Source organism: Oceanobacillus bengalensis (genome assembly GCF_003628445.1).
Taxonomy (GTDB): Bacteria; Bacillota; Bacilli; order Bacillales; family Amphibacillaceae; genus Oceanobacillus; species Oceanobacillus bengalensis.
In genome coordinates, this window is the sequence record NZ_RBZO01000010.1 from 1 (window position 1) to 115,343 (window position 115,343).

The window sequence follows — 115,343 nt, forward strand, 5'->3', positions numbered from 1 at the left end:
ACAGACACGGGTACAAACAAGCCAAAAGCTCGGGTTTATTTGGAATGCAAATCCAAGGAGCAACCACGATATTTGCCGTTAATATGAAGAGGATTATAAAGCTAATCAAGGAAAAAGAGGAAAAAGAGGAGAAATAGAGAGGAAATTGAGCACATATTTCCTTAACTTCAGATAGAAGTGCTCAATTTTTATTAAAATCGTCATTTTATTGATTGTTTACGACTTAATAATTTATCAAACTTTTAAACCGTAGGTTTTTCAGTGCCCTCGCGTCAGCACGAAGGGGGCTCATCAGCCGCCCGCGAAAAGCGAAGTGTCTTTCCGGAACGGAATGTTTAAGCAAAACCCTTCACTTACTTCACAGTTTATACCAACTACTTAGCATTAGTAACAAACTTATAAAATGTGCCTGAATATAAAAAATCCTGCATAAATGCAGGATTTTTTATTTATTAGTGACCAAAACCTGGTACAAGTATAAATTCTGAATACCATGTAAAACCAATCATGAATACTGTGCAATAAGCACCGAATAAATACATATACATTCTTTCTGATAATTTCAAATAACCTAGTGTAAGGAAAAATACCGTTTGAACAAGGAATAAAAGTGCAGCTCCAACCATATCACCAACATAGAACATCACTGTAAAGATACCTGTCCAAAAGGCTAGAACACGAAACATGCGGTCCACATGAGTCCCCCCTTTTAGATAACGTTATCATTGATATTATAAACAAGAAATCACTTCTTGTAAATAAATGTTAATTATTCACGAGTAGATTTACCTTATACGAGCAGTTTTCACAATTATGCTCAAACATATTCTCTTCCGTTATTAGCTCAATATCCATAAATAACGTCTCAAACATTCCCTTAATGAATGAATGATGCATATCACAAATCATTTCATGATTGGTAGAAGCAATTTCTTTGAACGGACAATTGTTTACATCGAAATGAATTGTATTTTCCACTTCATTGTAGTGGAAGTTCGAATATAAACCTAACATTGCTGAGGCATCCTCTAGGATATTAATTTTTTCTGTTAGATTTAGTAATTCGATATTCCCGTGGTAGTAATTTTTAACTATTTCTTTTCCGTATTTCTTACCGGTCTTATATAACGCTTCTTTGCCCGCTTGCCCCATATCCATTAATGATTCTAATACGATGGTAGAAAGGAGTTTATAATCACGATGCGGGAAATTAAGCTCAATTACATTGTCTGATAAACGGTATAATCTACTAGGTCTTCCACCTTTTCCTGTCTTTTGTGAATATGAAATAATCATATTTACGTCTTCTAATTTTGACAGGTGTAATCTCGCAACATTTGGATGAATCTCGAATTTCTTTGCAATTTCTGTGACATTCACCTCTTTATGTTTCTCAATTAAATATTGGTAAATATGGTATCTTGTTGGATCACTTAATACATTTGTAACTCTAAGTGTCTGTTCCATATTCAGCACCTCTCGAATGTTTATTACCATAATTATAATAGAAAAAGTAATTAAAAAGGCAAACTCCAGTTAATTGTTATAAATTATACATATTTAAACGCTCTTTACGTAATTTAGACAAAGGTGGGTTGTGATTGCATTACAATATTGAACGTTCAAGTACAATGGTATCTAGAATTTCAAACGTATATTGTGTTTTGCTTAAAACGATCTTAAATAGTAATTGTAACTCAGTATCTGATTTTGTATTGATTATTACATGGACGGATCCATTTGGGAAATCGTACGACATTCCACTAGAAGGAATATTACGATCTTTTTCTAATTCATCGATAACCATTGTACGTGCCATCTGAAATAAGGTTTCTGCTTTAATCTGTTCTATTTGTCTTTCTGTAATCTCTAATTCATTCTGGTAAATCTCGATATTTGTTTTGACAATCATTAGTATGATAACCACAACAAATAGTATATAAGGTAATATAAAACCTTGTTCATTACGGATAATGGATGATGGTTTTTTCATACGTATCTCCCTGTATATTTGTAACACGAACACGTACACCAAATGGTGAATCCTGAAAGGTTATTGTCTCAACATCTCTTAAATAGATTTCATGGCCACTACCATTTACTTGTCTTCGAACAACATCTTCGTATTGGTTAAACTTAGCGATAACTGGATCTTGTGTTAATATCAGTTCTTCATCGTGTACAGTTACATCCGTTGATTTAATCACTTCATTCCTAAGAAAGTAAAAAAATTGATAGACAGAGGTTTCATCGTAATTAGAAGTATATTCTACCGAGCGAAGTAAATATCCCAAAAATGGCGACATGATAATGATTATGCTAAGCGTAAAAAGTAGGGTAATGAATGTAAATCCACGTTCATGTTGCTGGCATGCCATATAAGCAGGTTGTTTCCTGTTTTTCTCTAGCATTCTTCCACGTTGCACATCCTTTCATATAATTATTTTCATCTATGAACATAAGGAATACGTTTTTGCCATTTATATTCTTTTTTAACGACATGGGTATCATGTGCTTATCCGCAAGATACGGTTGCAACTCATCATGTAACGTATATATAATTATCCGTCTGTCACTTAAAATGGCTTGCTCTTTAAATAGTTGACTGGTTATGGGTCCGATGGTTGTAATTACAGTAAAAAGTATTACTGTTCCAATTAATACTTCTACGAAAGAATATCCATTAATTTTCATGAATATAGAACCTCCCTTTACCAAACGGGAAAACAATCCGATATTCGACATCTTTTGTTGCGAAAATGATTGCTCTTGGATTCTTAATTGTCCCAGCGTTTGAAAATTCAAATGTATCGTTTGTTCTTGTGTCAACGGATAATCCCTTAGGATAGTTTCTAGTCTCAAGTATGATGTTATCATCGTAGACCACATATTTATCCGCATAAAACCGTATACGAATGTTATATTTAGATGTTGGTGTGAGTGTTTGTGCATATAACACATCCGATTGCAATACCTTGAAGAATTGCTGTACATGTATATTGTTAAGGCTAGTCAGATTGGGCTTCGGAGTGAATAGTAATAATATTGATAGAATCGTAAGCACAAATAGTACTTCAACTAGTGTAAATCCGTTTCGCACCTTAATTATTGTTGACACCAGAAATTCCAACTGCCCCTTCATTTAGTGTAATCGTCTGTCCATTAGGGCAAACTTTTTGCTCCTCTTTAATAAAACCAGCCTCAACTAGATCATCTAGGTCCCCTGGATACGCATGATGCTCGATATAATATGCATCAACTTGTGCTTGAACCATGGAAGTTAAAGCATCGCATCCTTTCTCATTTATTGCGGAACTTTGTCCACTTAAGTTCGGAACGATTAAAATGATTAACACGGATATGATCATCAAGACAATTAGCATTTCTACAAGAGTGAACCCATTATTGTTCTTTAATTTATTCATCGTAATTCTCCTTTTAGATGGTATTCATTAATTGGAACATAGGCCACATTAATGCGACATAAATAAAAATAACAAATATACCTAGTACTATAAAAATGATCGGTTGAATGAATGTGATTGCTCTTAGTATTTTGTTCTCTATTTCTTCTAATTGTAGTTCCGCATAGACAACTAAATCCTTCTCTAAAAAATATGCATCGGTGTTTTTTTGGAAAATCGTGGTGAGGGGCTTTTCGAGTAGTGTAAAACTAGAAATTACGCCAGAAATATGCACACCATTTGTGAGACGTTCAATCATGATGAAGGAATAATGTGATAGGATAGGTAATTTCTGTTGATTAGCCATCTGGTGTAGGATTTCTTTAATAGACATACCCGTTTTTAGAAGGGAACTAAAGTGTGTTGCGAAGAAATAGGAAGTGTATGCTGTTATGAATTTCCTGTAGACTGGAATTTGTTTGTAAATTTTTATTTGGGTTTCGATTGGAATTCTTTGTTTTATTAATTTCCAAACAAAAATAAAAACAATGACAAATAGTAACAGGATGAACAGGAAGGTGCTTACGACATCAATGATATACATTGATAGGACAACCGTAGAACTGGAATCTTCATTTCCTTGAAAAAGATCGACAAAGGAAGGGAGGATTGTTTGATTTAAGAAATAAATGAGCAAGAAAAAAATAATAAATAAGAAGAGTGGATACCTTAAAATTTGTTGTAATTTTTTCGTGTTCGTTAATCGTTGTTTATACATGATGATGCACTGTTCTATACTCCCTTGTAAGTCACTGTTTACTTTAACAAAATATAAAAAGGAAGTGATGGTTGGATGGAAACCAGCTTTCTCGAAGGCTTCATCGATCGTTTCTCCTGCTTTTAGCGCATGAATAATTTCGTTTGCTGGTTTCAGCAGGGACTTGTCCCATTTCATTGCTTCTAATGCGTCAAGGGTTGGGTAACCATTCTTTAACAAGCGTAGAAACAAGTTTAAAAATCGTAATTGGTTTTCTTTTTTAATGATTTGTTTACGTTGTATAAATTTCTTCAGTGATAAATCCATACGCAAAGGCCTTCTTTCTTATTTTTTCAAATGTATCAAATTGGTAAGTGTCATATATTTCACCTCCCTTCACTGCTTTTTCCAACACTTCACCTTCTAATATCTCTAGAATAGCTGCTCTTCTAGTCACCAGATTTCCACGCTCTATTGGAAGCAACTGAATCGAAGCAACGGCGATTAATGATTGTAGCAAATCAACTTGTTTAATACCCATTTCCAGTAGACGATGAATTGTTCCTGTTGCATTTTTAGCGTGTAATGTACTAAATACAAGATGTCCTGTTAATGCCGCTTCGAAAGCAAATTGTGCTGTATATTTATCTCGGATTTCTCCAATCATAATCATATCCGGGTCATGTCTAAGTGCAGCTTTTAACCCTGTTTGATAGGTAATGCCTGCTTTTTCATTAATTTGTACTTGCAAAATATCATGAATGTCCTTTTCAATAGGGTCTTCAAGTGTGATGGTTTGATAGGAGTTCTCTTTGAGGATTGTTTCAATTAATGCGTACAATGCAGTAGTTTTTCCGCTTCCAGTCGGACCGGTGAACAGAATAATTCCTGACTGGTTTGATATTAGTTTTTTTAATTTATTAACCTGGTATGGAAATAAAAATAAGTTATGAAGTGTTAGTTTTTCCGTTTGTGGTAGGATGCGTATGGCAAGACTTTCCATGTGGTTTATAGGGAGTGTAGACAATCGTAGTGAAAATAGATGATGATTGTCCCTAAAGTGGTATGCGCCGTTTTGCGGTTTTCTTGTCTCACCTATATCCATTCCAGAGGTGAATTTGTAGTAAGTTAATAAGGATTGATACTGTGAATGGCTAATGGCCCTATGGAATGTTCGCTTACCGTGTATTCGGAAGTAAATATTTGTTTCTTGTCGGGAAGGGTAGAAATGAATATCTGAGGTTTCAAGCTTAATGGCTGCCTTAACTAAATCCCTTGATAGGGAAGAAGTGGTGTTCACGAAATGTTCAGCTCCTTTTATCGTTAGTTATATACTAAAATATTCGACATAATTAAACAAATTCCTTCTTTTTAATGAAAATAATTTATAAATTTATAAGGGATAGACTTTGGCCTTTCTGTTAAGCCTATACATAAGTAGAAATAATGAGGTGAATAGGATGTCAGGTAACGATTATATTAAATTTATGACAGAGCAATTTGTTACTTACTTGGACAGGCCGAGGGAAGAAAGAAAGAAGCGTAAATTAGAACAGAAAGTTTCCTATGGAGTCTCTAATTATTGGCTTGGGGTTTTACCTTTTGTACTAAAATCAATACGAAAGAAAGCAGAATAGCAGTGCATGCACTGCTATTTTTGTTTCTTTAAGATTCTGCAAGATAGAAAATCCCACCATTAATAACCTCAAAGGAAATTACTGGCTGATATCTTTCTTTAATTTCCTCTATTTCTTTATTCATTTGCTCTTCATTGTCGTCTGCATGATAAAAATGTCTCAATGTATTTAATTCTTCATTTAAAGCATGTAGGGATTCTTCAGCCCAAGTATGTTCTTGGTTTTCTATATAATTAGAAATAACCTTTTCTATTCTCAGATAACCACTTTGCAGCTTTATAAGTGGGGAAATGGTATAACAATAATCACTTATAGTAGATTGTAAAGGGATTTCTTTTAAATGGTCCATCATCTCTAATCTCATTTTTCCATTTACGAGGTGAAGTCCGATTGAGATCACTTCGTCTTTTTTATATTTCCCTTTGTAACTTACCTTTATATTCACAACTAACCATGGATATAATGCCGTATTATGTGTTACATTAATCTTCTGAAAGAGTTTTGTGTACTTTTCATTTTCTTTCAAATGATTAATGAGTTGGTGTAACCTAGGACTTCCAAAGTGTATCCACTCACCTTTTTCTTCCTCACGTTTGTTTGGGTTTGTTATAAGTGTAAGTTTCATCGGCTCGCCTTTGTTTCCCATTTTTTTTACATAATGCCAATAGAATGGTCGATTCATCAATGCTCTGTCCATTTCCTCTGTTAATTGTACGCGTAATACGCCGTCATTATTTTCGATAATTTCACAATGATGAAATGAGAAATAATCATGTAGAAATTGATTTAAGTTAGCTATAGCCATAGTTCTCCTCCTCATTGTTCGTTAATGAATGCCTGATAATACTTGTAAGATTATCTAATTTTATTTTCACTTCCCCAACAGATGTGGATTCAGCGTAGATTGTTTCTAGTTCCGTTTCCATACTACCGATGTTTAGCTCTGCTAGGATAGCGTCAAGATTTCCAATTACTTGTTCGAATAAATTAATCTTTTCATACAGTAATGTCATAATATGTTCTTCAATTGTATCCCTGATAGCGAAATTATAAATGTGAACGTCCTTATTTTGTCCATATCGGTGGATACGACCTATTCGTTGCTCCAGTCGCATTGGATTCCACGGTAGATCATAATTAATTAAGTGACTGCAAAATTGTAAGTTAATCCCTTCACCACCAGCTTCTGTAGCAATTAGTACTTGTACATGATTTTCAAATAGCTGTTTCATCCAGTCTTTTTTGCTCCGTTTAAAGCCTCCGCGGAAAGGTACCGATTTGATGCCATGTTGCTGTAAGATCCATTGAAGATAAAGTTGACTGGCCCTATATTCGGTAAAAATGATAACTTTTTCATCACCAATTTTTTTCATTAATTCAACCACTCGTTGTGCTTTTGCATGGTGTGGTAATTGACCAATCTGGTCTACAATTGGCTGTAGGATTTTTTCTTGTTTATTTTCGTCCATTACTTTTTTTAAGGATAGATAACAAGCTTCTCGAGAAGAGCAAAGTTCTCTTAAATATGTAATCTTTGAAAAGGATGAGAACGGCCCTGTTGCTGTTTCAAGACTTTGATATGCAGACCTTTCTTCTTCTGTAAATTCAACCCATACCGTTTCAATATTTCGTTTCGTATTATTTAGCTCCGTATTTTGCCTTGTATTACGAATCATTACTTTCTGTATTAATTGCTTAAGGTAGGCATCTTGTTTTATATTCTTTCTATCTTTCCCGTAATTCTCTAAAAAGGAATCATAGTTACCTAAATGACCAGGTTTTAAAATTGAAATAAGGTTAAAAATCTCAATTAGACGATTCTGAACAGGTGTTGCTGTTAACAGTAAACAATATTTCTTTTTTAATGCTCGAACAAATTCATAGTTTTTTGTTTTATGGTTTTTTAGTTTATGTGCCTCATCAATTAAGATGAAGTCATATTCTATCTCTAAGATGTTTTCACGATGTGGAGGCCGTTTAGCCGTATCTAAGGATGAAATAATCACATTTTGATTCCAATTATAATTTTTTCGATGGGCTACTGCCGGAATGTAGAACTTCTCATTTAACTCTCTTACCCACTGTGATACGAGGGATGCAGGAACTAGAATAAGTGCGTTCTTTACTAAACCACGCACCATATATTCCTTTAATATTAGTCCCGCTTCTATTGTCTTACCTAACCCAACTTCATCCGCTAAAATAGCTCGACCATGCATACTTTCAATTGCTTGCTCTGCAGCACTAATTTGATGGTCAAGAAATTCTACGTGCGGAAGATATTCTAGGGCACGTAATCCCTTAAAGGTAGGAGTAATGGTTGTGAGTTCAGCTTCATATGCAGCTGAAAAAAGCTCCCAATTAGAGAAAGAACCTTCCTTTTCAATTACTGATTCTAAATTTTGTATAAATGTCGAATCCTTTTTTAGTTGAATAGAATGCATATGATACTTCCTTTTTTAGTAAGATAATTTTAATTTCAATATACCTATTCATTTTGTTGTGTTATAATTCAGATAAAATGAAGGCATTTTTACTTGATAGTTAGTATATCCAATAAAATTCATATAATGCGGATGATTACAAGGGGAGAGCTTACTAGTTTAGTAACGCCGAAGGAGCAAGTGGAAAGCGAATCTCTCAGGCAAAAAGACTCTTGTAGGACGCAACTCTGGAGAGTGTTTATTCAGTAAACCGCCTACGAAGCAAGTATTTGTATATTACAAATACGCAACTTTCTGGTATAAGGACAGAGATTTCTCTTTAATTAAGGGAAATCTCTGTCTTTTTTTCTGCTATTTTTAATGTATTTTTCTAATGAAGGAGTGGATGATGTGGAAGAGTTAAGAAGAACACCAATATTCCCAGAATATGAGAAGTACGGTGCCAAAACGATTGATTTCGGTGGGTGGGATCTCCCTGTACAATTTTCTAGCATTAAACAGGAGCATGAAGTGACACGTGAAAAAGCGGGTTTATTCGATGTATCGCATATGGGAGAAATAAAAGTAACCGGGCCAAAGAGCTTTCATTTCTTGCAAAAGTTAACAACGAATGATATCTCAAATTTAGAACCAAAGAAGGCGCTTTATACGTTCATGTGTAACGATAATGGTGGTACAGTAGATGATTTAATCATCTACCAACTAGCTGAAAATGATTACCTACTCGTAGTAAATGCGGCAAACACGGATAAAGATTTTGCATGGTTAATTGAAAAAAATGAATTTCAAGATGAAGAAGTAAATATTGAAAATGTATCCAGTGATTATGTCCAGTTGGCATTACAAGGACCAAAAGCAGAGGAAATTTTGCAGCTACTAACAGAGACTCCATTATCAAACATAAGACCTTTTCGATTTGAAAGTCATGTTACGTTTTCTAACGTAGAATCACCAGCGCTTGTATCACGTACAGGGTACACTGGTGAAGATGGGTTTGAAATTTACATTCATTATTTAGACGGTGCAAAGTTATGGAACCTTCTTTTAGAAACTGGAAAAGATTTCGGGCTAGAGCCAATCGGGTTAGGAGCTAGGGACACTTTACGCTTTGAAGCAAATTTGGCATTGTATGGTCAAGAATTGTCAGAGGATATTTCTCCAATCGAAGCAGGATTAAGTTTTGCAGTAAAAATACATAAGGATAGTGACTTTATTGGAAAAGAAGCCTTGAAGAAACAGTTAGATGAAGGGCCTTCGCGTAAACTAATTGGTTTAGAAATGGTTGACAAAGGAATACCACGTCATGGATATGCTGTGTATAAGGAAGATGTGGAGATTGGCTTTATCACGACAGGAACACAATCGCCAACATTACAGAAGAATATTGGTTTGGCATTGGTTCAATCGGAATATGCGAATATCGGCGAAGAATTGAATGTTCAAGTGAGAAAACGGAAATTAACAGCAAAAGTAGTGGCTACACCATTTTATAAACGAAAAAAGTGAGGAGGAACTTGGATGGAATTTCGTTACCTACCAATGACGGAAACAGATAAACAAGAAATGTTAGATGCGATTGGGGTTACATCTACAGAGGATTTGTTTTCGGATATTCCAAGTGAAGTAAGAGTTAATGGTGCATTAAATTTAAAAAAACCGAAAAACGAATATCAATTAAAAAAAGAATTAACCGAAATGGCGAACAAAAATGTTAATTTGAAAGAATACAGTTCTTTCTTAGGAGCGGGCGTCTATGATCATTTTATTCCATCAGTTGTAGACCACGTGATTTCAAGGTCTGAGTTCTATACAGCATATACGCCATATCAACCAGAAATCTCTCAAGGTGAACTTCAAGCTATATTTGAATTTCAAACGATGATTTCCGAATTGACAGGTATGCCTGTATCAAACTCATCTATGTATGATGGTGGTACTTCTCTAGCTGAAGCGGTTAACTTGAGTGCAGCACACACGAAAAAGAAGAAAATTTTATTGTCAAAAGCCGTTCATCCTGAATCACGCGCTGTAATAGAATCCTACGCGAAAGGTCAAGGTTTAGAAATTTTTGAAATTGAGTCTGTAGATGGATTAACAGATTTCAACCAGTTAGAGAGGGAAATAGACGGAGATATAGCAAGTGTTGTCATTCAATATCCTAATTTCTTTGGTCAAATCGAGCCACTAGATAAAATAAATAATATCATTAAGGGTCAAAAAAACGTCATGTTTATTGTATCGAGTAATCCGCTTGCTCTAGGATTTTTAACACCACCTGGCGAATTTGGTGCTGATATTGTTGTTGGAGATACACAAGTGTTTGGTATACCAGCACAATTTGGTGGTCCCCATTGTGGATATTTTGCAACAACGAAAAAGCTGATGCGAAAAGTACCTGGAAGACTTGTAGGACAAACAAAGGACGAAAATGGTGTTCGTGGTTATGTTCTGACATTACAAGCAAGAGAACAACATATACGAAGAGAAAAAGCAACATCAAATATATGTTCTAATCAAGCGTTAAATGCACTTGCCAGTTCTGTAGCGATGAGCTCAATAGGAAAGCATGGATTGGTACAAATGGCTAAATTAAATATGCAAAAGGCTAGATATGCGAAAGAAAGACTGGAAAAGGAGAATGTTGAAGTTGTTTTCCAGAATCCATTCTTCAATGAGATTGTTGTTAAGCTCAATGCACCAATTTCAACTGTAAATGAACATCTACTTGATAAAGGAATCATTGGCGGCTATGACTTAAGTACCGCTTATCCAGAACTTAAGAATCATATGTTAGTTGCTGTAACAGAAATTCGTACGAAGGAAGAAATCGATCAATTTGTAAAAGAATTGGGGGATATCAATGGCTAATCAAGATTTTCCATTAATTTTTGAGCGTAGTAAAGAAGGAAGAACAAGTTATAGTTTACCAGATTTAGATGTGCCAGCATATGACATTGAGAACGAGCTAGAGGAAGCCTATATCCGAAAAAATCCAGCTGAACTACCAGAATTAAGCGAATTAGATATCATGCGACATTATACAGGGCTTTCTAATCGGAACTATGGTGTGGACTCTGGTTTTTACCCACTTGGCTCCTGTACGATGAAATATAATCCAAAAATTAACGAAGATGTGGCGAGGTTGGAAGGTTTTAGTCATGTCCATCCATATCAAGATCCAAACACCGTACAAGGTGCGATGGAAATGTTATATGATTTACAGACCGCACTAAAAGAAATTACAGGAATGCATGAGATTTCTTTACAATCAGCTGCTGGTGCGCACGGAGAATGGACAGCACTCATGATGATCCGTGCTTACCATGAAGCAAATGGTGATTATGCACGTACAAAAGTCATTGTTCCTGATTCTGCACATGGTACGAATCCAGCCTCTGCAGCTGTTGCAGGATTTGAAGCAGTTACTGTCAAATCCAATGAAAATGGACTAGTGGACTTAGAAGATCTAAAAAGAGTGGTTGGTCCTGATACGGCAGCGCTCATGTTAACGAATCCAAATACTTTGGGATTATTTGAAACAGAAATACTAGAAATGGCAGATATCGTTCATGGTGCTGGAGGAAAGCTATACTATGATGGAGCTAATTTGAATGCAATCATGGGATACGCTCGTCCGGGGGATATGGGATTTGATGCTGTTCATCTAAATCTACACAAAACATTTACAGGTCCACATGGTGGCGGTGGTCCCGGATCAGGTCCTGTCGGTGTTTCGGAGGAACTCGTGCCGTTTCTACCAAAACCAGTAATTGTTCATAAAGACGATAAATATATGTTTGATTATGATCGACCACAGTCAATTGGACGGGTTAAGCCTTACTATGGGAACTTTGCGATTAATTTACGTGCCTATACGTACATTCGTACAATGGGAGCAGAAGGACTCAAGAAAGTTAGTGAATATGCAGTACTTAACGCAAACTACATGATGCGTAAACTAGAGAAAGCATATGACTTACCTTTTCAGCAGCATTGTAAGCATGAATTTGTACTATCAGGTAGAAGACAGAAGAAGCTTGGTGTCCGTACACTAGATATTGCGAAGCGACTACTTGATTTTGGCTATCATCCACCAACCATTTATTTTCCTCTTAATGTCGAGGAATCAATGATGGTTGAGCCAACTGAAACAGAATCAAAGGAAACGTTAGATGGTTTTATTGATACGATGATAACAATTGCCAAGGAAGTAGAAGACAATCCTGAAGTGGTACAAGAAGCGCCACATCATACAATAGTGAAGCGAATGGATGAAACAACGGCAGCAAGGAAACCAATTTTACGATATGAAAAAGCATAAAAAATATGACCTAAGGCTAAAAAACCTTAGGTCATATTTTTTTAATATTTATTTTCCTGATTTTATTTTACCAGTCCATTTTTTAAATCCACCTTTTAACTGGTAGATATCTTGATATCCTTTTTTATGCAATAATTGTGCTGCTCTAGCAGAACGTGAACCACTTTGACAGTATAGATACACAGGTTTATCTTTTCGCATTTCAATTAGTCTTTGCTTCATTTGTGTAACTGGTATATTTCTCGCTCCAAGTATATGTCCACGCTCAAATTCTTGAGGCTCACGAACATCAATTAGTTGGGCTTTTCGATATCCTTTCACAAACTCACTTTCTGTTAGAACTTTTAAATAGTTACGCTGTCTGTAATAACGAAAAATCCCAACTGCGAGTAGAACTAGGATTGCTATAATTAAGAATTCCATTTTTATTTCCCCCGTTTTTCTGATTTACATCAACATTTATTATATGGTGAATGGCTAGTTTTTTAAAGTTTTTTCTCTAAAATAAGATAAATAGGTAGAAGCAAAGAATTTTAAAATATCAAATCTCAAAAAAGTTAATATTATAAAAGATAGTTTATATTCATTTCTATTATCTTCCAATTACATCATATTTCGCAGAATTTCTTACTTGACAAAAAGAGTAATTCTCGTTCTCGACACAATATATAGTATTTTGTGTTTTTATAAGCACAATATGTTGTAAGACTCTTATTCCTGTGATATTGTAATAGTACCACATATGTTTACAACATGTAATATTTAAATGGGAAAAGGGAGCGATTTAATGTCAATTGTTGTCGAGGAAAGGAATCCGATCAACATAGAATCACTTAATAAAGATATAGAAGCGTTTGATGCGGTCCATCCAATAACAGGAGATATGAAACTTACACATAAAGGTGTTTCGAGATTAGTTATGCTAGACCGTTATTCTTTTAAAGACACAACGAAGAAAACACTAAAGGTTGGCGATTTCGTCGTTTTAACCGTAAAAGCAGACCCAAAGTTTCCTGCAAGAGGGCTAGGATTTATCCAGTCAATCGATTGGGATAAGAAGGAAGCAAGGGTTCAAGTTGATACGGATTATTTGCATGTTCTAGATGATGAGGTGGAAGCAGCATCCGGAATTGTAACGCGTTCATTGGATACCATTGATAAACCACTTGAACTTTTCTATGAACAAATAGCAAAGAGAAATGCGACTGGGTTATCAAGTGTCGAAAAAACAGAAGATAAACGAAGAAAATCATTTGATGCTTTTTATAAAGAGCTTTCTGACTTGAATTTTATCCCTGCCGGTAGGGTCCTCTATGGTGCAGGTGCAAAGACAGATGTAACATATTTTAATTGCTATGTCATGCCTTATGTAAAAGATTCTCGTGAAGGTATATCAGATCATCGTAAAAAAGTCATGGAAATTATGAGTAGAGGTGGAGGCGTTGGAACTAATGGTTCGACTCTACGACCAAGAAACACCATTGCTAGAGGTGTAAACGGAAAGTCTTCTGGTTCTGTCTCATGGTTAGATGATATTGCTAAATTGACTCATTTGGTAGAACAAGGTGGGTCAAGACGTGGTAGAGTAGCATAATGTGCCTCGTCTATAAAAAACCTCGTGAATTGCTGGGAAATCTTTATGGTTAAAAATGCTCAAGAACATCTAAGTTTGATATAATAAAATTAATAAAACTAGAGGTGGAATAGCATGAAACCATATGATGCGAAGGAATCCCAAGAATGTAAAATTTGTGGTTTTATAATATCTCATAATAAGCAAGGCTGGTTTACATCACATCTAAAAAATGAACATGGATTGACATTAGAAAGTTATCTAATTGCTCATTTTTATGAACCCGAAGACTTGAATTGTTCTTATGAGCTTTGTGATGGCACTGTAGGACTAAATAGAGGGAAACCTAAAAAATACTGTAGTACTTCCTGTAGTAGTAAAGGGGAGCCACTTGTGTGCGTTTTGTGCGGTACTAAATTTGATACCAGCACTAGACCTCACAGATCAACAAAAACTTGTAGTGATTCTTGTGCTAGTAAGCTTAGATCAATGAAAGCAGCAGCCTGGCATAAATAAATGAGTGATGAAGTTAAAAGCAAACACTTCAACAACATCATTTTGAAAACTGCAAAGACAAGAAGAAAAAATCAAACTCCTTCTTGGAATAGTGGTAAAACAGGAGTATATACTGAGGAAACCCTCGACAAAATTCGTGCCGCTACTCTAAAACAAATGGAAGATCAAGTTTTCCAAAAAACTAATATTGAAAGAATACTGGAAAATTATTTGCAAGAAATAAAGGTGGATTATCAGTATTCATTTATTTTAGAAAAACGACAATTTGATTTTGTATTAAAAGAATTTAATATAATCATCGAATGTGATGGTGATTACTGGCATGCTAATCCTAAATTTTATCCTAAACCAGCGAATTGGCAAATTGAAAGGATAAAAATAGATAAGGTAAAAAATGAGATAGCTAAAAAAAATGGATATCGAATTATACGTTTTTGGGAAGATGACATTTTAAATAACTTTGAGAATGTCAGACGCATCATACATGACTTGTTGGCTACAACGTAACTGGAAACGGTAAGCGTGAATGCATGAAAACAACAAGGGGATAAAGACAATCAGCAGCCAAGCTCCTTTGAAATGGAGAAGGTTCAACGACCATCGAAAGCACACTTAATAAGTGGAAGTGAGTAGAGTAGGGATCAAGTGACCCCGAAGTGCGAGGACACTCAAAACAATGGGTGTAAGATATGGTCTGAACTCTAAGGTGACTTAGAGAGCTGAACTAACGATTCAGCACAACAAATTGGCTCAAATGATTATGTTAGTGGATTCTCATCCTGATATCATTGAATTTATTATATCGAAAATGCAAAATCCGAGAATTCTTCGGTACTTAATAGAAAATACAGAAGATGAACAAATTAAAAAACTTGCACAGGAGAAATTAAAATTCACACCTTTAACAAACACAGAAGAAGATCTATACCAAGGTATTCTCAATTATAGAAGCATTCCTGGTCAGGGAGGCTTTACAGATGCTGCCATACGGGAAGCGGAAGAAAAGTCTAATACAGGTGGAACGTACTCTGTTCATAACCCTGACTTTTTGACAGGAGCAAATATTTCTGTTTGTATCACCAAGGAATTTATGGAAGCTGTTGAAAACGATGATCACTATGACCTTCGTTTTCCGGATGTAGAGAACTACACGGAAGAAGAAATGAAGGTATATAATGACCAGTGGCATGAAGTTGGAGATGTTCGTCAGTGGGAAGATATGGGCTATGGTGTTAGAGTTTATCGTAAGATTAAAGCGAAAGAACTATGGCGATTGATTAATGTATGTGCAACATATTCAGCTGAGCCAGGAATCTTCTACATCGACAATGCGAATGATATGACAAACGCTAAAAGCTATGGTCAACAAGTAGTTGCAACAAACCCGTGTGGTAAAGTCGCAAAGTTTGCCTCACGTTAAAAACTGCGGAATGAAGCGGGAAGGCTGAAATTGCTAATCCGAACCGAAGGCTATGGGAACCATAGTCAGGGGCAACGCATACTCGGTGAAAAGATATAATCCGAGCACGAGGCCGCAGCACTATAAAAGTGAAAATGTATGCTGAACTTACACGAAAAACAAGTGTAAGAATCAAAGGATAAAAAGCCTTTGAGATAACAAATATTGGAACAACCCTTAGCACCATACAGTGTCTGTAACCTTGCAGCAGTAAATCTTGCTGAAATGGCGAACAAAGAAACAAAAACGGTAAACTTTGAAAAATTAAAAGAGACCGTAAATATTGGTGTACGGATGCAAGATAACGTTATTGACGCAACACCATACTTTTTAGAAGAGAATGAAAAACAAGCATTAGGTGAAAGACGCGTTGGATTAGGTGTAATGGGACTTCATGACTTATTAATTTACACAGAATCTGAATACGGCTCAAAAGAAGGAAATATACTTGTGGACCAAATATTTGAGGTAATCGCAACTACTGCGTATCGTACTTCAATCGAATTAGCAAAAGAAAAAGGCAGTTTTCCATTCTTGGTAGGTAAAACAGACGAAGAAACAAAACAATTACGTGAAGCTTTTATTAATACTGGATATATGAAGAAAATGCCTGAAGATATTAGACAGGACATCTTAGCATTCGGTATCCGTAACTCGCATTTATTAACTGTTGCGCCAACGGGAAGCACTGGTACAATGGTCGGAGTGAGTACAGGACTTGAGCCATATTATTCCTTCTCTTACTACCGTAGTGGAAGGTTAGGGAAGTTTATGGAGGTAAAAGCGGATATCGTACAAGAATATCTTGATGAACATCCTGAAGTAGATTCTACTAACCTACCACATTGGTTTATTACATCAATGGATTTACCACCAGAAGCACATGCTGATACACAATGTGTGATCCAACGCTGGGTGGATAGTTCAATCTCAAAAACAGTAAATGCACCTAAGGGCTATACTGTGGAACAAGTACAAAGTGTTTATGAACGATTATACAAAGGTGGAGCTAAAGGTGGAACGGTTTATGTTGACGGAAGTCGAGATACACAAGTTCTTACGCTTAAAGCAGAAGAAAATACCTTTGAGCAAACAGAATTATTCCCTGATGCCGATAAACCAAAGGTTGTATTGGTAGATACCGTTCAAGAACTAGATAAGACAAGTGTAACAATTGGTTCTGAAGTTGGTAATACTTGTCCGGTTTGCAGACAAGGTACGGTGGAAGACATCGGTGGATGCAATACATGTACAAGTTGTTCTGCACAATTAAAGTGTGGATTATAAAAAGAACAAAATGAGCCAACTATGGCTTTGAATTAAAGTTTGATAAAAAGTAACCTCTTCGGTATGATTTCCGTAAGAGGTTATTTTTTATATGTTTCTGAAAAATTACTCAAAATAATTTACTAGTGGATTTAGCTTTAAGGGATGATGAATATTATGGGAGAATAAAAAAATTATCCAGAATTATTGACGCTTGAAAAGCCTGTTAGAATTTCAAGAACACACTAATTAGTAAGCGCTTGAATAAATGATAATTTTAAAATGATAAGTCATGTCAGCATGTGTCCATTTCTTCTATAGGAATTAAAATTGGCTTATTTATGTCATTAACTAGTACGTAACAAGAAATGATAAATTAGTTTTTTGATTATACTGATTTGAATATTGTTACGAGGGGGGAGTTTATTAATGGAAATGAATGAAAAAACATATCTAAGTATAGAAGAAATTATCTCATTGCCAACCTTATCAGGTACAAATATAAGTGATGATGGCAAACGAATAGCATTTGTCAAAAGATTAGCTAACTGGAAAGACAATAAATATAGGAATCATGTATGGATATATGAAAAAGATAAGGGGCAGTGTTCCCCATTAACAACTAGGGATATAGAAAGTACATATCCATTATGGTCTCCAGATTCTAGAGATATCGCATACCTTAGCCCAGTTGGTGACGGGGATAATAAGAAAAATCAAATCTTTGTTAAGTCAATAGATGGTTATGGTCGGGTTCAAATTACTGATGAGAAAGAAGGGGTCAGTAAATTCAAATGGGAGCCTGCTGGCAAGGGTTTTTATTATGTTACACAGTCAAAAGAATCTGAGACGATAAAGAAACGTAAGGAACGATACGGAGATTTCCATCATATAGGTAAGGAATATCGGAATAATTGTTTATATTACATTGGCATAAAAAAAGTGTTACAAAAGAATAAAGATGAATACCTGGAAAATCCTGATAGTGCTGCTGGTAAAAATAAATATGAACAATCAAATAGCGTTGTATATCAATTAACTGATGGTAGAGATTTTCATATCCATGAATTTGATGTTTCAAATGATGGGAAAAAGGTTGTATTAATGGCTACACCAAGCCCAAATATGGAAGATTTTATTAATGGAGACCTATACATACTAGATATTAAAGCTGGAGAGCTCCAAAAGATGCATATAGATAAGTTGTTGGGAGAGAGTGTCTGCTTTTCTCCTGATGGCAGCAAAATATGTTATTCAGCAAGTATAAGGGAGAAGGATTACTATCAGACCCATATACAAGACAGTACAATAGAGATATACGATATTAAAAATGGAGAGGTCATTCAACCTTTAACAGATTTTGATAGTACGGTTATTCCATTGCGGTGGACAGATAAAGGAATTTTAATTAGATGGCAAAATAAAACGAATTATCTTATTGGGTTGTTATCCGAGAATGGCACTGTGGAAATGTTAAGCGAAAAAGCGGATAGCTTTATAATGGATGCTTCTATAACAAGGGATGGAAATCATATATCCTATATTAAGGCTAGAACAAATGAAAACTTTGAAATCTATTTAGGTGATAAAAAAATAACGAATGAAAATAGCTTTTTCAAAGGAAAGCTTAAAAGTAACAGGGAAATAATCTCATGGCAAAGTAGTGATGGTCTTGAAATAGAGGGCGTTTTATCAACTCCATTAGAATTTGACGCAAATAACAAATATCCTTTATTAGTTGTAATCCATGGTGGTCCGGCTTGGGCGTCCTTTCCGATATTCTCAGATTGTTTTAATGAGAAATATCCTATTGAACAGTTTATCGAAAAAGGCTTTATCGTTTTAGAACCAAACTACAGGGGAAGTTCTGGTTATGGTAATGAATTCTTGAAAGCAAATTATCGAAAACTGGGAATTGCTGACTACGAAGATGTTATATCTGGGGTGGATAAACTAGTTGACATAGGGATTGCAGATAAGAATAGAGTTGGGGTTATGGGATGGAGTAATGGGGGATATATCTCAGCTTTCTGTTCTACATTTAGTAGTAGATTTAAAGCTATTTCAGTTGGAGGCGGAATTACGAATTGGAGTACCCATTATGTAAATACAGATATACCTTACTTTATTAGGATGTATTTAGGAGAAAATCCATGGAATGACCCAGAGATATATACTAAAACTTCACCAATGACATATATTAAATCAGCCTGTACTCCCACTTTAATCCAACATGGTGAAATGGATGCAAGAATTCCAACTGTAAATGCTTATGAGCTATATCAAGGATTAAGAGATATGGAAGTTGAAACGGATTTAGTTATCTTTAAAGGAATGGCCTATAGTTCAGACCAGCCAGGGATCAATGTGGCTATTATGAAGCAGAATTTGATGTGGTTTTCACACTATATGCTTGGAGAAGGTAAGAAAGACTTTAGGGTTTTATGATTAATAAATTGGAAACATAAGGGATGAAACAGTCTTCATAAGGAAGCTTTTTTTCTTATTTAGCCTTTAATACTATATTGACTTAGAAATGCTTCTAGGTCAAAACCAACTTCCGTAAAAGATGCATTACAAATTTTATTATAATCGTAAATAAAGTCGCTGTATCATGCAGCGGCTTTATTTATGTGGTAATGGTGGAAGAAAGATTTCAGTCATTAGTTTCTCAGAAGTTTTTTCATTAAACTTTATTTTGAAGCTACTGCTAACATAAATAGGGTTGGTTTCTTCTCCTGTGTAATAACTTGTCTATCGTTCCCATTTCCTGTATCCTTTTAATGAGAAACAATTTTGTACGCATATAAATATTTTTCGAAATGAGGGATGGCAATGCCAACACCAAGCATGGAAGATTATATAGAACAAATATATATATTAATGGATACAAAAGGCTTTGCACGTGTAGCTGATATCGCTGAAACACTTGAAGTACATCCATCTTCTGTCACAAAGATGATTCAGAAGTTGGATAAAGATGATTATTTGAATTACGAAAAATATAGAGGCTTTGTTTTAACCTCAAAAGGGAAAAAAATTGGAGAGCGCTTGGTTTTTAGGCATGAATTATTAGAAGAATTTCTTGGAATTATTGGTGTGGAAGAGGAAAACATATATGGTGATGTTGAAGGCATTGAACACCACTTAAGCTGGAATTCTATTGATCGAATTGGCGATCTTGTGAATTACTTTAAAGCAGATGAAAAGCGAATGAATGAATTAAAAAAAGTACGGATCCAAGAAGAAGACTAGTCTTTTTCAAAGGTTAAGTTCTAATTTTCCTTTCTTATACTTAGAATAGATATATCTAACGTATAAGGGGAGGACACATGAAAATTGATGGTGTTTTTTCTGGTGGTGGTATGAAGGCATTTGCATTCGTTGGCGTATTAAAAAGCTTTGAGGAAAATAACTTAAGCCTAGAGCGAGTCGCAGGTACATCAGCTGGGGCGATTGTTGCTTCATTTGTTGCAGCAAGTTATAAAATGGATGATATCACAACATTAATTAATGAATTAGATTTAAACCAATTTTTAGACCCTCCGAAGTTAACAAAGTTCCTCCCTTTTAGCAAATGGATTTTCTTATATTTTCAGTTAGGTATTAATAAGGGAGATAAACTGGAAAACTGGCTATATCAACAACTAGCAAGGAAAGGGATCTACACATTTCATGATATTAGAGAAGGATATCTGAAAGTAGTTGTAAGTGATTTATCTTTAGGGAAGCTCGTTGTAATCCCAGATGATCTTCAGAAAATCTACGGAATAAATCCCAAGCATTTTCCAGTGTCGAAGGCTGTAAGAATGAGCGCAGGTTTTCCATATTTCTTTATGCCAAAAAAACTTCCAGGAAAAACCAAAAAAAAGAGTATCATTGTAGATGGCGGGCTGTTAAGTAACTTTCCGATGTGGTTATTTTCGAATGAAGATAATATAGACACTCGTCCTGTAATAGGGGTTAAATTTTCTGGGTCCAAGGATGCTAAAAATCAACCACGAGAGATAAAAAATGCTATTGACATGTTTACTGCACTCTTTGCTACAATGAAGCAGGCTCATGACGCTCGCTACATTTCAAAAAGTGATAAGAATAATATTATCTTCGTCCCTGTAGAAGATGTGGATACAGTAAACTTTCATATAAAGCAAGAAACAAAGGATTATTTATTTGAAGTTGGCAAAGAACATGCAGACAACTTTCTGAAATATTGGCCAAAATAAAAAAGACTGAGCTGTTAAAATGTAGCTCGGTCTTTTCCTTTTGTTTTATTACCTTCAATTACTCTTAAATGATTTGATGTACGCTTTGTCCTTTTCTTTTTTATAAGATTTGGCTGTTTTTTCGGGGTTACTTTCGTGCTATTTCCCCTATCCTTATATTTGGCTTTCGATTGTTGGACTGCCTTTTTGTACTTCTTCATATCATTGGAAGGAGCTCTCTTTCTAAGGAGTACAAAATAGATGAAGGCAAAAATTGCAACCCCGAAACCTATTGTAATGAAAATCCCTTTTATAAAGCTTCCCGGCGAAGTAATCAATTGTGTGGCTAGGCCAACAAGTGCTAAACCTATAATTACATAAAACAAGAAAGCCATTTTACTGCGGGTCAATAGAATCTCCTCCTATACACATATAGAATCAAAGCTTGAAACGAATTGCGGTAAATATATTATATGTGTTTCATATTTAAAAGAATGTAGGGTAGCTGACTATATTTACCATTATTAAGATTTTTACCTGTTTATAACAATTTATTCATAAATTACGTCATTTTTCATTTAAGTACGATTAGTAACTATTAATTATAATTCTTTTTCTATTATTTTACTAGATAAAGCAATCGTAGACTAGTGTTAATTTTCGAACAATAAAAAAATAAAAAGCCTATGGGTACAATGATTTTTCCTGACGTTATTGGTAATAATATGGACGGAGGTGGTTAGTATGAAAGGAAATAAACAATTAGAACAAAATAAACCAGAAAATGCGATAACTTCTTTATTAGCAAGATCCTTATTAACAGGTTTTATAGGTGGTTTACTTTGGAGTACAATTGCAGTGTTTATGTACTACTTCAATTTTACAGAGATTTCCCCAAAATCATTTTTACTTCGTTCCTGGTTAAAGGCAGAATGGACAAGTGGATGGTTGGGTGATGTCATATCCGTTATCTTAGTTGGTTTACTATCTGTAATAACAGCACTGATTTATTATGGTTTATTTAAGAAAAAGGACTCCATGTGGTTAGGCGTTGTTTATGGTATTATTCTATGGGGGATTGTTTTCTATCTCTTACAACCTATTTTTACGAATGTTCCAGACCTTCTAGACTTAAGAATAAATACGATTGTATCAACGATTTGCTTGTTTATCCTTTACGGTACCTTTATAGGGTATTCGATATCATATGATTACCATGATACACAAATAAAAGAAACAAGTTAAGAGATAAATATGGCTTCCCCTTTTTCATATGTAACAAGCGTGTATAAAAAGTTTATTCAAAAGGGTGTATTTGTGATAAACTAAAAGACAGTTAAATTTTAACAAATAGCATTGTTAGTGTGAGAAAGGGATGAAAACATGGAGAAATTGAAAAAGTTAAAGACAGCTTTGGAAGCAAATGAATTAGACGCAATCATTGTATCTAGCCCATTTAATCGAAGATACATAACAGGATTTACTGGTACCGCTGGTGTTGCTATTATCTCAAAAACAGATAACCGCTTTATTACGGATTTCAGATACACTGAACAAGCAACCACTCAAGCGCAAGAATTTCAAGTGATTGAACATAAACAACAAATAGAACTTGAAATAAAGGACCAATTAAAAAAAATGCAAGTAAAACGAGTTGGATTTGAAAAGGACTATGTAACATTTACTGCTTTTGAAACATATAAAGCGTTATTTGAAGTAGAACTCATACCTGTTAGTGGTTTGATTGAAGAGATTCGTATGATTAAGACAAGTGAAGAGCTTGATACGATGAAAAAAGCAGCTAAAATTGCTGACGACGCTTTCCTTCACATTAGGTCGTTTATCAAACCAGGTGTTAAGGAAATTGAGATTTCCAATGAATTAGAATTCTTTATGAGAAGACAAGGTGCTACGTCTTCTAGCTTTGACACCATTGTTGCATCTGGTGTACGTTCAGCACTTCCTCACGGGGTTGCGTCCGATAAAGAAATTAAGTCTGGCGAACTTGTAACATTAGACTATGGGGCGCTTTTTGAAGGATACTGCTCGGATATTACAAGAACCGTTGCTGTTGGCGAAATTAGTAGTGAATTAAGAAATATATATAATACAGTGCTAGAAGCAAATATCCGTGGTATAAAAGGAATTAAACCTGGTATCACCGGGGTTGAAGCAGATGCTCTAACAAGGGATTACATCACTGAAAAGGGCTATGGTGAGTATTTTGGGCATTCTACAGGTCATGGAGTTGGATTAGAAGTTCATGAAGGACCTAGTTTATCCACTCGCTCTAAGTCGACTTTGGAACCCGGCATGATAGTTACAGTTGAGCCTGGAATATATATAGCAGGGCTTGGTGGTTGCAGAATAGAAGATGATGTTGTTGTAACAGAAGATGGCAATGAGCGTCTAACCTTTGCACCGAAAGAATTAATACAATTATAGGAGCTTTTTAGGAGGAAAAAAATAATGATCTCAGTAAACGATTTTAAAACGGGTTTAACAATTGAAGTTGATAATGATATTTGGCAAGTACTAGAATTCCAACATGTAAAGCCAGGAAAAGGCGCCGCGTTTGTTCGTTCAAAATTACGTAATTTAAGAAACGGTAACATTCAAGAAAAAACATTTCGTGGTGGAGAAAAAGTTGGAAAAGCTCATATTGAAAATAAAAAAATGCAATACTTATACGCATCGGGAGAATCGCACGCATTTATGGACATGAATTCTTATGAACAAATTGAAATTCCTGAAAGTCAGATTGAATATCAATTGAAATTTATGAAGGAAAACATGGAAGTAAACGTAATCAGCTATGATGGTGAAATCCTTGGGGTAGATTTACCAAATAACGTAAATCTAGAAGTGGTTGAAACAGAACCTGGAATTAAAGGAGATACAGCAAGTGGTGGAACGAAACCTGCAACAGTTGAGACAGGTCATGTAGTTCAAGTGCCATTTTTTGTTAATAAAGGTGATGTACTCATTATCAATACAACGGATGGGAAATATGTTTCCCGAGCATAATCATATGTACTATGAACAGTCCTCTGAATCAGTGGGCTGTTTTTTGTTGTCTAATAAAAGCCATGTCTAGCTTAGCGGTCAGTAACGAGCAAGACTTTCGTCATCTCCGTACGTTGCTAAATGGTCGCTTACGCCTTTCTAATATCATTAGTCATATTTTGTACAAGTTAACATACATTTTATTATAAGTTAAATATCATACCAGGAGCTGAACGACTTAAAAAGAGAGGACAAGTTATGGAGGAAATTTTACGTTTGTTCCCTAGTGTAATGAGAAGTGCTATTCAAAAAAAGATAGGAAATAGATGGATATTCCTTCAAGAGATTAGAGTTCGCCTACATCAACCAATCGAACTTACTTTTGATCAGAATATCGAATGGCTTGGAGAAATAAGGCCAAGTAAAAGTGATGGTACGTTTATTGTTAATCAATTGAGTGAATTTTCATTATATCGGATGGCTGATGAATTAAGAGAAGGATATATTACAATTGAAGGCGGCCATCGTGTTGGTATTGCTGGAAAGGTAAATACCGTATCTGGATCGGTGAAAGCAATCCAACATATTACCTTCTTCAATATACGTATTGCTAAGCAGAAAATTGGTGCTGCTTTACCAATCCTTCCATATTTATATGATAAAAAATATTTAAATACACTTATTGTTGGTCCACCACAGACAGGAAAGACAACCATTATTAGAGATGCGACCAGAATTATTTCAACCGGCTGGAAAAATGTACAAGCTAAAAAGGTTGGAGTGATTGATGAACGTAGTGAAATAGCAGCATCTATTAAAGGAATTCCTCAGCATGATTTAGGACTAAGAACGGATGTGCTAGACGCATGTCCAAAGGCCGAGGGAATGATGATGATGATTCGCTCTTTGTCTCCAGATGTACTCGTAATTGATGAGATTGGTGGAAGAAAAGATATTGAAGCCTTACTAGAGGCAATTAATGCAGGTGTTACAGTGATCTGTTCAATACATGGAGAAAATTTGGAAGAGCTGAAAAAAAGACCTTCTTTACAAATATTATTGCAACAGCAAGTCTTCGAACGAATTATTATTTTGGAGAGGTATCAGAAACCTGCGCAAGTTAAAGGAATCTACGACCAGTATGGGATAGATATTCTTAAGAAATCGAGGTATCAAGCGTATGAAGTGGATAGGAGCACTTCTTTTAATTTTAGCAACAACATGGATGGGGTTTGAGTGGAGTAATCGTCTGATGAAACGCCCAAAACATATTAGACAATTAAAAAATGCGCTACAAATTTTGGAAGCAGAGATGATTTATAGTCAATTACCCCTACAGGATGCCTTTATGAATATTGCGAATCAACTTCCGAATCCGACAAGTTCATTCTTTAAAACACTAGGAAAAAACATGCAAGAAAAGAATGTTGATTTATATGATGTTTGGAAAATAAATGTAGAAAAGTTTATGCAACTGTCTAGTTTAGGTCCGAATGAGAAAGAGATATTAAATCAATTTGGTCGGACGTTAGGACAACATGATTTCTACCAACAACAAAAACATATCCAACTTACTTTGACCCATCTTGATAGAGAGCTAGAGGATGCCAGGGATAATCAGTTTAAATACAGTAAATTAGCAAAAAGTCTAGGAGTATTAGCAGGATTATTTATCGTATTATTGCTCATCTAGTGGAAAGGAGAAAAGTCCATGTTTACCGATGCCAGTATCTTATTTCAAATAGCAGGAATAGGGATCATCGTTGCATTAATACATACCATATTAAAGCAAATGGGGAAAGAAGAGATTGCTCAATTTGCAACATTAATTGGTTTTATTATTGTCCTTGTTCTTGTCATTAATGGGCTATCTGATTTGTTTAATCAAATTAAATCAGTATTTCTTTTCTAGGGGTTAATAATTATGGATATATTACAAATCGTGCTTGTGGGGATTATAGCAAGTATTTTATATATTGTTTTAAAAGATATAAACAGTTCTATGGCATTTTTTTTAATTATTGTTACAGGAATTATCATTTTCTTATCGATTATAGAGCAAGTAGCTATTATATTTAATTTAATTGAGACATTGGGGCGAAATGCGAACGTTAGCGGCTTGTATATGGAGACAATCTTGAAAATTATCGGAATAGCGTATATTGCTGAGTTAGGTGCTTCACTAACAAAGGAAGCAGGTCTAAGTGCTGTTGCGAAAAATATAGAGTTAGCTGGGAAGATTTTTATTATATTACTTGCCGTTCCTATCATTACTGCTGTGATTGAAGCAATTATCAGTTTTTTACCAACATAATATACAAAGGCGCAAGCGCCCGTTTAGCGACGTTACAAATTTATTGAAGGGGGAAATAGGAGTGAATGAATCGGAATAAAATAGTGGTAATAATTTTACTCTCTTTCATTTTTCTCTTCATGGGACAAGATAAGGTTTTAGCAGCCACAGATAGTAAAGAGTTGGATGAAGCATTAATCGATGAAATCTCATTAGACGGTGTCAAGGACTATTGGGATGATATTGCAGATGAATATGGAGAATATGTACCAGAGTTAGAGAAAACAAGCATTTATGAGTTTGTAAAAAATCAAGATTCCTTTTCGATTAAAAATGTACTTATCGGTTTTGTGGAATATTTATTTCATGAAATTATTGTAAATGGAAAGTTATTGGGTAGCTTAATCATGCTTACTTTATTTTCCATCATTTTACAAACGATGCATACCGCATTTGAAAAATCGGCAGTTAGTAAAATAGCCTATTTTGTTGTTTATATTATCCTTATTTTTATTGCGCTTAATAGCTTTTATATTGCTGTTTCCTATGTGGAGGATGCAATCCGAACAATGACTGGTTTTATGATTGCGCTGTTACCACTTGTTCTTGGTCTTATGGCTACGTTTGGGAACATTGTTTCTGTTTCTTTCTTTCATCCGATTATCATTTTTTTGATTAACATAAGTGGGATTCTTGTATCGACATTTATATTACCATTATTGTTCATTTCTGCATTACTCAAAATAGTAAGTAGTTTAAGTGAGAATTATAAAGTCACGCATCTTGCTAATTTATTTAAATCGGTAAGTATGGGAACCCTTGGTGCTTTTCTTACCATCTTTTTAGGTGTTATTTCAGTACAAGGAACCGTAAGCGCCATTCAAGATGGTGTTGCAATGAAAACGACGAAGTTTATTACTGGTAATTTTATCCCAGTAGTTGGTCGAACATTTACCGATGCGACGGATACGATCTTAAGTGCCTCACTACTATTAAAAAATGCTGTCGGTGTTGTTGGATTAATCGTTGTTTTATTTATTGCCCTGTTTCCAGCTTTAAAAATAGCTGCCATAGCAATCATCTATAAAATAGCTGCTGCAGTCCTTCAACCGATTGGAGATGGGCCAGTAATTTCTACATTAAATACAATTAGTAACTATATTTTATTTATTCTAGCCTGTCTTTTAGCTGTTTCTATTATGTTCTTTCTCGCAATCGTTATCATTATCGTAGCTAGTAATCTTACCATGTTATTACGTTAGGATGATCCAAATGGATATTTTAGTAGAGTGGGTAACGCAAATTATACTGTTTATAATTTTAGCAACGATTATAGATTTATTGATTCCGCAGACAGCTATGAAAAAATATATAAACCTTGTTGTTGGTTTAATACTAATTTTAATCTTATTAAATCCGATATTTCACGTATTAAATATAGATATAGAAAGTGCGTTAAATCAGTCTTTTTCACAGATTGACGAGGCTCGATCCTCAAATGATTCAGTAGAAAATTTAATTGAAATGCAAAAAAAAGATATAGAAATGACTCAAGATGCATATATTTTAGAACAAATGGCTGTCCCATTAATAGATATTGCGAAAGATCCTTTGATGGAAGAATACCAGCTAGAAATAACAAACATCGATTTCAACTTCCAGAACACCCAAGAACTTACATATGAGGATCTAGTAGGAGTCATTGTTTACGTAAAAGAAATTGAAGAAGGGGAGGGAGAAATGGGCGTAGTTGAAGATGTAGTAATTAATACAGATGATCCGATTGAAAGAGAAGCTAGACAGGATGAAGAAGTTAAGGAACGATTAATGGAACTTTGGGAACTTCATGATAAGGAATTAATGCTTTACTGGGAGGGAGGGGCATCTTGAAAAAAATCATAGAGAAATTATTTCAACCCAAAAATTCAGAATCAGGTAAAGTAATCTCAGGTAAAGCAGGATATGTCATTATTCTGGGTTTAATCGGGTTACTGATAATTGTAATCAGTAACATATTCTCACCGACAGATGATGAAGCAAACATGGATCAACAATTTGAACAAGCCCAGGAGCAAGAGGTACAAGCTACGAATTCAGATGAAATAGCTACTACTTCTGAAGTGGATGAGCTAGAAAAAAGCTTTGAAACAGATTTAGAGGAAATGTTAAATAAGATTCAAGGTGTTTCAGATGCAGAAGTGATGGTGAATCTAGCATCAACCAATGTCAGTATATATGAGAAAAATTTAATTAGTGGTAGGCAATCCACAGAAGAGTCCGACCGAAACGGGGGCACACGCAAGGTTGAAGATCGAACAGAAGAAACGCAAGTGGTATTTGTTAGACAAGGAGATAGAGAGGTTCCTTTGCTTGTAACAACAGAGAGACCTGAGGTGAGTGGGGTATTTGTTGTAGCGAAGGGTGCAGACCATGCAACAGTGAAAAATTGGATTGTTGAAGCTATTTCACGCGTACTTGATGTTCCAACACATAGAGTTTCTGTAATGCCAAAAAGTGATTAAGGGGAGGAATTAGAAAATGTTAAAAAAACAAACAGTATGGCTATTAACGATGTTGAGTTTAATGATTGTTCTCAGTGTATATTACTTGATTTCACCAGATAATGGGGACCTTGCTTATGTGAATACGGGTGATGAAGATTCAGAACAAACGCAAACAGACAGTTCAACAGAGGCAGAAAAAGTTTCAGGAGATGCTACTGGGGATGCTGTAATAGATGATATGACAAATGTAGGTGGAAATGAACTGTTTACGACTATTCGTATGGAATTAGAGGATGACAGAAGTATTGAGAAAGAGAGATTAGAAGAAATTGTTACTTCTGGTGATGCGAGTGCAGAAGATAAAGAAGGTGCATTACAAAGTATTGATGTACTTGCAGATGTATCCAGGAAAGAATCGATTTTAGAAGAATCTATCCTTTCTTCTTCTGAATATCAAGATGTACTTGTTCGGACAGAAGAGGATAAAGTCCACGTACATGTTGAAGCAGGAGAATTACTATCTGACACAGAAGTAGTAAATATTATGCAGATGGTAAGAGATGAATTTGGAAAAGATATCACAGTAGATGTAAACTATCAGCCAGCAGACAAAGAATAACTGGCAGAAAAAAGGAAACCTGAACGGATATATTCGTTCAGGTTTCCTTTACTATTATAGATTTTATAGTAAAACATTGATATACTAACTGTTGTAAACGTTTTATTATAGGGGAGGATAGAACCATTCTGAATTCACTCTTGAGTAGAACGTTATTTTGTCGTAAAATATTTAAGAGGAGTTATTAGTACCTTGTGTTAATCTCTTATAATATAAAAATGAAATAGGGGTGCAAGAGATGTTAAAAGTACAAGAAATTAGGGAACTCATAAAATTAATCGACCAATCCAACATTGAAGAATTTACATATGAATCAGATGGAACAACTGTTTCTATGAAGAAAACTGGAAGCACGGGGGAGGTTGTGAAAGAAGTAGTAGCTACTCCCGTAGAAAGAAAGAGTGAACCAGCAACTGCAAGTGTAGAATCAGTTACAAAAGAAGAAACAGTAAAACCAGTTAAACCTGAAACAGTATCGGAGGAAACTCCAACAAAGAAATTTGATTATGAGATTACTTCACCAATGGTAGGTACTTTCTATTCTTCACCAACACCTGAAGCAGATCCATATGTTTCACTTGGATCAAATGTCGGTAACGATACTGTAGTATGTATCGTAGAAGCAATGAAACTATTTAACGAAATTGAAGCAGAAGTTTCTGGAGAAATCGTTGAAGTATTAGTTGAAAATGGAGAACTAGTAGAATACGGTCAGCCATTGTATAGAGTCAAGACCAAATAAGGGGATGAGCCAGTGATTAAGAAACTGTTAATTGCTAACAGGGGAGAGATTGCTGTTCGCATTATTCGAGCTTGTAAGGAATTAGGAATAGAAACCGTTGCTGTATACTCTGAAGCGGATAAAGAATCTTTACATGTCCAGCTTGCAGATGAAGCATATTGCATTGGTCCAAAATTAAGTAAAGACAGTTACCTCAATTTTACGAACATCATGAGTATTGCTACTTCAATTAATGTAGACGCAATACATCCAGGCTACGGGTTTTTAGCGGAAAATGCTGACTTCGCTGAGATTTGTAAAGCGTGTAATATTACTTTCGTTGGGCCTACACCCGAGGCAATTCAGAAAATGGGTATAAAGGATGTTGCAAGGGAAACGATGAAGAACGCGAATGTTCCGATTGTTCCAGGGTCAGATGGCATTATAGAAAATGAAGAAGAAGCGTTTGAAATAGCGAATACAATAGGTTTTCCAGTAATCATCAAGGCAACAGCTGGTGGTGGTGGAAAAGGTATTCGCGTTGCTAGGAATGAAGAAGAACTGATTAAAGGTATACAAGTTACTCAGAAAGAGGCTGAAACAGCTTTCGGCAACCCTGGGGTATATCTTGAGAAGTTTATTGAAGATTTCCGTCACGTAGAAATTCAGGTATTAGCTGACACCCACGGGAATGTGATTCATCTTGGTGAAAGAGATTGTTCGATTCAAAGAAGGTTACAAAAACTTATTGAAGAGTCCCCATCACCCGCAATAACACAAGAATTAAGAGAGAAGATGGGTGAGGCATCCGTTAAAGCAGCAAAAGCTGTTGGTTATGTAGGTGCTGGTACAATTGAGTATATTTTTGATCGAAAGACAAATGAATTTTATTTCATGGAAATGAATACAAGAATCCAAGTGGAGCATCCTGTTACAGAGATGATAACTGGAATTGATTTAATCAAGGAGCAAATAAAGGTTGCAGATGGTGAAAAGCTATCCGTAGTGCAAAATGATATTGAATATAGAGGACATGCGATTGAATGTAGAATTAATGCTGAGAACCCTTTTAAAAACTTTATGCCATCAGCAGGTGAAATTGATTTGTACTTAGCCCCTGGTGGATTAGGTGTCCGCGTTGATTCAGGAGCATATCCTGGTTATAAGATTCCACCATATTACGATTCAATGATTGCGAAATTAATCGTTCATGCCCCTACACGCACGGAAGCAATAGCCAGAATGAGGCGTGCTTTGGAAGAATTTGTTGTTGAAGGTGTGTTCACGACTATTCCGTTTCACCAGCTAATTATGGAGAATGATGTCTTCATTGAAGGTGATTTTAATACAAACTTTTTAGAAGAAAATCCTATACTTGAAAAAGAATAAGTTTTCTGGTTTAGTATAATTAGGAGTGATAACATGAGTGAACAATCTTTGTTAAACGTTATTGATAATTCGGCTTTAGGTAAAGTAGAAATTGCACCAGAAGTTATTGAAGTCATTGCAGGGATTTCAGCTACTGAAGTAGAAGGATTATATGCAATGAGAGGGAATTTTGCGTCTGGTGTCGTTGAACGACTAGGAAAAGCCACACACAGTAAAGGTGTAAAAGTCGAATTAACAGAAACAGGTGTAACGATTGACTTGTTTGTTATTTTGAATTTTGGTGTATCTATACCAAAAGTAGCACAGGAAATACAAACCAATATTAGACAGTCTTTAAAGTACATGACAGCCTTAGAAATTGATGAAGTGAATGTTCATGTTGTTGGTGTAAATATGGACGGCAAAGAGAATAAAATAGAAGAATAAAAATTTAGGGTCAGGAAGTGTTTATCTTCCTGACCCTGAATTTTTATTAAAGCTGTTTTCTAGAATTGTTGCGTTTCCTTTGATAGAAGTTTCCAGGACCCCTCACTGCGGGGTCTTCGAACGCGTGCTTTTCCCGCAGGAGTCGACTGCCCTCAGCTACAATCAACCATCATGTTAGCGGTTGTCTTTCCGGAACGGCGTGATTCAGCAAATTCTTTAAAAGTTACTTCGTAGTTTATATCAATAGGAATAAATAATGCGAATAGAGCCCTATATAAAAAAGGATCGTTAGATAGTTTCTAGCGTTGCATAAATAATCATGTTATTATTTGTAAGAGAGAGTTTAAAAGGAGTTATGGAAAATGAATCGACATACAGCTAGAGAAAAAGCATTTCAAGTACTATTTCAACTTGATATGAATGACATGGAATTGAATAAGGCTTTTGAGTCATTAGTAGATATAGAACCAGGACAAGGAACAAGTGAGTTCTTACACACACTTGTAGAAGGTGTATACAAGCACAAAGAAGAAATTGATCAGGTGATTAAATCGAACCTTGAAAATTGGTCATTCAATCGAGTTGCTTCTGTCGAAAGGACTATTTTACGTATTGCAACCTATGAAATAAACTACTTAGAAGATATCCCACTGAATGTGTCAATTAATGAAGCGGTTGAGCTTGGGAATACATTTGGGGATGAGCAATCAGGTAAATTTATCAATGGAGTATTATCAAAAATAAGTAAGTAAAGGGGCTAAAGAGAAATGTCTGCAGAAATAATTAATGGGAAAGACTTAGCTCAGGAAATTCGGACAAACATGAAAGCAGAAGTAAACGAGTTGATAAACGAAGGAATAACCCCACATTTAACAGTCGTTCTAGTTGGAGATAACCCTGCTTCGAAGTCATATGTCAGAGGGAAGGAAAAGGCGGCTAAGGAAGTTGGAATATCTTCTTCCTTAATTGAATTACCGAGTACAGCTTCTGAAGCAGAATTACTTGATGTTATACAGAAACTAAACGGAGAACCTTCCGTCCATGGGATTTTAGTGCAGCTCCCTTTACCTAACCAAATAAGTGAGCAAAAAGTAATAGAAACGATTGATCCTTCAAAGGATGTTGATGGATTTCATCCTGTTAATATTGGACGAATGATGATTGGTGAAGACTCCTTTCTACCATGTACGCCATACGGGATTATCACGATGTTAAAATCAAGAGATATCAAAATAGAAGGTAAACACGCTGTTATTATCGGACGAAGTAATATTGTAGGGAAACCAGTAGGTCAATTACTTTTAAATGAAAACGCAACGGTTACATATTGTCATTCTAGAACGAAAGATTTAAAAGAACATACGCTTCAGGCAGATATTCTTATTGCTGCAATCGGAAAAGCAGATGCAATTACTTCTGACTATGTTAAAGAAGGTGCAGTCGTAATTGATGTTGGGATAAATCGGTTAGAAAATGGTTCGCTTACAGGTGATGTTGATTTTGATAGTGCAAGTAAAAAGGCGTCATATATAACGCCTGTTCCAAAAGGTGTTGGGCCGATGACAATAGCGATGTTATTAAAAAATACAGTGAAAGCTGCTAAAGGATTGGCTGTCGTTGGAAAATAAATATTTAACTGTCGAGGCACTGACGAAATACCTGAAGCGGAAAATTGATACCGATGTCCATTTAAGAAATGTTTGGCTAAAAGGTGAAATCTCGAATTTTAAGCATCACTCCCGGGGTCATATGTATATGACAATTAAGGATAATCATGCGAAAATACAGGCTGTTATGTTTGCGGGGAATAATCGCGGGTTAAAGTTCACCCCAGAGAATGGGATGAATGTATTAATTAGAGGGGAAATAAGTGTATATGAGGCTTACGGGCAATATCAGCTCTATATTACACAGATGGAACCTGATGGTATCGGTGCCCTTTATTTGGCATTTGAGCAACTGAAGGATAAATTACATAAAAAAGGCTACTTTGATTCCATACATAAGCAGCATATATCACCTTTTCCAAAGCATATTGGTGTAATAACATCGCCAACAGGAGCTGCAGTACGTGACATAATAACAACAATTAAAAGAAGGTACCCCATTGTTACATTAACCGTGATACCAGTTCTTGTACAAGGGCCTCATGCGGCAGTATCTATTAAAGAAGCTATTGAGCGGGCAAATGAAATGGATATGTTTGATACGTTAATTGTAGGGCGAGGCGGCGGTTCTATTGAAGAACTATGGAGCTTTAATGAAGAAATTGTTGCCGAAGCAATTTTCCATTCCAAGGTCCCAATTATTTCTGCCGTCGGTCATGAAACGGATATAACTATAAGTGATTATGTTGCTGATCTGCGTGCTCCTACACCAACAGGGGCAGCGGAACTAGCGGTATTATCTCAAGTGGAGCTTAAAGAAAAGTTGCTTTTTTTAAAGCAATCTTTAAAGAGGGAATTAACACGAGATGTAAATAATCATAAGAGCCATTTATCAAGGCTTGTGAATTCCTATGCATTTAAATATCCAGAGCAATTGTTAAAACAAAAAGAAATAGAGTTAGATAGTTATGTAGAGAATTTAGAAAAAGCCTTTATAAATAATCATGATCGTAAAGATAAAGAAATGATTAATTTGTACAAACGGTTTTCCGCGCAACACCCTAAGAAACACATTGCCTTAGCGGTGAAGCAAGTAAAGGAAAACCAGAAGAACTTAAAAGTTTATATGTCTAAAGTTCTAGAAAGGAAGTCTATCCAGCTCGCAAATGAAATGGACAAACTAACATTACTAAATCCATTAGAAATTATGAAACGAGGATTTGCTTTACCATATACATTAAATGGTGACATCATTAAATCGGCGAAACAAATTAAAAAGGAAGATAAGATATCACTTCAATTAACGGATGGGAAAGTTAATTGCCAAGTACTTGAAGTAGAGGAGGAAGGAAATTGAAAAACGAAGAGATTACTTTTGAAGAAGCAATGACCAAATTAGAAGAAATTGTTGAAAAACTGGAGGAAGGGGACGTTCCTCTAGAAAAAGCAATCAATTATTATCAAGAAGGAATGAGTCTTTCTAAAATATGTAGTGATAAATTAAGTAGTGTCCAAGGTAAGATGACACAAATTATGAATGAACAAGGGGAATTAGAAGCCTTTGATATACAGGAGGAAGGATAAAATTGTCTCGGGAACTTATCGGTTATATAGAAAATAGTAAAGAACTTCTACAAGAAGCGTTGCATCAATCTCTACAAAAATTATTGATTCCAGAACAACTTAAACAATCGATGCTCTATTCAATTAATGCTGGTGGGAAGCGATTACGTCCTATTTTATTAATGGCAAGTTATGATGCTTATGCAAATAACAATAAAAAGGTGCTTTCTTCCTGTTTGGCTGTAGAGATGATTCATACCTATTCCCTTATTCACGATGACTTACCAGCTATGGATAATGATGATTACCGAAGAGGAAAACCTACCAATCATAAAGTTTTCGATGAATCAACAGCTATTTTAGCTGGAGATGCACTATTAACATATAGTTTTGAAATTATTGCAGAAGATCCGTTACTAAATGATACACAAAAAGTAGAAATTATACGGTTGCTTTCTGCTTGTGGTGGGCCAACAGGAATGGTTGGTGGGCAAATTCTGGACATGGAAGCGGAGAAAAAGTCAGCAACACTTGAAGAATTGGAGAGAATACATACACTAAAAACAGGTGAATTAATACGATTTGCCATTTACACTGGTGCCTATCTCGCAAATGCCAGCAAAGAACAGCTTAATTATTTAACTGATTTTGCCTATTATCTTGGATTAATTTTCCAAGTGCAAGATGATATATTGGATGTAACAGGTGATGAGAAGAAATTAGGTAAGCGTGTTGGTAGTGACCAGGAAAATGAGAAAAGCACATATCCTAAGTTACTCGGTATCGGGGGTGCCATGAAACAAAAAGAAATATATGTAGAAAAGGCTAAAAATGCCCTTGAAAAAGCAAATGCAGAAGACTCCTATCTAATGGCATTAACGGATTATTTTAGCAATCGTGACTATTGACTCATGGTAGAAATATTTTTATTCATTTGGTATAATAAGCTTAGAAAAGGAATGGTGCAGTATTCTAGTCAGTCCTCCTTTCCTCAAGGCGGGCCTAAAAATTCGCCAAAGGGCACATCGATGAAGTTCCTTGTGTTGGCTTGAGGCGCCCAGCCTTGGGTCAGTGCTGGGAGTTAAGGATTTCGGGCGATCCACAAAGGCATGTGGGCGTTGACCCGATTTCCGTGGAGGCCCATCTCTGTGGTGGAAACTTAAGCTAAAGTTTTCATGATGGAATGGGGTATGAACCTGCAGTGTATGGTAAGGGACACCTTATATGCAGCGTAGCCTGTCTTGCGTGGTGGTGAGGGGATTAGAGCTCCTGGGTATAAGAACTAGGTGGCCACTAGTTCTTAATGCCATATATCTATGAAATCATCACTGCAAAAGAGACTAGGGAAAGGTTAAAGACTGCTGAGGAAATCTCCTAGACTGTTCTTAATAGACTTTTAAATGGGATTATAGTGCGGACTAAGTGGCAATCTAGTCTAGCTATTGGTGACAAAGCTAAGATGGATTTAAAGGGGAACCACCTTCGTGGCGACATGAGGGTATCTATCTGGGAAAACCTACTGGACCTAAGCCGCAGTTTTAACCTTTTAAAAGACCATTCCTCCTACATAATTGACTTTTATAATAAATAGAGGTACATATGAAATCACAATTAAAACGATCTATTAAATTTAGTCTGACAATTGCCGTTATCACGTTTGTGTTAGCGGCTATTTTTTCAAGTTTATCTTCGTCAATTTTAGGCGGAGTTGCGTGGTTCGCAGGGTTAATTATTGTTCTTATCATTGTCTTAATTGGTGTCGTCTTTGATATGTTAGGTATTGCTGCAACCGCTGCAGATGAAACACCATTTCATGCGATGGCAGCAGAGAAAGTAGCAGGTGCAAAGGAATCAGTATATATCGTACGAAATGCAGACAGATTTGCTAGTTTTTGTAATGATGTCATTGGGGATATATCTGGGATTGTAAGCGGCACAGCATCAGCCATCGTTGTATTACAAATTGCTACGCTATTAGAGCATTCGGAAGGGTCGACAGGACAGATTATGTTATCAACAGTTATGACGAGTATAATCGCAGCAATAACTGTAGGTGGAAAAGCAATTGGCAAAACGTTTGCAATAAACGCATCTACAAAGATTATCTTCTCTGCTGGAAAAGTGTTATCCGTTCTTGATAAAAAGTTTAAAATAAAAATTATACCTAAGAAATAATAGATAAAGGATATGCATATATGGCTAAAATGAAGTTAGATGAATTATTAGTAGAAAGAAATTTAGTAGAAAATATTGATAAGGCAAAACGTATAATCATGGCTGGTCTCGTTTTCTCTGAACAAGTTCGTATGGATAAACCCGGTATGAGTGTGAACAGGGATATACCGTTACATATCAAAGGAAAGACTATCCCATATGTCGGCCGCGGTGGTTTAAAGTTAGAAAAGGCACTATCCTTTTTTGGAATCTCAGCAAAAGATAAGATTTTAATCGATATTGGGTCATCCACTGGTGGATTTACAGATTGTGCCCTGCAAAATGGTGCAAGGCTTAGTTATGCGATTGATGTTGGATACAATCAATTGGACTGGAAACTGAGAAATGACGATAGAGTGGTTGTTATGGAGCGAACGAATTTTAGATATGTCACACCAGAAATGTTAAAAAGAGGAACACCTAACCTCGCAACGATTGATGTTTCATTTATCTCCTTGAAACAAATGCTCCCCGTTCTAAAACACATGCTTGCTCCGAGTAGTGATGTCATTACATTAATTAAACCTCAATTTGAAGCGAAAAAAGAACAAGTTGGGTCAAAGGGGATTGTTCGTGACAAAAGCACGCATATTGAAGTAATCGAACGGATGATTGCTTTTGCTAGGGAAGAACAGTATGAACTATTAAATATGACACATTCTCCAATTACTGGTGGGGAAGGAAATATTGAATTCCTTGCACATTTTGCTTGGAAACGACAAGATATAAAAGAAAGCTTTCATCCAAATATTGAAGAAATAGTTGAGAAAGCTCATCAAACTTTAAACAAATAAGTGTTACAGAAGAAATGAAGGAGTTGTAGAATGAGTAAAATTCAACGTCACCTTAAAATACGTGAACTGATATCGGATAAGGAGATTGAAACACAAGAAGACCTAGTCGATCTGCTAAAAGCATTAGGTTACAATGTGACACAAGCGACAGTTTCAAGAGATATAAAAGAATTGCAACTTGTGAAGGTTCCAATAAATAATGGGAAATACAAGTATAGTTTACCTGCTGACCAACGATATAATCCGTTAAAGAAGTTACAAAGATTAATCGCTGACGTTTTTGTGAAGATTGACTCTGCTAGCCATTTTATCGTGTTAAATACCTTACCTGGTAATGCACATGCCATTGGCGTTCTCATTGACAATTTGGATTGGACAGAGATCATGGGTACAATTTGTGGTGATGATACGTGCTTAATTATTTGCAAGACAGAAGTGGAAGCAGAGGAAATTAAGAATCGCTTTATTAATATGTTATGAATAATGGGGTGAGAAACGATGCTTACAGAATTGTCAATTCATGACTTTGCAATCATAGATAACATTTCTATAACTTTTCAAGATGGCTTAACGGTTCTAACTGGTGAGACTGGTGCAGGGAAATCAATCATTATTGATGCCATTCAACTATTAGCAGGTGGTAGGGGTTCCGTTGAATATGTTCGCCACGGTACAAAAAAATGTGAAATTGAAGGATTATTTATTATTGATAATCCGAATCATACCATCTACCATACAGCTATTCAATTTGGTGTAGAGATTCAAGATGGACAAGTTGTGCTTGAACGTACAATTAGCGCTTCAGGTAAGAGTATTTGTAGGGTAAACGGTAAATTAGTTACGTTAGGTATTTTAAGGGAATTCGGAAGAACTCTTATTGATATACATAGCCAGCATGAGACACAGGCCCTAATGAATCCAGAAAATCATTTGGAATTACTGGACTTATATCAGCCGAATTTAATTTTAAAAGCGAAAGAAGATTACAGTGATCTATTTGAAAAACTATCTAAGTTAAAAAAGAGATATATAAAATTGAGTAACAATGAACAAGAAATGGCACATCGATTAGATTTGTTACAATTCCAGTTGAAAGAGTTAGAACAAGCAAATTTATCGCCGAACGAAGACGTCATCCTAGAAGAGGAAAGAAGCTCACTTATTAATTTTGAACGTATTTATACTTCTTTGCAAGATGCTTATAATGCGTTGTATGGTGATGATAAGGGACTCGAATGGATAGGAAAAGCACATTTATCGCTAGAAGAGAGTAGAAATTATGATGATTCTATTCGTAATAAGGCAGAAGAAATGGCGGAGCATTACTTTGCTTTAGAAGAACTAAGTTATAACATTCGTAACCAAATAGATAGTATGCAGTACAGTCCGGAACGTCTTAACGAAATAGAATCAAGATTAAACGATATTAATCGATTAAAGAAAAAATATGGACCAACGGTAAATGAGATTCTATCTTATTTAGGAAAAATTGAAGAAGAGATTGAGCAAATTACGAATAAAGATACACATCTCTCTTCATTATTAGACCAGATTGAGGATATTGAAAAAGACGTTCGACTTGAAGCTAAACAATTACATGATATTCGAAAAAAATCTGCAGATAGTTTAGTCGAAGCTGTTTCCAAAGAGTTTAAGGATCTTTATTTGGAAAAGGCATCATTCTCGGTATCGTTTGAGTATGAAATGGAAAAAAATAATCAGCCAAAGCTACATAAGAACGGGTATGATCATATTCGATTTATGATTTCAACAAACCCTGGTGAGCCGCTTAAAGAAATATCGAAGGTTGCTTCAGGTGGGGAACTTTCAAGAATTATGTTAGTTCTAAAAAAACTATTTGCGAAACATCAAGGCGTTACAAGTGTTATATTTGATGAGGTGGATACTGGTGTAAGTGGTCGTGTTGCACAGGCTATTGCGGAGAAAATATATCAAATATCGAATGATTCCCAAGTACTTTGTATTACTCATCTTCCACAAGTTGCAGCAATGGCAGATGTACATAAATTTATACAAAAACAGGAGAAAAATCATCGTACCATAACAATAGTCAGCGAATTATCAGTTGATGAGCAAATCGATGAGCTGAGTAGAATGATAACTGGCACGAAACTAACTGAAACTGCGAAAGAACACGCGAAAGAACTGCTAGAACTTGCCTCTTCTTATAAGATGTTACCACTATAGGAATAATAATCTTAAAATAATGATATAAAAAAGTATATTTCCCAAAAAAAGTCAGAAACTAAACCATCTGGCTTTTTTATTTTAGGCTCCGTTCGGTTTATAATCTCCGAATTAATTTAATTCAGATTATCTTAAATCGGAGCAAATCTTTCCGTCCGGATGCTTTCTGCGGACACGGATCGAGCATCCCTATGACACACAGAACGCTTCTTCAGGGTCTTCGGACACGTGCTATTCCCGCAGGACATGGAAGGCTTCGTCAGCACTACTGCTTCACACAATACTGAATTAAAACAAGTCCACTATTTATACATATTGCGGTGCAGCTTATATCTTGGAACAGTTAAAACGATATTATTTTATTCCAATTCACCCCTCAGTTTACATTTATATACATACATAAATACTTGAAGGCTTAAGTAATCCTATTATTCATTTTATCCACATTTATTAAAAGGAAATGTTAGACATCTTTCTTATGTTTCTCCAGTTTAAAACAACCTGCTAAAGGCCAAATTAAAAGTACAGAAAGAGCAATGAATGGTATGGGTTAGAAAAAAGGAGAGTGAACGGTTTTGAAACAAAAAAAATTAAATAGTATCAGGTTTCAGCTAGGTGTTATACTCCTTATCGCAGTAATTGCTGTTCCTTTATTAACCCCAATGAACAAGTATCTTTCGATTCCAAATGAAATGGTAACTTTTAACAACGAAACGCCTTTCGAGGTTCCAGATTTAGGAGAAAATATAGCTGTTGAAGCATCAGGTGACAGCGTTCAGGCTATTGATTCCTCCTCATTCTATCCGAACGAACCAGGAAACAGTCAGTTAGTATATGAAGTAAATGGTTTTCCTATTAAGAAAGTGAATTTATCTGTATTAGAAGATTTAAAGGTGATTCCAGGTGGTCAATCTATTGGTGTTCAATTACAAACCCTTGGTGTATTAGTAGTAGGGCACCACCAGGTTAATGGAGCAGATGGTGCGGTCTCTCCAGGTGAGAAAGCGGACATTAGTGTTGGTGATGTAATTTTAGAAATAAACGGTGAATCAGTTAAAGGAATGAATGATATAAAGAAATATGTGGAAAAAGCTGGAGAAAATGATAAAGACTTAGAAATAAAAATTAAGAGGGGAAAAGAAACGATTGATACCCATTTACAACCTGTTTTAGATGACAATGAAGATGAATATAAGATTGGTTTATATATTAGAGATTCGGCAGCCGGGATTGGAACGATGACCTTTTATGAACCAAAATCGAAGAAATATGGTGCCCTTGGTCATGTGATTTCGGACATGGATACGAAAAAACCAATCGAAATCCATGATGGTACGATTGTCAGATCTTCTGTTACTTCTATTGAAAAAGGAAATAATGGTATTCCTGGAGAAAAGCAAGCGAAATTTTCTGTAAGAGAAAATAAGATAGGTAATATAACTAAAAACAGCCCATTTGGGATTTTCGGAAAATTAGATGATGCGATATCCAATGGTGGATATAATAAACCAATGCCAATTTCCCTATCACATGAAGTAAAAGAGGGGCCAGCGAAAATCTTGACCGTAGTCGAGGGAGAAGAAGTAGAAGAATTTGATATAGAAATAGTTAGCAGCGTTCCACAAAAGTTCCCAGCTACAAAAGGTATGGTTATTAAGATTACTGATCCGAAGTTGTTGGAAGCAACAGGTGGAATCGTTCAAGGTATGAGTGGTAGCCCGATTATTCAAGACGGAAAGGTTATTGGTGCTGTAACACATGTATTTGTAAATGATCCAACATCAGGTTATGGTGTGCATATTGAATGGATGTTACAAGATGCAGGTGTAAATATTTATAAGGAAAACGATAAGAAAGTAGCAAGCTGAAGAAATGATTTGTTATGGAAAGTTATTCCATAACAAATCATTTTTTTAGCTTTAAATATTATTCGACAAATACTAATCAAAACTTGTCGTATGTTATCGTTATTTAAGGGAAATTAAAGTAAACTTATGAATTTATAAAAAAATATAATATATTTAAATAAAAAAAAGGATATTTAGAGTTTTTGTAGAATACTTTTAAAAGGATAAACATCGTACATAATTAAAGGAGGAGCTTTTTTGGAAAAAATTAAAGTTTGTTTAGTTGATGATAATAAAGAATTAATTCAAATGATGGAGGAATATTTTCGTTCCCAGGAAGATATTGAAGTGATTGGTACAGCGTATAACGGGAGAGATTGTTTAACAATGTTACAAGACTTGAATCCAGACGTATTAATCCTTGACATAATTATGCCGCATGTTGATGGTTTAGCTGTTTTAAATGAAATTAGAAATAAAGAAGGAAATCAGAATCCAAATGTAATTATGTTAACAGCATTTGGTCAGGAAGAAGTAATGAAGAAAGCTGTTGATTTAGGTGCCTCATATTTTATTCTTAAACCGTTTGATTTAAACCATTTGGCAGATCAAATTCGTCAAGTTGAAGGAACGCAAGTCATTCAGTCGAGTTTGAAGAAAATAACTAAATCTGAAAAGAAACATAATTTAGAAGCAAGCATTACCAATATTATTCATGAAATTGGTGTTCCAGCGCACATCAAGGGATATATGTACTTAAGAGAGGCAATAACGATGGTATATAATGACATTGAACTGCTTGGTTCCATTACGAAAGTATTATATCCAGCAATTGCAAAGAAATTTAATACAACGGCTTCTCGTGTTGAGCGTGCTATTCGGCATGCAATTGAGGCAGCATGGAGTAGAGGGAATATTGAATCTATTTCGGCGTTATTTGGTTATACGATAAATATATCGAAGGCGAAACCAACGAATTCCGAGTTTATTGCTATGGTTGCAGATCGCCTTAGACTTGAGCATAAAGCTAGCTAAAATAAGTATAAAAAATTACTGTACAGAATGTCTGTACAGTAATTTTTTATTATTCAAAGAACGCTTTATATAATGATCTTATAGCCTTGTTTATGTCTCTGGCTTGTATACCAAACATCATAGATACTTCAGAAGAGCCTTGATTAATCATATCAATATTAACGTTTGCATCGGCAAATGCGGTGGTTGCTTTTTGTGCAACGCCAATCGTATTAACTAATCCTTCACCTACAACCATAATAACCGCTATTCCTCTTTGTAAGCTAACTGTATCAGGATGGAGCTCATCACTTATTCGTTCGATTACTATCTCTTCTTTTTCTGGGGTTAGATTTCGTTCTCTAATAATTACAGAAATATCATCAATACCTGAAGGGGCATGTTCAAAAGATATTCCTTCATCTTCAAGAATATTTAACAATTTACGACCAAATCCAATTTCACGGTTCATTAAATATTTGCTTACATAAAGGCTGCAAAAACCAGTATCACTTGCAATACCAGAAACACAATGAGCAGCATTTACATCTCTTTCTGCAACGATCAAAGTTCCCTCGGCATTTGGATTGTTTGTATTTTTAATACATACAGGAATTTTTGCCTTAATGGCAGGAATTAATGCTTCATCATGGAAAACTGAAAAACCGGCATAAGAAAGTTCGCGCATTTCTTTATAAGTTAAAACCGTAATTTCTCTTGGATTCTCTACAATCGTTGGATTTACGCTGTAAACTGAATCAACATCTGTAAAATTCTCATACAAACTTGCATCTACACCCGCAGCAACAATAGAACCAGTAATATCCGAACCACCTCTTGAAAATGTAATGAGTTTTCCGTCTTCTGAATACCCAAAGAATCCTGGTATTACAAATATACCTTCCTTCTCACGTAGTGCGTATATTTTGGAGAAACTTTCAGGTAAAATTTGAGCATTTCCAGGTTCATCGCTTACGATTATGCCGGCATCTTTTGGATTTAAGTAAGTAGCATCTAAACCTATATCAGAAAGGTAAGCACTAATGATTTTTGCGTTGTTGTTTTCTCCGATGGCTTTTACCTGGTCCATTTTAATATCTTTATCCACATCTTGAGCTAAAATCCCCTTGATTGATCTCTCAATTTCGTGCATTAATGATGGAGAAAGGTGTAAATCATCAATGATTTCCTTAAATCGTTGTAGCACAGTAGAATAGTAATGTTCATAAGCTTCATCATTCAGATAGGCCGTTCCCATCTGAATGAGCATATCAGTCATTTTGAAATCGTCTTTGTGGCGTTTACCAGGAGCAGATACGATAATAAATTTCCGGTCTGGATCATCACCTACAATTTTTTCAACTTTTCGAATCTGTTCAGCATTTGCGACTGAACTTCCCCCGAATTTTGCTACTTTCATTTTTTACTTCCCCCAATTTTCTAAATGAATTATTTTTTATAATAACACAATTATTGAATAATTCTATATAAAAACAAGAAAAAGATGATACTCTACTCATCTTTTTCTTGCTTTTCGGGTATAGCACGATACTTATTTTTACGGTCACGATAAACAATAAAGCCACCAATAAACGCAAAGCCAAAAATGAAAAGAAGTAGTCCAGCGATGAATTGGATTCCAGCTTTAAAGAATAAGGAAAGATATTCAGCAAAAATGGCATCACGCATTAACTTAATACCGTAAACTGCAAGTCCTCCCGGAATCAATAATATTACTAGTGCAAAAATTCTAGTCATTGACAGTCCCCTTTAAATATAAGTCTCTAAAGTAGTATATCAAATCAAGTGCATAAATTGGAATGAAAGGCTTTGCTATATTTTGCATAATAACGTAAAATAGGAATATGCAAGATATTGCAAGGGGGAAGCGAATGAAAAAGGTGGTAATTGTTGGTGCTGGAAAAGGGGGCAGTATTCTATTAAAGTTATTGCTTACCATTCGAAAAATGGAAGTAATAGCCGTAATTGATAAAAACCCAACAGCTATTGGGTTTGAACTTGCAAGAAGACATCATATTGCTACAGATTTGTCATGGGAGAAATGGTTACAGCGCGAAGTTGATATCGTTATTGAAACAACGGGTGAAAAACAGGTTTTAGATGAATTAATTAAGCTGAGTAAAGGGAAAAATGTTGTCATACCTGGTTCGATAGCTTATATTATTTCTGAACTGTTTAGTGAAAAAGAATCGTTATTGGATCAATTAAAACAACTGTCAAATAATCAAGAGCTCATTTTAAGTCATATACGGGATGGCATGATTATTGTAGATGCAGATGGAATTGTTCAATTTATAAATACCAGTGCAGAGAACATTATTGGTGTTTCCAATCAAGCGTCAAAAGGGAAACATATGGAGCAAATTGTTACAAATACAAGGTTAATAGACGTTTTACATACGCAGAAAAAGGAAGTAAATCAAAGGTTTCTACTGGGAAATGGGAAAAAAATAATTACAACCCGTATACCAGTTATAAATAAAGATAATCAATTAATTGGTGCATTTGCTGTTTTTAAAGATATGACAGAAGTGATTAAGTTGGCAGAAGAAAATACGGATTTGAATGAAATTAAAACGATGTTAGAGGCAATTATTTATTCATCTGATGAAGCAATAAGTGTTGTTGATGAAAAAGGAAACGGTTTAATGATTAACCCAGCATACACAAAAATAACTGGACTAACAGACAAAGAAGTTATTGGAAAACCTGCTTCTACAGATATTTCAGAAGGCGAAAGCATGCATATGAAAGTGTTAGCAACTAGAAAATCCTTTCGTGGTGTGCGGATGAAAGTTGGACCAATGAAGAAAGATGTTGTCGTTAATGTCGCTCCAGTTATTGTGAAAGGGAAGGTGAAGGGAAGTATTGGCATTCTACATGATGTGTCAGAAATTAAATCTCTAACCAATCAATTAAAGCGAGCCCATCAAATTATCCGTAGCCTTGAAGCTAAATATACGTTTGATGATATCATCGGAACCTCAGCTGAAATGAGACTGGCACTAGAACAGGCTAAAGTTGGTGCTAAAACTCCTGCAACAGTCTTACTTAGAGGGGATTCTGGAACAGGGAAAGAGCTATTTGCACATGCGATTCACAATGAAAGTGAAAGAAAACATAATAAATTTATACGTGTTAATTGTGCTGCAATTGCTGAATCAATTCTAGAAAGTGAATTATTTGGTTATGAAGATGGTGCTTTTTCTGGAGCAAAGCATGGTGGGAAGAAGGGACTGTTTGAAGAAGCGAACCATGGGAGTATTTTTCTTGATGAGATTGGAGAATTGTCTTTGAATACGCAGGCAAAGTTATTACGTGTCCTTCAGGAGAATGAAATCATTCGTGTCGGTGGGACAAAGCCAATCGTGATTGATGTACGAATCATTGCTGCAACGAATATTAATTTGGAAAGAGCGATTGTTAGTAAAACATTTCGAGAAGACCTATATTATCGTTTGAATCGATTGCCAATTTATATACCAAGTTTAAAAGAAAGAATAACGGATTTACCCTATTTAACTCGTCATATCATTCAAAAAATCAATCAAGATTATGGTAGAAATGTTAAAGATATCAGTGAAGAAGCTCTACACAAATTAAAGGAATACAAATGGCCGGGTAATGTTAGAGAACTTGAAAATATAATTGGTAGAACCATTATTTATATGGAGATAAATGAAGAAACAATCCAGTATCACCATATTCCTAATTTGGAAATTACTACACAAAAGAAACACCAGTCTACATTGACTCCTTCAACAACGACGCTCCAACAAGCAATGGAGCAATATGAAAAAAATCATATTTATACATGTTACAAACAAAATGATTTTAATAAAACAAAGACAGCAAAAGCCTTAAATATTTCCATACGTAATTTATATTATAAGTTACAAAAATATCAGATTGAATAACCTTGCTTGCAAATTTGTGCAGGTTTGCAAAATAATTCATGTGCTATTTAATATTAATGAAGCGCTTACAATGTATAACAGTTGGCACGTTTTTTGCTATATGATTGATGGATGATTGTTAAAGCTTATTTTCTTAGATGATGAATGAAAACATATAGAGGGGGAAATGATGATGGGTATTTTTGAAAAAATGGAAATGTACGATTATGAACAAGTTGTTTTTTGTCAAGATAAAAATTCGGGGTTAAAAGCGATTATTGCCATTCACGACACAACGCTTGGTCCTGCCTTAGGTGGTACAAGGATGTGGAAGTATGCTACAGAGGAAGAGGCCGTAGAAGATGCTTTTCGACTAGCGAAAGGGATGACTTATAAAAATGCCGCTGCTGGACTTGATTTAGGTGGTGGAAAAACGGTAATTATTGGTGATCCTAGAAAGGATAAAAATCCTGAATTATTAAGGGCGTTTGGGCGATATGTTCAAAGTTTAAATGGTAGATATATTACAGCGGAAGACGTTGGGACAACAGAGCAAGATATGGATCTTATCCATTTGGAAACGGATTTTGTCACTGGTATTTCTCCAGAGTTTGGCTCTAGTGGGAATCCGTCACCAGTTACAGCTTATGGGGTTTATCGTGGGATGAAGGCAGCCGCAAAAGAGGCTTTCGGTGATGATTCTTTAGAGGGGAGAACGATCGCTGTTCAAGGTGTCGGAAATGTAGCGTTCGCTTTATGTGAGTATTTGCATAAGGAAGGCGCAACGTTAATTGTTACGGATATCAATAAAGAGGCCGTAAACCGTGCTGTAGATGCATTCGATGCAACTGCAGTAGACCCTAATGATATATACGATGTAGACTGTGATATATATGCTCCTTGTGCATTGGGAGCAACAATAAATGATGATACGATTAATCGATTAAAAGCAAAGGTAATTGCAGGTTCGGCGAATAATCAGTTAAAATCAGACTTTCATGGGGATATTGTATTTGAGAAGGGGATTGTGTACGCACCGGATTATATTATAAATTCTGGTGGTGTTATAAATGTAGCAGATGAGTTATATGGCTATAACCGTGAACGTGTACTGAAGAAAGTTGGAATGCTTTATGATAGCTTATCAAATGTGTTTGAAATCTCAAGACGTGATAATATTCCAACTTATGTAGCGGCTGATCGAATGGCGGAAGAACGGATTGAATCGGTTAGAAAATCAAGGAGCCAATTTTTGGTTAATGAACACCATATATTAAGTAGAAGATAAGAAAAGCGGAAGCACCCGTTTAGCGACGTATGGGCTGCGCCCACGCAGCGCGTGGGTGGTTCGATTTTAATCGAACATTCCTACGGAGGAGATAAAGGAAACACGATGAGCGTATGCGTTAAGGAAGTTCGACTATGTCGAACTGTTATCGCACAGAGGTGAGGGAAGTCCACTTGTCGCTGGTCTGCTTGCGCTAGACACCGAAACACAAAAATTAATACTTTCTCGTGTAATCCTGCACGAGAAAGTATACCAATGAGTCAGGAGGAGTTGAAAATATGGCAGATGAATATGATTTGGTCATACTTGGCGGTGGTACAGGAGGCTATGTTGCAGCAATCCGAGCATCCCAATTAGGAATGAAGGTTGCAATCGTTGAAAAAGATAAACTAGGTGGTACTTGTTTGCATAGGGGATGTATTCCTTCGAAAGCATTGTTACGTAGTGCAGAGGTTTATCAACAAACCAAAAAAGCGGATGAATACGGAATTGAGACAGAAAATACAAAACCAAATTTCATGAAAATTCAAGAAAGAAAAAACACAATTGTAGACACATTGCATAATGGTGTGAAAGGATTAATGAAAAAAGGAAAGATAGATGTTTATTATGGGTTTGGAAGAATTTTAGGACCGAGTATCTTTTCACCGATTCCAGGGACGATTTCAATAGAATATGAGAATGATCAAGAAAATACGATGATTGTTCCAAAAAATATTCTTATTGCGACTGGTTCTTCTCCGAGTACATTACCTGGACTCACGATAGATGGTGAATATGTGATGAAATCTGATGATGCATTATCGATGAAAGAGTTGCCAAAGTCCATCGTAATTGTGGGTGGCGGCGTAATCGGAATCGAATGGGCATCTATGCTAGCAGACTTTGGTGTGAATGTAACCGTTATTGAATATCAGAAACAAATTTTACCAACAGTTGATGAAGAAATTGCAAAAGAATTGGAAAGACTTTTAAAGAAAAAAGGAATAACAATTGTAAAAGGTGCTAAAGTTCTTCCTGAAACATTGGTTAAAGATGGGGAAGTTAGTATCGATGCAGTAATAGGTGATGAAACGATAACTTTTACTGCAAATAAAATGTTAGTATCAGTGGGACGTAAAGCCAATACAACAAACATTGGAATAGAAAATACAGATATTACATTGCAGAATGGGTATATTCAGACGAATGATTTCTTTCAAACAAAGGAATCCCATATCTATGCGATTGGTGATGTTGTTGGCGGCATGCAACTAGCACATGTTGCCTCACATGAAGGCATTATCGCTGTAGAACACATGGCTGGTGAAGAACCATACCTGATCGATGAGAACAACATAGCAAGTTGTATCTATTCAAATCCCGAAGTTGCAAGCATTGGGATGACGGAGGAGCAAGCAAGAGAACGAGGTTTTTCAGTGAAAATTGGAAAGTTTCCGTTTAAAGCAATAGGAAAGGCACTTGTATACGGGGAAACGGAAGGTTTTGTGAAGATTATTGCTGACAAGAAAACAGATGATATATTAGGGATTCACATGCTCGGTCCCCATGTAACCGATATGATTTCAGAAGCAAGTCTTGCAAAAATGCTTGATGCAACACCATGGGAAATTGGAGGGACAATTCATGCCCATCCAAGTCTTTCGGAAATAATGGGTGAAGCCGCACTTGCAGTTGAAGGGAAACAAATTCATGGGTAAAGGAAATAGAGGTTATTTTTAAGGAGGGATAGTAATGACAAGTAGACATAAGCAATTAGGTTTATCGGATGAGCAAGTAATCGAAATGTATAAAACGATGTTACTTGCTAGGAGAATTGATGAGAGAATGTGGCTATTAAATCGTTCTGGTAAGATTCCGTTTGTTATATCCTGCCAAGGCCAAGAGGCAATGCAAGTGGGGGCTAGCTTTGCATTAAATAGAAAAGTAGATTTTGTCGCACCATATTACCGTGATCTCGGTATTGTACTTTCGTTTGGCATGACTGCAAAGGAATTAATGTTATCTGCCTTTGCCAAAGCGGAAGACCCTAACTCTGGTGGAAGACAAATGCCTGGGCATTTTGGTCAAAAGAAAAATCGGATTCTATCAGGTTCATCGCCAGTTACAACACAGGTACCACATGCAGTTGGCGTTGCTTTAGCTGGCAAAATGGAGAAAAAGGATTTTGTATCCTTTGTTACTTTAGGAGAAGGCTCATCGAATCAGGGGGATTTTCATGAAGGATTAAATTTTGCTGGTGTACACAAGCTGCCTGTTATTACAATGGTAGAAAATAATAAGTATGCTATTTCTGTACCGATGGAGAAACAAATTGCCAGTGAAAATGTTTCTATTCGTGCGAAAAGTTATGGAATGACTGGTGTCACAGTGGATGGAAATGACTTGTTCGCTGTGTATGAAGCTGTAAAGGCTGCCAGAGAACGTGCCCTGAACGGGGAAGGCCCATCTTTAATTGAGGCTGTTTCTTATCGCCTAACTGCTCATTCCAGTGACGATGATGATAGATATCGAGAAAAAGAGGAAGTAAATGAGGCAAAGAAAAAGGATGCAATTGTAGCCTTTGCCAATGAACTCGAAGCTGCTGGTATTATATCAGAAACGCAAATTTCGGATATTGAAGAGGAAGTAATGGGAATTGTGAACGAAGCAACAGACTATGCTGAAAATGCTGCGTATGCAGATCCAGAACATGCTTTGAAATACGTATATGAAGAGTAAGGAGGGGAAAATATGGCGGTGATGACTTATATTCAAGCGATTACAACAGCATTAAGAGAAGAAATGATTCGTGATGAAAAGGTCTTTATACTGGGTGAAGATGTTGGGAAAAAAGGTGGCGTATTTCGTGCTACAGATGGTTTGTATGATACATTTGGTGAGGATAGAGTTTTAGATACGCCACTAAGTGAATCAGCTATTGCTGGTGTTGGAATTGGTGCTGCGATGTATGGCATGAGACCAATTGCAGAAATGCAGTTTGCTGATTTTATTTTACCAGCTGTTAATCAAATTATTTCAGAGGCTGCTAAATTGCGTTATCGTTCCAATAATGATTGGAACGCACCGATAACCATACGTGCACCATATGGCGGTGGTGTTCATGGGGCTCTTTATCATTCTCAATCGATTGAGTCCATCTTTGCTAATCAGCCTGGATTAAAAATCGTTATGCCGTCTACACCGTATGATGCCAAAGGATTATTAAAAGCAGCAATCAGAGATAATGACCCAGTCCTTTTCTTTGAGCATAAACGGGCATACCGATTACTGAAAGGTGAAGTTCCAGAAGAAGACTACGTTCTACCAATTGGTAAGGCTGATGTCAAAAGAGAGGGTACGGATATAACGGTTATTACGTATGGTCTATGTGTTCATTTCGCCCTTCAAGCTGCGGAGAAGTTAGCGGAGGAAGGAATAAGCACGCATATTTTAGATTTAAGGACCGTCTATCCACTTGATAAAGATGCAATCATTGAGGCTGCTAAGAAGACTGGAAAAGTATTATTGATTACGGAAGATAATCTGGAAGGCAGCATTATCGGAGAAGTCGCGGCAATTATTGCAGAAAATTGTTTATTCGATCTTGATGCACCGATAAAACGGTTAGCAGGACCGGATGTCCCTGCGATGCCATATGCACCTACAATGGAGAAGTTTTTTATGGTGAATCCAGAGAAATGTGAAAAAGCGATGCGTGATTTAGCAGAATTTTAATTGTAAGGAGGGTATTTGATGGCAATAGAACAAATTACGATGCCACAATTAGGTGAAAGTGTCACAGAGGGAACGATTAGTACATGGCTTGTTGATGTTGGGGATAAAGTAAATAAATATGACCCACTAGCTGAAGTGTTAACAGATAAAGTGAATGCAGAAGTGCCTTCCTCCTATACAGGTATCATTAAAGAACTAATTGTAAATGAAGGAGAAACAGTAGCTGTTGGTGAAGTCATCTGTAAGATAGAAACCGTTCAGGCGTCTACAAAAGATGCATCACCTGAGGAAGTTAAAAACGGTGAGCTAGAGGAAGTAACTACAAATGATTTATCAATGAAGAAAAGATATTCACCAGCCGTTCTAAGATTAGCTCAGGATCATAATATTGACTTAACGAATGTTGATGGAACTGGAAGAGCCGGCAGAATTACTAGGAAAGATATTGAATCCATAATGAAACAAGGTGTGAGAGCAACATCCAGTGCGTCACCAGACACTTCTACTACAACAAAAGAAATTATTCCACAACAAAATACAGAGAAGAAAGCTTCCCCAGTTGTTCATACAGGAGATATTGAAATTCCTGTAACTGGTATTAGAAAAGTGATTGCCAATAATATGGTTAAATCAAAACAAGAAATTCCGCATGCTTGGATGACAGTCGAAGTAGATGTAACCGACTTAGTTACTTGCAGAAATCAAGTAAAGGAAGAATTTAAACAAAAGGAAGGATTTAGTATAACCTATTTTGCTTTTTTCGTTAAAGCAGTAGCGACTGCTCTAAAAGAATATCCAGCAATAAATAGTACATGGGCTGGCGATAAAATAATACAGCGAAAGGATATCAATTTGTCCATCGCAGTAGCAACAGACAACGAACTTTTTGTTCCTGTTATAAAACTAGCTGATGAAAAGAGTATAAAAGGAATTGCTAAAGAAATAAATGAACTAGCTACTAAGGCGAGGGCACATAAGTTAAGCGGGCAAGATATTCAGGGTGGTACGTTTACAGTCAATAATACGGGATCATTTGGCTCGGTTCATTCAATGGGGATTATCAATCATCCACAAGCAGCAATTCTACAAGTTGAATCTATCGTAAAACGTCCAGTCATCATAAATAATATGTTTGCTGCAAGGGATATGGTGAATCTATGTTTATCTTTAGATCATCGTATTTTAGATGGACTCGTTTGCGGTAGATTCTTAGCACGGGTAAAAGAGATCCTTGAAAATATGAATAAAGATACGATCAATATTTATTAAGATTTTCTTTCATTTTGCGTGCCCAAGTAATATGAATTGAAAATACTTTTTAAACTTGGTACTCTAGGGTTACACGATACTTACAAAAGGAGATGCTGTTACATGGATTTTAACTTATTTATGAATGACGTTGTTGACGCAGCGCGAAAAGATATAACAGAAGCGGGATATGAGGAATTAAAAACTCCAGAAGAAGTAGACGCTGCATTAAAACAACAAGGTACTGCATTAGTAATGATTAATTCAACTTGCGGTTGTGCTGGTGGTGTTGCACGTCCAGCTGCTGCTAACTCTATCCATTATGATAAGCGTCCAGACCACTTGTACACTGTTTTTGCTGGTCAAGACAGGGAAGCAACGGAAAAAGCACGTGAATACTTCGAAGGATTCCCACCATCATCACCATCTTTTGCATTATTAAAAGATGGAAAAATTGTAACAATGGTTGAGCGTCATGACATTGAAGGGTACAGTGCGATGGAAGTAACGAATAAACTTCAAGACGTTTTCGAAAAGCATTGTGAAGAAGTGTAAAATAGTATATTAATATGAAACGAGGCTGTCTTTATGAAGACTGCCTCGTTTTTGTAAGGTTCTTATCGTATTGTTTTGTCGCTGTTGATGTAAAATACGCAGTAACCTGAGATAGTACTCTACCACCGTTCCGGCAATACACTTCGCTTTCCGTGGGCGGCTGGTGAGCCTCCTCCGTGCTGACGCACTACGTAGTCTCACCTATGCCTATGCTCCCACAGGAGTCTGCGTGTATTGCCTCCACTAGGTTTGTGCTATTCAACTTTGTAATGTTAATACCGCTAATATGATGGTTGATTGTAGCGGAGGGCAGTCGACTCCTGCGGGAAAAGCACGTGTCCGAAGACCAGGAAGAAGCGTTCTTTGCTTCTGAGGGGGCTGAGGCCGTGCCCGCGGAAAGCGTACTGCCCGCAGCGGAAATCAACGCGCACTAACTGTACACTTTACATCTTTTACGCAGCAGCTTATACTTTGCTAAAAAAGCAATAGAGACTGTCTCGTATTAGATTCAGTCTCTATTGCTAGTATATTCGTTTCCATAAAGGAAGATAAAATTATAAAGATATAAAATATGCCAGTCCCATTGTTATGGTAGACAGTACCATTGCAAAAATCATTATATACACAATTAACTTTTGTCTTTTCTCACGTTTTGATTTTTTTCTTGGTGCGCTCGTGGTATTTGTTTTCGTAGCCAAAATACGTCCTCCTTTAATAAATCGATATTACTATTATTTTAACTTGAAAATTTATTCTGGACAAGTACTAAGAAATGATTGAAAATAGAATATATAATGTATTATTCGTAATATCATAGAGAGAATGGGGGTTTTCTTGATGGATAAAAAAAATAATCATCTTTCGGTAAAAGAAAAATGGGAGAAATCTGTTTCGGATATTGTAAAGCGCTTTCCTGAACGCAAGCAGAAATTTACTACTTCATCAAATATCGAAGTGGAAAGGCTATATGATTCAACTGTTGAAAAGGATAGTTTAGGTTATCCAGGAGAATATCCATATACACGCGGAATTCAGCCAACGATGTATCGCAGCAGGTTTTGGACGATGCGCCAATATGCAGGCTTTGGCTCTGCAAAAGAAACGAATATGCGCTTTAGATATCTATTAGAGCAAGGACAGACAGGTCTGTCAGTTGCTTTCGATTTACCAACACAAATTGGCTATGACTCAGACGATCCAATGTCAGAGGGAGAAGTCGGTAAAGTTGGGGTAGCGATTGACACGTTAGCAGATATGGAACAATTATTGGATGGAATCCCACTTGACAAAGTTAGTACCTCTATGACGATTAATGCACCAGCATCTGTACTGCTTTGCATGTATATTGCAGTAGGTGAGAAGCAGGGTGTTCCTTTGGAAAAGATTACGGGTACGATCCAAAATGATATCTTAAAAGAATATATTGCTAGAGGAACATATATCTTTCCACCGAAGCCGTCGATGCGGTTAATTACCAACATTTTTTCGTTTTGTCATGACTATGTTCCCAAGTTTAATACGATAAGCATATCTGGTTACCATATACGCGAAGCAGGTTCGAATGCTGTACAAGAAGTTGCATTTACGTTGGCAAACGGCATGGCATATGTTGATGCTGCTATTGAATCAGGCCTTCAAGTAGATGATTTTGCACCGCGTCTAGCCTTTTTCTTTAATGCCCATAATAATTTCTTAGAAGAGGTAGCTAAATTCCGTGCTGCAAGAAGAATATGGGCCAAAATTATGAAAGAGCACTATCAAGCTAAAAATCCGAAAAGTTGGAAGCTACGTTTTCATACACAAACTGGTGGTTCTACATTAACGGCACAGCAGCCTGACAATAATATTGTGCGTGTAACGATGCAAGCGCTTGCGGCGGTTCTAGGTGGAACGCAAAGTTTACACACCAATTCACGTGATGAAGCCTTGTCGTTACCAACAGAAGAATCAGCTCGTATCGCATTAAGGACACAGCAAATTATCGCTCATGAGAGTGGTGTTGCGGATACGGTAGATCCATTAGCAGGTTCCTACTATATCGAGTCACTAACCGACGAAATAGAGAAAGAAGTAACTAAATATTTGGACCGTATTAAAGAAATCGGTGGTGCTGTACAGGCTGTTGAAGAAGGTTATATGCAACGAGAGATTCATCAAAATGCTTACCAAATCCAGAAAGATATTGAAAGTGAAGATGAAGTTATTGTTGGATTAAACAAATTTAGACAAGACGAAGAAGTAGAACCGGATTTGTTGAAAGTTGACGAATCCCTAGAAAGAGAACAAGTTGAATCACTCCATTCTATTAAAAACAATCGTGATCAACAGTTGGTAGATAAAGCACTTGCAACCTTAAAAGAAAATGCAAGAAAAGAAGATATAAATCTTATTCCAGCAATTCTGGATGCGGTTAAAGCTTATGCATCTGTTGGAGAGATTTGTAACGTACTTCGTGAGGTATTTGGAGAATATTAAGTGTATAGGGGGATATAAAATGGGAAAAAAGATTCGTGTACTTGTTGCCAAACCAGGACTTGATGGGCATGATCGAGGAGCTCTCGTTATTTCACAAGCATTAAGAGACCACGGAATGGAAGTTATTTACACAGGGCTACGCCAATCACCGCTACAGATTGCACAAGCAGCTATTCAGGAGGATGTTGATGTAATTGGCCTATCTTCATTATCAGGGGCACACCGAACATTATTCCCGAAAGTAATTGAAGAATTACAAAAGCGCAATGCAGAGGATATTCCTGTAATTGGTGGAGGCGTGATTCCTAGCGAGGATATTCCATATTTACTAGAAAAAGGGGTTAAGAAAATATTTACGAGTGGTTCATCAACGTCTATGCTAGCAAACTATATTCAAGACTTGATTGACCCCAAGGTAGAAACAGTAGCTGCCCCCAAAAAAATTGCACATATTGGGATAGCGGTACATTCTATTGATGACGCGTTACATTTCTACACAGATTCGCTTGGGTTACAATTAGAAGGAGTTGAAGTTGTAGAATCAGAAGGGGTAAAAGTAGCATTTCTTGGAATCGGCGAAAGCCGTTTTGAATTATTGGAACCGCTAAACGATGAATCACCTATTAAGATTTTTTTAGATAAAAAAGGGCAGGGCATTCATCATATCGCATTAGAAGTGGATGATATAGTTGCTAGGTTAGAGCAGTTAAAGGCAAACGGATTACCACTCATTAACGAAAAGACTAAAGAAGGTGCACACGGGTCTGAAATTGCATTCCTTCACCCTAAGGCTGCAGGAGGAGTATTATTCGAATTATGCCAATATCCACTGGAGGTGAAGCATAATGAATGGGGCTGACATTTATGATAAAATCAATGAACTTTATGATAAGCGTAGGCAAGTGGAACTTGGTGGAGGAGACGGGCGGATTGATAAGCAACACGCGAAAGGAAAGCTGACAGCTAGGGAACGAATCGAATATTTACTAGATGAAGGTTCTTTTGTTGAGTTAAATCCTTTTATTGAGACACGTGCCTCAGATTTTGGAATGAATCATAACAGTGCAAAAGGAGAAGGTGTTGTTACAGGTTACGGTAAAGTGAATGGAAAGTCAATTTACCTATTTGCCCAGGACTTTACGGTGTACGGTGGAGCGCTTGGTGAAATGCATGGGAAGAAAATTGCTGCTGTCATGGATTTGGCAGCGAAGGTTGGTGTTCCTTTCATCGGTCTAAATGATTCTGGTGGAGCGCGTATTCAAGAAGGGGTATCTTCACTTGATGGATATGGACAAGTGTTCTACCGGAACTCCATCTATTCAGGTGTGATCCCACAGATTTCTGTTATTATGGGTCCGAGTGCAGGAGGAGCAGTGTATTCACCTGCAATTACGGATTTTGTTATCATGGTAGAAGAGACCTCACAAATGTTTATAACAGGCCCGAAAGTGATAGAAACCGTGACTGGAGAGAAAATTTCCTCAGAAGATCTAGGTGGAGCAAACATTCACAATTCGAAGAGTGGGAATGCACATTTCAAAACGAAAACTGAGGAAGAGGCACTAGATTTAGTTCGTACCATCATTGATTATTTACCTAGCAACAATAAACAAAAGCCAGTGAAAAAAGCCTATGAGCAAGAGGATCATTTTCGAGATGAATTAACTGACATCGTACCTTTTAACGCTGTTAGACCATATGACGTAAAAAAGGTAATTAATCAAGTCGTTGATGAGCAAAGTTTTTTAGAAATTCACGAAAATTTCGCAAAGAATATTGTAGTAGGTTTCGGGCGGATGGCTGGAGAGACAGTTGGATTAGTTTGTAATCAACCAAAATATTTAGCTGGAGGACTGGATATTGATTCAAGTGATAAGGCAGCACGATTCATTCGGTTTTGTGATGCATTTAATATACCATTAATTACCTTTGAAGATGTAACCGGATTCTTTCCAGGTGTCAAACAAGAGCATGGTGGGATTATCAGACACGGTGCGAAGATTTTATACGCATACTCGGAAGCAACGGTACCTAAGATTACCGTTATTACTAGAAAGGCATTTGGCGGTGCATATGTAGCGTTAAATAGTAAATCAATTGGGGCAGATATCGTCTATGCTTGGCCAAACGCAGAAATTGCTGTTATGGGTCCAGAAGGTGCAGCAAATATTATCTTTGCTAAAGAAATAGCAGAAAGTGATAACCCAGAACAAGTAAGGCAGGAAAAAATCAATACATATCGTGATAAGTTTGCCAATCCATATGTTGCTGCTGGTTTAGGAATGGTAGATGATGTCATCGACCCAAGAGAAACACGTATTAAATTAATACAAGCACTTGAAATGCTTTACAATAAACAAGAAGAACGACCATATAAAAAACACGGTAATATTCCTTTGTAAATACTAAAGCGGAAGCGCCCGTTTAGCGACGTACGGACTGGACTGAGCCGTAGGAGATAAAGGAAACACGTTGACCGTAGGGAGACGATGTTGACTTATCGTACGAAGGTGAGGGAAGTCTCGCTAGTCGCTGGGCGCTGGAGCTGGATGTGGTATTTCAAGTATTTCAGAATTTTCCAGGTTTCAAATGTATGATTTCCTTCTGTATAGAAAATGTAGTAACCTATTATCAGGAGGTTATGAAATGACAACAGTAAATCAAGAACGACTAGTAGAAGAGTTTTTTGAACTCGTACAAACGGACTCAGAAACTAAAAATGAAGAAAAAATTGCACAGCTTTTGAAAAAGAAGTTTACAGCATTAGGTGTTGACGTTTTTGAAGATGACACCCGAGACAAAACAGGACACGGTGCTGGAAATTTGATTTGTACGTTAAAGGCAAATAAAGATGGGGTTGATCCCATTTATTTCACATCACATATGGATACCGTCGTACCTGGGGAAAATATCAAGCCACAGATAAAAGATGGCTTTATTGTTTCAGATGGAACGACGATACTCGGATCAGATGATAAAGCAGGACTTGCTGCAATATTTGAAGCAATCCGACTAGTGAAAGAAAATAAAATAGAGCACGGGTGTATACAATTTGTTATTACAGTTGGTGAAGAATCAGGACTGGTTGGTGCAAAAGCACTAGATCCTACTTTCATTAAAGCAAAATATGGATATGCACTGGATAGTAATGGTGAGGTTGGTGACATTATTGTCGCTGCACCAACACAAGCAAAAATATCAGCGATTATTAAAGGCAAAACTGCACATGCTGGTGTCGAACCAGAAAAAGGTGTTTCAGCGATAACACTTGCTGCAAAAGCGATTTCCAAAATGCCTCTTGGGCGTATCGACGAGGAAACTACTGCAAATATTGGACGTTTTGAAGGTGGAAAACAAACAAATATTGTTGTAGACCATGTTGAAATATTGGCAGAAGCAAGGTCTTTAGTTCCAGAAAAAATGGAAGCACAAGTAGCTAAAATGAAAGAAGCCTTTGAAACAGTGGCGGAACAATATGGTGGTTCTGCTGAAGTAGACATAAAAGTCATGTATCCTGGATATAAGCAACAAGCCGGGGATGAAGTGGTAGAAATTGCTAGAAGTGCTGCAAAAGCAATTGGTAGAGAAAGTGAGTTATTACAAAGTGGGGGCGGCAGTGACGCAAACGTAATTGCCGGATTTGGTATTCCAACAGTAAACTTAGCTGTAGGTTATGAAGAAATACACACTACAAACGAACGAATTTCCGTTGATAATCTTGTCAAAGTAACGGAACTAGTTGTTGCTATTATTGGTGAAGTAGCTAAAAATTAAAGATGAAAAGCACCCTTTGCGTATCATTTAAAGGGTGTTTTTTTGTGCTATATTACTTTATAAATCAGACAGATAGTCGTATAAAAGACTCTTATAGGGTTCCTTTTTAGATAATATCGTCTGGATTATTTTCTTTCTCATTAAAATTAACCAAACTTTCCCTTCCAATATAAGTCTCTATACGGACGATTTTAATCAACTACTTTCATTTGAACTCAATTATCTATAGGATAAAAAGTACTTACTCTATTACTTTATACAACTATTCTGTACTTTTGAACATTAACGTATGTGTCTAGTGTTCCAATTTATAAAGCACCGTTTGAAAAAGTAAATATACGCTTACTCATACTCAACTGCCTTAGAAAGGGTTCCTTAAGCCATATGTATGAGGCCATTTTTCTATGATATAATAGAATTAAATTATTGATTTAAGGGAAGTTATAACGATGCCATTGCCAAGTCAAAAAAAAGGTCGAGTTATTTTTCACATAGATATGAATTGTTTCTATGCATCTGTTGAGATGGCACATAATCCTAGTTTAAAAGGGAAACCGTTAGCGATTGCAGGGAACCCGAATGAACGTAGAGGAATTATTGTTACCAGTAGTTATGAGGCTAGAGCAAAAGGTGTTAAAACAACGATGCCTCTTTGGCAGGCAAAAAGACTATGTCCCGAATTGATTGTTATGGCACCAGCCTTTGAACGTTACCGTGCTGCTTCTACTGAGATATTCAGGTTACTGGCAGAAGTAACCCCTTATGTTCAACCTGTATCCATTGATGAAGGATATATGGATGTAACAGAAATAAGTAAGAAGGAAAATCCGATTGACGTAGCCAGACGATTACAGCAAAAAATACTACATCAACTAGATATACCTTGTAGTATTGGAATTGCTCCAAATAAATTTTTAGCTAAAATGGCTTCTGATATGAAAAAACCCTTAGGTATTACCGTGCTTAGAAAAAGAGAGCTACACAGGACATTATGGCCACTTCCAGTTGGTGAAATGTATGGTATAGGTAAAAAATCAGCAGAAAAACTACAAGAAATCGGTATAGAAACAATTGGTGATTTAGCAAAGAAAGATGTCTATCAACTAAAAGCTATATTTGGCATAAATGGAGAGCGATTTAAGAATCGGGCGAATGGAATTGATCTAAGCCCTGTAGACCCTGAAGCTGTTTTTGATTTTAAAAGCATTGGTAATTCGCAAACATTAATAGAGGATACAACGGATAAGGTCGTAATAAGGAAATTAATGAACTCTCTAGCAGAGCAAGTGGAGAAAAGAATGAAAAGGAAGACTGTAGTAGGGAAGAGTGTTCAGCTCATGATCCGTTATCATGATAGAAAAACGATAACTCGGAGTAAAAAGCTACAAATGTATATTGATAACAAATCCGATATTTTATTGATAGCCCAAGAACTATTTGAAAATCATTGGAATAAAGAACCAGTGCGATTACTTGGGATAACGGTTCAAGATATCGAGGATAAGCATAGTATAGGGCAACAATTAGATTTATTTACGTATGAGGAAGAAGCAAGTAAAGAAAAACTTTATAATACGGTTAATCAGTTAAGGGAAAAATATGGTAAGCATACTTTTAAACAATTAAAAGCAACTGAACCTTCCAATACTCAACCTCGAACTAGTTTTCAAAAAGATTTTTTAGATGATTATAGAAAATTAAAATAAAATGGAAAGGGAGCTCAAACGTGGTGAGCTCCCTTTATTTCATAATCGTATTGACTAACTTTTCATTTATCTTATTACCAGGATACCGGAATGGGATGTCAAATTTCGTTGTCTGTTTTAGAATACTCTTACTATGGGAAAATGTATCAAAACTGTATTTCCCATGATATGCTCCCATGCCACTTGCACCAACCCCGCCAAATGGTAAATGTGGATTAGCTAGATGATAGAGTGTGTCGTTGATCGATCCCCCACCAAATGATACATATTCTATTACCTGCTGCTGTGTTTTATAATCGTCACCAAAATAATAGAGTGCTAAAGGTTTTTCTCCCAATTTAATTTTATATAGTGCATCTTCTAAATTCGTAAAACTAATAATTGGCAAGATTGGTCCAAATATTTCATCCTGCATGATTGGATCTTCCCAAGAGATATAATCCAAAATTGTTGGTTCAATCATTAATGATTCTCTATCTACATTTCCACCATGTAGAATGGAACCTTTGATTAAGAAGCTTGTTAAACGATCAAAGTGCTTTTCATTGATAATACGTGTGAAATTATCGTTCTTTAAAGGATTTCGGCCATAGAATGTTCGTATATATTTTTTCATCGCCTTGAGCAATTTGAATTTTACTTTCTCGTGAACATATACATAGTCAGGTGCTACACATGTTTGTCCAGCATTAGTAAATTTACCCCAAACAATTCGTTTGGCAGCTAAGTTAATGTTTGCATCCATGTCAACAATTGCTGGGCTTTTCCCACCTAATTCAAGGGTAACTGGTGTTAGATACTCGCTTGCAGCCCTCATAACTATTTTCCCGACATTTGTGCTTCCTGTGAAGAAAATATAATCGAACCGCTGTTTCAATAATGCTTGCGTTACTTCTTGTTCCCCCTCTATAACGGAGAAATAAGATTGATCAAAATAGTCAGCTATCATTTCAGCAAGTAACGTAGATGTAGCAGCAGCATGCTCTGATGGTTTCACAATAACACAGTTTCCAGCAGCAATTGCACCAATCGCTGGTCCGATTGCTAACTGTAGAGGGTAATTCCAAGGAGAAATGATTAATGTTACACCGTATGGTTCCTTGAAAATAAAATTCTGAGTGCCCTTATGTGTCATTGGTGCTGGAACTTTCTCGGGAGTCATCCAATTCCTGAGATTCTTTAATGCAAAGTCTATTTCAGTGTAAAGAAAACCTATTTCTGTAGTGAGGCTATCTTGCTTTGATTTATTTAAATCATTCTTTAAAGCACGGTAAATTTTCGACTCGTTGTCTTTTAACATTTGCTTCAAGGTCATTAATTGTTTTTGACGAAATTCATAGGTTATCGTATTTCCATTCATAAAAAAAGAATGTGTATCTGCTACAAGCTTTTCTATTTCTACCATTATAATTAATCTCCTCTAATTATTTTCTATTTTAATCTGGTAAAAGTCCTTTGCCATATGGGTATTTTTGAATATACCCTGTGCTTCCTTTACTAATTGGTGAAACATTTCCTTCTGATACCTTGAGGAAATATGGGTTAATATTAGTGTTTTTACATTACCTTTAAAAGCGAGTGTTGCCGCTTGTGTCGTGGTCGAGTGAAAATAATCTCTTGCTAAACTTTGTTTTTCATGATCAAATGTAGCCTCATGTACGAGTACAGTTGAATCTTTTATAAAAGAGATATGTTCTTCTCGATAACGAGTATCTCCAAGAATACTCACAACACGTCCTTTTTTTTTCGTCCCAATAACATCATCCTGTTTGATAGATAATCCATTTTCTAAAATAGTAACAGGATTTTCTTTTATTTGCTTATATATGGGACCTGGCATTATTCCCATATTCTTTAACTTATCGACAAGTAATTCCCCAGGTTTATCCTTCTCAACAACTCGGTAACCGAAACTTACGATACCATGATCCAGCTTCATTGCGTAAACGGCAAAATTCTCATCGTCTATGATTTTTCCTTCCTCGATTTCGATGATAGAAAGGGGATAGCTAAGGTGTGTTGCGCTAATTTTTAAGCTGGTTTCTATAAACTCTCTAATCCCCTCAGGCCCATAAATGGTTAACCCCTCTTCACCAGCTTGAAACGACCTGCTGCTTAACAGTCCTGGCATTCCGTATATATGATCACCATGTAAATGGGTGATGAATATTTTATTAATTTTCCGTGGCTTTATTGATGTATGTAGTATTTGATGCTGTGTTGCTTCTCCACAATCAAATAACCATACATGATTAATTTCTTCTAACAATGATAATGCAATTGATGTTACGTTTCTCTCTTTCGATGGAATGCCAGCACCTGTTCCTAGAAAAAATAATTCCATAGCTTATTTCCATCCTCTTTTATATTGTGTTGGAGCAGGGATTGTTTCCTTTAATTCTAATGCTGCTGCTTTTGGCCAATATGGATTGGCTAATAATGCTCTTCCAATGAAGATTAAGTCAGCACGATCATTCTGTAAAATTTCTTCTGCTAACATACCAGAGGTGATAAGACCGACTGCCCCAGTAGCAATATTCGTTTCTTGCTTGATCATCTCACATCTTTTTACTTGGTAGCCTGGATAGGTCTCAATCTGAGCGGGTATAACGCCTCCTGAACTACAATCGATTACATCTACACCTTGTTCTTTCATTTTTCTCGAGTAGTATAGAAGGTCAGCTAATGTGTTCCCATTTTCATCGTATTCGTCTGTTGAAATTCGAACAAACAATGGACCATCCCATTCCGTTTGAACTGCCTCGATAATATTTTGGAGAAATTGGTATCTATTTTCCCTATTTCCACCATATTTGTCTGTTCTTTTGTTTGTTAGGGGAGATAGGAACTCATTAATCAAGTATCCATGTGCCGCGTGTAATTCAATGCAATCAAATTGAGCTGATTTTGCTCGTTTTGCAGCTTGTTTAAAAGACTTAATTGTAGCGTCAATATCTTCAATCGTCATTTCCTCTGGTAGTTTATATGATTCATTGAATCTAAGGGCAGAAGGGGCATAGGCAGCCGAATCCAATACTGCTTTCCTTCCAGCATGAGCTAATTGAATAGCTGATTTCGCACCATAGTTATGTAGTTCCTTATTCAACTGTCTGAAGCCATCAACATGCTCATCTGACCATAGTCCAAGGTCTTGAGAAGAGATTCTTCCTTCTGGCCTAACAGCTGTAGCTTCTATCATGACCAATCCTACTTGACCTACAGCCCTAGAAATATAGTGTGTAAAGTGAAATGGAGTAAGTTTACCATCTTCATTTACGGAAGAATACATACACATTGGTGACATAACAATTCGATTTTTGATCACAAGTTCTTTAATTGTAAAAGGTGAGAATAATTTAGACATAATTTCCTCCTAGTTTGTGTGTTTAAAGTTATTTCGATAATTAAGTGCTATATCTGGAACATCGGTGAAGATCGCATCACAGTTTAACGAGAAGCATTTCTTCATTGAGGGCTCTTTATTTATCGTATAAACGCGTACTGGCATTTTTTGTTGCTGACACTTCTCAACCAATGCTTTGTTTAGCAATTTATATTTTATATGTAACGCATTAGCGCCTAACTTTTTTGCATGAGATACGAGATTGGACTTCTTTTTGGAAGTTAAAAAAGCCACACCAATTGACTGGTTCATTGGCTTAAGTCGTTCAACACTGCTTGGATTGAAAGTTGACAATGTTGTCCGGTCCAATAATTGGTATTTCATTAAGTTTTCATAAACGATGGATTCTAAATGCTTATAGTCTATTTTATTATTTTTTAGCTCAATGTTTAAATATAAGGGCTTAAAACGAATCCATTCGAGAAATTCTTCTAAAGATAAAATTGTTGTACCTGTGAAATCTGAAGAGAACCAGCTTCCTGCATCCAGCACTTTTATTTCTCTATATGTTAGGTCTTTTACATATCCGGTTCCATTAGTCGTTCGATTTACCTTTTCGTCGTGTATAAGTATCGGTATGTTATCTTTAGTAAGTTGTACATCGGTTTCGATGCCATTCGCTTTCATTTGATAGGCAAGTTCAAAAGCGGGTAATGTATTTTCAGGTGCATATTTACTTGCTCCTCGATGAGCGATAATGTTTGTATTCAAGTGTCGATTCACCTCTTTCTTATATTTTGTTGTAGAGCCAGGAAAAAGTCAATCAAGTACGAAATCCTAAAAGTAAACCAGTAAACATGTTAAACTAGACATAAGAGGTGATAATTGTGCAATTAACAATAACTTCAAAAGCTGAGGAGAAGTTAATAGAATTAAATAATAAACAGTTTAACTACTTGCAATTATGGTATGACATTGAGGATTGTGGTTGTGGGGTAAACGGAGTTCCAACAATACGGCTTACAAATAAAAAAGAGACGTATGATAAAAACGTTGCAGGAGCATCTTTTCCAACCATTGTTTCGGAGCAACAAGCCGTTTTCTTTGCTGAAAATATGAAGCTCGACTATATTAATCATTCATTTCGGTTATCAAGTACGAGTGAGATGCTGAATCCGTTTATTCCGGAACGGAGCCTTTTAAATTATTAAGAAGAAGTAGGTTGATTACGATTAGTCAACCTACTTTGTTTCTTTAAAACATATGAATAATCTTTATCGATGATGCTTATATTCCAAGGCTTTGGTTATATTTTGTAATTCACGATAAATATTTTCTGACAAGCTATCAGTAAAATCTTCGTTTATGTTTTCTTCGAGTTGATCCTGGGAACTCACGCCGAATACAGCGGTTGTTACAGCAGGATGTTGTAGTACATATTGTAATGCAAGACGATTCAGGCTGTATGTGTTACCAACTAATTCCTTCATTTTATCAAGAAGGCTTTGTAGTTCTTCAGAAGAATAGTCAAGATAGCCTTCATTTCCTTTTTGCATTCGTATTTCGTCTGCTCGCTTACTCAATATGCCTTTTGCTAATGGACCTCTTGCTAGTACACTAATTTCATGATTATGTAATAGGTCAAGTATCTCTTCCTCGGGCCGACGATCTAATAAGTTGTATTGCATCATTACGCCATCAATAGAAGACTTTTGGACATATTCACGAATGACATTGGGACGAATCGAGGAGATTCCGTATGCCCGAATAATGCCTTCTTGTTTTAATTGTTCAAATGCTTCTATTGTTTCGCAGGTTGGGTCATCGGTGGTACCACCATGTAACATATAAAAGTCAATGTAATCTGTACGAAGGCGCTTGAGGCTATCTTTCACTGCATGTATGATATATTTTTTTGAAGGATCCCAAAACCAGTCCTTCGTTTTTGTATTAAAATGATTTCCAACTTTAGTTGTTAGGACAATATCTTCTCGCTTATCATGGATTATCTCACCAATCATTTCTTCATTTAAACCAAAATCATACAAGTCCGCTGTGTCGATGTGGTTTATTCCTTTATCTAATGCAAGGTCAATTATTCGCTTAGCAACTTGCTTGTCTGTACCAAGCGACATACAACCTAATGTTAGTTCTGAAACATATATACCTGATTTTCCTAATTGGTTTTTCTTCATACAATAAACCGTCCTTTTTTTCTTTTGATAGGTCTGTAATAAAAAAGTAATTGCTTTTCCTATGTATTAAGATTAATTAATTGATATAAACTGTTGCATAACGAAAATTATCATTTTGTAAAGATCTCGCACACTCTTATGATTGTTGTGTTCTGGAATCTGCTCCGGCAGAATGCTGCGCTTTCCGCGGGCACGGCCTCAGCCCGCTCAGAAGCAAAAAACGCTTCTGAGTGGTCTTCGGACACGTGCTTTTCCCGCAGGAGTCTACGCATTCTGCCTCCGCTGGTAAAGTATCTCTAATTCATGTATTGTCGCAATCTAGAAAATAACGTTTCGGGTAATTTTATCTTTTGAATTACGAATAGAATGAATTCCTCCAGAGATTTACTTGATTAGAGCGCAATTAGTAGTGGAGGAAACACACGTTGACTCCTGTGGGAGGCTCACCAGCCTCCCGCAAAAGCGAAGTGTGTTTCCAGAACGGTATGACTTTGTATATCCCTATATTACTTTGCATTTTATAGAAATAACGAAAAAACAGTATGAAAAGAACATTTGTTATTTTTATTCTATATCAACTCTCTACTCAAAACCAACGAAACAAACTATGAATGCGAACTGACCTAAAGGTTTTACTTATGGTAAAATAAAATCAATACAATTAGATGAGGGAGATACATATGAAAAAGTTTGAAGAAAAAACAATCAATAGTGAACAGATATTTGAAGGGAACGTTGTCAATCTACGGGTGGATGAAGTTACCCTTCCTAATGGGGAAACTTCGAAGCGAGAACTGATCAAACATCCTGGCGCAGTTGCGGTAATTGCAATCACGGAAGAAAATAAAATTGTGTTTGTTGAACAATATCGAAAAGCATTAGAGAAGTCAATTATTGAAATACCAGCTGGTAAATTAGAACCTGGTGAACACCCAATTGCAGCTGCGATTCGTGAATTAGAAGAGGAAACTGGGTATACTACAAATGGTCTTCACTTTGTTACGTCATTCTATACTTCACCAGGATTTGCAGACGAGTTACTTCACTTATACATCACAGATGAACTGGTGAAATTAAAGGAACCAAAATCTTTGGATGAAGATGAATTTGTCGAAGTGATTGAACTAACATTAGATGAAGCAAAGGATTATGTGGCAGAGGAAAGAATACATGATGCAAAAACAAACTATGCTGTATTATATTTACATGCATTAGGGAGGTAGGGAATAGATTGAATACCTATTTTACTGATATGCATATACATATCGGACGTGATATGTATAATAAACCAGTGAAAATAACAGGAGCTAAAACATTAACATTAACAAATATACTTAAAGAATCTAGTCGAAATAAGGGAATTGATCTCATTGGTGTGATTGATTGTCATGCACCAGCTGTACAACAAGAAATCAAACAATTAGTAGCCAAGGGTGAAGCCTATGAGTTAGTAGATGGTGGTATCCGCTTTGAGAAAGCTACATTACTTTTGGGATCAGAGATTGAAATCTATGATGAAAACTGTCATGGTCCGATTCATGTCCTATGTTACTTGCCTACACTTGAAAATATGGGGTACTTTTCGGAGTGGCTAACGACAAAAATGAAAAACATTACACTTAGCTCCCAAAGATACTATGGATCCGCTAAAGAATTACAGTATAAAGTAAAAGAGTTAGAAGGTATTTTTATCCCAGCTCATGTGTTTACGCCGTTTAAAAGTCTTTATGGTAAAGGGGTAAAGAAGTCTTTAACCGAAGTCTTTGATAAAGATTTAATCGATGGAATTGAACTAGGTTTAAGCTCAGACACCGAAATGGCTGATCAAATAAGTGAGTTACATCAATTTACATTTGTAACGAATTCTGATGCACATTCGCTTGCGAAAATCGGCCGTGAATACCAGGAGATCTACATGGAAGAGCCTTCATTTAAAGAATTTTACTTCGCACTACATCATGCCTATGGCAGGTCTATTAAGCAAAACTTTGGCATGAACCCAAGGCTAGGGAAATACCATACGACCGTATGTAATCATTGCCTTACCGAGCTCAGGACAGATGTAAAACAATGCCCAAATTGTGGATCAAAAACAATTATTAAAGGCGTGTTTGACCGTATTCAAGAGTTAAAGGATATAGAGGTAAATGATGTAAGCAGGCCGCCTTATTTATATCAGGTTCCATTAGAATATTTACCTACTCTTGGACCGAAAACTTACGGGAAGTTACTAGAGCGATTTCAAACAGAAATGAATGTCATCCATCATGCGCCATTTGAAGAATTGTTAGCAGTTGTTTCCGAAAAACTAGCACATGCTATTATTGATATGAGAGAGGGAAAATTGAAAGTAAATGCTGGTGGTGGCGGGAAATACGGAACAATATCTCCTAATTAAAATTATTTTTAGTAGATTTTTGGTATTATTATTTGGAATTCTTCATAGTTTTAACTATAGATATCTTCTTTAGAATGGAGGATTCCAATGTATAATCGTAATAAAAGTTTTGTTGAGAATCATATAAAAGAGCATGCCACAATCTATTTATTTATGGTTATTTTGTTTTTAACTGGTATTATTTTTGGTGCGATTATCGTTAACAGTATGAACTTTATACAAAGGCAAGAATTGTTTTTCTATCTGGAACGTTTTTTTAAACAGATTGTAGAAGGACAGACAATCGATAATGTAATTATATTAAAGGAAAGTTTTCTTTATCATGTGAAATATCTTTTATTATTGTTCATATTAGGCTTATCGGTAATTGGTCTTCCAGTTGTATGGGTACTAATATATGTGAAGGGGCTAGTAGTAGGCTTTTCTGTAGGATTTCTAGTAAATCAACTAGATTGGTCAGGGCTATTTCTTGCAACATTTTCTATCGCTCCGCAGAATTTAATCATTATTCCAATCTACATAATTGCAGGTAGTCTTTCCATGATTTTCTCGTTGACACTATTAAATAAGCTATTCTCAAAACGGCCGTCTGGTGCTATTTTTCAACCATTTGGACAATATGTCGTCATTTTTTTACTATTATTAATTGCATCCTTTATTGCATCAGGTATTGAAGCTTATGTAGCAAATGGGTCAATGGTCTCCTATATCAAATCACTTTATCAATAATGAGTTTTATATTATAATTATTATAAATATAAAGTGATAATATACTTTGACACGTGTTTTATCGGTGCATATAATTAAAGGTGGGATATGAGGGAGGCGATCTGTTGTGGAACATCGAATCGAGCGAATAAAAAAGCAATTACACTCACAAAGCTATAAGTTAACTCCGCAAAGAGAAGCTACGTTAAGAGTATTACTAGAGCGAGAGGAAGATCATCTAAGTGCGGAGGATGTTTACTTATTAGTGAAAGAAAAAGCACCTGAAATTGGTTTAGCTACGGTATATCGTACACTAGAGTTGCTTTCTGAATTGAAAATAGTTGATAAAATTAATTTTGGTGATGGAGTCTCTCGTTATGATTTAAGAAAAGAAGGTGCGAAACATTTTCATCATCATTTAGTTTGCACACAGTGTGGTTCGGTTGAAGAAATTGAAAATGATTTACTAGAAGATGTTGAAAAAATCGTACAAAAAGATTGGGGTTTCGAGGTAAAAGATCACCGATTAACGTTTCATGGAATATGTAAAAACTGCCAGGAAGTGCCAGTGAAGGTAAAAGAAACAAATGAAATATAAGATAGATGTTCACACTTCTCCTATCTTATTTGACATGATAAAATGCTAGTTCGCCTTTTTTCGATTCGGAAAGAGGCTTTTATTTTTGAAAAAGATCTAGGATTGTGGAGATCAAACACCTAAATTGTGATTGCACTCATAAATATAGAGCGTTGTACATGTTCAGGTGTTTTACATTTAGTGAGAAAAAGCGTACATTCTAGTTAACAGGAAATTGGTAATTATCGAAAACAGCATGTATATTGTTATTCCGATTTGGCATATCTTAGAGTAGGAAACTACTAATCATTCATGAGGAGATATGACCTATATGAAACAATTAATATGGGATACAATTAAAGTATTTGTCATCTTTACCATTTGTACATGTTTATTTTACTTTGGTCTTCGTATGATGCATGCCGAGTATGAGAACTACCATCGTTATGATGAGCCAGAGGGTCCATCTGTTAAAGTGTTTCATTCAGACCAACGTGTCATAGACAGATTTAATATATTATTTCGATTAGGGGAGTAAGGTTGATGCTTACAGAAGCGCTGGAGGATTATTTTCATTTTTTACAGATTGAGAAGGGATTGTCAGACAACACATTAAAATCCTATAAACGTGACTTAAATGAATATATTCATTATCTTGATAAGGTTATTCAAAAATCTTCATGGGATACGGTTACAAGAAAAGATATTGTTGGGTTTCTATATATGCTGAAAGACGATGGCAAATCCACCGCCACGATATCAAGGCATATCTCATCTATTCGTTCATTTCACCAATTTCTAGTACGTGAGCAGCTTGTCCAAAATGACCCAAGTTTACATATAGAACTTCCCAAAAAGGAACGTAAGCTACCAGATGTGATGTCACAAGAAGAGGTAGAACGCTTACTTACTATAAATGAACATTCACCTTTAACAGTACGTAATAAAGCGATGCTTGAATTAATGTATGCTACTGGGTTACGTGTTAGCGAACTAATCGCACTAAAGATAAGTGACTTACATTTGACAATGGGGTTTTTACAATGTTTTGGGAAAGGTTCAAAAGAAAGAATTGTACCTATTGGAAATGTTGCGATTAAGGCTGTGGAAAAATACATAGAGCAAGCAAGACCTGAACTCGTTAAGCAAAAAACAGAATCTGCATTATTTGTAAATCAACATGGCAGAGCTTTATCAAGACAAGGATTTTGGAAAATATTAAAAAAGGTAACGCTGGATGCTGGGATTAAGAAAAAAATTACACCGCATACATTAAGGCACTCCTTTGCTACACATTTATTAGAAAATGGAGCTGACTTACGTATCGTCCAAGAAATGCTCGGTCATGAAGATATTTCTACGACACAAATTTATACCCATGTTACAAAAACTAGATTAAAAGATATGTATAAAGCTTATCATCCTAGAGCTTAATTCCATAAAAGTGTGTGTTCAAAAGGAAAATAAAAAGGGCCGAGAAGTAAGTGATGGAGTAACTTTGATGGGCAGAACGTCATTTAATACGTGAATAAAGGCAAGGAAAATCAACTAGATTCCTTTAGCATATATAGTGACTTCGACGTTTAACACAGTACGTGTTAAACGTCGAAGTTCCACTTTCTCAATGTTTTTTTACCGGACTATTTGAACAACCTCTTAAAATAGATTTTCATACATAGTTACGCACTTATTAGGGATTATAATTGTAGGAGGTTTTAAGATGCATAAATTTAAAAGGATATTTTTAATTGTAATGGATTCTGTTGGAATTGGAGAAGCTCCTGATGCGAAAGCATTTAATGATGAAGGTGCAGATACTTTAGGACACATTGCTGAAGCGATGAACGGGTTAGAGATGCCGAATATGGCCAAATTAGGCCTAAGTAATATTCGGGAAATTCAAGGTGTTGAAAAAGCAGAGAAACCAAAAGCACACTATACAAAAATGCAAGAAGCATCCAATGGCAAGGACACCATGACTGGACATTGGGAAATAATGGGTTTACATATTAAACAACCGTTTCAAACCTTTCCAGATGGGTTCCCACCGGAATTAATTGATGAACTAGAGGAGAGGACAGGACGTAAGATTATTGGGAATAAACCTGCTTCAGGTACGGCCATTCTTGATGAGCTTGGCGCGGAACATATGAAGACTGGGGCATTAATTGTCTATACATCAGCCGATTCTGTATTGCAAATTGCTGCACACGAAGATATTGTTCCATTAGATGAACAATATCGTATTTGTGAAATAGCGAGAGAACTAACATTGGATGAGAAATATATGGTAGGGCGTGTGATTGCTCGTCCGTTTATTGGGAAGCCAGGCGCATATGAACGAACTTCAAATCGACATGATTACGCACTGAAACCATTCGGTAGAACAGTTATGAATACGTTAAAGGATAATGATTTAGATGTGATTGCTTTAGGGAAAATATCCGACATTTATGATGGAGAAGGTGTAACAGAACAGGTTAGAACGGTCGATAATGATGATGGAATGACCAAATTAGTTGAGTCCATGAACAAGGACTTTTCAGGAATAAGCTTTTTAAATTTGGTTGATTTTGATGCGAAATATGGTCATCGCCGTAATCCGATTGGATACGGGGAAGCGTTAGAACAATATGATAAACGATTATCAGAGGTTCTTCCATTACTAAAGGAAGATGACTTATTAATCATTACAGCTGATCACGGAAATGATCCCATTCACCATGGAACAGATCATACCCGTGAATACGTACCACTATTAGTGCATCATGTGAATGTAGAGAAAGGAAAAGAACTACCAATTCGAAAAACATTTGCAGACATAGGTGCAACAATTGCTGACAATTTCGGAGTAGAAATGCCAGAATTTGGTACAAGTTTTCTAAAAGGAATATAAGAAGACTGTTTACCCAAGACTAAACTATGACGTAATCGATATAAAATGCGCAGTAAGTGCTTTGTTGATTTCCGCTCTGGGCAGCCAGTACGCTTTCCGCGGGCACGGCCTCAGCCTCCAAAGAAGCAAAGAGCGCTTCTTCTGGAGTCTTCAGACACGTGCTTTTCCCGCAGGAGTCGACTGGCTACCCTCCGCTCCAATCAACCACATACTAGCAATAATATTATTAGTAAGTTGAATAGCACAATCCTAGTGGAGGCAATACACGTAGACTCCTGTGGGAGGACAGGCCTAGGTGAGACTACGTAGTGCGTTAGCACGAAGGAGGCTCACCAGCCGCCCACGGAAAGCGAAGTGTATTGCCGGAACGGTAGGACATACTTTTTCTCCAGTTACTGCGCATTTTATATCAACTAAGAAGTACACAACAAAAAATTACGATTATGCCTTTTACTAAATTAAGAGGGAAATGTACAAATGGACAGATTAGCGAGTAGAGAAGCTAGTGAATTTATTAAACAAAAAATTAACAATGTCCCAACGATTGGTCTTATATTAGCATCAGGATTAGGTGTGTTAGCGGATGAAATAGAAAATCCAACCATTATTCCTTATCAGGATATTCCACATTTTCCTCAATCCACTGTTGCTGGTCATAAAGGGGGTACAAATCCCCTCATTGGAAAAAATGATGATAAACTCGGAGCACGCTTTCCAGATATGTCGGAAAGCTACAATAAGGCCTACATTGGCCATGCAGAGGATGCAGCAAAAGCATTGATCCTAAAGGTGCAAAAAGGTGTCTACGTTGGAAATACTGGTCCAAGCTACGAAACACCAGCTGAAGTAAGAATGTTGGGTGGTGACGCAGTAGGAATGTCCACGGTACCAGAAGTTATTGTAGCTAATCACGCTGGTCTACGTGTATTAGGTATTTCATGCATTTCTAACATGACAGCGGGAATATTGGATCAACCGTTAACACATTCAGAAGTAATGGAAACGACCGATAAAGTGAGGGGAAATTTTCTAGCATTTGTGAAAAAGATTATTGAAACGATACCAACTAACATAAAATAGGTGATAAATATGAGAATGTATGACATTATCGAAAAGAAAAGAGACGGTCAAGAATTAACAGAAACCGAGATTCAATTTTTTATTAATGGCTATACAAAAGATGAAATTCCAGATTATCAAGTAAGTGCGTTGTTGATGGCTATTTATTTCAATGACATGACAGACGGGGAACGTGCTAGTCTAACAAAAGTTATGGTTGAGTCAGGTGACCAAATAGATTTAGCGCAAATTGAAGGAGTAAAGGTTGATAAGCATTCCACAGGTGGAGTGGGCGATACAACAACACTTATTCTCGCACCACTCGTTGCATCTGTTGGAGTACCCATCGCTAAAATGAGTGGCAGAGGACTTGGTCATACAGGTGGTACCATTGATAAACTTGAATCGATTCCCGGTTTTCATGTTGAAATAACAAATGATGAATTTATTGAACTTGTTAATAAGAACAAAGTTGCTGTAATTGGCCAATCAGGTAACTTAACGCCTGCAGACAAGAAATTATACAGTCTAAGAGATGTAACAGCAACCGTTAATTCGATCCCGCTTATTGCAAGCTCAATTATGAGTAAAAAAATTGCTGCTGGTGCTGACGCGATTGTATTAGATGTAAAAACAGGTTCTGGTGCATTTATGAAGGAGCTTGAGGATTCTGAGAAGCTTGCAAGTGCGATGGTTTCGATTGGTCAGCAGGTTGGAAGAAACACGATAGCAATTATTTCAGATATGAACCAACCACTTGGGTTTGCAATAGGAAATGCGTTAGAAGTTAAAGAGGCAATTGCGACATTACAAGGAAACGGACCGAAAGACTTAACGGAATTATGTCTCGTTCTTGCAAGTCACATGGTTGTTCTAGCGAATCAGGCTACTAGTACGGAAGAAGCACGAAAAAAACTGGAAGAAAACTTGAAAAACGGTAAGGCACTTGAACAATTTAAGCTTTTTCTAGGATCGCAGGGCGGAGATACGAGTGTGGTGGATCAACCAGATACTTTACCCCAAGCTTCCTATCAAGTAGAATTACCTGCTAAAGTCTCTGGAACAGTTTCTAAAATCGTTGCAGATGAAATTGGTACAGCAGCAATGATGCTTGGTGCTGGTAGAGCAACGAAAGAGTCGGAAATTGATTTGGCTGTCGGAATTGTATTGCATAAAAAGATTGGTGATGATGTTAAACAAGGTGAGGCATTGTTAACTATTCATGCGAACAGCGAGGCAATTGATGATGTCAAAGAATTGCTCTATCAAAACATAGAAATTTCAACTGGAAAAATAGAAGCACCGCCATTAATTTATGGAACAATAACGAAATAATGATATATATAAAAGAGCACATTTTAACATGTGTTCTTTTTCATCTATCAGGGTATATTAAAACATCCTTCTGGGAATCCTTACATTATATTGATTGTTGGAGGGTAAAACTATGAAAAAATATATTCTAATAGCTAGCATGGTATTTTCATTTGTACTAATTTCAGCAACAACTGTTTTTGGGGAGGAAGGTAAAGAAAGCAAGAATGAATCCATAAATCTAGCAGAAGACGCGAAGTCGGCAATACTCATTGAGCGAGATACAGGAGCAATTTTATTTGATAAAAATTCCCATGATGTACTGCCACCTGCAAGTATGACGAAATTAATGACATTACTATTAATCATGGAGGAAATTGATAAAGGAAATCTTAAAAAAGATGAGATGGTACGTGTCAGTGAACGAGCAGCTTCAATGGGTGGCTCACAAATTTTCCTTGAAGCAGGGGAAGAGATGGTTGTAGATGATCTATTAAAAGGGGTTGCAGTAGCTTCGGGTAATGATGCTAGCGTCGCATTAGCAGAAAGAATTGCAGGTAGTGAAGAAGCCTTTGTCGGGAAAATGAATGAAAAGGTAAAAGAATTAGGACTTGAAAACACTAAATTCCAGAACACGACTGGTTTACCAGCAGAGGACCATTACAGCACTGCCTATGACATGGCAATGATTGCCAAGGAATTACTAAAGTATGAAGATATAACAAATTACACATCGATTTACGAGGATTATTTACGCAAAGGAACAGATGATGAATTTTGGTTAGTAAATACGAATAAATTGGTTCGTTTTTATACTGGGGTCGATGGTTTAAAAACGGGCTATACAAGTGAAGCAAAATACTGTTTGACTGCAACTGCCAAAAAGGATGACATGCGTGTAGTTGCTGTTGTTATGGGTGCTGAAACGACAAAAGAAAGAAATGCGATTGTTTCAGGCATGTTAGACTACGCCTTCAGTCAATATAAAACAGAAAAAATATTCAGTAAAGATGATGTTGTAGCTAATTTAGACCTATTAAAATCTGAAAAAAGGAACGTTGATGTTGTTGTTTCTGAATCGGTAAGTACGATACATAATAAAGGTGATGTTACTGACAATATCACAAAGGAAATAAACCTAGAAGAAAACTTGTCTCTACCAATTAATAAAGGGGATATCGTAGGATTATTAACAATAAAAAACGGGGACGAAATACTTTCGGAAGTTCCCCTAACGGTTAATGAAGATGTACAAAACGCATCTTATTTCACATTGTTAAAGAGGACGGTACAAGAAATGGCGAAATATAGATAATTTCTACTTTTTTTAAAGAAAAAGTACTTCTTTTGTCGATGATGCAGGAATCTATTCGCTGTATAAAGAAATAGACATATACATCAAATTCTGAGGAGGAAAAGATTAATGGGGCTTCATTCGATATTTGACGTAAAAGAAGAGGTATTGATTGTTCGGCTTTCTGGGGAAATCGATCATCACGGGGCAGAAAGCCTACGAGATAAATGGAAAGATATGATGTATACAACTCCTGTAAAACACGTCATTCTAAATCTTGAAGAGGTTACTTTTATGGACAGTTCTGGATTAGGTGTGGTTTTAGGAAGATATAAAGAAGTATTACAACTTGGTGGAGAAATGGTTGTTTGTTCTGTTTCTCCTCAAATCAAACGTTTGTTTGAGATGTCAGGTTTGTTTAAAATTGTCCGTCTTGAAGAGAATGAGGCATTTGCATTAGAAACGTTGGGGGTGGCTTCATGAGAAATGAAATGTTTGTTGAATTTTCAAGTAAAAGTGAAAACGAAGCATTTGCTAGGGTAACTGTCGCTGCGTTTATTACACAATTGGATCCGACAATGGATGAACTAACGGAAATCAAGACAGTCGTATCTGAGGCTGTAACGAATGCAATCATCCATGGTTATAATAATGAGCCTAATCATAAGGTTTATATTAAATGTGTGATTAACGATGGTGATATTGAGTTGACAATTAAAGATGATGGTATTGGTATAAGTGATATTGATAAAGCAAGAGAACCATTATACACATCGAAACCAGAATTAGAAAGATCTGGAATGGGATTCACAATTATCGAAAATTTTATGGATCAAATAGAGGTCATCTCTTCCCCAACCCAAGGTACGACATTACATTTGTCAAAGCAATTAGTAAAAACAAAAACGGTTTATAGTTAGGGAATGCCTATGAATGTTAATGTGAAAAAAAATAAAGGTGAAGAGGCCTTAAAAGATGAGCAGGTTAAAGAGTACATTTATAGAAGTCAACATGGGGATAAGGCGGCTAGAGATATATTGGTTGAAAGGAATATCCGACTAGTTTGGTCAGTTGTTCAACGGTTTATCAATCGAGGATATGATCCAGATGACTTATTCCAAATTGGTAGTATTGGTCTAATTAAATCAATCGATAAGTTTGATCTTTCTTATGATGTTAGGTTTTCTACGTATGCTGTTCCGATGATAATCGGAGAAATCCAACGGTTTATTAGGGATGATGGCAGTGTAAAGGTTAGTCGTTCCTTAAAAGAAGTAGGCAATAAAATTAGGAGAAAAAAGGATGAATTAACGAAACAATTTGGTCGTTCACCAACAATTAATGAAATTGCTGAAGCTCTGGAAATTACACCTGAAGAGGTGGTTCATGCGCAAGAAGCTTCAAAGTCTCCACATTCCATTCATGAAACGGTTTTTGAAAATGATGGAGATCCAATTACATTATTAGACCAAATAGCTGACCAGGATACCAAATGGTTTGATAAATTGACCCTTCAAGAAGCTATCAAATCGTTAAACGAGAGAGAACGTTTAATTATCTATTTACGGTATTATAAAGACCAAACGCAAACCGAAGTCGCTTTAAGATTAGGAATTTCTCAAGTACAGGTGTCTAGGCTAGAGAAAAAAATACTAAAAGAAATGAAAATAAACATGGACCCATAATTTATTTTGCTTCAAACCAAAAAATCATCACTCACGTGGTGATTTTTTTTGGTTAGATAAAGAAAGTATAAATATTTTCTTATCTACATAAGTGCAACGAAGGCTGTCACCGAAAGGCCTGGCTAAACCGAAGTTTTCTACTTTTTCCTGATAAAAATTGTGTTCCTAACCAATACTAAGCGTACAGAAATAATAGAGGATGGGATTACTGGTGGCAAACCTTGTATATTTACGGATGAAAAAAAGTGTTGTACTTGATGAAATGCGTGAACTGAAGCTAAAGGATATTGCATTTATAACGACATCAGAAAGCACACGGAAACAAGAATTGGAGAGTACTTCCATTTACCGTGTCACAAAAAAGGATAAAAATCTTGTAGTGATTGATAGCTTTTTGATCATTGAACATTTAACACATTTATATAAGGATGTGGAGATTCAGCTCGTTGGGGAGAATCAAACCATAATAAGAGTGGTAAAAGAGAAAAAAGCCACATCGCCGTTTATTGTTGCTTGTGTCTGGTTGCTCTTATTTATTGGTACTGCAATGACGATTATGAACTTCCACTATGATGTTAGCATGCAGCCTGTGCAACAAAAACTGCATTATTTATTAACGGGAGAGGAAAATGAATTTCCTCTGTGGATACAAATCCCTTATTCCCTCGGTTTAGGACTAGGTACACTATTGTTTTTTAATCATTGGTTTAGTAAGCGGTTTAACGAAGAACCAAGCCCACTAGAAGTGGAAATTTTTAATTATCAACAAGACCTCGATAACTATTTAAATTATAACGAAAATAAAATAAATGGTCGAAAACCTAGTCGTTAAATTTCTACAAATAATTATCGGTTTTAGTGGGGGTCTTGCTGTTGGTGGTGGCTTTGTCGCATTTATAACCGTGCTGGGTATTATACCTAGATTAATTCAATTAACGAGAACGGAATCATTGATAAAAGTGTATAGTGCATGTGTTGTTTTGGGATTATTAATGGGTTCCTATTTCTCTTTTGCTGATGTGAATTTTGGACAACCATATATTGTTTTAGTAATTTGGGGATTATTTCATGGAATCTTTAATGGTATGTTAGCTGCCGCCCTAACGGAAGTTTTAAACGTTTATCCAATCCTTACAAAAAGGATAAGAGTGGAGAAGAGTCTACTGATATTATTAATGGCCATTGTCTTTGGTAAGGTTATCGGTTCATTATTTCAATGGCTATTCTTTGTTAAGCTGTAAAGAGTGGAGTGAATCATCATGGCAAAAACGAAACAAAAGAATGAAATTCCAGTTTCATCTAATATTATGCAAAATCAATCGTATATGGAAGAAAAGCTTGGTATTGGCGTTTCATTCGATGTAGGTTTTCGTGAAATTATATTACTTAAAAAGAAGGTACAATTATATTATGTGACAGGTTTATGCGATGCTTCAGTTATCCAAGAGTTATTAAAGCAACTCGTAGATATTAATGATTCAGAAAGTAACGCTAGGAAGCTTCCTGAGATTGTTGAAAATCGATTGGTACATCAGCAAGTAGATCCACTGGAAACAATGGATGAAGTGGTGGATCAATTACTTTCTGGATTAGTCATCGTTTTTGTTGACGGGGATAGGCATGCACTTGTTGTTGATGTAAGAAGTTATCCAGGCAGAACTCCCCAGGAACCTGATACGGAAAAAGTAATTAGAGGTTCCAGAGATGGATTCACAGAGAATATTATAGAAAATACAGCCCTTACAAGAAGAAGGATTCGAGATGAAAGACTAAGGCATGAAATGCTTAAAGTTGGAGAGCGCTCAAAGACCGATGTTTGTATTAGTTATGTGCAAGATATTGCAGATGATGGCCTTGTTACCTATATTAAAGACAGAATAGATGCAATTGATATCGATGGCGTTTCCATGGCTGATAAGACAATTGATGAGTTTTTTATTGATCGTAAATGGAATCATTATCCATTAGTACGATATACAGAAAGACCAGATGTTGCAGCAAGTCATCTTTTAGAAGGACATGTTATTGTAATGGTAGATACATCACCAAGTGCGATCATTTTGCCTACTACTTTTTTTCATCATTTGCAACATGCAGAGGAATTCCGCCAAACGCCTACAGTAGGTACGTTTATTCGGTTTATCCGATTTTTAGGTGTACTTTCTTCTATGTATTTGTTGCCTTTATGGCTCCTGTTTGTAATGGATCCTACCTTACTTCCAAAGGAATTAGCATTTATTGGTCCAAATGAAGAAGGAAACATTCCAATTATGATTCAAATTATTTTAGCGGAGGTAGGTATCGAATTTCTCAGAATGGCCGCTATTCATACACCAACACCACTCTCTACCTCGATGGGTTTAATAGCGGCAGTATTAATCGGTCAAATTGCAATTGATGTTGGAATGTTCAGTCCTGAAGTTATTTTGTATGTTGCGATCAGTGCAGTTGGTTCTTACGTAACACCAAGTTATGAGTTAAGTGTTGCGAATAAACTAACAGGATTATTTTTAATCATTTCAACTGGTGTCTTCGGTTTGATCGGTTTTGTAGTCAGCTTCTTAATACATGTTATTTATCTAATGAATTTAAAGTCTTTAAAAACACCTTTCCTATGGCCTTTTATTCCGTTTAATGGAAAGGCAATGTTGCAAATACTATTTCGTATTCCTGTTCCGTATACGAATACAAGACCAAGTATGGTTCACCCGAAAAATAACTATAGACAACCAATTAAAAAGAGCTAACCTTAAAGTTGGCTCTTTCACTTTTTTTCTCCATATGGTAAAGTATTTTTATTCGTTAATCCAGGGGGGATAATAGATTATGATAATTAATCACCATCCATTTACAGTAAATGAGAGTGGACATTTAGAAATAGGTGGATTAGATACAGTTATGCTTGCTGAGAAATATGGTACGCCACTATATGTGTATGATGTATCGATGATAAGAAATAACGCTCGAGCGTTTGTGCAATCATTTGAAGCTTTAAATGTGACAGCAAAGGTAGCGTATGCAAGTAAGGCATTCTCATCAATTGCGATGTTACAAGTGGCGAAGCAAGAAAATCTATGTCTAGATGTCGTCTCAGAAGGAGAGTTGTACACTGCACTACAAGCAGACTTTCCTACAGATAGAATACATCTACATGGTAATAATAAGAGCCCTCGGGAAATTTCGATGGCCATTAAAAACGATATCGGTTGTATTGTAGTTGATAACTTCTATGATATAGATTTAATTAGCCAAATTGCAAAAGACTCAGGTAAAAAAGTAAGTGTGCTCATGAGAGTGACACCAGGTGTTGAATCCCATACACATGAATATATCATGACAGGAAACGAAGACTCAAAGTTTGGCTTTGATCTTCAAAACGGGCAGGCTGAAGAAGCATTTAGGCTTATAGAAAAGCAGGAACATATGCACTTCATGGGATTACATTGCCATATTGGGTCACAAATATTCGAAACAGAAGGGTTTAAAGTAGCGACAGATTTATTATTTAATGAACTTATAAAATGGAAAATACAATATGATTATACACCTGAAGTATTAAATTTGGGTGGTGGATTTGGTATCCGTTACACGAAGGAAGATGAACCTCTGCCTCACCAAACATATGTAGAAGGGTTAGTGCAAGCGGTTAAGCAACATGTTCAGGAAATGGATATTCCGATGCCTGAAATCTGGATTGAACCAGGTAGATCAATCGTTGGTAATGCAGGGATTACATTGTACACTGTTGGTGCAATGAAAAATATACCTGGAATTCGTAATTATATTTCGGTGGATGGTGGCATGACCGATAACATTAGACCAGCATTATACCAAGCGAAATACGATGCGGTTGTTGCTAACAAGGTAAATCAACAAGCTACGGATGAAGTTTCTGTTGCTGGTAAATGTTGTGAATCCGGGGATATGCTCATTTGGGATCTTCCTGTCCCTAAAGTGGAATACCGCGATATTCTTGCAGTCTTCTCGACAGGGGCTTATGGTTACTCCATGGCAAGTCACTATAATCGCCTTCCAAAACCAGCTATCGTATTTGTAGAAAATGGCGAAGATAAATTAGTTGTAAAAAGAGAAACGAATGAAGATATCACAAAAAATGACTTATCTTACGTATAGATTACTTTAAAAACAAACCGTTAAATGTTAAAATGAGCAGGAGTTTGTATCTATTTTGTAAAAGAAGGAGTTTATATGTATGTCTAAAACAGGTTACATCTTATTAGAAAATGGTAATAAAATAGAGTTTGAATTATATCCAAATGAAGCGCCAGGAACGGTAGCTAATTTTGAAAAATTAGCAAATGAGCATTTTTATGATGGTTTAACTTTCCACCGTGTGATTCCTGGTTTTGTAAGTCAAGGTGGCTGCCCAATTGGCAATGGAACAGGTAGCGCTGGTTATACAATTAAATGTGAAACAGAAGGTAACCCACATAAACACGTAGAAGGCTCTTTATCCATGGCACATGCTGGACGAGATACTGGAAGCTCTCAATTCTTTATCGTACATGAGCCTCAACCTCATTTAAATGGTGTTCACACTGTATTTGGACAAGTTACATCAGGTATTGAACATGCCAAAGCAATGACAAATGGGGACGTAATGAAGGAAATTAGAGTCGACTCAGAGTAATCTTTTGTTAAGAAAAGATGGAAATTCTACTCTTAGCACTTTATCTTGTATTTATTGCAGCACCTGCTAGCACCTACTTCCATGAACTTGGGCATGCATTAGCTGCAAATCTTGTAAAAGCTGATATGATCCATATAACAATTGGTAAAGGTAAACAGATGATTCATCTTTCGAATGAGAAAATTAATACGTATGTTAACAGGCAATTCTTCCTTGGGGCATATACAGTTAGCACGAGGGAAAATCCTTATACAGCATATGAGAAAATTTTTATTGCTTTAATGGGTCCTTTAACAAATGGTATCATCGTTATACTTCTGTACATATTATATGGAGTAATTCCAAATATATATCTAGAGCTTGCTTTCTGGTTTAATTTATGGCTTGCAATTGTTAATATGATCCCATTTAAATGGAGAGAGAAACATACGGATGGATATACTATTTATAAAGAGGCAAGAACGAACAACATCTTATGATAAATGTCGTATGTGTTAGATAGGTCATATTAAGAATACCGTATTACGGCTTGTTGCTTGCTACTATTTGACAAACGTTATAATTAGTGTAATAAATAGATATATACATCTTGGAACGTATAGCTAGATGACTCAGGAATATCTTGAGTGATTTAGTAGCTTTTTATTAAGAGGGGTCTTTATGTTAATTCGTTTTAAAAAGAATTTAGAAAAAATTGCAATGGGTTTATTATCTTTCATGCCAGAAGTAAAGAAAGATGTAAAAAAATTGCAGCAACTGATAAAAGAATATGAGACGAATCCCAATTGGCATCTGTATCTATGGAAAGAAGTAGATGATGTAATAGGAATTATTGGTTTAAGAATGGAAGATGACACAAATGTAATCATACAACACATTTCTGTCAATCCATCTTATAGAAATATGGGTATCGGTAAGAGAATGATTATAGAGCTTAAAGGTCAATATCAAAATAAATATACTGTTCTTGCAAGTACCGAAGTAGAAGATTTTTACAAAAGATGTAAAGATACTGAATTAGAAATGGAAGAACAGTAAAAAAGCCAGCCCATAAAAAGGGCTGGCTTTTACATGGTGCATATTTTAAAAATAAAATAGCCAGGACCTAGAACCTGACTATATGAATATTACATGTCATCTATCTTAGAACCAAGCTGCACCAACAATGATTAACAGAATAAACAATACAACGATTAACGCGAATCCTCCATTATAACCTTGACTCATAATGAAATTCCTCCTTTTTTTTCTTTACATAAATGTTTTATAATAACATTTATCTTACGTTAATAACGTATGCCTGCCTGCTTCACATTGTATAGGCGTTTGCTGTAGATATTTAGAATTTGAGAGGACGAAATGAATGAATCAGGCATATCAAGTTAAATTAGATGCATTTGAAGGCCCGCTTGATTTGCTTCTACATTTGATCAATAAATATGAAATTGACATATATGACATACCGATGGCGGAGATTACACATCAATATATGGATTATGTGCATACAATGCAAAGATTAGAATTGAACATCGCCAGTGAGTATCTCGTAATGGCAGCAAGCTTAGTTGCGATTAAAAGTCAAATGTTGCTACCAAAACAAGAAATTTTAGATGAATCTGATGAATATATGGAAGATCCAAGGGACGAGCTAATGAAACGCCTTATTGAATATAGAAAGTTTAAAGAGGCTGCGGTGAAGTTTAAAGAAAAAGAAATGGAGGCAAATCAAATATTTACCCGTTCTCCAACTGTTTTTGATAATCTTTCTATAGAGAAACAACCTGTTCGTAAAGGTGATGTGTCTGTATACGATATGTTAAGTGCGCTTGGTAAAATGTTTGAGAGAAAAAGCTGGAATCAACCGCTAGATACAAAAATAAGTCGTGTAGAGATTCCAATAGAACAAAGAATGAAAGATGTATTAGAAACGGTAAAAGCTTCAAAAGTCGGGGTGGCATTTGATGACTTGTTTCCATATCCATCGAGATCACATATCGTTATTACATTCATGGCATTATTAGAACTTATGAAATCGAAAGAAGTTGATTGTAAGCAAAAGAATAACTTCGAAACATTATATGTTTATTATTTGGAGGAATAGCAGTGGAAATCGATGAAATAAAAGGAGTATTGGAAGGATTACTTTTTGCTAGTGGTGATGAAGGAATTTCCTTTAAACAGGTATGTGCTATAATTGAAATTTCAGAGGAGACAGCTAAGCATGTTCTTGAAGAATTAAAATTTGACTATGAAAGACGGGATCGTGGGATGATGATTATGGAGTCACATGACATCCTTCATTTAACGACAAAACCAGAACATAGCAGCTTTTATAAAAGGTTATTAGAAGTCCCACAAACAACAAGAATGAGTCAGGCGGCATTAGAAACCTTAGCAATTATTGCATATCGGCAACCCATTACAAAAACGGAAATTGAAGAAATTAGAGGAGTGAAAAGCGATCGTCCTGTGCAAACATTACTTGCAAGGTTATTGATTGAAGAGGTTGGTCGTAAAGACAGTGTAGGCAGACCTATTTTGTACGGTACGAATAAAGACTTTTTAACCTACTTTGGTCTGACTTCACTAGATGAATTACCCCCCTTGCCAGAGAGTGATGATACGGAAGATATCAATCAAGAAGCAGACTTATTTTTCAACCGTTTTACTGATGAAATGAATAATAGCGAAGGATGAAGACTTCTTACAAATACGGTAAGGAGTCTTTTTTGAACGAATTTTCTCTGGTAGGCATATGATACCCAGGGGTGATGTAAATGAATAAATATGTTTCCTATTTATTGGAATTAGAACATTGGTTAGATGATGTGGAAAATACGTTGCTAGCTGCGAATCTTACCGATCAAGAGCTTGATACATGGATGGAGCAAACCGATGCTTTTCGTTCAGAAATTAAAGATATCAGAAGGAATGATAATATTACGGGAGTAGAAGTACAGTCCTTACAAGAAAAAGGAAGAAGTGTCTTTCAAGTATTTGCAGGCAACGGGAAGAGTATTGCATATGGTAACCATTCCCTGCCACCATTGCCATACGAATATAATGCGCTTGAGCCTTATATAAGTGAAGAAATCATGCGTCTACACCATGATAAACACCACAGATCCTATGTTGATGGCTTAAATAAAGCAGAAAGGGCATTATATATTGATAAAACGGATAGGGCTTTGATCAAGCATTGGTTGAGAGAACAGGCATTTAATGGTTCGGGGCATTATTTGCATACGATTTTTTGGAATAATATGACGCCACATTCTACTAAAAGGCCAATCAAGGAAATAAAAAAACAAATAGAAAAAGATTTTCACTCATGGCAAAGTTTTAAAAAGAAATTTTCTGATGCTGCAGATTCTGTAGAAGGTGTTGGTTGGGCTATTTTATTCTGGAATCCCAGAAGTGGGCGCTTAGGTATACAAACGCTAGAGAAACATCAATTGTTTTCTGTAGCTGACACGATTCCGTTACTTGTACTTGATGTATGGGAGCATGCCTATTATCTTCAGTATCAAACAGATAAAAAGAAGTATATTGAAAATTGGTGGAATATTGTGAACTGGGAAGACGTCAACCATCGCTTCATCCATGCAAACAATCTAAAATGGGAGAAATATTAAAATAACGACTAAAAATTATCACTCCGCGGAATGAGGTTGATGTTAAGATTCCATAAATCATTCATAACATCCAGCTATGTGCATAAAATAAATTGACACCATATCCGCGGGAGGATTACAACAATGAAAATTGTATCAATGATAATGATCGTGTTTATGTTTCAATTATTTATCCCTATAAGTGGACAAGCTGCACCTAGTGTATCCGCAAATAATGCTGTATTAATAGAACAATCAACTGGACGAGTTTTATATGAAAAGGGAGCGCATGAGAAGCAGTCAATCGCTAGCATTACTAAGATTATGACTGCAATTATTGCTATTGAGTCGGGTAAAATGGATGAAAAGGCAAAAGTAAGTAGAGAAGCAATCTATACAGAAGGGTCCTCTATCTATTTAGAAGAGGGCGAAAGAATCACCACTCAGGATTTAGTATATGGGCTTATGCTACGATCTGGAAATGACGCTGCTGTTGCTATTGCAGAACATGTCGGTGGGAGTGAAGAAGGATTTGTTTTTTTAATGAATGAAAAAGCTAAATGGTTAGGAATGACAAATACCCACTTCGATAATCCGCATGGTCTTGATTCAGACAATCATTACTCAAGTGCCTACGATATGGCTATTCTAATGCAATATGCAATGAAGAATGACACGTTTAAGAAGATAACAGGGACAACCTCTTACAGGTCGGAAAACAGATCATACGCTTGGCAGAATAAAAATAAATTATTAACTCAATTGTACGAATATTGTACGGGCGGTAAGACTGGATTTACGAAAAAAACAGGAAGAACGTTAGTGTCATCAGCAAGTAAAGATGGCATGAACTTAATTGCTGTAACATTAGATGCACCAGACGATTGGAGAGACCATATTTCCATGTTTGAATATGGCTTTACTAATTATGAACTGGATTCCCTTCAAGAACAAGGGGAAATCAATTTTAATATTCTTGACTTAAGTGAGAATACGATGGGCTATTTCCATGAAGACATCAAATACCCACTGACAGAACAGGAAGTAAATGATGTATCAACAAAGAACTATGTAGTAAAGAACTTTGATGAAGTAGGGGAGGGAATTATAGGGAAGGCTATTTTTTACCTTCATGATGAAAAAATTAGTGAAGCACCAATTTATACGAAAGAAATAGAAACAGAGAAAGAAGATAGTCTCGTATCAGATATTATACAATTCTATAAAAAAGTAATAGGGATGTAATTATTATGGTGAATCTTATTTGGGCTTTTATGGCAATTGTTGGTATTGTTTATGCGATGTTCAATGGAACAATGGAGGAAGTAAATAAAGCCTTGTTTGAAAGTGCAAATGAGGCTGTAAAGTTATCGATCGGACTAATTAGTATATTGGTTTTTTGGCTGGGAATAATGAAGGTTGCTGAGGAAGCAGGCATTTTAAAGATTTTAACAAAGGTGATGAGACCAGTTGTTGTAAGGATTTTTCCTGAGATACCGAAAGATCATCCAGCGCTAGGCTATATTTTATCAAACTTCACTGCCAATATTTTTGGCTTGGGTAATGCTGCAACTCCTCTGGGCATTAAAGCGATGGAACAGATGAAAGAATTAAGTGGATCTGACACGGCATCTAGATCCATGATAACTTTCTTAGCGATAAATACAGCGGGAATAACAATTATTCCTACTACAGTAATCGCTATACGTATGCAATATGATTCTGCATCACCTACTGAAATTGTTGGTACAACGATTGTTGCTACAGGAATTTCCTTAGTGTGTGCTTTACTCCTTGACAGGCTATTTTACTATCAATCTATTAGGAGGAAAGAATGATGGGGATAATTACAGCAATCAGTACATGGCTGATTCCTAGTTTTCTATTAATTGTTCTATTAACCGCCTCTTGGAAAAAAATCCCTACATATGAAGTATTTGTTGAAGGAGGAAAAGAGGGTGTCAAATTGGCATTTTCTTTACTTCCTTTTTTAGTAGGGATGTTGGTTTCCATCTCCATTCTAAGAAGCTCAGGTGCTCTGGAAGCACTGATAAATCTTATCTCCCCTTTTTTAATTGCAATAGGAATACCTCCGGAAATCGTTCCATTAGGACTAGTTAGGCCTATTTCAGGAAATGCCGCGCTCGGCGTTACAACAGAGCTAATCGCTACACATGGACCAGATTCATTTATTGGTAGATTAGCATCAACAATGCAAGGAAGTACGGATACGACCTTGTATATTCTTACCGTGTATTTTGGTGCAGTTGGTATTAAACGTATGAGATATGCAGTAAAAGTTGGACTATTAGCAGATTTAATTGGTATAATTGCATCTATCATAATCGTTACCCTTGTCTTTGGGTAAAGCGAAAAAGTAGCGTTAACGATGAGTTAGCGCTATTATTGTGTATGAAAATAAAAAGTTGTTTTCTAAAGGTTGTTGCTTCTTAGATATAAGATAGACATAAAGTATATAAACTTTGGACTAAAGCTATTCATTTCATGAAGCTCTCGCTCACACTTATGAATGCTATGTGCTGCCATTCGCTCCGACAGAATACTTCGCTTTCCACGGACACGGGCTCATCAGCCACCCTAAGATGCGCGAAGTGTCTTTCCGGAACGGTAAGTTACGCAGAAGTTTACATCAATTGCAACAAACAATACGAAAAGAGCTAAATAAAAAAAGCAAGGTGATAATATGACAAACAATCAGGATAGATTACAGAAGGTAATTGCACAAAGTGGCGTTACGTCAAGAAGAAAAGCAGAGCAACTCATACTTGATGGCAAGGTAAAAGTCAATGGAAAAGTCGTGCAAACACTCGGTACGAAAGTTTCTACTGATGATAAGGTAGAGGTTAATGGGGTTCCTTTGGAAAAAGAAGCATCTGTGTATTACTTATTATTTAAACCACGTGGAGTTATTTCTAGTGTGAAAGATGAGAAAGGAAGAAAAGTAGTTACTGACCTATTAGGAGAAGAAATAGAGGAACGTATTTTCCCAATAGGCAGATTAGATTATGATACATCTGGAGTAATTCTCTTAACGAATGACGGAGAATTTGCTAATTTGTTAATGCATCCAAAGCATAAAATTGATAAAGTATATGTTGCAAAAATAAAAGGAATTCCATCGAAAACAGAATTAAACAAGTTAAAAAAGGGAATAAAATCCGAACAAGACATATTAAAAGCCGTTTCCTACAACATTATATCGATGGACAAAAAAACAAATACAACATTTCTGGAAATTACGCTGCATGAAGGTAAAAACAGACATGTAAGAAGAATGATGGAAGGTTTAGGTTATCCTGTTGTGAAATTAAAGCGAGAGAGATACGGCCTGTTGACGGCAGACGGGCTAGCTACTGGAGAATATAGAGCTCTATCCCCTAAAGAAGTGAAGCAGATGCGTAACTTAGCTCTAGAAATTGTCAAATAATGGTCAAATTTAAACATTAGTGACATGTTATAATAGAGAAACCTATGTGGTTATAATGGGGGAAAGGAGTGGCTGCGATATGGGGATTGAAGAGGCAAAGCAGAAGAAGAAAAAGAAAAAAAGAAATCGCTTAATATACCGAACAGCAATTTTAGCTGTGTTAATTGCTGCAACTTTATTTGCAGTCATTAGTAATTTGCAAGATGATAATACGGTTTATCGTAAAGGAGACCAGGCACCAGATTTTCAACTTCAGCAAATAAATAAGAATAACGAATTGGAAACGGTACGGCTAAGTGATTTCGAAGGAAAAGGTGTTATGCTCAATTTCTGGGGCACTTGGTGTAAGCCATGTGAAGCTGAAATGCCCTATATGGAATCGCTCTATCCTGAATACAAGGAAAAAGGGGTAGAAATCATAGCTGTTAGCTTAGATAATACCGAATTAGTCGTAGATAATTTTATCGATAAGTATAATCTAACTTTCCCAATTCCGTTTGATCGTACAGAGGAAATAAGAGATTTATACAAAGTTGGGCCGATTCCAAGTTCTTTTTTCATCAATCCTGAAGGAGAAATTGTCGAGGTTGTTGATGGTGCTCTTTCGCTAGAAAGACTAGAAGGATATTTACAAGCAATCCAACCAAAATAAGCAAATACATAATTTTTACGTCTTACGGGGGGAAACCATGAGTAAACAAAAGATTAAATGTGATTGCGGGCATGTTAATCCAATAGGAACAGTTCTCTGTGAATCATGCGGAAAGCCGATTGAAGGCAATCAACATATTGACGGTAACGAAAATAAAAAGCTGTTAAACATGAGATATGATGGGACAGCCCGTCGTTCACAAACATACAGTAAATCAATTATAGACAAAATTTGGAGTTTCTTTTCTTCCGTTAAAGTTGGTGTTTGGTTAATCGTTTTAGCATTAATCGCATCGATGTTAGGAACTATTTTTCCTCAAGAAATGTACATTCCTGCACAGGCGCCAAACCGTGATCCTGCTTTTTTCTATGAAGATCAGTATGGAATTTTTGGGTTAATATATTATCAGTTAGGTTTACATAATTTATATTCATCATTGTGGTACATGATTCTTATTGCGTTAATCGGTGTTTCTTTAGTTATTTGTAGCTTGGATCGATTTATTCCACTCTACAAAGCTTTACGCCATCAAAAACCTAAGAAACATAAAGCTTTTTTAAGTAGACAACGTTTGTATAGTGAAACAGAAGAAGTAACTGATGAAGAATTAGAAAAAATAAAAGCCAATTTAAAACAGTCTCGTTATAAGATTATTGAGGAAGATGGACATATACTTGCTGAGAAAGGTAGATTTTCCCGCTGGGGTCCATACGTAAACCATATCGGACTTATTATTATTTTATTGGCAGCTATCCTACGCTCCACACCATTATTCTATATGGAGGAATATGTCTGGATTAGAGAAGGTGAACAAAAGGCAGTTCCAGGTACAGATGGAGAATACTTTATTGAAAATAAGGATTTCATTATGGAAACACATGATGAAAATGATGAACGATTTCAAGCTGCTATTGAGCAGGAAGGGATGGTAGCAAGTAACTACCAAACCGATGTAGTAATTTACAAGGCGGATAAGCCGTTACCGGGTGCAGAACCTGAATTGGAACCTATGCAAGAGGCATCCATTCGAATGAATGAGCCGTTGAAATTTGATGGGTATTCCGTTTACCAATCAGGATACCAATTAAATGAATTCAATAGCATGACATTCAATATTCATCAAACGGATGATGCAGAGGAAGTCGCACTGGATACCTTTACAGTCGATCTAACAAAACCTGAATCTGAGTACGTATTGGAAAATGGTTTTCGTGTTGAATTAGAACAATTTTATCCTGATTATTATCTAGATGCCAATGGTATTCCAGCATCGGAAACGAATTATCCCAGAAATCCTGCTTTTGTATTTTTAGTGTATCCGCCAGGTAGTGATGATTCCGAAATCAGTTTCGTCGGGATTGGTAGAAATATTGATGCAACTGGAGAAAATGAGTATAAGTTAGGGATCGATAACTTTGAAATGAACGACGTAAGCGGATTAACTGTGAAATATGACCGCTCTCTCATCTTTTTTGGTATTGGAGCAGCAATCTTTATGATTGGTGTGATGCAAGGGATGTACTTTCAACATCGACGAATTTGGATAAATCGTAAAGAGAAGGGTCTATTACTTGCTGCACATACGAATAAGAATTGGTTTGGTATAAAGAAGGATATAGATAAAGTAATTGAAGGAACCAATGTTAGAATGGTAGATGATCAACAGGAACTAGACGAAATAGAAAAATAACTGCAATACATAAGCAGTGCTGAAGTTCGCAACTGGACCTGAAGCAAATGAGGAGGATTTTTTGATGGATTTATTAGACTTAAGTAGTACAGCACTGTATACAGCGTTTGTACTATATTTGGTAGCCACTTTTTTCTTTGGTGCAACTATCCGAGATAAAAGGACTGATAGTAAAAAGGGAAAAGCTGATAAAATAGCGATAACCTTAACGATTATTGGATTTATAGCACAAATCGTTTATTTTATCACGAGATGGATAGTTAGTGGACATGCACCAGTTAGTAATCTATTTGAATTTACTACGTTCCTAGGTATGGCACTTGTGCTTGGATTTATTATTATCTATATGTACTATAAGTTAAGTTTCTTGGGATTATTTGCCCTGCCAATAGCAATGATTATTATTGCTTATGCAAGCATGTTCCCTACAGATGTTGCACCGTTAGTACCGTCCTTGCAAAGTCATTGGTTATATATTCATGTTACCACTGTTGCGTTAGGACAAGGTATTTTAGGGATTAGTTTTGTAGTCGGTTTAATGTATTTAATCAAACAAATTGATCAAACAGTTAAAAGCAAAAAAACAACATGGTTAGAACTTGTTCTATATTTTCTGGTAGTTACGCTTGGATTTGTTATTATTACTTCTTCATTCAATTTAGCTGGCTATAAAGCAACGTTTGAATACCCACAGGGGTCAACACTGGTTACAACAGAGTATCATTTACCCGCAATTGTCGGACCTAATGAAGGTACATTAATCACTGAAGGAGTCATGTCACCATTATTTGATGCACCTACATGGTTCCAAGGCGAGGATGCTGGACGTAAGTTTAATACAGTATTATGGTCAATAATTACTGGTTCAATTCTATATCTCATCATACGAGTTATTCTAAGAAAGCGTATTGGTGCTGCACTCCAACCACTTCTTAGAAATGTAAAAGCTGACTTACTAGATGAAATTGAATATCGTTCTGTTACGATTGGTTTTCCGGTCTTTACATTAGGAGGATTAATCTTTGCTAGTATCTGGGCAGAGATAGCATGGGGTAGATTCTGGGGGTGGGACCCGAAAGAAGTTTGGGCACTCATCACATGGTTCTTCTATGCAGCGTACTTACATTTAAGACTTTCCAGAGGATGGCATGGTGAAAAATCTGCCTGGTTGGCCGTTGCTGGGTTCGGTATTATTATGTTTAACTTGATTGTCGTAAACTTAGTCTTTGCAGGGTTACACTCTTACGCATAAGGCGATAGATCAAAAACGAGGCATCCACCCTATCAGGTAGCCTCGTTTTTACTTACATTTACATTTTTTTCGTTTATAATTAAATTAGATTGTCGGATTAGGGGGAATTCAACATGGAACTAGAAGGAAAAATTTTAGTAGTAGATGATGAGGAAAGAATAAGAAGATTACTACGGATGTACTTGGAAAGAGAAAAATATACTGTCGAAGAGGCTGAAGATGGAAAAGCAGCATTGGAAATGGCCTTAAATGAGGATTATGATGTTATTATTCTTGATATAATGATGCCGGAGATGGATGGTATTGAAGTGTGTGAGGAATTGAGGAAAGAAAAGGCGACACCCGTTATTATGCTAACTGCAAAGGGTGAAGAGGCAAATCGTGTGCAAGGATTTGAAGTCGGAGCGGATGACTACATTGTTAAGCCATTTAGCCCACGTGAGGCAGTTCTTCGGGTGAAAGCGTTACTTAGAAGAGTGACAGCTTCCGGTTTTAATGAACAAGACCAGGCGACGAAAGATGTGCTCGTATTTCCTCATATAGCGATTGACCACGATGCACATCGGGTAACTGCTGATGGTCAAGAAGTAAGCCTTACACCAAAAGAATATGAATTACTTTGTTTCTTGGCTAAATCACCGGATAAGGTGTTTAATCGTGAACATTTATTAAAAGAAGTTTGGCAATATGAATTTTTTGGAGATTTACGAACGGTAGATACACATGTTAAACGCTTACGAGAAAAATTAAGCAAAGTCTCTAAAGAGGCAGCAAAAATGATTGTCACTGTCTGGGGTGTTGGCTATAAATTCGAGGTAGATGATAAATAATGTTTTGGCGTAGTGTAGTTGGAAAATTAGCAATAACCATCATGTTGTTGGTTAGTTTTGTTTTATTTATCTTATCTATTTTTCTTTTACAGTTCTTTGAGAGCCTACATATTGAAGAAGCAGAAAATGATATGATGCAGATGGCTACAAAATTAGCATTATTAGTTGAACAGCAAGAAGATGACATTTTTATTCAAGATTCAGCTGAGTTAATGAAAGACCCATCCGGCCACGTGGTCCTTTTTTACCCAGATGGCAATACATGGGCTTCAAGTAGTAATGATGAGCTGCTATCCGACCTGGAAATAGATTGGTTAAGAAATGAAGAGGATCTTAATGGCGTTCTCACTCAAAATAATGAGGTGCAGAAAGAAATTATACACCCAGAAAGCAATTTGGAGGTCATTATTGTTGGGAAACCAACAGTAGATGAGGGGGCGGTGTTCGTTTACCAATCCCTAGATGTAATTGACCAGACAAAGACGGAAACAAGGAAAATTATTTATCTTGCTGCAGGAATTGCTCTTATTTTGACTACCTTCTTTGCTGTATTCTTATCAACACGTATCACATCACCATTAATAAAAATGAGAGAAGCAGCACATGAACTTACAAAGGGAGAATTCAATACAAAAGTACCTATTTTAACACATGATGAGATTGGAGACTTAGCGATTGAATTTAACCGTATGGGTAGGCAGCTTAAATTCCATATTAATGCATTAAGGCAAGAGAAAGAACAATTTTCAAGTATTGTTAGCTCGATGGCGGATGGCGTAGTAACCCTTAGTCGTAATGGAGAAATGATTGTTGTTAATCCACCTGCCGATAAGTTCCTAGAAAACTGGTATTATGAAAATAATATAAACGTAAATCTGGCAAATCCAAAGCTCCCAACGGAGTTAAATGAAGTGCTACAAGAAATTGTCAGTGGGAAAGATAAGGTATTACGTGAGATCGCTATCCAGGGAAGAAACTATGTCATGTTAATGACACCATTGTATGATGGTGCGCATGTCAGAGGTGCTGTTGCTGTTATTCGGGACATGACAGAAGAAAGAAGACTAGATAAATTACGAAAAGACTTCATTGCGAATGTTTCTCATGAGTTAAGAACGCCGATTTCGATGTTGCAGGGCTATAGTGAAGCAATTGTAGACGACATTGCGGAAAGTAAGGAAGAGAAAAACGACCTTGCAAAAATTATCCATGAAGAATCATTAAGAATGGGACGCTTAGTAAATGATTTACTTGACTTAGCAAGAATGGAAGCGGGACACATACAACTCAATAAAGATATAATTGATGTTGAAACGTATGTTTCACGAATTATGAAGAAATTTAATGGGGTAGCGAATGATAACCAGATTCATTTATCACTTGCGAAAGATATCAAGATGCGTGAGGCCTATGTTGACCCAGACCGAATCGAACAGGTCCTTACGAATCTAATTGATAATGCAATTCGCCATACAGATAAAAACGGAAATGTGAGTGTGTCTATTTCAAATGATGAAAAGCTCTTCCAAGTTTCAGTGAAGGATAATGGTAGTGGCATTAGTGAAGAAGATTTGCCATTTGTATTTGAACGCTTTTATAAAGCAGATAAATCAAGAACAAGGAATAAAGTGAAAAAAGGAACAGGATTAGGTTTATCAATCGCAAAGAATATTGTTGTTGCGCATGAAGGTACCATTAATGTGAAGAGTAAATTAAATCAAGGTACTACCTTTAGTTTCCAAATCCCGCAAGATAATAAATAATTCTTTTTTTATTTAATATTGTGTGATAACATTATTATTGTCGAAAAGAAGAAAATTGAATAATTATTGAGATTGGTGCTTCGGCTTAAAAGGGAATCTAGTGAAATTCTAGAACTGTCCTCGCAACTGTAAGTGAAATACGAAATAAGCATAACCACTGTATGTGTGTCATATGGGAAGGGCTTAAAGTAGGTTAAATTCACGAGTCAGTAGACCTACCAATTTCAATTTGTTTCATGTGTTCGAGGGAAGGCAAATTGAGATATGCGAATACATAGTTATATTTATTTATGTTGTATCGTTTGTCTATAGCTAACTTTCTAAGGAGAGTTAGCTTTTTTTGTTTGCTTTTACAAATTGTTTTGAGACAAAAAAACAGGAAAGGATATGTTGTATCGTGAAAAGAATTACGTTAATTACACTTATTATGTTCGTTAGTTTGTTAGCGGCATGTGCACAGGATGAAGATACACAAACACATAGCAATGTTACGACAAGCACGACAGACACTACACAATCAGAAGAAGTAGCTGAAGGTCATGTACGTATAACGGTTTCGATTAATGAAGGGGAAGAGTTTCTTACAGAGAAAGAGATAGCCATTGAAGATGGTGATATATTAATCGATGTGATGGAAGAAAATTTCTATATTGAAACAGCCTTTGACGGTGAATTCATTACATCTATCGAGCGTGTGGCAGCTAGTGATGAAGAACAGACTTCTTGGATGTTTTTCGTAAATGACGAAATGCCAACAGTTGGTGCTGCAGAGTATGAATTATCATCAGGGGATAAAGTCTTATTTGATCTTCAGCCTTGGGAATAGTCAATGTGAATACGTATAAAATTACATTATTATCACTACTTGCGACATTAGCAGTTGTAGGGCGATATTTATTTCAATTTATACCGAATGCACAACCTGTTACCGCTCTTATTATTATATGTGGGATATTGCTTGGACCAATCGAAGGGATTATTTTAGCATTACTTGTAACGTTCCTATCCAATATGCTTCTTGGAATGGGGATATGGACGATTTGGCAAATTGTTGCTTGGGGTATAATTGGACTCTTAAGCGGCTTGCTCGGAGAATTATTTAAAAAAGTACCTGTAATCGTGATTGTTTTATTTTCTGTTTTTAGTGGATATTTATATGGTTTTATTATATCCCTAACCACGTATTCGGTATCTGGAGCTTTTTGGCCTTACTATATAGCGGGACTTCCTTTCGATACAACCCATGCAATTGGGAATGGTGTTTTCATGATTGTCTTTTACCCGATAATAACCAGACTATTCAAAAAATATGCCGAAAAGCGATTCACTATCCGAAATACCAACTAAATTTTTAGTTGGTATTTTTTTCTGTTTCAAATATAGTAGAACTATAGACTATTCTGATAAATAGAAGTGTAACTTATTCAGATAAGAGACGACAAATGATAAGAACGGAGGTTTTTTATGAAGACCGTTTTCGATAAATTATATGACGAGTATCATCAGGATTTATTTCAATTTATATTTTATATGGTTAAGGACAAACAACTAACAGAAGACCTTGTTCAAGAAGTATATATTAAGGTTTTAAAGTCTTATTCATCCTTCAAGGGAGAAAGTAGTGAAAAGACGTGGCTTTTCTCAATCGCTAGACATGTTACCTTTGATTACTTCCGTTCACTAAAAAGGAGAAAGAAAAGTGTATTAGATTTCTTTGATTGGAGTGAAAGCGGCGAGTCAATTATGGATGAGAATATCTTACCAGAAGCGGTAGCGATTCAGAATGATGAGATGAGAAGAATATATCATATCATTGATCGATGTTCAGTAGACCAAAAGAGTGTACTAATTCTACGATTTATTCAATCCTTCTCGATCAAGGAGACTGCAGAAATATTAAATTGTAGTGTCAGCAAAGTCAAAACCACCCAGCATAGAGCATTAAAAACCTTAAGAAAGCATCTTAGTGAGTTAGACTTGAAGGAGGGGATAGAATGAATAATGAGAAGCAGCATGACGAAAAAATAGTGGAAGCATTAAAAAACATGCCTAATATAACAGATGAAACCCCGAAAAATATTGTATATCAACGGGTATCTTCTAATATGAGTAATGAACGTGTTAGAAAGGGGAAATCTTTAAAATTACTGCCATTTTTTGGAACAATCCTTACTGTTGCACTACTTCTTGTTATTCCGTTCATACTGGATACCACTTCTTATGAGACGACGGTAGAAGATAATGCAATGGAAGCAAAAACCGAAGAAGATGCAGAAGTTATTACAGAATTAGAAAGTGATATGAATAATAAGTCATCAATCATGCAGGAGAACACACCAGAAAGAGAAGAAGCAGAGCAAGAGATCATGATGGATGGAGAGGCTTTTAAGTATTCCGTTGTTCCTCAGCTGGATAATGATTCTAACCTGATTTATGGAGCAATACCTGATGAGCAATTTCAATATGTGATTCCGATTACACTTCTTGTATCGGAAGACAGAAGTATGAATGAGCATTATAATAAGTTAGAACAATATATTTCTGAGGTAGGATTGCTTAAAACGGATTATTTGTTAAAAGATGTTACATTTATGATTGAACAAGAAGAAAATGTCGTAACGATTAAATTACCTGAGAAGTTTACATTAGATAGCTCGGCACAGGCCTATATGTTATTGGAGATGCTTGAGACAATGTTTGTCCCTCTTGGAATTAAGAAAGCTGTTTTTATCTCTGACGGGGAAGAGGCAATTGATCTTGGTCCAATCGGTATAGTGGAAGAGCTTCCGTTACAAGTTGAGGGGAAATTTAATTACAAAAAGCATAACCAGCTTCTAGTTCCAATTCCCCTTGAAGAAGAAGTAATCATTGATGAAGCGATTATTGATATGAAAAATAACGACGGTTACCTCGTGCAGACGATTCCAGAACATGTTGATTTCACCATTGAATCAGCAGGAGACAATTTAATGCTTACGTACACTGGGGAAACAAATTTATCTGTTAACCAACAGATGGTTACAATGATCGAAGCAATTCTTATGACAGCAAAGAGTTATGGTTATGTAAAGGTTGAGTTTATAGATATGAATATCCCTTCCATTGGCAATTACAATCTAAATGAGCCAATCGACGTACCGGAAGCAGTGAACCCTATCTTACGGGATTAAATTACTCTGATTAGAGCAAAAGTGTTTTTGAGAAATCTCTCAAAAACACTTTTTTAAATTGGAGAGCTAACGTATAATAGATGTAGACTTTTATTTCATTGCTTTATAGAAAGCATTACTCGAAATCTTTATTGAATCAGTCGGACAACCTTCATAGGCATCATAAACATCATCTTCATACTCCTCTGGAACAGTAGCGGTTCCATTATTGTTGTCTAACATAACGTAAGAAAGTCCTTCGTCATCATAATCATAGACATCTGGTGCAGCGGCTCCACATGCGCCGCAAGCGATGCATGTTTCCTTGTCAACGTATGTATATATAGCCAACATTTCCCCTCCTAAAAAGAAATCTACTAAGAATGAAAGTTCAGGTTAGCCCGTGCTTAGAATAATTTCTGGTAACTCTATCATTCTAAATCGGATTTATGTTAATTTCAATACATACATATTTAATTAGACGGAATGAATAGGGTTTTAGCCTCTTTAGAAGGCTATTTTCTAAAGGATTATTTCGTTACTTACAAAGAGCCTTTTAGAAAGGATATGAAGCGATTGTTACTCGAAAGGATATTATTATCATGTTTTGTAAGGATAAATGCTGAACGAACTCCATCAAGTATTTATTATTTACTAAAGGGAAAGCGTTCTGTTCAGACTCTTCAAGATGCACATATTTATAAGCTTGAAGCCTTTTATGGTATATATAAAACGATAACAAAACAACAATTTGACAATAAAGTGAAAGAACTTATAAACATAGGGATGCTTGAAAATAATCTAGAACTGGAAAAAGGTTGTATGGTATCCAAGTCTGCGAAGAAATGGCTACATGAACAATCTCAATTACTAGAGTATAATGGTCTGAAGTATTATGAGAAATCGGATGTTTTTATCGAAAGATTCCTGTTACTTATTCAAACACTTACGAATACGAAAATGATTAACTACGCATTTATCCCTGTCATTGATAATCCTAAGGTTGAATCGTGGGTTAGAAACATCTATATGAATGTAAAAGGAAGAGAAACACAGGTGCTTAAAGGGATATATAATGAAATCCGTGAGGTATTACAGAAATTTCCAGAATTAGAGGCTAGCATTTTCGTGGATCGGCTGACAGGGTATAAAAATTATGGGCTAAGTTTACCGCAACTATCGGAGAAATATAACCTAAATGAACATGATATTCAGCTTTCCATTGTCCAGATATTACATCGAGTCATTTGGAGAATAGAACAAGAGAAACAAAAATATCCATATCTTTCATCTTTCATCAATGACATCGAATCTGAAATACAACTAACTCATTCGGCAAATGAAACGTATCAACTTATCATGAAGGGATTTCAAGTAGATGCAATCGCTCAAATGAGAAACCTGAAAAAGAATACCATTTATGATCATATTGTAGAGATTGCATTACATTATGGGGATTTTGTTATCGATGAATATGTAACGAATCAAGAACAGCAAGATATTCTATATGCAATTAATCAAACAAACGCTTATAAATTAAAAGATATTAAACAAAATGTAAGTGATCATATTAGTTACTTTCAAATTCGTCTTGTATTAGCAAAGCAAAATAGATTATAAAACGGGTGATTTAATTGAAACAGGTAACGTCGCTAGAAGGAGAACTACAGAAATATTTCAACTATCCCTCTTTTAGGAGAGGACAAAAGGAAATTATCACTGATATTATAGAAGGTCATGATGTTCTTGGTGTATTACCTACGGGTTCTGGGAAGTCAATTTGTTATCAGCTCCCAGCCCTTCTTCTTGATGGTATAACCATTGTTGTTTCTCCTTTAATTTCATTAATGATGGATCAAGTCAAACAATTAAAAGCAAGTCATTTTAAAAAGGTGGTTGCCTTAAATAGTTTTATAAACCCTCAGGAAAGAAAACAGATATATAAACAATTACATTTGTACAAATTAATATACATTTCACCTGAACTCTTGCAACAACAGGAAATCCTAAACATCTTAACGAATATGAAAGTAAGTTTATTTGTTGTCGATGAAGCACATTGTATTTCGCAGTGGGGCCCAGAATTTAGACCGGATTATTTGAAATTAGGAGCAATTATCGAATCCCTTCACCATCCGAGAACACTTGCGTTGAGTGCTACTGCAACACCTGAAGTACAAGAAGATATTGTATCGGCGCTAAAAAAAACGAGCATGAAAAAACATATTTACCCAATGGACAAGCCCAATATAGCATTTTGTATCGAGAAGGTTGCGGGTGATGATGAAAAGGTAGATAGACTAGTAAATTATTTATCAGATTATCAAGTACCAGCATTAATTTACTTCTCTAGTCGCTCTATGGCAGAAAAATGTGCGAAAATTTTATCAAAAAAACTTACTGATAGAAGAATTGCTTTTTATCATGGCGGAATGGAACAAATCGATCGCGTCCAGATTCAACAGCAATTTATGAATGACCAACTAGATGTTATTTGTTGTACGAGTGCTTTTGGTATGGGGATTAATAAAAGTAATATCCGACTTGTTATCCATTATCATCTTCCACTCCAGATGGAATCATTTATCCAAGAAGTGGGTCGTGCAGGCAGAGATGGTAAAGCAAGTGTGAGTTTATTGCTTTTTTCACAACAGGACATACAGATTCCTAGTAATATGATTAAAAATGAACTTCCTAGTGAGACGGATCTTACTATTGTATTCCAATACCTGTATCGTCTTGGTATCGAAAAAGTGGCATTACCTGATAATGCAGTTGAGACCCAGAATTTACTACAATTAAGTGAGACGCAATGGAGATTTCTCAGGTATCAGTTCGAAAAACATGGTATGATTAGAAAAAATAAAGTTATTTATCATCAAGAAAATTGGTCCGTTATCTTTCAGTCGATTAAGCATGTTATAGTGCAACGCAATTCTTTTAAAGAAAACAAACTTACAGAAATGATAAATTGGGTACATGAGAAAGAATGTTTACGAAAAAAGTTATATAAAAACTTTCAGTCCTCTACGTCCGGGGCAAGTGATCAATGTTGCAGCAACTGTGGCTTCGTCTGGGCAAAATGGACCCCAGAAAAGATAAAAGCAAGCGAGAATTTGGGCTTGTCATGGGAAGAAAGGCTTCAACAGATTCTTTTAGTTGAGTAAATGGGTGACGCAATCATTGTTAAGAGTTAAATAGTGGGGTGAATCAAAAATGGAGCTAAAAACGGAAAACTCAAACGACCAAGCAAATGACTTACGTAGTTTAATCGAGGAAACCATAGGAGAACAGCAACCCTTGGAACCAATTCAAGAAGATGATGAGCAACACGAAGATAGCAAGAAAGAGGAAAAGGAGGAGAAGAGGGAATTTGATATTTTAAATCTTCCTCCGAGAAAAGAAGTTCATACAATCAATCGTTTTACAGGAGTAAAGTTTAGTGCCCCTCTTATTCAATTTCTAACGGTTATCGTTATCATTGGTATTATTTTGGCTGGAGCATATTATTATTGGGGTGAGGAAATAATGAACCTATTCTAAGTTCTGTATGCTTTTTGCATAACATCTTTGGCCTAGAAGGAGAAGATTTTGTTGAAGAATTATATTTCTATTTTCTTATTTGCAATCCCACTTTTTATATATTACATGCTATATAAAGCACATCATGATAAAATAAGTGATACATCAATTTATGATGAAAAATTGCCAACCGCATTCGAAGGGTTACGAATTTTTTTTATTTCGGATATCCATCGTAGAAGAATTAAAGACTCTACACTAAAGGCCATCGGTAATAACGTCGATATTGTTGTAATTGGTGGGGATTTGACAGAGAAGCATGTGCCATTGAACAGAACCAAAAATAACCTCAGTAAATTAAGAAGATGGAATGTACCCATCTATTTTGTTTGGGGAAACAATGATTATGAAATCGATGTTTGTGGCTTATCTAATTTACTCGAGCAGGAAAATGTAACGATTTTGACGAATGATAGCTCAAATGTTCGAAGAGATAATGCGGTTATAAGTATAGTAGGATTAGACTGTGCTACTTATCATGAACCTGACGTGGAGTTAGCTAGAAAGAACGCTCAGGGTACATATCAGATATTAGTTACACATATACCGAATTCTTTTTACAAATTAGATCAATCGATTCAAAATCAATTCAATCTTGTTCTATCAGGACATACCCATGGTGGTCAGATGCGATTATTTGGTCTTGGACCGTATGAACGTGGTTCGCTAAATAAAATTAGAAATACAAACATTTTAGTTAGTGAAGGGTACGGATATACGATCTTACCATTTCGTATAGGTACCAATGCGGAGTGTCATATCTTAACACTACAACGTTAAAATGAAATATGCTGTTCATCAATCTCAAGAAAAGCATATAGTGTAGTAAGTAGGTATCTAATGTTTTTATAAATGATAAATTTTAAGGTGACAATAAAAGGGAGGTTACTGGTATGCGTATAGAGCGATTGTCTGATGATCAATTTACAATTTTTTTATCTTTCGATGATTTAGTGGAGAGAGGTTTAACTACGAACGATATTTGGGATGATGCATCAAGTGTCCAAAATCTATTCAGTGAGATGATGGATGAGGCTAGTTCAGAATTAGGGTTTGAATTAGATGGCATGTTGCTTGTACAGGTTTATCTAATGCAGGCGCAAGGTATGCATATTACAGTAACACAAAAATATGAAAATGTGGGTTGGGACGATGAATTTATTGAGATGAAGGTTACTTTAGATGAAAGTAAAGAGCTTATTTTTTCTTTTCCAGAGTTTGAAGACATCATCCAGGTTGCAACTAACTTATCTTCTTTATCCATTGTAGGTGGGGAAGTTTATCATTTTGAAAACCGCTACTATATGCTATTAACAGAGAAAGACATTGAAGAGATACAAAAAGAAGATGTTATAGCCATTATGTCCGAGTATGCGTATCCCAGCATCATCACTTCCCATCGATTAAAGGAATATGGGAAAACTATTTATAAGTCAAATGCTGTCAAGAAAATTATGGAAGTATTTTATTAGAATTTAATTTTTTGTAATGGGAATAGAGGAGTGCGTATCATGAAAATTGCAGTTCTATATGGTGGGATTTCTGGTGAAAGGGAAGTCTCGCTATCATCTGGTAAAGGAATAATCAATGCACTAAAACAGAAAGGTCATGATGTTATAGGTATTGATTTTCATCCTGACCATTTAGAAGAAATATTTAATTTACAAGTGGATTTAGTATTTATCGGGCTGCACGGGAAATTTGGAGAAGATGGGAAATTACAAGGTTTGTTGGATATGCTTCACATTCCTTACGTTGGTTCTGGAGTTTTAGCTTCTGCTCTGGCAATGGATAAAGCAAAGGCGAAACAAATTTTTGAAATGAGTCATATTCCTGTAGCTGAAAGTAAAACCTATTACGTAAATGACGAAACAGAGGTACAGGCGATCGTAGAAGATATCAATCATACGTTTGAAACTCCATTCGTCGTTAAGCCTAATCAAGAAGGTTCAACATTAGGCCTATCTATCATTAAAGACAAAAAAGAAGTATCTAATGCAGTTAAAAAAGCATTAAATAGTGATCGTAAAGTTTTAGTAGAAAAATTTGTAAGAGGCCGAGAACTAACGGTACCTGTTATTGGTCCGACTGGTGCTGAGAAAGCTTTGCCGATTATCGAAATTATTCCTAAAAATGAATTCTATGATTATGAATCAAAATATGCTCCAGGTGGTAGTGAACACGTTGTACCTGCTCCTATTAATGAGACATTAACGAAACAAATCCAAGAATATGCTGTTCTAGCTCATCAAGTTCTTGGATGTAAGACGTACTCAAGAGTAGATTTTATACTATCTGAGGAGAACATTCCTGTAATATTGGAAGTAAATACGTTACCTGGAATGACACCAACTAGTTTGTTTCCAGATTCCGCGAAAGCTGTTGGAATTTCTTATGAAGATATGATTGAAAGATTTGTTCAATTATCGAAATAAGGAAAAAAACTCCTTTTACTAAGAGTGCAAGCTTGAACTTTGTTTCGTTAATTTCTTAGTATTCTAACTTTTAGAATTATAATGTTTTTTATTGCATAATTCATTTGAAAGTGTATACTAATCTCTGAATAGAGCGTTTACAAATATTTATGCATATTGTGGGAGGTAAATTCATGGTAGCCGAAAAAGCAGCAGATTCTACCAAAACAAACCAAGAAAATATGGATGTATTAGCATCAACTCGTACTGTAATAAAAACCGCTTTAGAAAAACTAGGTTACCCAGAAGAAGTTTTTGAGCTATTGAAAGATCCATTAAGAATGATGACGGTAAGAATTCCAGTTCGAATGGATGATGGTTCGGTAAAAGTTTTTACTGGGTATCGTGCACAACATAACGATGCGGTTGGTCCAACAAAAGGTGGAATTCGCTTTCATCCTCAAGTAACCGAAAATGAAATTAAAGCTTTATCAATATGGATGAGTTTAAAAGCTGGTATTGTTGATTTACCGTATGGTGGAGCAAAAGGTGGCATTATATGCGACCCAAGGGAAATGTCTTTTCGTGAATTAGAAGGACTAAGTCGTGGTTACGTTCGGGCTATTAGCCAAATTGTAGGACCGACGAAAGATATCCCAGCACCTGATGTTTTCACTAATTCGCAAATCATGGCTTGGATGATGGATGAATACAGTAGAATTGATGAATTCAATAGTCCTGGTTTTATTACTGGGAAACCAATTGTTCTTGGTGGGTCTCATGGTAGAGAAACTGCTACAGCAAAAGGGGTTACGATTGTTCTTAACGAAGCAGCTAAGAAAAAAGGAATAGCAGTAGAAGGAGCAAGAGTGATTGTACAGGGCTTTGGAAATGCAGGGAGCTACTTATCGAAGTTCTTACATGATGCAGGAGCGAAGGTAGTAGGCATATCAGATGCATATGGAGCTTTATATGATCCTGAAGGTCTGGATATTGATTATTTACTTGATCGAAGAGATAGTTTTGGTACTGTCACTAAACTATTTAATAACACAATCTCTAATAAGGAATTATTAGAGCAGGAATGTGACATTATTGTTCCTGCTGCTGTGGAAAACCAAATTACAAATGAGAACGCACATAAAATTAAGGCAAGTATTGTTGTTGAAGCAGCAAATGGTCCAACAACGATGGAAGCAACAAAAATCTTGACTAAACGCGATATTTTACTCGTTCCAGACGTTCTAGCATCTGCTGGCGGTGTAACTGTATCTTACTTTGAGTGGGTACAGAATAATCAAGGCTATTATTGGACAGAGGAAGAAATTAATCAAAAACTGAACGCTATCATGGTTAAATCATTTAATACGATTTATAATACAGCCGAGACAAGACGTGTTGATATGCGACTTGCAGCATATATGGTTGGTGCTCGTAAGATGGCGGAAGCTTCACGATTCCGTGGTTGGGTTTGATTTTTGTAAAATATAAGTCAAAAAAGCTCTTATCGGTTATCATTTAGATAAGAGTTTTTTTATGTGAGCTTAAGGCTGTTTTCTAAAGGATTATCGTTTTTCTTAGACATAATCATCGATAGTAATAACTTGGAACGCTGAATAACACAAAACCAGTGTATGACAGGAACAGTAATATAATGCATTATTTCTCGTTGTATCTCATTTTATATCAATAGCAACAATCAATAAGAAAAGAGTAAAATTAAAAAGGATGTGTCATATTGAATACCGAAAAAGTAGTTATTATTGGAGCTGGTCCTTGTGGATTATCTTGTGCTATTGAATTACAAAACGTTGGAATCAACCCTCTCATCATTGAAAAGAATAATATTGTTAATACGATTTATCACTTTCCAACACATCAAACCTTCTTTAGTTCAAGTGAACGATTGGAGATTGGGGAAGTACCGTTCATTACGGAAAATAAAAAACCCGTTCGAAATCAAGCGCTTGCCTATTACCGTGAAGTTGCTACGCGGAAAAAACTACGTATAAATACATACGAGCAGGTCATCAAGGTAGATAAACTTTCTAGCGGATTTCGAATTACAACAAGTGCTGCAAACAAAGAAAATACATACCTAGCAGACAAGGTAATCATCGCTACTGGTTATTACGACCAGCCAAATTATATGCAAATCCCTGGAGAAGAACTAGACAAGGTCATGCATTATTTTAAGGAACCACATCCTTATTACAATAAAGACGTAATTGTTATTGGTGGCAAAAACTCTGCTGTCGATGCGACACTTGAACTTCATAAAGCGGGAGCGAGAGTAACGGTTATCTATCGTGGAAGTGAATATTCAAAAAGTGTAAAACCTTGGATTTTACCTGAATTTGACTCATTAATTCGAAATAATTATGTTGATATGTATTTTGATTCACATGTAACTGAAATTACTCAGGATGAGGTTTACTTTACCACTAAAAACGAAAAAATAAAATTAAGAAATGATTTTGTTTTTGCGATGACTGGATATCGACCTGATACTGCTTTCTTGGAAAAGATAGGGGTAACTGTTGATAAAGAGAGTGGAAAGCCAATTTATAAGGAGGATACGTACGAAACAAATATACCAGGAATATTTGTTGCTGGTGTTGTCGTAAGCGGGTTTAATAATAATGCTATTTTCATTGAAAATGGACGTTTTCATGGTCAAGCAATTGCTAAGGAAATTGTAAATACTATTTCAATGTAAAAGGAACTTTTATAGTGGAATAATTGCAATTAAACAAGCATGGAGACTCACAAACGATCTTTTTCGCTCGTTTAGTTTCTTTTATATCGCAGTTGATATGAAGTGCGATGTAAGTTAAGTTTTGCTTATTATGCCGTTTCGGAAAGATACTTCGCTTTTCGCCAGAGGCTGATGCAGAGCCGGTGGAAAAAAATAATAGCAGAAAAATATCTGCTATTATTTTTCTAATTGCCGAATATCTTTTTTAATGATGATATGTTCTTTGTTTCTTCAAGGGCGATGAGTAATTTAATTCGTGCTTTTGGCCCTGAAAGTCCACTGGCGAAAATAACACCCATCTTCTCCAATTGGTTACCACCACCCTCATATGCGTAGGTTGGCTGTACGTGGCCCATAAAGTTTCTCGAGACGAGAATAATAGGAATGTTTTCCTGTATTATTTCCTTAAGCGATGGAACAATTCTAGGTGGGAGGTTTCCTTGTCCCAAGGCTTCAATAACAATACCATTTGGCTTGGCCTGATGTATTGCTTTCATAAAATGCTCATCCATCCCTGCATAGGCTTTTAGCAAAATTACATTGCTATCTACTTTTGAAACGAGATATTTTGTTCGTAACAAGGTTGTTCGATGGAAAAGGATAGAGTGCTTCGTAACGATTCCTATTGGTCCAAATTGTGGACTTTGGAAGGTTGCAACATTACTTGTTGACGTTTTTGTTACGTTCTCTGCTGCATGGATTTCGTCATTCATCACCACTAATACACCTTTATTAGTCGCCTCGTCAGCACATGCAACACGTATAGAAGATAATAAATTATATAATGCATCTGATCCGATTTCATTACTCGACCTCATTGCACCAGTTAGAATAATTGGTTTATCGGTATCAACAACTAAATCTAAGAAATATGCCGTTTCCTCTAATGTATCTGTACCATGTGTAATGATAATTCCATCATAAGAAGCTATTTCCTCTGTTACCTTTTTTGCTAATTGGAACATATGTGCAGGTGTAATATGTGGTGATGGAAGATCAAATTCAATATGTTCGTCAATATTCGCATTAATTTGTAATTGTCTAGAGAAATTGGATAAAGGATGCTCTTTTGTTGTATTTACTTCACCAGTATCTTTGTTTTCAAGCATTGATATGGTACCACCAGTATGGATAATTAAAATATTTTTCATAGAAATCACCTAATCATTAAATTTGTATTTTAACGGACCTTATATCATGTTACGATAAAAGGAGTGAAATTGGAAAGAGGTTTTCCTAAAATGTTTGCTATTTGTTCAGCTGGATTAGCCCCAGCAATTGCTTTATTATCTTATTTTTATCTTAAAGATCGGGTGACAGAGCCAATTCCTTTAATTATCAGGACATTTATTTCAGGTGCTCTATTAGTATTTCCAATCATGTTTATTCAGTACGTTTTGACGTCAGAAGCAATGATTAATAATAATTTTATCCATTCTTTTTTCTTTGGGGCTTTTTTTGAGGAGTTCTTTAAATGGTTTATTTTCATGTTTGCAATCTTTCGCCATCCGGAATTTAATAATCATTATGATGGGATTGTTTATGCTGTATCAATAAGCTTAGGGTTTGCATCATTAGAAAATGTATTATATTTAATTACAAATGGGATAGAATATGCATTCCTCAGAGCCTTCTTCCCTGTTTCATCACACGCATTGTTTGGGGTAATTATGGGTTTTTATTTAGGGAAAGCAAAACATATGCATTCCAGGAAAAAATGGAATATGTTTAGGGCCTTTTTGATTCCATTTTTATTACATGGTATTTATAATTATATACTACTTACTGTTACAAGTAATTGGATATTTTATATTATTCCATTTATGATTTTCTTGTGGTATGTTGCACTTCACCGAGCCAAAGTAGCTAATCAAGCCGTTTCTATTAAAAAATAAGGCTTTTAGTATTGGTATAAAAGGTTGTGTACTTCATTCGAATTTTTTTATTTCTTTCTACGTTAATGCTTAATCTAAACAACAATCCTATAGAAAACAACCATAAATAATAAGCAAATAGATAAGAGTTCATTGTATCCTGTATACAGTGGACTCTTTTTTTAGACTTTGTGCTTTATTTATTTAGCTATTAAAATGACAATTTCGTTGATTCATGAATAAAATGAAGGTTTACTCAAAAAATAGTTATTACAAAACGAAGTACTATCAGGAGGAATAATGATGAGTTATAAAAAGATAACCCTTTTAGTCTTGATAATCAGTCTTCTGACAATTGGATATGTAGTAGCTAATCCGAAACAGTCGGTAGAGGCCTTTTCAGAACAGATTATTCAACAGGGAGCTGTTGGGGAAGATGTAATTGAATTGCAATCTAGATTACAATACGTAGGGTTTTATAATGGAAAAATAGATGGTGTGTTTGGATGGGGAACTTATTGGGCATTACGAAACTTTCAGTATGAGTTTGGACTAGATATTGATGGTCTAGCTGGTGAAAAAACGAAAGAAAAATTGGTAAAGGCAAGTGAATATGATAAGCAATTTGTTAAAGAACAAATTGCAAAAGGGAATAAGTTTACACATTATGGTGGAGTAGATAAAGAGAAACAATCGGCACCAAAACAATCTACACCGAAACAAACTGCACCTCAAAAATCAACACCAAAACAACCTGAACCAAACAAATCAGGGACAGGAACGGATTCACCAAATAATGCTGCAGGTGGAGGGAATGAAACGGATACACCCGAGCAAGCAGCAGAAGATCCTGCAGAAGACGTAGAAATAACGAACACAGCAGTAAATGTTCCACAAGGTTTTTCGCAAAATGATATTCAGTTAATGGCGAACGCTGTTTATGGTGAAGCGCGTGGAGAGCCATATGAAGGACAGGTGGCAGTAGCAGCGGTAATATTAAACCGTGTGGCAAGCCCATCTTTTCCAAATACTGTAGCAGGTGTGATTTTTGAACCAAGGGCTTTTACTGCCGTTGCAGATGGGCAAATTTGGTTGACGCCAAATGATCTGGCGGAAGAAGCCGTGTTAGATGCGATTAATGGATGGGATCCAACTGGAAATGCTACTTATTATTTTAATCCAGATACAGCGACATCAGCGTGGATTTGGTCAAGACCACAGATTAAACGTATTGGTAAACATATATTTTGTAATTAAGGAGGCGTGAAAATCTTATGATAAGATGGATACTAATCGCATTATTAAGTGTAGGTGTTGCAGGTACAGCCTTTTGGGGCTATCAAGAACATCAAGAAAAAAATGCAATTCTAGTACAAGCAGAAAACACATACCAACGCTCTTTCCACGAACTAACCTATCATATGGATTTACTTCATGATGAGATAGGAACAGCGTTAGCAATGAATTCGGATCACCGTTTGTCTCCACAAATGGTGGAAATTTGGAGATTAACATCTGAGGCTCAGTCAAATGTAGGTCAATTGCCACTCGGGTTATTACCATTTAATAAAACAGAAGAGTTTCTCTCTAATATTGGGGATTTCACTTATCGAACTGCGGTTAGAAACTTGGATGATGACCCACTTACGGATGAAGAAACAAAGACATTAAAGCAATTGTATGAGCAATCTGCTGATATTGAGAATGAATTAAGAAAAGTTCAACATTTAGCGCTGGAAAATAATTTGCGCTGGATGGACGTACAATTAGCGCTTGCTAATGAAGACGAACAGGTGGATAATACGATAATTGACGGATTAAAAACTGTAGAAAAGACAGTTGAAGGTTTCAAGGAAACGAATGTGGATTCCTCTGTTATTGGTACTTCTGCCAAACAGCATCAGTATCAATTTCTAAATGGGAAGAAAATATCGGAGCAAGAGGCTTTAGAAATTAGTAAAGATATATTCGGTATTCGTGATACAGCAGATATTACGATTGCACAGACTGGAGAAGGAGCAGACGTTCCTCTATATAGTGCATCCTATGATGCTAATGGAAAGCATGGATATATTGACTTAAGTCAACAAGGTGGAAAACCACTATCCATGTTAATTAATCGAGACGTTGGTGAAAAAGAATTAAGCTTGAATGATGGGTTAAAGAAAGCAGAAACATATATGAAAGAATTAGGATTTGAGGATATGGAGCTTTTCCAAAGTGGTCAATATGGTAACACTGGTGCATATACCTTCCTGTATAATCAAGATGGTGTTCGTGTCTACTCTGACGAAATCGAAGTTAAAGTGGCTTTAGATAATGGAGAAGTATTAGGTTTAACGGCACTAAATTATTATATGAACCATAAAGAGCGGGAGCTTCCTGAACCAACCGTTTCTAGCGAAGAAGCGAAAGAAGTTGTTAATCCAAATGTAAAGATTCAGGAAGAATATTTAGCAGTGATTGATAATGACTTAGGTGAAGAGATATTAGTACATGAATTTTTAGGGGTGTATGGTGATGATACCTATAGGATATTTATCAATGCAACAAGTGGTATTGAGGAAAAAGTGGAAAAACTAGGTGGTACAGAAATTAATTATGCTATAAACTAAGAAAAGCGTAAGCACCCGTTTAGCGACGTATGGGCTGCGCCTACGCAGAGCGGGGGTGGTTCGATTTTAATCGAACATTCCTACGAAGGAGATAAAGGAAACACGGTGAGCGTAAGCGATAAAGGAAGTTCGACTATGTCGAACGTTATCGTACGGAGGTGAGGGAAGTCCACTAGTCGCTGGGTGCTGCAGCTGGACATAAAACTAAGAAAAGGGATAGGCGAAAAGCCTTTCCCTTTCTTCCTTTTTTTGTAATAATAGGTATATAGTACGAAAGGGAAAGGACTTATTAATACCAGGGGGATCTTACATGAAAATTGGAACTACGCTTCAAATTGAGGCAGAAGATCTATTAACAAGGGAAATAAAAACATATCGCTGTAAGTTAATTGAAATAAAAGAGAAGTTTCTTATAATTGATTACCCTATTAATGCTAAAACCAATAAAACTACATTTTTTAGAAGAGGTGCAAATATAACCGTTTCCTATGTTGCAAGTAATACTGTTTATCAATTCACAAGTAAAATAATAAAAAATGTAAAAGCGAAAGTACCTGGTGTAGCGATTGCTTTACCAGAAGAACACGGAATCAAAAGAGTGCAGCGTAGAGAGTTTGTTCGAATCGATACAGCAATTGATGTAGCTGTATATAGCGTAAAGAACTCTTTTACTCCGATTATAACTGTTACTTCAGATATTAGTGGTGGGGGCATGTCTATCATTATACCCCAAGACCATTCGCTTTTAATGGAAGAGCAAGTGATTACATGGATGATTTTACCAATGCAAACAGGTGAAATTCACTATATAAAGGCTACTGCAGAAATTGTTTTTATCAAAGAGTTAAAAAGAGGAATTTTTAGTGCATCGTTGAAATTTATAGATATTGATTCAAAAGTACAACAAAATATTGTCAGGTTTTGTTTCGAAAAGCAGCGAGAAGCTCGTAAGAAGGAAATACTCTAAATTTATTTTTTTTCATTCTACTCGTCCAAATATTTCTACGTATGTTATTATTTAAGGTAGGTATGTTAAGGATAACTTAATTTCAAATCTAAATATTGCTCAATGAGAGGAATGAACGTTTTTAATGAAAGAACAAAATATCGCCATC

Annotated in this window: 120 protein-coding genes, 3 pseudogenes and 3 riboswitches (1 of these 126 running past the window's edge); of the genes and pseudogenes, 99 read left to right on the forward strand and 24 right to left on the reverse strand. The window is 36.0% G+C overall.

Annotation, left to right across the window (positions count from 1 at the left end):
• Positions 1-452 precede the first annotated feature (452 nt).
• The 9 genes from D8M05_RS07895 to comGA all read right to left on the reverse strand — a co-directional run bounded on the left by D8M05_RS07895 (position 453) and on the right by comGA (position 5,461).
• Positions 453-695 carry a DUF2626 domain-containing protein gene (locus tag D8M05_RS07895; RefSeq protein ID WP_121130410.1) on the reverse strand — a complete coding sequence of 81 codons (243 nt, stop codon included), beginning with the start codon at positions 693-695 and terminating at the stop codon, positions 453-455.
• 70 nt (positions 696-765) lie between these two features.
• Complete coding sequence (locus D8M05_RS07900) at positions 766-1,467, reverse strand: helix-turn-helix transcriptional regulator (RefSeq protein ID WP_121130412.1); 702 nt, start codon at positions 1,465-1,467, stop codon at positions 766-768.
• Positions 1,468-1,606: 139 nt separating this feature from the next.
• Complete coding sequence (locus D8M05_RS07905) at positions 1,607-1,993, reverse strand: competence type IV pilus minor pilin ComGG (RefSeq protein WP_121130414.1); 387 nt, start codon at positions 1,991-1,993, stop codon at positions 1,607-1,609.
• Positions 1,965-2,411, reverse strand: a complete 447-nt coding sequence (locus D8M05_RS07910; RefSeq protein ID WP_121130416.1) for a competence type IV pilus minor pilin ComGF — start codon at positions 2,409-2,411, stop codon at positions 1,965-1,967. The genes D8M05_RS07905 and D8M05_RS07910 overlap by 29 nt, the downstream gene beginning before the upstream one ends.
• Positions 2,359-2,694: a hypothetical protein gene (locus tag D8M05_RS07915; protein ID WP_121130418.1), complete on the reverse strand. Its 336-nt coding sequence runs from the start codon at positions 2,692-2,694 to the stop codon at positions 2,359-2,361. Before D8M05_RS07915 ends, D8M05_RS07910 begins: the two co-directional genes overlap by 53 nt.
• Positions 2,684-3,118 (reverse strand): competence type IV pilus minor pilin ComGD, encoded by a 435-nt coding sequence (comGD, locus tag D8M05_RS07920; protein WP_183072732.1) that lies wholly within the window; start codon positions 3,116-3,118, stop codon positions 2,684-2,686. The genes D8M05_RS07915 and comGD overlap by 11 nt, the downstream gene beginning before the upstream one ends.
• Positions 3,102-3,425: a competence type IV pilus major pilin ComGC gene (comGC, locus tag D8M05_RS07925; protein WP_121130422.1), complete on the reverse strand. Its 324-nt coding sequence runs from the start codon at positions 3,423-3,425 to the stop codon at positions 3,102-3,104. The genes comGD and comGC overlap by 17 nt, the downstream gene beginning before the upstream one ends.
• 13 nt (positions 3,426-3,438) lie before the next feature.
• Positions 3,439-4,488, reverse strand: a complete 1,050-nt coding sequence (comGB, locus tag D8M05_RS07930) for a competence type IV pilus assembly protein ComGB (protein WP_121130424.1) — start codon at positions 4,486-4,488, stop codon at positions 3,439-3,441.
• Positions 4,454-5,461: a competence type IV pilus ATPase ComGA gene (gene comGA, locus D8M05_RS07935; protein WP_121130426.1), complete on the reverse strand. Its 1,008-nt coding sequence runs from the start codon at positions 5,459-5,461 to the stop codon at positions 4,454-4,456. The genes comGB and comGA overlap by 35 nt, the downstream gene beginning before the upstream one ends.
• A 160-nt stretch (positions 5,462-5,621) precedes the next feature.
• Here comGA and D8M05_RS07940 point away from each other — a divergent pair, with 160 nt between their 5' ends.
• A complete protein-coding gene (locus tag D8M05_RS07940) occupies positions 5,622-5,798 on the forward strand; it encodes a YqzE family protein (protein WP_121130428.1) in 177 nt (58 codons plus the stop codon).
• A 28-nt stretch (positions 5,799-5,826) separates the two neighbouring features.
• Here the strand turns inward: D8M05_RS07940 and D8M05_RS07945 are convergent, their stop codons facing one another.
• On the reverse strand, positions 5,827-6,603 hold the full coding sequence (locus D8M05_RS07945; RefSeq protein ID WP_121130430.1) for a YqhG family protein: 777 nt from the start codon (positions 6,601-6,603) through the stop codon (positions 5,827-5,829).
• On the reverse strand, positions 6,590-8,242 hold the full coding sequence (locus D8M05_RS07950; protein ID WP_121130432.1) for a DEAD/DEAH box helicase: 1,653 nt from the start codon (positions 8,240-8,242) through the stop codon (positions 6,590-6,592). The genes D8M05_RS07945 and D8M05_RS07950 overlap by 14 nt, the downstream gene beginning before the upstream one ends.
• 132 nt (positions 8,243-8,374) lie before the next feature.
• Positions 8,375-8,464, forward strand: a riboswitch (glycine riboswitch).
• A gap of 3 nt (positions 8,465-8,467) precedes the next feature.
• A riboswitch (glycine riboswitch) is annotated at positions 8,468-8,553 on the forward strand.
• A gap of 79 nt (positions 8,554-8,632) precedes the next feature.
• On the opposite strand from D8M05_RS07950, the gene gcvT reads away from it, so the two are divergent.
• From gcvT to gcvPB, 3 genes are read left to right on the forward strand one after another with little or no spacing between them, the layout of a single operon-like run.
• Complete coding sequence (gcvT, locus tag D8M05_RS07955; RefSeq protein ID WP_183072733.1) at positions 8,633-9,748, forward strand: glycine cleavage system aminomethyltransferase GcvT; 1,116 nt, start codon at positions 8,633-8,635, stop codon at positions 9,746-9,748.
• Positions 9,749-9,760: 12 nt separating this feature from the next.
• Entirely contained in the window at positions 9,761-11,110 is a 1,350-nt protein-coding gene (gcvPA, locus tag D8M05_RS07960) for an aminomethyl-transferring glycine dehydrogenase subunit GcvPA (RefSeq protein ID WP_121130436.1), read from the forward strand.
• On the forward strand, positions 11,103-12,563 hold the full coding sequence (gcvPB, locus tag D8M05_RS07965) for an aminomethyl-transferring glycine dehydrogenase subunit GcvPB (protein WP_121130438.1): 1,461 nt from the start codon (positions 11,103-11,105) through the stop codon (positions 12,561-12,563). The genes gcvPA and gcvPB overlap by 8 nt, the downstream gene beginning before the upstream one ends.
• A 48-nt stretch (positions 12,564-12,611) precedes the next feature.
• On the opposite strand, the gene D8M05_RS07970 is transcribed toward gcvPB, so the two are convergent.
• Positions 12,612-12,986, reverse strand: a complete 375-nt coding sequence (locus D8M05_RS07970) for a rhodanese-like domain-containing protein (RefSeq protein WP_121130440.1) — start codon at positions 12,984-12,986, stop codon at positions 12,612-12,614.
• 364 nt (positions 12,987-13,350) lie between these two features.
• Between D8M05_RS07970 and D8M05_RS07975 the strand changes: the two are divergent.
• The 8 genes and pseudogenes from D8M05_RS07975 to D8M05_RS08010 form a co-directional block, all read left to right on the forward strand.
• Positions 13,351-14,145 (forward strand): annotated as a pseudogene (locus D8M05_RS07975) (ribonucleotide reductase N-terminal alpha domain-containing protein); the annotation flags it as partial.
• Between the two features lie 126 nt (positions 14,146-14,271).
• Complete coding sequence (locus D8M05_RS07980) at positions 14,272-14,652, forward strand: hypothetical protein (protein WP_121130442.1); 381 nt, start codon at positions 14,272-14,274, stop codon at positions 14,650-14,652.
• Positions 14,653-15,159, forward strand: a complete 507-nt coding sequence (locus D8M05_RS07985; RefSeq protein WP_121130444.1) for an endonuclease domain-containing protein — start codon at positions 14,653-14,655, stop codon at positions 15,157-15,159.
• Positions 15,160-15,400: 241 nt separating this feature from the next.
• Positions 15,401-16,045: pseudogene (locus D8M05_RS07990) on the forward strand (vitamin B12-dependent ribonucleotide reductase); the annotation flags it as partial.
• Between the two features lie 234 nt (positions 16,046-16,279).
• Positions 16,280-17,398, forward strand: a pseudogene (locus tag D8M05_RS07995) (vitamin B12-dependent ribonucleotide reductase); the annotation flags it as partial.
• Positions 17,399-17,806: 408 nt separating this feature from the next.
• A complete protein-coding gene (locus D8M05_RS08000) occupies positions 17,807-19,825 on the forward strand; it encodes an alpha/beta hydrolase family protein (RefSeq protein ID WP_121130448.1) in 2,019 nt (672 codons plus the stop codon).
• A gap of 387 nt (positions 19,826-20,212) precedes the next feature.
• A complete protein-coding gene (mntR, locus tag D8M05_RS08005) occupies positions 20,213-20,632 on the forward strand; it encodes a transcriptional regulator MntR (protein ID WP_121130449.1) in 420 nt (139 codons plus the stop codon).
• A gap of 77 nt (positions 20,633-20,709) precedes the next feature.
• Positions 20,710-21,603 (forward strand): patatin-like phospholipase family protein, encoded by an 894-nt coding sequence (locus tag D8M05_RS08010; protein ID WP_121130451.1) that lies wholly within the window; start codon positions 20,710-20,712, stop codon positions 21,601-21,603.
• Between the two features lie 14 nt (positions 21,604-21,617).
• Here the strand turns inward: D8M05_RS08010 and D8M05_RS08015 are convergent, their stop codons facing one another.
• On the reverse strand, positions 21,618-21,992 hold the full coding sequence (locus tag D8M05_RS08015; protein ID WP_245985259.1) for an SA1362 family protein: 375 nt from the start codon (positions 21,990-21,992) through the stop codon (positions 21,618-21,620).
• 334 nt (positions 21,993-22,326) lie between these two features.
• On the opposite strand from D8M05_RS08015, the gene D8M05_RS08020 reads away from it, so the two are divergent.
• From D8M05_RS08020 to spo0A, 25 genes are all read left to right on the forward strand, one after another.
• Positions 22,327-22,827, forward strand: a complete 501-nt coding sequence (locus D8M05_RS08020) for a YqhR family membrane protein (RefSeq protein ID WP_121130453.1) — start codon at positions 22,327-22,329, stop codon at positions 22,825-22,827.
• Between the two features lie 138 nt (positions 22,828-22,965).
• A complete protein-coding gene (locus tag D8M05_RS08025; protein WP_121130455.1) occupies positions 22,966-24,027 on the forward strand; it encodes a M24 family metallopeptidase in 1,062 nt (353 codons plus the stop codon).
• A gap of 24 nt (positions 24,028-24,051) precedes the next feature.
• Complete coding sequence (gene efp, locus D8M05_RS08030; RefSeq protein WP_121130457.1) at positions 24,052-24,609, forward strand: elongation factor P; 558 nt, start codon at positions 24,052-24,054, stop codon at positions 24,607-24,609.
• A 237-nt stretch (positions 24,610-24,846) separates the two neighbouring features.
• Positions 24,847-25,824 (forward strand): stage III sporulation protein AA, encoded by a 978-nt coding sequence (gene spoIIIAA, locus D8M05_RS08035; protein ID WP_121130459.1) that lies wholly within the window; start codon positions 24,847-24,849, stop codon positions 25,822-25,824.
• On the forward strand, positions 25,769-26,281 hold the full coding sequence (gene spoIIIAB / locus D8M05_RS08040) for a stage III sporulation protein SpoIIIAB (protein ID WP_121130461.1): 513 nt from the start codon (positions 25,769-25,771) through the stop codon (positions 26,279-26,281). Before spoIIIAA ends, spoIIIAB begins: the two co-directional genes overlap by 56 nt.
• An 18-nt stretch (positions 26,282-26,299) precedes the next feature.
• Positions 26,300-26,500, forward strand: a complete 201-nt coding sequence (spoIIIAC, locus tag D8M05_RS08045) for a stage III sporulation protein AC (RefSeq protein WP_121130463.1) — start codon at positions 26,300-26,302, stop codon at positions 26,498-26,500.
• 12 nt (positions 26,501-26,512) lie between these two features.
• Positions 26,513-26,902, forward strand: coding sequence for a stage III sporulation protein AD (gene spoIIIAD / locus D8M05_RS08050; RefSeq protein WP_121130465.1), 390 nt, complete (start codon positions 26,513-26,515; stop codon positions 26,900-26,902).
• A gap of 65 nt (positions 26,903-26,967) precedes the next feature.
• A complete protein-coding gene (gene spoIIIAE, locus D8M05_RS08055; protein ID WP_121130467.1) occupies positions 26,968-28,143 on the forward strand; it encodes a stage III sporulation protein AE in 1,176 nt (391 codons plus the stop codon).
• A 10-nt stretch (positions 28,144-28,153) separates the two neighbouring features.
• Positions 28,154-28,771, forward strand: coding sequence for a stage III sporulation protein AF (gene spoIIIAF, locus D8M05_RS08060; protein WP_121130469.1), 618 nt, complete (start codon positions 28,154-28,156; stop codon positions 28,769-28,771).
• Positions 28,768-29,403 carry a stage III sporulation protein AG gene (gene spoIIIAG, locus D8M05_RS08065; RefSeq protein WP_121130471.1) on the forward strand — a complete coding sequence of 212 codons (636 nt, stop codon included), beginning with the start codon at positions 28,768-28,770 and terminating at the stop codon, positions 29,401-29,403. Before spoIIIAF ends, spoIIIAG begins: the two co-directional genes overlap by 4 nt.
• A gap of 16 nt (positions 29,404-29,419) precedes the next feature.
• Positions 29,420-30,004, forward strand: coding sequence for a SpoIIIAH-like family protein (locus tag D8M05_RS08070; RefSeq protein ID WP_121130473.1), 585 nt, complete (start codon positions 29,420-29,422; stop codon positions 30,002-30,004).
• Between the two features lie 238 nt (positions 30,005-30,242).
• The gene (gene accB, locus D8M05_RS08075) at positions 30,243-30,746 is read left to right on the forward strand and encodes an acetyl-CoA carboxylase biotin carboxyl carrier protein (protein ID WP_121130476.1); all 504 of its coding nucleotides are present in this window, start codon (positions 30,243-30,245) and stop codon (positions 30,744-30,746) included.
• Between the two features lie 12 nt (positions 30,747-30,758).
• Positions 30,759-32,114 carry an acetyl-CoA carboxylase biotin carboxylase subunit gene (accC, locus tag D8M05_RS08080; protein WP_121130478.1) on the forward strand — a complete coding sequence of 452 codons (1,356 nt, stop codon included), beginning with the start codon at positions 30,759-30,761 and terminating at the stop codon, positions 32,112-32,114.
• A 33-nt stretch (positions 32,115-32,147) separates the two neighbouring features.
• A complete protein-coding gene (locus tag D8M05_RS08085) occupies positions 32,148-32,540 on the forward strand; it encodes an Asp23/Gls24 family envelope stress response protein (protein WP_121130480.1) in 393 nt (130 codons plus the stop codon).
• A 362-nt stretch (positions 32,541-32,902) separates the two neighbouring features.
• Complete coding sequence (gene nusB / locus D8M05_RS08090; RefSeq protein ID WP_121130482.1) at positions 32,903-33,292, forward strand: transcription antitermination factor NusB; 390 nt, start codon at positions 32,903-32,905, stop codon at positions 33,290-33,292.
• A gap of 15 nt (positions 33,293-33,307) precedes the next feature.
• Positions 33,308-34,168, forward strand: coding sequence for a bifunctional methylenetetrahydrofolate dehydrogenase/methenyltetrahydrofolate cyclohydrolase FolD (folD, locus tag D8M05_RS08095; protein ID WP_121130484.1), 861 nt, complete (start codon positions 33,308-33,310; stop codon positions 34,166-34,168).
• Positions 34,158-35,504, forward strand: a complete 1,347-nt coding sequence (gene xseA / locus D8M05_RS08100) for an exodeoxyribonuclease VII large subunit (protein ID WP_121130486.1) — start codon at positions 34,158-34,160, stop codon at positions 35,502-35,504. Before folD ends, xseA begins: the two co-directional genes overlap by 11 nt.
• Positions 35,501-35,731, forward strand: coding sequence for an exodeoxyribonuclease VII small subunit (locus tag D8M05_RS08105; protein WP_121130488.1), 231 nt, complete (start codon positions 35,501-35,503; stop codon positions 35,729-35,731). The genes xseA and D8M05_RS08105 overlap by 4 nt, the downstream gene beginning before the upstream one ends.
• A gap of 2 nt (positions 35,732-35,733) precedes the next feature.
• On the forward strand, positions 35,734-36,618 hold the full coding sequence (locus D8M05_RS08110) for a polyprenyl synthetase family protein (RefSeq protein WP_121130490.1): 885 nt from the start codon (positions 35,734-35,736) through the stop codon (positions 36,616-36,618).
• Positions 36,619-37,309: 691 nt separating this feature from the next.
• Positions 37,310-37,885 (forward strand): hypothetical protein, encoded by a 576-nt coding sequence (locus D8M05_RS08115; RefSeq protein ID WP_121130492.1) that lies wholly within the window; start codon positions 37,310-37,312, stop codon positions 37,883-37,885.
• A gap of 20 nt (positions 37,886-37,905) precedes the next feature.
• Complete coding sequence (locus D8M05_RS08120; RefSeq protein WP_121130494.1) at positions 37,906-38,718, forward strand: TlyA family RNA methyltransferase; 813 nt, start codon at positions 37,906-37,908, stop codon at positions 38,716-38,718.
• 30 nt (positions 38,719-38,748) lie between these two features.
• Positions 38,749-39,198, forward strand: coding sequence for a transcriptional regulator AhrC/ArgR (ahrC, locus tag D8M05_RS08125; protein WP_121130496.1), 450 nt, complete (start codon positions 38,749-38,751; stop codon positions 39,196-39,198).
• A gap of 18 nt (positions 39,199-39,216) precedes the next feature.
• On the forward strand, positions 39,217-40,926 hold the full coding sequence (recN, locus tag D8M05_RS08130) for a DNA repair protein RecN (RefSeq protein WP_121130498.1): 1,710 nt from the start codon (positions 39,217-39,219) through the stop codon (positions 40,924-40,926).
• Between the two features lie 575 nt (positions 40,927-41,501).
• Complete coding sequence (spoIVB, locus tag D8M05_RS08135; protein WP_121130500.1) at positions 41,502-42,794, forward strand: SpoIVB peptidase; 1,293 nt, start codon at positions 41,502-41,504, stop codon at positions 42,792-42,794.
• Positions 42,795-43,031: 237 nt separating this feature from the next.
• Positions 43,032-43,808, forward strand: a complete 777-nt coding sequence (gene spo0A / locus D8M05_RS08140) for a sporulation transcription factor Spo0A (RefSeq protein ID WP_121130502.1) — start codon at positions 43,032-43,034, stop codon at positions 43,806-43,808.
• Positions 43,809-43,857: 49 nt separating this feature from the next.
• Here spo0A and D8M05_RS08145 read toward each other — a convergent pair whose 3' ends face one another.
• Both D8M05_RS08145 and D8M05_RS08150 read right to left on the reverse strand, forming a co-directional pair.
• Positions 43,858-45,207 carry an aspartate kinase gene (locus D8M05_RS08145; RefSeq protein WP_121130504.1) on the reverse strand — a complete coding sequence of 450 codons (1,350 nt, stop codon included), beginning with the start codon at positions 45,205-45,207 and terminating at the stop codon, positions 43,858-43,860.
• Positions 45,208-45,299: 92 nt separating this feature from the next.
• Positions 45,300-45,545: a DUF2627 domain-containing protein gene (locus D8M05_RS08150; protein WP_121130506.1), complete on the reverse strand. Its 246-nt coding sequence runs from the start codon at positions 45,543-45,545 to the stop codon at positions 45,300-45,302.
• A gap of 134 nt (positions 45,546-45,679) precedes the next feature.
• Between D8M05_RS08150 and D8M05_RS08155 the strand changes: the two genes are divergently transcribed.
• The 7 genes from D8M05_RS08155 to D8M05_RS08185 all read left to right on the forward strand — a co-directional run bounded on the left by D8M05_RS08155 (position 45,680) and on the right by D8M05_RS08185 (position 54,512).
• On the forward strand, positions 45,680-47,725 hold the full coding sequence (locus D8M05_RS08155; RefSeq protein ID WP_121130508.1) for a sigma 54-interacting transcriptional regulator: 2,046 nt from the start codon (positions 45,680-45,682) through the stop codon (positions 47,723-47,725).
• Between the two features lie 172 nt (positions 47,726-47,897).
• A complete protein-coding gene (locus D8M05_RS08160) occupies positions 47,898-48,992 on the forward strand; it encodes a Glu/Leu/Phe/Val family dehydrogenase (RefSeq protein WP_121130510.1) in 1,095 nt (364 codons plus the stop codon).
• A gap of 278 nt (positions 48,993-49,270) precedes the next feature.
• Positions 49,271-50,692 carry a dihydrolipoyl dehydrogenase gene (gene lpdA, locus D8M05_RS08165; protein WP_121130512.1) on the forward strand — a complete coding sequence of 474 codons (1,422 nt, stop codon included), beginning with the start codon at positions 49,271-49,273 and terminating at the stop codon, positions 50,690-50,692.
• Between the two features lie 34 nt (positions 50,693-50,726).
• Positions 50,727-51,713, forward strand: coding sequence for a thiamine pyrophosphate-dependent dehydrogenase E1 component subunit alpha (locus D8M05_RS08170; protein ID WP_121130514.1), 987 nt, complete (start codon positions 50,727-50,729; stop codon positions 51,711-51,713).
• Between the two features lie 12 nt (positions 51,714-51,725).
• Positions 51,726-52,709: an alpha-ketoacid dehydrogenase subunit beta gene (locus D8M05_RS08175; RefSeq protein WP_121130516.1), complete on the forward strand. Its 984-nt coding sequence runs from the start codon at positions 51,726-51,728 to the stop codon at positions 52,707-52,709.
• Positions 52,710-52,727: 18 nt separating this feature from the next.
• Positions 52,728-53,978, forward strand: a complete 1,251-nt coding sequence (locus D8M05_RS08180) for a dihydrolipoamide acetyltransferase family protein (protein ID WP_121130518.1) — start codon at positions 52,728-52,730, stop codon at positions 53,976-53,978.
• A gap of 102 nt (positions 53,979-54,080) precedes the next feature.
• Positions 54,081-54,512, forward strand: a complete 432-nt coding sequence (locus D8M05_RS08185; protein WP_121130520.1) for a BrxA/BrxB family bacilliredoxin — start codon at positions 54,081-54,083, stop codon at positions 54,510-54,512.
• A 554-nt stretch (positions 54,513-55,066) separates the two neighbouring features.
• Here the strand turns inward: D8M05_RS08185 and prli42 are convergent.
• Positions 55,067-55,210 (reverse strand): stressosome-associated protein Prli42, encoded by a 144-nt coding sequence (gene prli42 / locus D8M05_RS20150; protein ID WP_183072734.1) that lies wholly within the window; start codon positions 55,208-55,210, stop codon positions 55,067-55,069.
• A 139-nt stretch (positions 55,211-55,349) separates the two neighbouring features.
• Here prli42 and D8M05_RS08195 point away from each other — a divergent pair, with 139 nt between their 5' ends.
• The 5 genes from D8M05_RS08195 (at position 55,350) to D8M05_RS08215 (ending at position 62,467) form a co-directional block, all read left to right on the forward strand.
• Positions 55,350-56,987 (forward strand): acyl-CoA mutase large subunit family protein, encoded by a 1,638-nt coding sequence (locus D8M05_RS08195; RefSeq protein WP_121130522.1) that lies wholly within the window; start codon positions 55,350-55,352, stop codon positions 56,985-56,987.
• Between the two features lie 19 nt (positions 56,988-57,006).
• Complete coding sequence (gene mce / locus D8M05_RS08200) at positions 57,007-57,846, forward strand: methylmalonyl-CoA epimerase (protein WP_121130524.1); 840 nt, start codon at positions 57,007-57,009, stop codon at positions 57,844-57,846.
• Positions 57,833-59,389, forward strand: a complete 1,557-nt coding sequence (locus D8M05_RS08205) for an acyl-CoA carboxylase subunit beta (RefSeq protein WP_121130526.1) — start codon at positions 57,833-57,835, stop codon at positions 59,387-59,389. Before mce ends, D8M05_RS08205 begins: the two co-directional genes overlap by 14 nt.
• A gap of 244 nt (positions 59,390-59,633) precedes the next feature.
• Positions 59,634-60,761: a M20/M25/M40 family metallo-hydrolase gene (locus tag D8M05_RS08210; RefSeq protein ID WP_121130528.1), complete on the forward strand. Its 1,128-nt coding sequence runs from the start codon at positions 59,634-59,636 to the stop codon at positions 60,759-60,761.
• A gap of 449 nt (positions 60,762-61,210) precedes the next feature.
• Complete coding sequence (locus D8M05_RS08215; protein ID WP_121130530.1) at positions 61,211-62,467, forward strand: DNA polymerase IV; 1,257 nt, start codon at positions 61,211-61,213, stop codon at positions 62,465-62,467.
• Between the two features lie 34 nt (positions 62,468-62,501).
• Here the strand turns inward: D8M05_RS08215 and D8M05_RS08220 are convergent, their stop codons facing one another.
• The 4 genes from D8M05_RS08220 to D8M05_RS08235 are packed head-to-tail and all read right to left on the reverse strand — an operon-like array spanning position 62,502 to position 66,581.
• Entirely contained in the window at positions 62,502-63,872 is a 1,371-nt protein-coding gene (locus tag D8M05_RS08220) for an aldehyde dehydrogenase (RefSeq protein WP_121130532.1), read from the reverse strand.
• A 15-nt stretch (positions 63,873-63,887) separates the two neighbouring features.
• A complete protein-coding gene (rnz, locus tag D8M05_RS08225; protein ID WP_121130534.1) occupies positions 63,888-64,811 on the reverse strand; it encodes a ribonuclease Z in 924 nt (307 codons plus the stop codon).
• Positions 64,812-64,814: 3 nt separating this feature from the next.
• Positions 64,815-65,831: an NADPH dehydrogenase NamA gene (gene namA, locus D8M05_RS08230; RefSeq protein WP_183072735.1), complete on the reverse strand. Its 1,017-nt coding sequence runs from the start codon at positions 65,829-65,831 to the stop codon at positions 64,815-64,817.
• A 9-nt stretch (positions 65,832-65,840) separates the two neighbouring features.
• The gene (locus D8M05_RS08235) at positions 65,841-66,581 is read right to left on the reverse strand and encodes a glycerophosphodiester phosphodiesterase (protein WP_121130538.1); all 741 of its coding nucleotides are present in this window, start codon (positions 66,579-66,581) and stop codon (positions 65,841-65,843) included.
• A gap of 116 nt (positions 66,582-66,697) precedes the next feature.
• Between D8M05_RS08235 and D8M05_RS08240 the strand changes: the two genes are divergently transcribed.
• Entirely contained in the window at positions 66,698-67,021 is a 324-nt protein-coding gene (locus tag D8M05_RS08240; protein WP_183072736.1) for an iron-sulfur cluster biosynthesis family protein, read from the forward strand.
• Between the two features lie 63 nt (positions 67,022-67,084).
• Here the strand turns inward: D8M05_RS08240 and D8M05_RS08245 are convergent, their stop codons facing one another.
• Positions 67,085-68,005, reverse strand: coding sequence for an aldo/keto reductase (locus tag D8M05_RS08245; protein WP_121130542.1), 921 nt, complete (start codon positions 68,003-68,005; stop codon positions 67,085-67,087).
• 680 nt (positions 68,006-68,685) lie between these two features.
• Here D8M05_RS08245 and D8M05_RS08250 point away from each other — a divergent pair.
• From D8M05_RS08250 to D8M05_RS08345, 20 genes are all read left to right on the forward strand, one after another.
• Entirely contained in the window at positions 68,686-69,228 is a 543-nt protein-coding gene (locus D8M05_RS08250) for an NUDIX hydrolase (protein WP_121130544.1), read from the forward strand.
• A gap of 8 nt (positions 69,229-69,236) precedes the next feature.
• Complete coding sequence (locus tag D8M05_RS08255) at positions 69,237-70,403, forward strand: endonuclease Q family protein (protein ID WP_245985261.1); 1,167 nt, start codon at positions 69,237-69,239, stop codon at positions 70,401-70,403.
• Between the two features lie 87 nt (positions 70,404-70,490).
• Positions 70,491-71,132 (forward strand): stage II sporulation protein M, encoded by a 642-nt coding sequence (spoIIM, locus tag D8M05_RS08260; RefSeq protein ID WP_121130546.1) that lies wholly within the window; start codon positions 70,491-70,493, stop codon positions 71,130-71,132.
• A gap of 106 nt (positions 71,133-71,238) precedes the next feature.
• Positions 71,239-71,709 carry a ferric iron uptake transcriptional regulator gene (gene fur / locus D8M05_RS08265; RefSeq protein ID WP_121130548.1) on the forward strand — a complete coding sequence of 157 codons (471 nt, stop codon included), beginning with the start codon at positions 71,239-71,241 and terminating at the stop codon, positions 71,707-71,709.
• 310 nt (positions 71,710-72,019) lie between these two features.
• On the forward strand, positions 72,020-72,226 hold the full coding sequence (locus D8M05_RS08270) for a YqzK family protein (protein WP_121130550.1): 207 nt from the start codon (positions 72,020-72,022) through the stop codon (positions 72,224-72,226).
• A gap of 5 nt (positions 72,227-72,231) precedes the next feature.
• Positions 72,232-73,122, forward strand: a complete 891-nt coding sequence (xerD, locus tag D8M05_RS08275; protein ID WP_121130552.1) for a site-specific tyrosine recombinase XerD — start codon at positions 72,232-72,234, stop codon at positions 73,120-73,122.
• 286 nt (positions 73,123-73,408) lie between these two features.
• The gene (deoB, locus tag D8M05_RS08280) at positions 73,409-74,584 is read left to right on the forward strand and encodes a phosphopentomutase (protein ID WP_121130554.1); all 1,176 of its coding nucleotides are present in this window, start codon (positions 73,409-73,411) and stop codon (positions 74,582-74,584) included.
• Between the two features lie 477 nt (positions 74,585-75,061).
• Entirely contained in the window at positions 75,062-75,664 is a 603-nt protein-coding gene (locus tag D8M05_RS08285) for a phosphorylase family protein (RefSeq protein ID WP_121130556.1), read from the forward strand.
• 9 nt (positions 75,665-75,673) lie between these two features.
• Entirely contained in the window at positions 75,674-76,978 is a 1,305-nt protein-coding gene (locus D8M05_RS08290) for a pyrimidine-nucleoside phosphorylase (RefSeq protein ID WP_121130558.1), read from the forward strand.
• Between the two features lie 112 nt (positions 76,979-77,090).
• Positions 77,091-78,272, forward strand: a complete 1,182-nt coding sequence (locus D8M05_RS08295) for a D-alanyl-D-alanine carboxypeptidase family protein (protein ID WP_121130560.1) — start codon at positions 77,091-77,093, stop codon at positions 78,270-78,272.
• Positions 78,273-78,380: 108 nt separating this feature from the next.
• Positions 78,381-78,734, forward strand: coding sequence for an anti-sigma F factor antagonist (gene spoIIAA, locus D8M05_RS08300; RefSeq protein ID WP_121130562.1), 354 nt, complete (start codon positions 78,381-78,383; stop codon positions 78,732-78,734).
• A complete protein-coding gene (gene spoIIAB, locus D8M05_RS08305) occupies positions 78,731-79,171 on the forward strand; it encodes an anti-sigma F factor (protein ID WP_121130564.1) in 441 nt (146 codons plus the stop codon). The genes spoIIAA and spoIIAB overlap by 4 nt, the downstream gene beginning before the upstream one ends.
• A 9-nt stretch (positions 79,172-79,180) precedes the next feature.
• Entirely contained in the window at positions 79,181-79,936 is a 756-nt protein-coding gene (gene sigF / locus D8M05_RS08310) for an RNA polymerase sporulation sigma factor SigF (protein ID WP_121130566.1), read from the forward strand.
• Positions 79,937-80,147: 211 nt separating this feature from the next.
• On the forward strand, positions 80,148-80,768 hold the full coding sequence (locus D8M05_RS08315; protein ID WP_121130568.1) for a stage V sporulation protein AA: 621 nt from the start codon (positions 80,148-80,150) through the stop codon (positions 80,766-80,768).
• Complete coding sequence (locus D8M05_RS08320; RefSeq protein WP_121130570.1) at positions 80,746-81,177, forward strand: stage V sporulation protein AB; 432 nt, start codon at positions 80,746-80,748, stop codon at positions 81,175-81,177. The genes D8M05_RS08315 and D8M05_RS08320 overlap by 23 nt, the downstream gene beginning before the upstream one ends.
• Positions 81,178-81,195: 18 nt before the next feature.
• Complete coding sequence (locus D8M05_RS08325; RefSeq protein WP_121130572.1) at positions 81,196-82,683, forward strand: spore germination protein; 1,488 nt, start codon at positions 81,196-81,198, stop codon at positions 82,681-82,683.
• A gap of 79 nt (positions 82,684-82,762) precedes the next feature.
• The gene (gene lysA / locus D8M05_RS08330; RefSeq protein WP_121130574.1) at positions 82,763-84,070 is read left to right on the forward strand and encodes a diaminopimelate decarboxylase; all 1,308 of its coding nucleotides are present in this window, start codon (positions 82,763-82,765) and stop codon (positions 84,068-84,070) included.
• A gap of 79 nt (positions 84,071-84,149) precedes the next feature.
• Complete coding sequence (locus tag D8M05_RS08335; protein ID WP_121130576.1) at positions 84,150-84,587, forward strand: peptidylprolyl isomerase; 438 nt, start codon at positions 84,150-84,152, stop codon at positions 84,585-84,587.
• Between the two features lie 17 nt (positions 84,588-84,604).
• Positions 84,605-85,066, forward strand: coding sequence for a M50 family metallopeptidase (locus D8M05_RS08340; RefSeq protein WP_121130578.1), 462 nt, complete (start codon positions 84,605-84,607; stop codon positions 85,064-85,066).
• 181 nt (positions 85,067-85,247) lie between these two features.
• Positions 85,248-85,625 (forward strand): GNAT family N-acetyltransferase, encoded by a 378-nt coding sequence (locus D8M05_RS08345; RefSeq protein ID WP_121130580.1) that lies wholly within the window; start codon positions 85,248-85,250, stop codon positions 85,623-85,625.
• A gap of 105 nt (positions 85,626-85,730) precedes the next feature.
• Here the strand turns inward: D8M05_RS08345 and D8M05_RS08350 are convergent, their stop codons facing one another.
• Positions 85,731-85,814, reverse strand: coding sequence for a YjcZ family sporulation protein (locus D8M05_RS08350; protein ID WP_121130581.1), 84 nt, complete (start codon positions 85,812-85,814; stop codon positions 85,731-85,733).
• A 136-nt stretch (positions 85,815-85,950) separates the two neighbouring features.
• Here D8M05_RS08350 and D8M05_RS08355 point away from each other — a divergent pair, with 136 nt between their 5' ends.
• From D8M05_RS08355 to D8M05_RS08430, 16 genes are all read left to right on the forward strand, one after another.
• Positions 85,951-86,688, forward strand: coding sequence for a segregation/condensation protein A (locus D8M05_RS08355; protein WP_121130584.1), 738 nt, complete (start codon positions 85,951-85,953; stop codon positions 86,686-86,688).
• A gap of 2 nt (positions 86,689-86,690) precedes the next feature.
• Complete coding sequence (scpB, locus tag D8M05_RS08360) at positions 86,691-87,284, forward strand: SMC-Scp complex subunit ScpB (RefSeq protein ID WP_121130586.1); 594 nt, start codon at positions 86,691-86,693, stop codon at positions 87,282-87,284.
• Positions 87,285-87,364: 80 nt separating this feature from the next.
• Positions 87,365-88,222: a superoxide dismutase gene (locus tag D8M05_RS08365; protein WP_121130588.1), complete on the forward strand. Its 858-nt coding sequence runs from the start codon at positions 87,365-87,367 to the stop codon at positions 88,220-88,222.
• 123 nt (positions 88,223-88,345) lie between these two features.
• Positions 88,346-89,446 carry a D-alanyl-D-alanine carboxypeptidase family protein gene (locus D8M05_RS08370; protein ID WP_121130590.1) on the forward strand — a complete coding sequence of 367 codons (1,101 nt, stop codon included), beginning with the start codon at positions 88,346-88,348 and terminating at the stop codon, positions 89,444-89,446.
• Between the two features lie 5 nt (positions 89,447-89,451).
• Positions 89,452-90,039, forward strand: a complete 588-nt coding sequence (locus tag D8M05_RS08375) for a nucleoside recognition domain-containing protein (protein WP_121130592.1) — start codon at positions 89,452-89,454, stop codon at positions 90,037-90,039.
• Positions 90,039-90,569, forward strand: a complete 531-nt coding sequence (locus D8M05_RS08380; RefSeq protein ID WP_121130594.1) for a spore maturation protein — start codon at positions 90,039-90,041, stop codon at positions 90,567-90,569. Before D8M05_RS08375 ends, D8M05_RS08380 begins: the two co-directional genes overlap by 1 nt.
• Positions 90,570-90,905: 336 nt before the next feature.
• Positions 90,906-91,649 (forward strand): pseudouridine synthase, encoded by a 744-nt coding sequence (locus D8M05_RS08385; protein WP_121130596.1) that lies wholly within the window; start codon positions 90,906-90,908, stop codon positions 91,647-91,649.
• Positions 91,650-91,728: 79 nt separating this feature from the next.
• Positions 91,729-92,301, forward strand: a complete 573-nt coding sequence (gene resA / locus D8M05_RS08390) for a thiol-disulfide oxidoreductase ResA (protein WP_121130598.1) — start codon at positions 91,729-91,731, stop codon at positions 92,299-92,301.
• A 37-nt stretch (positions 92,302-92,338) separates the two neighbouring features.
• Complete coding sequence (gene resB / locus D8M05_RS08395) at positions 92,339-93,991, forward strand: cytochrome c biogenesis protein ResB (RefSeq protein ID WP_121130600.1); 1,653 nt, start codon at positions 92,339-92,341, stop codon at positions 93,989-93,991.
• 64 nt (positions 93,992-94,055) lie between these two features.
• Positions 94,056-95,243, forward strand: a complete 1,188-nt coding sequence (gene ccsB / locus D8M05_RS08400) for a c-type cytochrome biogenesis protein CcsB (RefSeq protein WP_121130602.1) — start codon at positions 94,056-94,058, stop codon at positions 95,241-95,243.
• Positions 95,244-95,356: 113 nt separating this feature from the next.
• The gene (locus D8M05_RS08405; RefSeq protein ID WP_121130604.1) at positions 95,357-96,073 is read left to right on the forward strand and encodes a response regulator transcription factor; all 717 of its coding nucleotides are present in this window, start codon (positions 95,357-95,359) and stop codon (positions 96,071-96,073) included.
• Positions 96,073-97,836, forward strand: coding sequence for an ATP-binding protein (locus D8M05_RS08410; protein ID WP_183072737.1), 1,764 nt, complete (start codon positions 96,073-96,075; stop codon positions 97,834-97,836). The genes D8M05_RS08405 and D8M05_RS08410 overlap by 1 nt, the downstream gene beginning before the upstream one ends.
• 56 nt (positions 97,837-97,892) lie before the next feature.
• Positions 97,893-98,073, forward strand: a riboswitch (cobalamin riboswitch).
• 160 nt (positions 98,074-98,233) lie between these two features.
• Positions 98,234-98,662 (forward strand): DUF4430 domain-containing protein, encoded by a 429-nt coding sequence (locus D8M05_RS08415; protein WP_245985263.1) that lies wholly within the window; start codon positions 98,234-98,236, stop codon positions 98,660-98,662.
• A 5-nt stretch (positions 98,663-98,667) separates the two neighbouring features.
• Positions 98,668-99,183, forward strand: a complete 516-nt coding sequence (locus tag D8M05_RS08420) for an ECF transporter S component (protein ID WP_121130670.1) — start codon at positions 98,668-98,670, stop codon at positions 99,181-99,183.
• A gap of 117 nt (positions 99,184-99,300) precedes the next feature.
• Positions 99,301-99,834, forward strand: a complete 534-nt coding sequence (locus tag D8M05_RS08425) for an RNA polymerase sigma factor SigX (RefSeq protein WP_121130608.1) — start codon at positions 99,301-99,303, stop codon at positions 99,832-99,834.
• Positions 99,831-101,006, forward strand: coding sequence for a hypothetical protein (locus D8M05_RS08430; RefSeq protein WP_121130610.1), 1,176 nt, complete (start codon positions 99,831-99,833; stop codon positions 101,004-101,006). The genes D8M05_RS08425 and D8M05_RS08430 overlap by 4 nt, the downstream gene beginning before the upstream one ends.
• Before the next feature lie 90 nt (positions 101,007-101,096).
• Here D8M05_RS08430 and D8M05_RS08435 read toward each other — a convergent pair whose 3' ends face one another.
• Complete coding sequence (locus D8M05_RS08435) at positions 101,097-101,336, reverse strand: ferredoxin (RefSeq protein ID WP_121130612.1); 240 nt, start codon at positions 101,334-101,336, stop codon at positions 101,097-101,099.
• A 135-nt stretch (positions 101,337-101,471) separates the two neighbouring features.
• Between D8M05_RS08435 and D8M05_RS08440 the strand changes: the two genes are divergently transcribed.
• The 8 genes from D8M05_RS08440 to D8M05_RS08475 all read left to right on the forward strand — a co-directional run bounded on the left by D8M05_RS08440 (position 101,472) and on the right by D8M05_RS08475 (position 109,700).
• On the forward strand, positions 101,472-102,605 hold the full coding sequence (locus tag D8M05_RS08440) for a YpbB family protein (RefSeq protein ID WP_121130614.1): 1,134 nt from the start codon (positions 101,472-101,474) through the stop codon (positions 102,603-102,605).
• 14 nt (positions 102,606-102,619) lie between these two features.
• Positions 102,620-104,152 carry a RecQ family ATP-dependent DNA helicase gene (locus D8M05_RS08445; protein ID WP_121130616.1) on the forward strand — a complete coding sequence of 511 codons (1,533 nt, stop codon included), beginning with the start codon at positions 102,620-102,622 and terminating at the stop codon, positions 104,150-104,152.
• A 49-nt stretch (positions 104,153-104,201) separates the two neighbouring features.
• A complete protein-coding gene (locus D8M05_RS08450; protein WP_121130618.1) occupies positions 104,202-104,528 on the forward strand; it encodes a hypothetical protein in 327 nt (108 codons plus the stop codon).
• A gap of 51 nt (positions 104,529-104,579) precedes the next feature.
• A complete protein-coding gene (locus tag D8M05_RS08455; protein WP_121130620.1) occupies positions 104,580-105,347 on the forward strand; it encodes a metallophosphoesterase in 768 nt (255 codons plus the stop codon).
• A 113-nt stretch (positions 105,348-105,460) separates the two neighbouring features.
• The gene (locus D8M05_RS08460) at positions 105,461-106,039 is read left to right on the forward strand and encodes a genetic competence negative regulator (protein WP_121130622.1); all 579 of its coding nucleotides are present in this window, start codon (positions 105,461-105,463) and stop codon (positions 106,037-106,039) included.
• 39 nt (positions 106,040-106,078) lie between these two features.
• Positions 106,079-107,002: a D-alanine--D-alanine ligase gene (locus tag D8M05_RS08465; protein ID WP_121130624.1), complete on the forward strand. Its 924-nt coding sequence runs from the start codon at positions 106,079-106,081 to the stop codon at positions 107,000-107,002.
• A 173-nt stretch (positions 107,003-107,175) separates the two neighbouring features.
• Positions 107,176-108,456, forward strand: a complete 1,281-nt coding sequence (locus D8M05_RS08470) for a Glu/Leu/Phe/Val family dehydrogenase (protein ID WP_121130626.1) — start codon at positions 107,176-107,178, stop codon at positions 108,454-108,456.
• Between the two features lie 263 nt (positions 108,457-108,719).
• A complete protein-coding gene (locus D8M05_RS08475) occupies positions 108,720-109,700 on the forward strand; it encodes a YpdA family putative bacillithiol disulfide reductase (RefSeq protein ID WP_121130628.1) in 981 nt (326 codons plus the stop codon).
• Between the two features lie 224 nt (positions 109,701-109,924).
• Here the strand turns inward: D8M05_RS08475 and D8M05_RS08480 are convergent, their stop codons facing one another.
• A complete protein-coding gene (locus D8M05_RS08480; protein WP_121130630.1) occupies positions 109,925-110,890 on the reverse strand; it encodes an asparaginase in 966 nt (321 codons plus the stop codon).
• A gap of 90 nt (positions 110,891-110,980) precedes the next feature.
• Between D8M05_RS08480 and prsW the strand changes: the two genes are divergently transcribed.
• The 5 genes from prsW to cmk all read left to right on the forward strand — a co-directional run.
• Complete coding sequence (prsW, locus tag D8M05_RS08485) at positions 110,981-111,634, forward strand: glutamic-type intramembrane protease PrsW (RefSeq protein ID WP_121130632.1); 654 nt, start codon at positions 110,981-110,983, stop codon at positions 111,632-111,634.
• A 282-nt stretch (positions 111,635-111,916) separates the two neighbouring features.
• Positions 111,917-112,870 carry a spore cortex-lytic enzyme gene (gene sleB / locus D8M05_RS08490; RefSeq protein WP_121130634.1) on the forward strand — a complete coding sequence of 318 codons (954 nt, stop codon included), beginning with the start codon at positions 111,917-111,919 and terminating at the stop codon, positions 112,868-112,870.
• A gap of 17 nt (positions 112,871-112,887) precedes the next feature.
• The gene (ypeB, locus tag D8M05_RS08495) at positions 112,888-114,228 is read left to right on the forward strand and encodes a germination protein YpeB (protein ID WP_121130636.1); all 1,341 of its coding nucleotides are present in this window, start codon (positions 112,888-112,890) and stop codon (positions 114,226-114,228) included.
• Positions 114,229-114,538: 310 nt separating this feature from the next.
• Positions 114,539-115,195: a flagellar brake protein gene (locus D8M05_RS08500; RefSeq protein WP_121130638.1), complete on the forward strand. Its 657-nt coding sequence runs from the start codon at positions 114,539-114,541 to the stop codon at positions 115,193-115,195.
• Between the two features lie 124 nt (positions 115,196-115,319).
• Positions 115,320-115,343, forward strand: the start of a protein-coding gene (gene cmk / locus D8M05_RS08505; RefSeq protein WP_121130640.1) for a (d)CMP kinase. The gene runs 657 nt beyond the window's last position; the window shows 24 of its 681 coding nt (coding positions 1-24); the start codon lies at positions 115,320-115,322; the stop codon falls past the right edge of the window.

Excerpts from the sequence above, each read along its gene's own strand:
- D8M05_RS08020 (WP_121130453.1), top strand. The coding sequence starts at position 22,327 with ATGAAAGGAAATAAACAATTAGAACAAAATAAACCAGAAAATGCGATA.
- D8M05_RS08355 (WP_121130584.1), top strand. The coding sequence starts at position 85,951 with ATGAATCAGGCATATCAAGTTAAATTAGATGCATTTGAAGGCCCGCTT.
- folD (WP_121130484.1), top strand. The coding sequence starts at position 33,308 with ATGTCTGCAGAAATAATTAATGGGAAAGACTTAGCTCAGGAAATTCGG.
- D8M05_RS08430 (WP_121130610.1), top strand. The coding sequence starts at position 99,831 with ATGAATAATGAGAAGCAGCATGACGAAAAAATAGTGGAAGCATTAAAA.
- D8M05_RS08290 (WP_121130558.1), top strand. The coding sequence starts at position 75,674 with ATGAGAATGTATGACATTATCGAAAAGAAAAGAGACGGTCAAGAATTA.
- D8M05_RS08115 (WP_121130492.1), top strand. The coding sequence starts at position 37,310 with ATGAAATCACAATTAAAACGATCTATTAAATTTAGTCTGACAATTGCC.
- spoIIAB (WP_121130564.1), top strand. The coding sequence starts at position 78,731 with ATGAGAAATGAAATGTTTGTTGAATTTTCAAGTAAAAGTGAAAACGAA.
- D8M05_RS08180 (WP_121130518.1), top strand. The coding sequence starts at position 52,728 with ATGGCAATAGAACAAATTACGATGCCACAATTAGGTGAAAGTGTCACA.
- D8M05_RS08385 (WP_121130596.1), top strand. The coding sequence starts at position 90,906 with ATGACAAACAATCAGGATAGATTACAGAAGGTAATTGCACAAAGTGGC.
- efp (WP_121130457.1), top strand. The coding sequence starts at position 24,052 with ATGATCTCAGTAAACGATTTTAAAACGGGTTTAACAATTGAAGTTGAT.
- D8M05_RS08145 (WP_121130504.1), bottom strand. The coding sequence starts at position 45,207 with ATGAAAGTAGCAAAATTCGGGGGAAGTTCAGTCGCAAATGCTGAACAG.
- D8M05_RS08380 (WP_121130594.1), top strand. The coding sequence starts at position 90,039 with ATGGGGATAATTACAGCAATCAGTACATGGCTGATTCCTAGTTTTCTA.
- D8M05_RS08295 (WP_121130560.1), top strand. The coding sequence starts at position 77,091 with ATGAAAAAATATATTCTAATAGCTAGCATGGTATTTTCATTTGTACTA.
- D8M05_RS08120 (WP_121130494.1), top strand. The coding sequence starts at position 37,906 with ATGGCTAAAATGAAGTTAGATGAATTATTAGTAGAAAGAAATTTAGTA.
- D8M05_RS08450 (WP_121130618.1), top strand. The coding sequence starts at position 104,202 with ATGGAGCTAAAAACGGAAAACTCAAACGACCAAGCAAATGACTTACGT.
- D8M05_RS08460 (WP_121130622.1), top strand. The coding sequence starts at position 105,461 with ATGCGTATAGAGCGATTGTCTGATGATCAATTTACAATTTTTTTATCT.
- D8M05_RS08285 (WP_121130556.1), top strand. The coding sequence starts at position 75,062 with ATGGACAGATTAGCGAGTAGAGAAGCTAGTGAATTTATTAAACAAAAA.
- D8M05_RS08340 (WP_121130578.1), top strand. The coding sequence starts at position 84,605 with ATGGAAATTCTACTCTTAGCACTTTATCTTGTATTTATTGCAGCACCT.
- D8M05_RS08185 (WP_121130520.1), top strand. The coding sequence starts at position 54,081 with ATGGATTTTAACTTATTTATGAATGACGTTGTTGACGCAGCGCGAAAA.
- D8M05_RS08270 (WP_121130550.1), top strand. The coding sequence starts at position 72,020 with ATGAAACAATTAATATGGGATACAATTAAAGTATTTGTCATCTTTACC.
- D8M05_RS08170 (WP_121130514.1), top strand. The coding sequence starts at position 50,727 with ATGACAAGTAGACATAAGCAATTAGGTTTATCGGATGAGCAAGTAATC.
- D8M05_RS07985 (WP_121130444.1), top strand. The coding sequence starts at position 14,653 with ATGAGTGATGAAGTTAAAAGCAAACACTTCAACAACATCATTTTGAAA.
- spoIIAA (WP_121130562.1), top strand. The coding sequence starts at position 78,381 with ATGGGGCTTCATTCGATATTTGACGTAAAAGAAGAGGTATTGATTGTT.
- D8M05_RS08155 (WP_121130508.1), top strand. The coding sequence starts at position 45,680 with ATGAAAAAGGTGGTAATTGTTGGTGCTGGAAAAGGGGGCAGTATTCTA.
- rnz (WP_121130534.1), bottom strand. The coding sequence starts at position 64,811 with ATGGAATTATTTTTTCTAGGAACAGGTGCTGGCATTCCATCGAAAGAG.
- gcvPA (WP_121130436.1), top strand. The coding sequence starts at position 9,761 with ATGGAATTTCGTTACCTACCAATGACGGAAACAGATAAACAAGAAATG.
- D8M05_RS08220 (WP_121130532.1), bottom strand. The coding sequence starts at position 63,872 with ATGGTAGAAATAGAAAAGCTTGTAGCAGATACACATTCTTTTTTTATG.
- D8M05_RS08195 (WP_121130522.1), top strand. The coding sequence starts at position 55,350 with ATGGATAAAAAAAATAATCATCTTTCGGTAAAAGAAAAATGGGAGAAA.
- accB (WP_121130476.1), top strand. The coding sequence starts at position 30,243 with ATGTTAAAAGTACAAGAAATTAGGGAACTCATAAAATTAATCGACCAA.
- D8M05_RS08375 (WP_121130592.1), top strand. The coding sequence starts at position 89,452 with ATGGTGAATCTTATTTGGGCTTTTATGGCAATTGTTGGTATTGTTTAT.
- D8M05_RS08480 (WP_121130630.1), bottom strand. The coding sequence starts at position 110,890 with ATGAAAAATATTTTAATTATCCATACTGGTGGTACCATATCAATGCTT.
- D8M05_RS08320 (WP_121130570.1), top strand. The coding sequence starts at position 80,746 with ATGGTCGAAAACCTAGTCGTTAAATTTCTACAAATAATTATCGGTTTT.
- D8M05_RS07970 (WP_121130440.1), bottom strand. The coding sequence starts at position 12,986 with ATGGAATTCTTAATTATAGCAATCCTAGTTCTACTCGCAGTTGGGATT.
- D8M05_RS08010 (WP_121130451.1), top strand. The coding sequence starts at position 20,710 with ATGAAAATTGATGGTGTTTTTTCTGGTGGTGGTATGAAGGCATTTGCA.
- comGC (WP_121130422.1), bottom strand. The coding sequence starts at position 3,425 with ATGAATAAATTAAAGAACAATAATGGGTTCACTCTTGTAGAAATGCTA.
- D8M05_RS07950 (WP_121130432.1), bottom strand. The coding sequence starts at position 8,242 with ATGCATTCTATTCAACTAAAAAAGGATTCGACATTTATACAAAATTTA.
- comGB (WP_121130424.1), bottom strand. The coding sequence starts at position 4,488 with ATGGATTTATCACTGAAGAAATTTATACAACGTAAACAAATCATTAAA.
- D8M05_RS07905 (WP_121130414.1), bottom strand. The coding sequence starts at position 1,993 with ATGAAAAAACCATCATCCATTATCCGTAATGAACAAGGTTTTATATTA.
- recN (WP_121130498.1), top strand. The coding sequence starts at position 39,217 with ATGCTTACAGAATTGTCAATTCATGACTTTGCAATCATAGATAACATT.
- spoIIIAC (WP_121130463.1), top strand. The coding sequence starts at position 26,300 with ATGTTTACCGATGCCAGTATCTTATTTCAAATAGCAGGAATAGGGATC.
- D8M05_RS08440 (WP_121130614.1), top strand. The coding sequence starts at position 101,472 with ATGAATAGGGTTTTAGCCTCTTTAGAAGGCTATTTTCTAAAGGATTAT.
- lysA (WP_121130574.1), top strand. The coding sequence starts at position 82,763 with ATGATAATTAATCACCATCCATTTACAGTAAATGAGAGTGGACATTTA.
- D8M05_RS08245 (WP_121130542.1), bottom strand. The coding sequence starts at position 68,005 with ATGAAGAAAAACCAATTAGGAAAATCAGGTATATATGTTTCAGAACTA.
- mce (WP_121130524.1), top strand. The coding sequence starts at position 57,007 with ATGGGAAAAAAGATTCGTGTACTTGTTGCCAAACCAGGACTTGATGGG.
- D8M05_RS08000 (WP_121130448.1), top strand. The coding sequence starts at position 17,807 with ATGGAAATGAATGAAAAAACATATCTAAGTATAGAAGAAATTATCTCA.
- D8M05_RS07900 (WP_121130412.1), bottom strand. The coding sequence starts at position 1,467 with ATGGAACAGACACTTAGAGTTACAAATGTATTAAGTGATCCAACAAGA.
- D8M05_RS08345 (WP_121130580.1), top strand. The coding sequence starts at position 85,248 with ATGTTAATTCGTTTTAAAAAGAATTTAGAAAAAATTGCAATGGGTTTA.
- gcvPB (WP_121130438.1), top strand. The coding sequence starts at position 11,103 with ATGGCTAATCAAGATTTTCCATTAATTTTTGAGCGTAGTAAAGAAGGA.
- sigF (WP_121130566.1), top strand. The coding sequence starts at position 79,181 with ATGAATGTTAATGTGAAAAAAAATAAAGGTGAAGAGGCCTTAAAAGAT.
- D8M05_RS08465 (WP_121130624.1), top strand. The coding sequence starts at position 106,079 with ATGAAAATTGCAGTTCTATATGGTGGGATTTCTGGTGAAAGGGAAGTC.
- D8M05_RS08350 (WP_121130581.1), bottom strand. The coding sequence starts at position 85,814 with ATGAGTCAAGGTTATAATGGAGGATTCGCGTTAATCGTTGTATTGTTT.
- D8M05_RS08025 (WP_121130455.1), top strand. The coding sequence starts at position 22,966 with ATGGAGAAATTGAAAAAGTTAAAGACAGCTTTGGAAGCAAATGAATTA.
- spoIIIAD (WP_121130465.1), top strand. The coding sequence starts at position 26,513 with ATGGATATATTACAAATCGTGCTTGTGGGGATTATAGCAAGTATTTTA.
- D8M05_RS08085 (WP_121130480.1), top strand. The coding sequence starts at position 32,148 with ATGAGTGAACAATCTTTGTTAAACGTTATTGATAATTCGGCTTTAGGT.
- D8M05_RS08250 (WP_121130544.1), top strand. The coding sequence starts at position 68,686 with ATGAAAAAGTTTGAAGAAAAAACAATCAATAGTGAACAGATATTTGAA.
- nusB (WP_121130482.1), top strand. The coding sequence starts at position 32,903 with ATGAATCGACATACAGCTAGAGAAAAAGCATTTCAAGTACTATTTCAA.
- D8M05_RS08370 (WP_121130590.1), top strand. The coding sequence starts at position 88,346 with ATGAAAATTGTATCAATGATAATGATCGTGTTTATGTTTCAATTATTT.
- xerD (WP_121130552.1), top strand. The coding sequence starts at position 72,232 with ATGCTTACAGAAGCGCTGGAGGATTATTTTCATTTTTTACAGATTGAG.
- D8M05_RS08205 (WP_121130526.1), top strand. The coding sequence starts at position 57,833 with ATGAATGGGGCTGACATTTATGATAAAATCAATGAACTTTATGATAAG.
- deoB (WP_121130554.1), top strand. The coding sequence starts at position 73,409 with ATGCATAAATTTAAAAGGATATTTTTAATTGTAATGGATTCTGTTGGA.
- ypeB (WP_121130636.1), top strand. The coding sequence starts at position 112,888 with ATGATAAGATGGATACTAATCGCATTATTAAGTGTAGGTGTTGCAGGT.
- resA (WP_121130598.1), top strand. The coding sequence starts at position 91,729 with ATGGGGATTGAAGAGGCAAAGCAGAAGAAGAAAAAGAAAAAAAGAAAT.
- spoIIIAA (WP_121130459.1), top strand. The coding sequence starts at position 24,847 with ATGGAGGAAATTTTACGTTTGTTCCCTAGTGTAATGAGAAGTGCTATT.
- D8M05_RS08210 (WP_121130528.1), top strand. The coding sequence starts at position 59,634 with ATGACAACAGTAAATCAAGAACGACTAGTAGAAGAGTTTTTTGAACTC.
- D8M05_RS08335 (WP_121130576.1), top strand. The coding sequence starts at position 84,150 with ATGTCTAAAACAGGTTACATCTTATTAGAAAATGGTAATAAAATAGAG.
- D8M05_RS08150 (WP_121130506.1), bottom strand. The coding sequence starts at position 45,545 with ATGACTAGAATTTTTGCACTAGTAATATTATTGATTCCGGGAGGACTT.
- D8M05_RS08175 (WP_121130516.1), top strand. The coding sequence starts at position 51,726 with ATGGCGGTGATGACTTATATTCAAGCGATTACAACAGCATTAAGAGAA.
- D8M05_RS08215 (WP_121130530.1), top strand. The coding sequence starts at position 61,211 with ATGCCATTGCCAAGTCAAAAAAAAGGTCGAGTTATTTTTCACATAGAT.
- D8M05_RS08500 (WP_121130638.1), top strand. The coding sequence starts at position 114,539 with ATGAAAATTGGAACTACGCTTCAAATTGAGGCAGAAGATCTATTAACA.
- D8M05_RS07910 (WP_121130416.1), bottom strand. The coding sequence starts at position 2,411 with ATGCTAGAGAAAAACAGGAAACAACCTGCTTATATGGCATGCCAGCAA.
- D8M05_RS08470 (WP_121130626.1), top strand. The coding sequence starts at position 107,176 with ATGGTAGCCGAAAAAGCAGCAGATTCTACCAAAACAAACCAAGAAAAT.
- D8M05_RS08405 (WP_121130604.1), top strand. The coding sequence starts at position 95,357 with ATGGAACTAGAAGGAAAAATTTTAGTAGTAGATGATGAGGAAAGAATA.
- D8M05_RS07940 (WP_121130428.1), top strand. The coding sequence starts at position 5,622 with ATGTCAGGTAACGATTATATTAAATTTATGACAGAGCAATTTGTTACT.
- D8M05_RS08160 (WP_121130510.1), top strand. The coding sequence starts at position 47,898 with ATGGGTATTTTTGAAAAAATGGAAATGTACGATTATGAACAAGTTGTT.
- namA (WP_183072735.1), bottom strand. The coding sequence starts at position 65,831 with ATGTCTAAATTATTCTCACCTTTTACAATTAAAGAACTTGTGATCAAA.
- lpdA (WP_121130512.1), top strand. The coding sequence starts at position 49,271 with ATGGCAGATGAATATGATTTGGTCATACTTGGCGGTGGTACAGGAGGC.
- mntR (WP_121130449.1), top strand. The coding sequence starts at position 20,213 with ATGCCAACACCAAGCATGGAAGATTATATAGAACAAATATATATATTA.
- D8M05_RS08070 (WP_121130473.1), top strand. The coding sequence starts at position 29,420 with ATGTTAAAAAAACAAACAGTATGGCTATTAACGATGTTGAGTTTAATG.
- resB (WP_121130600.1), top strand. The coding sequence starts at position 92,339 with ATGAGTAAACAAAAGATTAAATGTGATTGCGGGCATGTTAATCCAATA.
- D8M05_RS08410 (WP_183072737.1), top strand. The coding sequence starts at position 96,073 with ATGTTTTGGCGTAGTGTAGTTGGAAAATTAGCAATAACCATCATGTTG.
- ccsB (WP_121130602.1), top strand. The coding sequence starts at position 94,056 with ATGGATTTATTAGACTTAAGTAGTACAGCACTGTATACAGCGTTTGTA.
- spoIIIAF (WP_121130469.1), top strand. The coding sequence starts at position 28,154 with ATGGATATTTTAGTAGAGTGGGTAACGCAAATTATACTGTTTATAATT.
- sleB (WP_121130634.1), top strand. The coding sequence starts at position 111,917 with ATGAGTTATAAAAAGATAACCCTTTTAGTCTTGATAATCAGTCTTCTG.
- D8M05_RS08425 (WP_121130608.1), top strand. The coding sequence starts at position 99,301 with ATGAAGACCGTTTTCGATAAATTATATGACGAGTATCATCAGGATTTA.
- spoIIM (WP_121130546.1), top strand. The coding sequence starts at position 70,491 with ATGTATAATCGTAATAAAAGTTTTGTTGAGAATCATATAAAAGAGCAT.
- spoIIIAB (WP_121130461.1), top strand. The coding sequence starts at position 25,769 with ATGAAGTGGATAGGAGCACTTCTTTTAATTTTAGCAACAACATGGATG.
- D8M05_RS07980 (WP_121130442.1), top strand. The coding sequence starts at position 14,272 with ATGAAACCATATGATGCGAAGGAATCCCAAGAATGTAAAATTTGTGGT.
- D8M05_RS08325 (WP_121130572.1), top strand. The coding sequence starts at position 81,196 with ATGGCAAAAACGAAACAAAAGAATGAAATTCCAGTTTCATCTAATATT.
- D8M05_RS08365 (WP_121130588.1), top strand. The coding sequence starts at position 87,365 with ATGAATAAATATGTTTCCTATTTATTGGAATTAGAACATTGGTTAGAT.
- ahrC (WP_121130496.1), top strand. The coding sequence starts at position 38,749 with ATGAGTAAAATTCAACGTCACCTTAAAATACGTGAACTGATATCGGAT.
- D8M05_RS07915 (WP_121130418.1), bottom strand. The coding sequence starts at position 2,694 with ATGAAAATTAATGGATATTCTTTCGTAGAAGTATTAATTGGAACAGTA.
- D8M05_RS07945 (WP_121130430.1), bottom strand. The coding sequence starts at position 6,603 with ATGGCTATAGCTAACTTAAATCAATTTCTACATGATTATTTCTCATTT.
- prsW (WP_121130632.1), top strand. The coding sequence starts at position 110,981 with ATGTTTGCTATTTGTTCAGCTGGATTAGCCCCAGCAATTGCTTTATTA.
- spoIIIAE (WP_121130467.1), top strand. The coding sequence starts at position 26,968 with ATGAATCGGAATAAAATAGTGGTAATAATTTTACTCTCTTTCATTTTT.